General features: G+C 62.1%; 99 protein-coding genes and 6 pseudogenes (2 of these 105 cut by a window edge). 33 read left to right on the forward strand and 72 right to left on the reverse strand.

The window, feature by feature from the left end; translation table 11 throughout:
* From I5961_RS03025 to cbiE, 20 genes and pseudogenes are all read right to left on the reverse strand, one after another.
* On the reverse strand, positions 1-335 hold the 5' portion of the coding sequence (locus I5961_RS03025) for a GNAT family N-acetyltransferase (protein WP_085703430.1). Its footprint begins 199 nt before the window's first position; only the first 335 of its 534 coding nucleotides appear in the window; its start codon is at positions 333-335; its stop codon lies beyond the left edge, outside the window.
* A gap of 9 nt (positions 336-344) precedes the next feature.
* Complete coding sequence (ureA, locus tag I5961_RS03030) at positions 345-647, reverse strand: urease subunit gamma (protein WP_039766748.1); 303 nt, start codon at positions 645-647, stop codon at positions 345-347.
* A gap of 156 nt (positions 648-803) precedes the next feature.
* Positions 804-1,642, reverse strand: a pseudogene (locus tag I5961_RS03035) (urease accessory protein UreD).
* Between the two features lie 43 nt (positions 1,643-1,685).
* Entirely contained in the window at positions 1,686-2,384 is a 699-nt protein-coding gene (urtE, locus tag I5961_RS03040) for an urea ABC transporter ATP-binding subunit UrtE (protein ID WP_227234296.1), read from the reverse strand.
* A 138-nt stretch (positions 2,385-2,522) separates the two neighbouring features.
* Entirely contained in the window at positions 2,523-3,392 is an 870-nt protein-coding gene (urtD, locus tag I5961_RS03045; protein ID WP_085685022.1) for an urea ABC transporter ATP-binding protein UrtD, read from the reverse strand.
* Positions 3,389-4,468 carry an urea ABC transporter permease subunit UrtC gene (urtC, locus tag I5961_RS03050; protein WP_085701010.1) on the reverse strand — a complete coding sequence of 360 codons (1,080 nt, stop codon included), beginning with the start codon at positions 4,466-4,468 and terminating at the stop codon, positions 3,389-3,391. Before urtC ends, urtD begins: the two co-directional genes overlap by 4 nt.
* Complete coding sequence (gene urtB / locus I5961_RS03055) at positions 4,468-5,970, reverse strand: urea ABC transporter permease subunit UrtB (protein WP_227234298.1); 1,503 nt, start codon at positions 5,968-5,970, stop codon at positions 4,468-4,470. The genes urtC and urtB overlap by 1 nt, the downstream gene beginning before the upstream one ends.
* Before the next feature lie 159 nt (positions 5,971-6,129).
* Positions 6,130-7,395 (reverse strand): urea ABC transporter substrate-binding protein, encoded by a 1,266-nt coding sequence (gene urtA, locus I5961_RS03060; RefSeq protein WP_085701008.1) that lies wholly within the window; start codon positions 7,393-7,395, stop codon positions 6,130-6,132.
* A 205-nt stretch (positions 7,396-7,600) separates the two neighbouring features.
* The gene (locus tag I5961_RS03065) at positions 7,601-8,611 is read right to left on the reverse strand and encodes a FecCD family ABC transporter permease (protein WP_085701007.1); all 1,011 of its coding nucleotides are present in this window, start codon (positions 8,609-8,611) and stop codon (positions 7,601-7,603) included.
* Positions 8,608-9,555 carry an ABC transporter substrate-binding protein gene (locus tag I5961_RS03070; RefSeq protein WP_227234300.1) on the reverse strand — a complete coding sequence of 316 codons (948 nt, stop codon included), beginning with the start codon at positions 9,553-9,555 and terminating at the stop codon, positions 8,608-8,610. Before I5961_RS03070 ends, I5961_RS03065 begins: the two co-directional genes overlap by 4 nt.
* Positions 9,552-10,340 carry an ABC transporter ATP-binding protein gene (locus I5961_RS03075; protein ID WP_085701005.1) on the reverse strand — a complete coding sequence of 263 codons (789 nt, stop codon included), beginning with the start codon at positions 10,338-10,340 and terminating at the stop codon, positions 9,552-9,554. Before I5961_RS03075 ends, I5961_RS03070 begins: the two co-directional genes overlap by 4 nt.
* A 191-nt stretch (positions 10,341-10,531) precedes the next feature.
* The gene (locus I5961_RS03080) at positions 10,532-11,911 is read right to left on the reverse strand and encodes a PepSY-associated TM helix domain-containing protein (RefSeq protein ID WP_227234302.1); all 1,380 of its coding nucleotides are present in this window, start codon (positions 11,909-11,911) and stop codon (positions 10,532-10,534) included.
* A 147-nt stretch (positions 11,912-12,058) separates the two neighbouring features.
* Positions 12,059-14,179, reverse strand: coding sequence for a TonB-dependent copper receptor (locus I5961_RS03085; RefSeq protein ID WP_227234303.1), 2,121 nt, complete (start codon positions 14,177-14,179; stop codon positions 12,059-12,061).
* A gap of 84 nt (positions 14,180-14,263) precedes the next feature.
* Complete coding sequence (locus I5961_RS03090) at positions 14,264-14,710, reverse strand: DUF2946 domain-containing protein (protein WP_227234305.1); 447 nt, start codon at positions 14,708-14,710, stop codon at positions 14,264-14,266.
* A 21-nt stretch (positions 14,711-14,731) separates the two neighbouring features.
* Entirely contained in the window at positions 14,732-15,211 is a 480-nt protein-coding gene (locus I5961_RS03095) for a copper chaperone PCu(A)C (RefSeq protein ID WP_085703440.1), read from the reverse strand.
* Positions 15,212-15,259: 48 nt separating this feature from the next.
* The gene (locus I5961_RS03100) at positions 15,260-15,661 is read right to left on the reverse strand and encodes a DUF2946 domain-containing protein (RefSeq protein ID WP_085701000.1); all 402 of its coding nucleotides are present in this window, start codon (positions 15,659-15,661) and stop codon (positions 15,260-15,262) included.
* A gap of 97 nt (positions 15,662-15,758) precedes the next feature.
* Complete coding sequence (locus tag I5961_RS03105) at positions 15,759-16,061, reverse strand: addiction module antidote protein (protein ID WP_227234306.1); 303 nt, start codon at positions 16,059-16,061, stop codon at positions 15,759-15,761.
* Positions 16,062-16,284: 223 nt separating this feature from the next.
* Positions 16,285-17,013 (reverse strand): cobalt-precorrin-6A reductase, encoded by a 729-nt coding sequence (locus I5961_RS03110; protein WP_227234308.1) that lies wholly within the window; start codon positions 17,011-17,013, stop codon positions 16,285-16,287.
* Positions 17,010-18,107, reverse strand: a complete 1,098-nt coding sequence (locus I5961_RS03115; RefSeq protein WP_085703442.1) for a cobalt-precorrin-5B (C(1))-methyltransferase — start codon at positions 18,105-18,107, stop codon at positions 17,010-17,012. The genes I5961_RS03110 and I5961_RS03115 overlap by 4 nt, the downstream gene beginning before the upstream one ends.
* On the reverse strand, positions 18,100-19,311 hold the full coding sequence (cbiE, locus tag I5961_RS03120; RefSeq protein WP_227234310.1) for a precorrin-6y C5,15-methyltransferase (decarboxylating) subunit CbiE: 1,212 nt from the start codon (positions 19,309-19,311) through the stop codon (positions 18,100-18,102). Before cbiE ends, I5961_RS03115 begins: the two co-directional genes overlap by 8 nt.
* Before the next feature lie 144 nt (positions 19,312-19,455).
* On the opposite strand from cbiE, the gene cobG reads away from it, so the two are divergent.
* Genes cobG through cobJ form a run of 4 tightly spaced genes read left to right on the forward strand, consistent with a single transcriptional unit; the run spans position 19,456 to position 23,807 of the window.
* Positions 19,456-20,754 (forward strand): precorrin-3B synthase, encoded by a 1,299-nt coding sequence (gene cobG, locus I5961_RS03125; RefSeq protein WP_319633921.1) that lies wholly within the window; start codon positions 19,456-19,458, stop codon positions 20,752-20,754.
* Entirely contained in the window at positions 20,747-21,373 is a 627-nt protein-coding gene (locus I5961_RS03130; RefSeq protein ID WP_085703445.1) for a precorrin-8X methylmutase, read from the forward strand. Before cobG ends, I5961_RS03130 begins: the two co-directional genes overlap by 8 nt.
* Entirely contained in the window at positions 21,370-22,104 is a 735-nt protein-coding gene (locus I5961_RS03135; RefSeq protein ID WP_413541586.1) for a precorrin-2 C(20)-methyltransferase, read from the forward strand. Before I5961_RS03130 ends, I5961_RS03135 begins: the two co-directional genes overlap by 4 nt.
* A complete protein-coding gene (gene cobJ / locus I5961_RS03140) occupies positions 22,104-23,807 on the forward strand; it encodes a precorrin-3B C(17)-methyltransferase (RefSeq protein ID WP_227234312.1) in 1,704 nt (567 codons plus the stop codon). Before I5961_RS03135 ends, cobJ begins: the two co-directional genes overlap by 1 nt.
* An 87-nt stretch (positions 23,808-23,894) precedes the next feature.
* On the opposite strand, the gene I5961_RS03145 is transcribed toward cobJ, so the two are convergent.
* Positions 23,895-24,545, reverse strand: coding sequence for a hypothetical protein (locus tag I5961_RS03145; RefSeq protein ID WP_227234314.1), 651 nt, complete (start codon positions 24,543-24,545; stop codon positions 23,895-23,897).
* A gap of 230 nt (positions 24,546-24,775) precedes the next feature.
* On the opposite strand from I5961_RS03145, the gene I5961_RS03150 reads away from it, so the two are divergent.
* Positions 24,776-25,594, forward strand: coding sequence for a hypothetical protein (locus tag I5961_RS03150; protein ID WP_227234316.1), 819 nt, complete (start codon positions 24,776-24,778; stop codon positions 25,592-25,594).
* A gap of 57 nt (positions 25,595-25,651) precedes the next feature.
* Positions 25,652-26,314, forward strand: coding sequence for a hypothetical protein (locus I5961_RS03155; protein ID WP_227234317.1), 663 nt, complete (start codon positions 25,652-25,654; stop codon positions 26,312-26,314).
* Positions 26,315-26,414: 100 nt separating this feature from the next.
* Here the strand turns inward: I5961_RS03155 and I5961_RS03160 are convergent, their stop codons facing one another.
* The 8 genes from I5961_RS03160 to prmA all read right to left on the reverse strand — a co-directional run bounded on the left by I5961_RS03160 (position 26,415) and on the right by prmA (position 36,764).
* Positions 26,415-27,011, reverse strand: a complete 597-nt coding sequence (locus I5961_RS03160) for a MarC family protein (protein WP_085700989.1) — start codon at positions 27,009-27,011, stop codon at positions 26,415-26,417.
* A 62-nt stretch (positions 27,012-27,073) separates the two neighbouring features.
* Positions 27,074-29,851, reverse strand: coding sequence for a hybrid sensor histidine kinase/response regulator (locus I5961_RS03165; RefSeq protein ID WP_227234319.1), 2,778 nt, complete (start codon positions 29,849-29,851; stop codon positions 27,074-27,076).
* A 102-nt stretch (positions 29,852-29,953) separates the two neighbouring features.
* Positions 29,954-31,246, reverse strand: a complete 1,293-nt coding sequence (gene purD / locus I5961_RS03170; protein ID WP_085700987.1) for a phosphoribosylamine--glycine ligase — start codon at positions 31,244-31,246, stop codon at positions 29,954-29,956.
* 155 nt (positions 31,247-31,401) lie between these two features.
* The gene (gene purH, locus I5961_RS03175; RefSeq protein WP_085703452.1) at positions 31,402-33,009 is read right to left on the reverse strand and encodes a bifunctional phosphoribosylaminoimidazolecarboxamide formyltransferase/IMP cyclohydrolase; all 1,608 of its coding nucleotides are present in this window, start codon (positions 33,007-33,009) and stop codon (positions 31,402-31,404) included.
* Positions 33,010-33,091: 82 nt separating this feature from the next.
* On the reverse strand, positions 33,092-33,412 hold the full coding sequence (gene fis / locus I5961_RS03180) for a DNA-binding transcriptional regulator Fis (RefSeq protein ID WP_002555375.1): 321 nt from the start codon (positions 33,410-33,412) through the stop codon (positions 33,092-33,094).
* The gene (gene dusB, locus I5961_RS03185) at positions 33,409-34,419 is read right to left on the reverse strand and encodes a tRNA dihydrouridine synthase DusB (protein WP_085700985.1); all 1,011 of its coding nucleotides are present in this window, start codon (positions 34,417-34,419) and stop codon (positions 33,409-33,411) included. Before dusB ends, fis begins: the two co-directional genes overlap by 4 nt.
* Before the next feature lie 185 nt (positions 34,420-34,604).
* On the reverse strand, positions 34,605-35,855 hold the full coding sequence (locus tag I5961_RS03190; RefSeq protein ID WP_227234321.1) for a DUF3426 domain-containing protein: 1,251 nt from the start codon (positions 35,853-35,855) through the stop codon (positions 34,605-34,607).
* Positions 35,856-35,885: 30 nt separating this feature from the next.
* A complete protein-coding gene (prmA, locus tag I5961_RS03195) occupies positions 35,886-36,764 on the reverse strand; it encodes a 50S ribosomal protein L11 methyltransferase (protein WP_085700983.1) in 879 nt (292 codons plus the stop codon).
* Between the two features lie 194 nt (positions 36,765-36,958).
* Between prmA and I5961_RS03200 the strand changes: the two genes are divergently transcribed.
* Positions 36,959-40,909 carry a dermonecrotic toxin domain-containing protein gene (locus tag I5961_RS03200; RefSeq protein ID WP_227234322.1) on the forward strand — a complete coding sequence of 1,317 codons (3,951 nt, stop codon included), beginning with the start codon at positions 36,959-36,961 and terminating at the stop codon, positions 40,907-40,909.
* Between the two features lie 65 nt (positions 40,910-40,974).
* On the opposite strand, the gene accC is transcribed toward I5961_RS03200, so the two are convergent.
* The 6 genes from accC to gcbA form a co-directional block, all read right to left on the reverse strand.
* Positions 40,975-42,330: an acetyl-CoA carboxylase biotin carboxylase subunit gene (gene accC / locus I5961_RS03205; protein ID WP_085700981.1), complete on the reverse strand. Its 1,356-nt coding sequence runs from the start codon at positions 42,328-42,330 to the stop codon at positions 40,975-40,977.
* Positions 42,331-42,347: 17 nt separating this feature from the next.
* Positions 42,348-42,818, reverse strand: coding sequence for an acetyl-CoA carboxylase biotin carboxyl carrier protein (accB, locus tag I5961_RS03210; protein WP_085700980.1), 471 nt, complete (start codon positions 42,816-42,818; stop codon positions 42,348-42,350).
* Positions 42,819-42,842: 24 nt separating this feature from the next.
* Positions 42,843-43,298, reverse strand: a complete 456-nt coding sequence (aroQ, locus tag I5961_RS03215) for a type II 3-dehydroquinate dehydratase (RefSeq protein WP_007951022.1) — start codon at positions 43,296-43,298, stop codon at positions 42,843-42,845.
* 132 nt (positions 43,299-43,430) lie between these two features.
* Positions 43,431-45,188: a protein-disulfide reductase DsbD gene (locus tag I5961_RS03220; protein WP_085703456.1), complete on the reverse strand. Its 1,758-nt coding sequence runs from the start codon at positions 45,186-45,188 to the stop codon at positions 43,431-43,433.
* Positions 45,189-45,246: 58 nt separating this feature from the next.
* A complete protein-coding gene (locus I5961_RS03225; RefSeq protein WP_227234324.1) occupies positions 45,247-47,193 on the reverse strand; it encodes a methyl-accepting chemotaxis protein in 1,947 nt (648 codons plus the stop codon).
* Between the two features lie 50 nt (positions 47,194-47,243).
* Positions 47,244-48,914 (reverse strand): diguanylate cyclase GcbA, encoded by a 1,671-nt coding sequence (gcbA, locus tag I5961_RS03230; RefSeq protein ID WP_085700977.1) that lies wholly within the window; start codon positions 48,912-48,914, stop codon positions 47,244-47,246.
* A 495-nt stretch (positions 48,915-49,409) separates the two neighbouring features.
* Between gcbA and I5961_RS03235 the strand changes: the two genes are divergently transcribed.
* From I5961_RS03235 to I5961_RS03260, 6 genes are all read left to right on the forward strand, one after another.
* Positions 49,410-50,477 carry a DUF2333 family protein gene (locus tag I5961_RS03235; RefSeq protein WP_085684934.1) on the forward strand — a complete coding sequence of 356 codons (1,068 nt, stop codon included), beginning with the start codon at positions 49,410-49,412 and terminating at the stop codon, positions 50,475-50,477.
* 3 nt (positions 50,478-50,480) lie between these two features.
* Positions 50,481-51,038: an NUDIX hydrolase gene (locus tag I5961_RS03240; RefSeq protein WP_085700976.1), complete on the forward strand. Its 558-nt coding sequence runs from the start codon at positions 50,481-50,483 to the stop codon at positions 51,036-51,038.
* Between the two features lie 186 nt (positions 51,039-51,224).
* Positions 51,225-51,596 (forward strand): translation initiation factor Sui1, encoded by a 372-nt coding sequence (locus I5961_RS03245; protein ID WP_064379228.1) that lies wholly within the window; start codon positions 51,225-51,227, stop codon positions 51,594-51,596.
* A gap of 218 nt (positions 51,597-51,814) precedes the next feature.
* Positions 51,815-53,728 carry an arginine decarboxylase gene (gene speA / locus I5961_RS03250; RefSeq protein ID WP_227234326.1) on the forward strand — a complete coding sequence of 638 codons (1,914 nt, stop codon included), beginning with the start codon at positions 51,815-51,817 and terminating at the stop codon, positions 53,726-53,728.
* Positions 53,729-53,960: 232 nt separating this feature from the next.
* The gene (locus tag I5961_RS03255) at positions 53,961-55,310 is read left to right on the forward strand and encodes a type VI secretion system Vgr family protein (RefSeq protein WP_227234327.1); all 1,350 of its coding nucleotides are present in this window, start codon (positions 53,961-53,963) and stop codon (positions 55,308-55,310) included.
* Positions 55,307-56,101, forward strand: coding sequence for a DUF4123 domain-containing protein (locus I5961_RS03260; protein WP_227234329.1), 795 nt, complete (start codon positions 55,307-55,309; stop codon positions 56,099-56,101). The genes I5961_RS03255 and I5961_RS03260 overlap by 4 nt, the downstream gene beginning before the upstream one ends.
* Before the next feature lie 9 nt (positions 56,102-56,110).
* Here the strand turns inward: I5961_RS03260 and I5961_RS03265 are convergent, their stop codons facing one another.
* Both I5961_RS03265 and I5961_RS03270 read right to left on the reverse strand, forming a co-directional pair.
* Positions 56,111-57,460 carry an MATE family efflux transporter gene (locus I5961_RS03265; RefSeq protein WP_227234331.1) on the reverse strand — a complete coding sequence of 450 codons (1,350 nt, stop codon included), beginning with the start codon at positions 57,458-57,460 and terminating at the stop codon, positions 56,111-56,113.
* Between the two features lie 37 nt (positions 57,461-57,497).
* Positions 57,498-57,791 carry a hypothetical protein gene (locus tag I5961_RS03270; RefSeq protein WP_064379237.1) on the reverse strand — a complete coding sequence of 98 codons (294 nt, stop codon included), beginning with the start codon at positions 57,789-57,791 and terminating at the stop codon, positions 57,498-57,500.
* Between the two features lie 143 nt (positions 57,792-57,934).
* Here I5961_RS03270 and I5961_RS03275 point away from each other — a divergent pair, with 143 nt between their 5' ends.
* The 5 genes from I5961_RS03275 (at position 57,935) to I5961_RS03295 (ending at position 62,347) form a co-directional block, all read left to right on the forward strand.
* Positions 57,935-58,237: a MazG-like family protein gene (locus I5961_RS03275; protein ID WP_007951009.1), complete on the forward strand. Its 303-nt coding sequence runs from the start codon at positions 57,935-57,937 to the stop codon at positions 58,235-58,237.
* A complete protein-coding gene (locus I5961_RS03280; RefSeq protein WP_227234332.1) occupies positions 58,237-58,986 on the forward strand; it encodes a methyltransferase in 750 nt (249 codons plus the stop codon). Before I5961_RS03275 ends, I5961_RS03280 begins: the two co-directional genes overlap by 1 nt.
* A 12-nt stretch (positions 58,987-58,998) precedes the next feature.
* On the forward strand, positions 58,999-59,610 hold the full coding sequence (locus I5961_RS03285) for a DUF4136 domain-containing protein (protein WP_085700970.1): 612 nt from the start codon (positions 58,999-59,001) through the stop codon (positions 59,608-59,610).
* 50 nt (positions 59,611-59,660) lie between these two features.
* Entirely contained in the window at positions 59,661-60,218 is a 558-nt protein-coding gene (locus tag I5961_RS03290; RefSeq protein ID WP_227234334.1) for a DUF4136 domain-containing protein, read from the forward strand.
* Between the two features lie 149 nt (positions 60,219-60,367).
* On the forward strand, positions 60,368-62,347 hold the full coding sequence (locus tag I5961_RS03295) for a pilus assembly protein TadG-related protein (protein ID WP_227234336.1): 1,980 nt from the start codon (positions 60,368-60,370) through the stop codon (positions 62,345-62,347).
* On the opposite strand, the gene I5961_RS03300 is transcribed toward I5961_RS03295, so the two are convergent.
* Positions 62,317-65,076, reverse strand: a complete 2,760-nt coding sequence (locus tag I5961_RS03300) for an ATP-binding protein (protein ID WP_227234337.1) — start codon at positions 65,074-65,076, stop codon at positions 62,317-62,319. The genes I5961_RS03295 and I5961_RS03300 overlap by 31 nt on opposite strands.
* Positions 65,073-65,513 carry a TadE/TadG family type IV pilus assembly protein gene (locus I5961_RS03305; RefSeq protein ID WP_227234339.1) on the reverse strand — a complete coding sequence of 147 codons (441 nt, stop codon included), beginning with the start codon at positions 65,511-65,513 and terminating at the stop codon, positions 65,073-65,075. Before I5961_RS03305 ends, I5961_RS03300 begins: the two co-directional genes overlap by 4 nt.
* 75 nt (positions 65,514-65,588) lie before the next feature.
* Here I5961_RS03305 and I5961_RS03310 point away from each other — a divergent pair, with 75 nt between their 5' ends.
* Both I5961_RS03310 and I5961_RS03315 read left to right on the forward strand, forming a co-directional pair.
* A complete protein-coding gene (locus tag I5961_RS03310; RefSeq protein WP_227234340.1) occupies positions 65,589-66,059 on the forward strand; it encodes a prepilin peptidase in 471 nt (156 codons plus the stop codon).
* Positions 66,060-66,183: 124 nt separating this feature from the next.
* Positions 66,184-66,961 (forward strand): annotated as a pseudogene (locus I5961_RS03315) (response regulator transcription factor).
* Between the two features lie 506 nt (positions 66,962-67,467).
* Here I5961_RS03315 and I5961_RS03320 read toward each other — a convergent pair.
* The 9 genes and pseudogenes from I5961_RS03320 to cpaB form a co-directional block, all read right to left on the reverse strand.
* A pseudogene (locus I5961_RS03320) lies at positions 67,468-67,841 on the reverse strand (DUF6124 family protein).
* 322 nt (positions 67,842-68,163) lie between these two features.
* Positions 68,164-68,435, reverse strand: a pseudogene (locus I5961_RS03325) (DUF3613 domain-containing protein).
* Between the two features lie 11 nt (positions 68,436-68,446).
* A complete protein-coding gene (locus tag I5961_RS03330; protein WP_227234344.1) occupies positions 68,447-69,136 on the reverse strand; it encodes a tetratricopeptide repeat protein in 690 nt (229 codons plus the stop codon).
* Between the two features lie 10 nt (positions 69,137-69,146).
* A complete protein-coding gene (locus tag I5961_RS03335) occupies positions 69,147-70,037 on the reverse strand; it encodes a type II secretion system F family protein (RefSeq protein ID WP_227234345.1) in 891 nt (296 codons plus the stop codon).
* Positions 70,034-70,915, reverse strand: coding sequence for a type II secretion system F family protein (locus I5961_RS03340; RefSeq protein ID WP_227234347.1), 882 nt, complete (start codon positions 70,913-70,915; stop codon positions 70,034-70,036). Before I5961_RS03340 ends, I5961_RS03335 begins: the two co-directional genes overlap by 4 nt.
* Positions 70,916-70,925: 10 nt before the next feature.
* A complete protein-coding gene (locus tag I5961_RS03345) occupies positions 70,926-72,197 on the reverse strand; it encodes a CpaF family protein (protein ID WP_085703472.1) in 1,272 nt (423 codons plus the stop codon).
* On the reverse strand, positions 72,194-73,384 hold the full coding sequence (locus tag I5961_RS03350) for a pilus assembly protein (RefSeq protein ID WP_085703473.1): 1,191 nt from the start codon (positions 73,382-73,384) through the stop codon (positions 72,194-72,196). The genes I5961_RS03345 and I5961_RS03350 overlap by 4 nt, the downstream gene beginning before the upstream one ends.
* Positions 73,381-74,649 (reverse strand): type II and III secretion system protein family protein, encoded by a 1,269-nt coding sequence (locus I5961_RS03355; protein WP_227234349.1) that lies wholly within the window; start codon positions 74,647-74,649, stop codon positions 73,381-73,383. The genes I5961_RS03350 and I5961_RS03355 overlap by 4 nt, the downstream gene beginning before the upstream one ends.
* Before the next feature lie 21 nt (positions 74,650-74,670).
* Positions 74,671-75,608, reverse strand: a pseudogene (gene cpaB / locus I5961_RS03360) (Flp pilus assembly protein CpaB).
* Positions 75,609-75,946: 338 nt separating this feature from the next.
* Here cpaB and I5961_RS03365 point away from each other — a divergent pair.
* From I5961_RS03365 to I5961_RS03375, 3 genes are all read left to right on the forward strand, one after another.
* Complete coding sequence (locus I5961_RS03365) at positions 75,947-76,147, forward strand: Flp family type IVb pilin (RefSeq protein WP_085703476.1); 201 nt, start codon at positions 75,947-75,949, stop codon at positions 76,145-76,147.
* Positions 76,148-76,236: 89 nt separating this feature from the next.
* A complete protein-coding gene (locus I5961_RS03370) occupies positions 76,237-76,644 on the forward strand; it encodes a response regulator (protein ID WP_085703477.1) in 408 nt (135 codons plus the stop codon).
* 322 nt (positions 76,645-76,966) lie between these two features.
* Positions 76,967-79,303 (forward strand): autotransporter outer membrane beta-barrel domain-containing protein, encoded by a 2,337-nt coding sequence (locus I5961_RS03375; protein WP_227234351.1) that lies wholly within the window; start codon positions 76,967-76,969, stop codon positions 79,301-79,303.
* 73 nt (positions 79,304-79,376) lie between these two features.
* Here I5961_RS03375 and I5961_RS03380 read toward each other — a convergent pair whose 3' ends face one another.
* The 4 genes from I5961_RS03380 to I5961_RS03395 form a co-directional block, all read right to left on the reverse strand.
* A complete protein-coding gene (locus I5961_RS03380; RefSeq protein WP_085700957.1) occupies positions 79,377-81,047 on the reverse strand; it encodes a ShlB/FhaC/HecB family hemolysin secretion/activation protein in 1,671 nt (556 codons plus the stop codon).
* A 133-nt stretch (positions 81,048-81,180) separates the two neighbouring features.
* The gene (locus I5961_RS03385) at positions 81,181-82,728 is read right to left on the reverse strand and encodes a collagen-like triple helix repeat-containing protein (protein ID WP_227234352.1); all 1,548 of its coding nucleotides are present in this window, start codon (positions 82,726-82,728) and stop codon (positions 81,181-81,183) included.
* A 306-nt stretch (positions 82,729-83,034) separates the two neighbouring features.
* Positions 83,035-83,889 (reverse strand): MaoC family dehydratase, encoded by an 855-nt coding sequence (locus I5961_RS03390; protein ID WP_227234354.1) that lies wholly within the window; start codon positions 83,887-83,889, stop codon positions 83,035-83,037.
* Positions 83,890-83,891: 2 nt separating this feature from the next.
* On the reverse strand, positions 83,892-85,244 hold the full coding sequence (locus I5961_RS03395; protein ID WP_227234355.1) for a 3-oxoacyl-ACP reductase: 1,353 nt from the start codon (positions 85,242-85,244) through the stop codon (positions 83,892-83,894).
* A 177-nt stretch (positions 85,245-85,421) separates the two neighbouring features.
* On the opposite strand from I5961_RS03395, the gene I5961_RS03400 reads away from it, so the two are divergent.
* Positions 85,422-86,699, forward strand: a complete 1,278-nt coding sequence (locus I5961_RS03400) for an acetyl-CoA C-acetyltransferase (protein ID WP_227234357.1) — start codon at positions 85,422-85,424, stop codon at positions 86,697-86,699.
* 47 nt (positions 86,700-86,746) lie between these two features.
* Here the strand turns inward: I5961_RS03400 and I5961_RS28765 are convergent, their stop codons facing one another.
* Positions 86,747-87,514, reverse strand: coding sequence for a methyl-accepting chemotaxis protein (locus tag I5961_RS28765; RefSeq protein WP_371850984.1), 768 nt, complete (start codon positions 87,512-87,514; stop codon positions 86,747-86,749).
* 90 nt (positions 87,515-87,604) lie between these two features.
* A pseudogene (locus I5961_RS28770) lies at positions 87,605-88,693 on the reverse strand (cache domain-containing protein); the annotation flags it as partial.
* A gap of 441 nt (positions 88,694-89,134) precedes the next feature.
* On the opposite strand from I5961_RS28770, the gene I5961_RS03410 reads away from it, so the two are divergent.
* On the forward strand, positions 89,135-90,031 hold the full coding sequence (locus I5961_RS03410; protein ID WP_085700952.1) for a PA4780 family RIO1-like protein kinase: 897 nt from the start codon (positions 89,135-89,137) through the stop codon (positions 90,029-90,031).
* Between the two features lie 56 nt (positions 90,032-90,087).
* Positions 90,088-91,305 (forward strand): MFS transporter, encoded by a 1,218-nt coding sequence (locus I5961_RS03415; RefSeq protein WP_227234360.1) that lies wholly within the window; start codon positions 90,088-90,090, stop codon positions 91,303-91,305.
* Here the strand turns inward: I5961_RS03415 and cueR are convergent.
* The 3 genes from cueR to I5961_RS03430 all read right to left on the reverse strand — a co-directional run bounded on the left by cueR (position 91,259) and on the right by I5961_RS03430 (position 94,659).
* Positions 91,259-91,672, reverse strand: a complete 414-nt coding sequence (gene cueR / locus I5961_RS03420; RefSeq protein ID WP_227234361.1) for a Cu(I)-responsive transcriptional regulator — start codon at positions 91,670-91,672, stop codon at positions 91,259-91,261. The two genes, I5961_RS03415 and cueR, sit on opposite strands and share 47 nt — an antisense overlap.
* Entirely contained in the window at positions 91,669-94,062 is a 2,394-nt protein-coding gene (locus tag I5961_RS03425) for a heavy metal translocating P-type ATPase (protein ID WP_227234363.1), read from the reverse strand. Before I5961_RS03425 ends, cueR begins: the two co-directional genes overlap by 4 nt.
* A 213-nt stretch (positions 94,063-94,275) precedes the next feature.
* Complete coding sequence (locus I5961_RS03430; protein ID WP_085700948.1) at positions 94,276-94,659, reverse strand: hypothetical protein; 384 nt, start codon at positions 94,657-94,659, stop codon at positions 94,276-94,278.
* A gap of 148 nt (positions 94,660-94,807) precedes the next feature.
* Between I5961_RS03430 and I5961_RS03435 the strand changes: the two genes are divergently transcribed.
* Positions 94,808-95,005: a heavy-metal-associated domain-containing protein gene (locus tag I5961_RS03435; RefSeq protein WP_007958490.1), complete on the forward strand. Its 198-nt coding sequence runs from the start codon at positions 94,808-94,810 to the stop codon at positions 95,003-95,005.
* 117 nt (positions 95,006-95,122) lie between these two features.
* Complete coding sequence (locus tag I5961_RS03440) at positions 95,123-96,325, forward strand: multidrug effflux MFS transporter (RefSeq protein WP_085703484.1); 1,203 nt, start codon at positions 95,123-95,125, stop codon at positions 96,323-96,325.
* Between the two features lie 11 nt (positions 96,326-96,336).
* Here the strand turns inward: I5961_RS03440 and I5961_RS03445 are convergent, their stop codons facing one another.
* The 3 genes from I5961_RS03445 to I5961_RS03455 form a co-directional block, all read right to left on the reverse strand.
* Positions 96,337-96,510, reverse strand: coding sequence for a hypothetical protein (locus I5961_RS03445; RefSeq protein ID WP_170929797.1), 174 nt, complete (start codon positions 96,508-96,510; stop codon positions 96,337-96,339).
* A 166-nt stretch (positions 96,511-96,676) separates the two neighbouring features.
* Positions 96,677-97,690, reverse strand: coding sequence for a zinc-binding alcohol dehydrogenase family protein (locus I5961_RS03450; protein ID WP_085700945.1), 1,014 nt, complete (start codon positions 97,688-97,690; stop codon positions 96,677-96,679).
* Between the two features lie 32 nt (positions 97,691-97,722).
* A complete protein-coding gene (locus I5961_RS03455) occupies positions 97,723-98,016 on the reverse strand; it encodes a putative quinol monooxygenase (protein WP_085700944.1) in 294 nt (97 codons plus the stop codon).
* A gap of 116 nt (positions 98,017-98,132) precedes the next feature.
* Here I5961_RS03455 and I5961_RS03460 point away from each other — a divergent pair, with 116 nt between their 5' ends.
* From I5961_RS03460 to I5961_RS03470, 3 genes are all read left to right on the forward strand, one after another.
* Positions 98,133-99,062 carry a LysR family transcriptional regulator gene (locus I5961_RS03460; RefSeq protein ID WP_085700943.1) on the forward strand — a complete coding sequence of 310 codons (930 nt, stop codon included), beginning with the start codon at positions 98,133-98,135 and terminating at the stop codon, positions 99,060-99,062.
* A 305-nt stretch (positions 99,063-99,367) separates the two neighbouring features.
* Entirely contained in the window at positions 99,368-100,102 is a 735-nt protein-coding gene (locus I5961_RS03465) for an ArsR/SmtB family transcription factor (RefSeq protein ID WP_085700942.1), read from the forward strand.
* Between the two features lie 126 nt (positions 100,103-100,228).
* Positions 100,229-101,608: an MFS transporter gene (locus I5961_RS03470; RefSeq protein ID WP_085700941.1), complete on the forward strand. Its 1,380-nt coding sequence runs from the start codon at positions 100,229-100,231 to the stop codon at positions 101,606-101,608.
* A gap of 49 nt (positions 101,609-101,657) precedes the next feature.
* Here the strand turns inward: I5961_RS03470 and I5961_RS03475 are convergent, their stop codons facing one another.
* From I5961_RS03475 to I5961_RS03485, 3 genes are all read right to left on the reverse strand, one after another.
* On the reverse strand, positions 101,658-102,611 hold the full coding sequence (locus I5961_RS03475) for an adenosine deaminase (protein ID WP_007958502.1): 954 nt from the start codon (positions 102,609-102,611) through the stop codon (positions 101,658-101,660).
* 80 nt (positions 102,612-102,691) lie between these two features.
* Entirely contained in the window at positions 102,692-103,657 is a 966-nt protein-coding gene (locus tag I5961_RS03480) for an isopenicillin N synthase family dioxygenase (RefSeq protein WP_227234364.1), read from the reverse strand.
* A 72-nt stretch (positions 103,658-103,729) separates the two neighbouring features.
* On the reverse strand, positions 103,730-104,803 hold the full coding sequence (locus I5961_RS03485; protein ID WP_227234366.1) for a BMP family ABC transporter substrate-binding protein: 1,074 nt from the start codon (positions 104,801-104,803) through the stop codon (positions 103,730-103,732).
* A gap of 287 nt (positions 104,804-105,090) precedes the next feature.
* Between I5961_RS03485 and I5961_RS03490 the strand changes: the two genes are divergently transcribed.
* Complete coding sequence (locus tag I5961_RS03490) at positions 105,091-106,182, forward strand: calcium:proton antiporter (RefSeq protein ID WP_085700937.1); 1,092 nt, start codon at positions 105,091-105,093, stop codon at positions 106,180-106,182.
* Between the two features lie 138 nt (positions 106,183-106,320).
* Here the strand turns inward: I5961_RS03490 and I5961_RS03495 are convergent, their stop codons facing one another.
* From I5961_RS03495 to I5961_RS03505, 3 genes are all read right to left on the reverse strand, one after another.
* A complete protein-coding gene (locus I5961_RS03495; protein ID WP_085703492.1) occupies positions 106,321-107,679 on the reverse strand; it encodes an 8-oxoguanine deaminase in 1,359 nt (452 codons plus the stop codon).
* 183 nt (positions 107,680-107,862) lie between these two features.
* Entirely contained in the window at positions 107,863-108,549 is a 687-nt protein-coding gene (locus tag I5961_RS03500; RefSeq protein ID WP_085701019.1) for an SDR family oxidoreductase, read from the reverse strand.
* 36 nt (positions 108,550-108,585) lie between these two features.
* Positions 108,586-108,936: a MerR family transcriptional regulator gene (locus tag I5961_RS03505; RefSeq protein WP_085700934.1), complete on the reverse strand. Its 351-nt coding sequence runs from the start codon at positions 108,934-108,936 to the stop codon at positions 108,586-108,588.
* An 83-nt stretch (positions 108,937-109,019) separates the two neighbouring features.
* Between I5961_RS03505 and I5961_RS03510 the strand changes: the two genes are divergently transcribed.
* Positions 109,020-109,436: a hypothetical protein gene (locus tag I5961_RS03510; protein ID WP_227234367.1), complete on the forward strand. Its 417-nt coding sequence runs from the start codon at positions 109,020-109,022 to the stop codon at positions 109,434-109,436.
* On the opposite strand, the gene I5961_RS03515 is transcribed toward I5961_RS03510, so the two are convergent.
* From I5961_RS03515 to I5961_RS03540, 6 genes are all read right to left on the reverse strand, one after another.
* Positions 109,433-110,359, reverse strand: coding sequence for an ABC transporter permease (locus tag I5961_RS03515; RefSeq protein ID WP_085609257.1), 927 nt, complete (start codon positions 110,357-110,359; stop codon positions 109,433-109,435). The two genes, I5961_RS03510 and I5961_RS03515, sit on opposite strands and share 4 nt — an antisense overlap.
* Positions 110,359-111,465 (reverse strand): ABC transporter permease, encoded by a 1,107-nt coding sequence (locus I5961_RS03520; protein WP_227234368.1) that lies wholly within the window; start codon positions 111,463-111,465, stop codon positions 110,359-110,361. The genes I5961_RS03515 and I5961_RS03520 overlap by 1 nt, the downstream gene beginning before the upstream one ends.
* A 12-nt stretch (positions 111,466-111,477) precedes the next feature.
* A complete protein-coding gene (locus I5961_RS03525) occupies positions 111,478-113,028 on the reverse strand; it encodes an ABC transporter ATP-binding protein (protein ID WP_227234369.1) in 1,551 nt (516 codons plus the stop codon).
* A gap of 536 nt (positions 113,029-113,564) precedes the next feature.
* Complete coding sequence (locus tag I5961_RS03530) at positions 113,565-114,146, reverse strand: IMPACT family protein (protein WP_085700930.1); 582 nt, start codon at positions 114,144-114,146, stop codon at positions 113,565-113,567.
* Between the two features lie 8 nt (positions 114,147-114,154).
* On the reverse strand, positions 114,155-114,805 hold the full coding sequence (locus tag I5961_RS03535; RefSeq protein ID WP_085700929.1) for a TetR/AcrR family transcriptional regulator: 651 nt from the start codon (positions 114,803-114,805) through the stop codon (positions 114,155-114,157).
* 95 nt (positions 114,806-114,900) lie between these two features.
* Positions 114,901-115,343: the final stretch of a LysR family transcriptional regulator gene (locus I5961_RS03540; RefSeq protein WP_007958517.1), read on the reverse strand. Its footprint extends 478 nt past the window's final position; only the last 443 of its 921 coding nucleotides appear in the window; its start codon lies beyond the right edge, outside the window; its stop codon occupies positions 114,901-114,903.

Here is a 115,343-nt window from a genome sequence, read left to right on the forward strand (position 1 = left end):
TTCGCGCGTGCGATCAGCGCGGTCATCAGTTGCGGGCCGAGGCCGTTGCCACGCTGGTCGCTGCGCACGTAGACCGAGTGCTCGACCGTGTGGCGGAAACCGTCGAATGGCCGCCAGTCACCGAACGAAGCGTAGCCGAGGGTGGCGTTGTCGGCGTCGACGATCACCAGGATCGGATAACCCTGGGCCTGACGCGCGCTGAACCATGCCTGACGGTTGCCGAGGTCGACGGCGGATTCATTCCAGATCGCCGTGGTGTTGAGCACGGCGTCGTTGTAGATGTCGCGGATCGCCGGCAGGTCGGCGTGCAGTGCATCGCGGATGGTGTAAGTCATGGCGCGGCCTCAGACGATCGGTTGGTGGACAGTGACCAGTTTGGTGCCGTCGGGAAACGTCGCTTCGACCTGAATCTCCGGGATCATTTCCGGGATGCCTTCCATCACTTGATCGCGGGTCAGCAGGGTCGTGCCGTAATGCATCAGTTCGGCCACGGTCTGGCCGTCACGGGCGCCTTCAAGCAGCGCCGCCGAGATATAGGCCATGGCTTCCGGGTAGTTGAGCTTCACGCCACGGGCCAGTCGCCGCTCGGCAACGAGGCCGGCGGTGAAGATCAGCAGCTTGTCTTTTTCGCGTGGGGTCAGGTCCATCGTAGAAATCCATTTGGGCAGATTGAAAAGGTCGGGACTGTTGGCACAGATCCCTGTGGGAGCGAGCTTGCTCGCGAAGACGTCGTCACACTCAGCATTTGAGGTGACTGATGCAACGCTTTCGCGAGCAAGCTCGCTCCCACAGAAAAGCATGTTTCAGGTATTCCAGATTCGGGGGGCAGGGCTTCCCGGCCGAGCAGTGCCGGACGTAGCAATCGCCAGAGTTCGATCATCCAGGCCCGCGCCAGCAACGCTTCGCTGGCCAGGCAACGGGCGACCAAAAGACCGGGCAACTGCGTCAGATCCCCGCGCACGTCGTGGCCCAGCGAGCGGCAGCGCTCCAGCCGTTCGGCATCGATCTCGCCGGTCACCAGCAACGTCGCGAACACCGGATTGCCATCCAGCCCGATCGGCGAATCAAGCAAACCGTCGGCGCCGACGATGCGCTGGCGTTCGTGCCAAAGCAGTCGGCCATCGCGGCGAATATCCAGATGCGCCTGAAAATGCCCAAGATCGAAACGCTCGCCACTGGCCGGACGACCCAGCGCTATCACGTCCCAGTAGAACAGGCGCGCATCGCCTTCAAGATCGATCGAGGTCGCAAGTTCCGCCTGGGCGGCGCTGTAGACGATGGTTTCCTGGGGCAGCCATTCCAGTGTCGCGCCATCAGCAATATGCAGGTTCAGCGACTGATAGGCGGGGCCTGCCGCGCGATACCACTTGGCCGCGCCGGGGCTGGTGATCTGCGCCCAGGCGCCTTGTTCGACGCGGGCGCTGATGTCGAGCCGGTCACCGCCGGCAATTCCGCCCGGCGGGTGGACAACGATGTGCTGGCAGACCTCGGGCCCTTCGGCGTACAGATGCTTTTGCACCCGCAACGGGCCTAAGTGCCGGCGTCGGGTCGGCCGCGTGCAATCGCCGAAGCGGGCATAGGCCAGCTCCAGCTCGGCGTGCCAGCTCGGGGTAAACAGGGCAGTCGCAACAGGTAAGTTCATGTTTTCTGATTATCGTTAGGACGCTACAGATTAGACCGTAACCTCAAATAGTCACCAGCCCGCGTACACCTTCGGCTTCCATATTCTCGCCCCGGCCCTGCTGCACGATCTCGCCCCGGGACATCACCAGGTACTGATCGGCCAGTTCGGCGGCGAAATCGTAGAACTGCTCCACCAGCAGAATCGCCATGTCGCCACGGGCCGCGAGCTTCTTGATCACCGCGCCGATTTCCTTGATCACCGACGGCTGAATGCCCTCGGTTGGCTCGTCGAGGATCAGCAACCGTGGACGGCTGGCCAGCGCGCGGCCGATCGCGAGCTGCTGTTGCTGACCGCCGGACAGGTCGCCACCGCGCCGCTGTTTCATTTGCAGCAGCACCGGGAACAGCTCGTAGATGAACGCCGGAACCTCTTTGGCTTCGCTGCCGGGAAAGCGCGACAGGCCCATCAGCAGGTTCTCTTCCACTGTCAGCCGGCCGAAGATTTCCCGGCCCTGGGGCACGTAGGCGATGCCGGCGTGCACCCGTTGATGCGGCTTGTACGTGGTGATCGCTTGGCCTTCCCAGTTCACCGCGCCTTCCTTGGCCGGCAGCAGGCCCATCAGGCATTTGAGCAACGTGGTCTTGCCCACGCCGTTGCGCCCGAGCAGGCAGGTCACTTCGCCGACCTTCACGTCAAAGCTCAGGCCGCGCAGGATGTGGCTACCGCCGTAGTACTGGTGCAGCTTGTCGACTTGCAGCATGTTCAAATTCTCCCCGGTGATCGTTCCCACGCTCTGCGTGGGAATGCATCTCGTGACGCTCCGCGTCACATAACGGCGGACGCGGAGCGTCCATGGCGGCGTTCCCACGCAGAGCGTGGGAACGATCTGATTTCCTCTTCAGCGGCCGAGATAGACTTCGATCACGCGCTCGTTGTCCTGCACCTGTTCCAGTGATCCTTCGGCCAGCACGCTGCCCTGATGCAGCACGGTGACGTGGTCGGCGATCGAGCCGACGAAGCCCATGTCGTGTTCCACCACCATCAGCGAATGCTTGCCCGCGAGCGACTTGAACAGTTCGGCGGTGAACTCGGTTTCGGCATCGGTCATGCCCGCCACCGGTTCGTCGAGCAGCAGCAGTTGCGGGTCCTGCATCAGCAACATGCCGATCTCCAGAAACTGTTTCTGCCCGTGGGACAGCAGCCCCGCCGGACGATTGACCGAGGAGGTCAGGCGAATGGTGTCGAGCACTTCGCTGATCCGGTCTTTCTGCTCGCCGCTCAACTTCGCCCGCAGGCTGGCCCACACCGACTTGTCGGTCTTCTGCGCCAGCTCCAGGTTCTCGAACACGCTCAAGGCTTCGAACACCGTCGGTTTCTGGAACTTGCGACCGATGCCGGCCTGGGCGATCTGCACTTCGCTCATCTGCGTCAGGTCGAGGGTTTCGCCGAACCAGGCCTTGCCGTGGCTCGGGCGGGTCTTGCCGGTGATCACGTCCATCAGCGTGGTCTTGCCCGCGCCGTTGGGGCCGATGATGCAGCGCAATTCGCCGACGCCGATGTACAGGTTCAGATTGTTCAACGCCCGAAAGCCATCGAAGCTGACGCTGATGTCTTCCAGGGTCAGGATCGTGCCGTGACGGGTGTCGAGGCCCGGACCGACGCGTTGCCCGAGGCCGATCGAGTCGCGGCTGGTGCCTTCGTCCTTGTTGGGCTCCACCGGGAAAAAGGCCGGTTCCAGCATGAATTCAGCGCTCGCCGTGACTCTCATGATTCACCTCGTTTCTTCAGCAGACCGATCACGCCTTTGGGCAGGTACAACGTCACGACGATGAACAGCGCGCCGAGGAAGAACAGCCAGTATTCGGGGAAGGCCACGGTGAACCAGCTCTTCATGCCGTTGACCACGCCGGCGCCGAGCAGCGGGCCGATCAGGGTGCCGCGTCCGCCCAAGGCTACCCACACGGCGGCTTCGATCGAGTTGGTCGGCGACATTTCGCTCGGGTTGATGATCCCCACCTGCGGCACGTACAACGCACCGGCCAGACCACACAACACCGCGCTCAAGACCCAGACGAACAGCTTGAAACCGCGCGGGTCGTAGCCACAGAACATCAGGCGGTTTTCCGCATCGCGCAGCGCCGTCAGTACCCGGCCGAACTTGCTGCGGGCCAGGCGCCAGCCGATGAACAGACTCGCCACCAGCAGCAACACCGTTGCCAGAAACAGCACCGCGCGAGTGCCGGGTTCGGTGATGCCGAAACCGAGGATCGTGCGGAAATTGGTGAAGCCGTTGTTGCCGCCGAAGCCGGTCTCGTTGCGGAAAAACAGCAGCATCCCGGCGAAGGTCAGGGCCTGGGTCATGATCGAGAAATACACGCCCTTGATCCGCGAGCGGAAGGCGAAAAACCCGAACACCAGCGCCAGCAGTCCCGGTGCCAACACCACCAGGCACATTGCCCAGAGGAAGTTGCCGGTGCCGCTCCAGTACCACGGCAATTCGGTCCACGACAGGAAGGTCATGAACGCCGGCAGGCCATCACCGGCAGCCTGACGCATCAGGTACATGCCCATCGCATAACCGCCGAGGGCGAAGAACAGACCGTGGCCCAGCGACAGCAGACCTGCGTAACCCCAGACCAGATCCAGTGCCAGGGCGACGATGGCGTAGCAGAGAATCTTGCCGACCAGTGTCAGGGTGTAAGCCGAGACATGCAGCGCACTGTCTGTCGGCAGCAGCGACAGCAGCGGCAGGGCGATCAGCAATGCGAGAACGACCGCGCCGATGGCGAGCGTGACTTTCGGGCCGGCCTTTTGTGTGGCCGTGACTAGTAGAGGCTGGTTCATCAGTCGATCACCCGTCCTTTCAGTGCGAAGAGGCCTTGCGGACGTTTCTGGATGAACAGAATGATCAGCGCGAGGATCAGGATCTTGCCGAGCACCGCACCGATCTGCGGTTCGAGAATCTTGTTGGCGATGCCCAGGCCGAACGCGGCGAACACGCTGCCGGCCAGTTGGCCGACGCCGCCGAGCACCACCACCAGGAACGAGTCGATGATGTAGCTCTGGCCCAAATCCGGGCCGACGTTGCCGATCTGACTCAGGGCAACGCCACCGAGCCCGGCAATGCCCGAGCCGAGGCCGAAGGCGAGCATGTCGACACGCCCGGTGGGCACACCGCAGCAGGCGGCCATGTTGCGATTCTGGGTGACGGCGCGCACGTTCAGACCGAGGCGGGTCTTGTTCAGCAGCAGCCAGGTCAGCACCACGACGAACAATGCGAAGGCGATGATCACGATGCGGTTGTACGGCAGCACCAGATTCGGCAGCACCTGAATCCCGCCGGACAGCCATGCCGGGTTCGCCACTTCAACGTTTTGCGCACCGAACAGCAACCGGACAAGCTGGATCAGCATCAGGCTGATGCCCCAGGTCGCGAGCAAGGTTTCCAGCGGGCGACCGTAGAGGTGACGGATCACCGTGCGCTCCAGTGCCATGCCGATGGCGGCGGTGACGAAGAACGCCACGGGCAGCGCAATCAGTGGATAGAACTCGATGGCCTGCGGGGCGTAGCGCTGTAACATCAACTGCACGACATAGGTCGAGTAGGCGCCGAGCATCAGCATCTCGCCGTGGGCCATGTTGATCACGCCGAGCAGGCCGAAGGTAATCGCCAGACCGAGTGCCGCGAGCAGCAGAATCGAACCGAGGGACATGCCGCTGAAGGCTTGGCCGAGCAGTTCGCCGACCAGCAGTTTGCGCTTGACCTGGGCAAGGCTGGTTTCGGCGGCGGTGCGCACATTGGCATCGGTTTCGACCCCGGGTTCGAGCAAGCCTTCGAGGCGGGTGCGGGCCAGTGGATCGCCGGTTTCACCGAGCAGGCGCACGGCCGCGAGGCGCACCGCCGGGTCGGTGTCGACCAGTTGCAGGTTGGCCAGCGCCAGGCTCAGGGCGGCGTGGACGCTTTCGTCTTGTTCGCCAGCCAGTTGCTGGTCGAGGAATTTCAGCTGCGCCGGTTTGGCGCTTTTCTGCAATTGCTGCGCGGCGCTCAGACGGATTTTGGCGTCGGCGGCGAGCAATTGGTGGCTGGCCAGTGCGGTGTCGATCAGACCCCGCAGGCGGTTGTTCAGGCGCAGGCTCTTGGGTTGGCCGTCGACGGTCAGCTCGCCTTGTTGCAGGGCGTTGATCAGTTCGACACGGGCCGGATCGGGCTGCGCGGCCCAGGCTTCCAGCAGTTTGGCCTGTTGCATCGGGTTGGCGGCGACGAAGTCTTCGGCGTCCCCGGCATGGGCGGCCATCGGCAGCAAAAGTGCCAGGGCCAGGATCAAGCGGTAAAGGGCAGTGGGCATATGAAATGGCCTTGCGTAGTGATCGTTCCCACGCTCCGCGTGGGAATGCAGCCCGGGACGCTCCGCGTCCCAAAAGCGGACGCAGAGCGTCCATTGAGGCATTCCCACGCAGACGGTTCGACGCCTCGACGTGGGAACGATCAGGTTGAGCGGGTTAACTCAGTTGCTCTTCACCGCATAATCCGGCTTCTTGTCGTTACCCGGAATGAACGGGCTCCACGGCTGCGCACGAATCGGCCCTTCGGTCTGCCACACGACGTTGAACTGACCGTCGCTCTGGATCTCGCCGATCATCACCGGTTTGTGCAGGTGGTGATTGGTCTTGTCCATGGTCAGGGTGTAGCCGGACGGCGCGGCGAAGGTCTGGCCGCCGAGGGCTTCGCGGACCTTGTCGACGTCAGTGGATTTGGCTTTCTCGGCCGCCTGCGCCCACATGTGGATGCCGACGTAAGTGGCTTCCATCGGGTCGTTGGTCACCGCTTTGTCGGCGCCCGGCAGGTTGTGTTTCTTCGCGTAGGCTTTCCAGTCATCGACGAACTTCTTGTTCACCGGGTTCTCCACCGACTCGAAGTAGTTCCACGCCGCGAGGTTGCCCACCAGCGGCTTGGTGTCGATGCCGCGCAGTTCTTCTTCGCCCACCGAGAACGCCACCACCGGTACTTCGGTGGCTTTCAGGCCCTGGTTGGCCAGCTCTTTGTAGAACGGCACGTTGGAGTCGCCGTTGACGGTGGAGATCACAGCGGTCTTGCCGCCGGCCGAGAATTTTTTGATGTTGGCGACGATGGTTTGATAGTCGCTGTGGCCGAACGGGGTGTAGACCTCTTCGATGTCCTTATCAGCGACGCCTTTGGAGTGCAGGAACGAACGCAGGATCTTGTTGGTGGTGCGCGGGTACACATAGTCGGTGCCGAGCAGGAAGAAACGCTTGGCGCTGCCGCCTTCTTCGCTCATCAGGTATTCAACCGCCGGGATCGCTTGCTGGTTTGGCGCGGCGCCGGTGTAGAACACGTTCGGCGACATCTCTTCACCTTCGTATTGCACCGGATAGAACAGCAGGCCGTTGAGTTCTTCGAACACCGGCAGCACCGATTTGCGCGACACCGAAGTCCAGCAACCGAACACCACCGCGACCTTGTCCTGGGTCAGTAACTGCCGACCCTTTTCCGCGAACAGCGGCCAGTTCGACGCCGGGTCGACCACCACCGGCTCCAGCATCTTGCCGTTCACCCCGCCCTTGGCGTTGATCTCGTCGATGGTCATCAACGCCATGTCCTTGAGCGACGTTTCGGAGATCGCCATGGTGCCGGACAACGAATGCAGAATTCCGACCTTGATGGTCTCGGCGGCCTGTACGGTCCAGGTCATGCCCATCGCGGCAATGGATGCCGTGAGTGTGAAAGCCTTGATCAAACTGCGACGCTTCATTGTGCGATCTCCATGAACGTTAAAGTTTTTTATGGTTGGCAGATGCGAACGACTGAAGGGGGTTTTGCAAGGGCTGTGCCCGGTCGGGTTTGGGCAGGGAAATGTCGGTTTAGAGCGGTCGCGCGCGAAGGCGGCGCACCATGAGGGGACGTGTTGCATGCAAAGGTGCAACGAGGTGCGCCAGATTGGGGCGCACCCGGAGGATTCAGCGGCGGCGCATCAGGCCGATGAAAAACAGGCCGCCGAGGGCTGCGGTGGCAACGCCGATGGGCAGGTCTTCCGGGGCAATCAGTGTGCGTGCGGCGACGTCCACCCAGACGAGGAAAACGCTGCCGAGCAACACGCACACCGGCAGCAGACGCCGATGCTCGGCACCGATCAGGCGCCGGGCAATGTGCGGCACCATCAGCCCGACAAAACCGATGGAGCCGCTGATCGATACCAGCACCCCGGTCATCAGCGAAGCGATCACGAACACCCGCAGACGCACCGCCCGGGCATTCAGGCCGAGGGTGACGGCGGTCTGTTCGCCGGCCATCAAGGCGTTCAGCGGACGGGCCATGCCGATCAGCAGAATCAGGCCGAGCAACACGCTCAGCGCCGGCACGGCCAACAATTCCCAGCGTGCCAGACCGAGGCCGCCGAGCATCCAGAACATCACTGCCGAACTGGCCCGGTGATCGCCCATGAACAGCAGCAGATTGGCGATCGCCATCATCACGAACGACACCGCCACGCCGCACAGCAGCAGACGATCACTGTCCAGCCGACCCTGCCGGCTGGCGATGCCCAGCACCAGAAACATGCTCAACAATGCGCCAATGAACGCGGCGATCGGCAAAGTCAGCAGGCCGACGATTTCACCGACGTGCAGCACCACGATCACTGCACCGAGCGTGGCACCGGAAGTGACGCCGAGCAGATGAGGATCGGCCAGCGGATTGCGCGTCACCGCTTGCAGCACCGCGCCGATCAACGCCAGTCCGGCGCCGACCAATGCACCGAGCAGCATGCGCGGCACGCGGATCAGCCAGACGATGTGTTCCTGGCCAGCGCTCCAGTCCGGCGCGCCGAGGCCGAACAGCTTGTGCAGCAGAATCCGCCACACCACGTCCACCGGCACCCGCGCCGGGCCGAAGCCCAGCGACACCACGCACGACACCAGCAGCACCGCGCCGAGGGCAATCAGCAGCCAGCCGTAACCACGATTGATCATTCGCCGTGGAACCCTTTGGCCAGGGTTTCAACCGCCAGCACGTTGTCGATCCCCGGCGTGGCCTGCACGTAAGGGATGACGATGAAGCGCTGGTTCTTGATCGCGTCCACCGATTGCAGCGCCTTGTTCTTGAGCAGGAATTCAATCTTCTGCTCGGCGGTGATTTCGCTGTAGTCGACGATCACGATCACCTGCGGATTGCGCTCGACCACGGTTTCCCAGTTGACCCGGGTCCAGCTCGCTTCGACGTCATCGAGAACGTTGCGCCCGCCAGCGGCGTCGATCAGTGCTTGCGGCATGCCGAGGCGGCCGGAGGTCATGGCGCGGTCTTCGCCGCTGTCGTACAGGAACACCCGCGGTTTCTCGGCGGGCAGGTCTTTGCGGATGTCCGCAACCTGACTTTGCATATCGGCGATCAGCGCGTTGGCGCGATCCTGCACGTCGAAGATTTTGCCGAGGTTGCGCAGGTCGTTGTAGGTGTCGTCCAGCGTGGCGGCCGGTCGCTTCATCACGAAGGCGCAGGATTCGGTCAGCTCATAGACGTTGATGCCCAGCGGTTGCAGGGTCTGCGGCGTGAGATCGCCACCCACGCGCATGCCGTAATCCCAGCCGGCGAAGAAAAAATCGACGTTGGCGTTGAGCAGGGTTTCCACCGACGGGTACTTGGCTGCCAGTTCCGGCAACCCGTCGAGCAGCGACTGCATTTGCGGTGTCACCGACTTCCAGCCACTCACGCCGCTGTAGCCGGCCATTTTCGACTTGAGGCCGAGGGCGAGCATCATCTGGGTCATATTGATGTCGTGGCTGACCGCGTGTCTGGGCGCTTCCTTGAAGGTCACTTCGCGGTTGCAGCTGTGGATCGTCAGCGGGTACGGGGTGGCCTCGGCGAAGGCGTGGGTGGTGCCCAGCAACAGAGCGAGGCAAAGCAGGGAGCGCACAGTCATGGTCGGGTTATCCAGGTGATTCGCGGGTAGCCGTGGAGGGGGTGTGGATCGATCAATGCTTCGACGCCGAACACGTCGCGCAGCAGGTCGACGGTCAGGACTTGTTGCGGGGTGCCGCTGGCGACGATGCGACCGTGGTTGATCACATACAACCGGTCGCAGAACGCGGCGGCCAGGTTCAGGTCGTGAATGCTCGCCAACGTGCCGATCTGCAAACGCTTGACCAGTTGCAGAAGCTCCAGCTGATAGCGCGGGTCGAGGTGGTTGGTCGGCTCGTCGAGGATCAGCAGTTGCGGTTGCTGGGTCAGGGCGCGGGCCAGGATCACCCGTTGTTTTTCGCCGCCGGACAGCGTGGCGAAGGCGTGATCTTCGAAGCCATCGAGGCCCACCGATTTGAGGGCCTGGGTGGCGACCTGGCGGTCTTCCAGCGTGTCGCCGTCGAACAGGCCTTTGTGCGGCGTGCGGCCCATGGCAACCACTTCTTCGACGGTCAGGCCGAAGGCATCCGGGAATTCCTGCAGAACCACGGCGATGCGTTGCGCGCACCAGCGTGAAGATTGCTTCCAGACGTTGTGGTGATCGAGTCTGACCTCACCGCGTTCCGGCTGACTGAAGCGATAGGCGCAGCGCAACAGGCTGGTCTTGCCGCTGCCATTTGGCCCGATCAGCCCGACAAACTCACCGGCGGCCACGTGCAACGAGGCGTCACGCAGCTGGAACTGGTGATGGCAGTGATCGTGGCCCAAGGGTGACCAGGCGAGATCGGTGAGGGACAGTGAGGTCATGTGTTGTTCAGCTTGAAGTCCATGAAGTGAATCCGGCCGTTCCATCGCCCGCAGTCGGTCAGCGCAAAAGAAAGCCCGCAGCGTGGACGGCGGGCAATGAGCTGAAATTTAGTTATACAGTAACACTTAAATCGGCCGAATATCAGGTCCGGCAGTTTAAGGACTTGTCTGAAACCTGCATCTCGCCAGTCTCATGATGAAGTTGAGGCAGATTCAGCTTGTCGGCCCAGACGCGACAGCAGCAGTCGATCCAGCACCCACACCACCACCAGCGAAGCGCCCACCAGCGGAAACACCACCGCCAGCACCAGCATGATCGCCACCCCGGTTTTCCACTTCGGCAGATCGTGGCGCAGCGGCGGCACGCCGAACTTGCCCTGTGGCCGGCGCTTCCACCAGATCACCACGCCGCTGACGGCACTGAGCAGGATCATCAGGCAGATCAGCAGCACGATGAGCTGGTTGAAGGTGCCAAACATCTTGCCTTCATGGAGCATCACGCCGATCTCGGTAGCGCGGGCAACAGCGCCGTATTGCTCGAAACGCACGTCGGCGAGGACCTTGCCGGTGTACTGATCGATGTGCAGGGTCGCGTCGTTGCGCGGATCGTCTGCGAACACGGCGATGGTGAACACGCCGGTGGCGGTGGTCGGCAGGGTAATGCTGTAGCCCGGCTCGACCTGGCGCTCAACGGCGATGTTCTGCACGTCCTGCAGGCGGATGGTCGGCGCGGCCGGCCCGTGTTGCATGCCGCCGTGGGCCATGTGTTCGGCGTGGTCGCCCGACATCGGCATCGGAGTGTTTTCCATCGCCCAGGGCACAGTCTGGCGGGCGGCGTTGTTGAGGCTGCCGGCCTCGACGTCGGAGGTCGGCACGTTGTCCCACATCGCCGCCGGGAACACGTTCCACACCTGGGCGTACTGCTTGCCCCAGAAACCGGTCCAGGTCATGCCGCTGAGCAGCATCACCAGCAGCAATGCCGCGCCCCAGAAACCGGTGACCGCGTGCAGGTCACGCCACAGCACGCGGCCGCGACTGCTCAGGCGCGGCCACAGAATCCCCGCGGCCTGACCGCGCGGCCACCACAGGAAAACCCCGGACACCACCAGCACCACGCCCCAGCCGGCGGCCATTTCGATCAGTCGGTCACCGACGGTGCCGATCATCAGTTCGCCGTGAATCGCCCGGGCGATGGCTTGCAGGTTCTGCCTGGCATCCTGCTCGCCGAGGATGTCGCCGTGGTACGGATCGACGAATACGTTCAGTTCATGGCCGGCATTGGCCACGACAAACTGCGCGCTGCGCTCGGCGTTCGCGGGTGGCAGGTACTGGGTGACCTGGCCTTGTGGATAAGCGCTTTTGACCTTTTGCAGCAGGTCGTCGGCCGGCACGGTGTGATGCCCGGCCGGGACGTTCAGCAGGCTGCTGTACATCAGCGAATCGAGCTGCGGCTTGAACAGGTAAATGATGCCGGTCAGGGCCAGCATCACCATGAATGGCGCGACGAACAATCCGGCATAAAAATGCCAACGCCAGGCCAGGTTGTAGAAATTCGGTTTGGGCTGTTTCATCACGAGTGCTCCGCTTGGCTTGGATCTTCTAGTTGTTCTGCAACCCTTGTGGGAGCGAGCTTGCTCGCGAAGGGGGCGGCACATCCAACATAAATGCCGCCTGTTACACCGCCTTCGCGAGCAAGCTCGCTCCCACAGGGGGAAGGGTTAGAAACTCATGTCCACCTTGGTCCAGAGCGTGCGCCCCGGTTCATTGATGGCTTGCGGGTCGTTGGCCGGGTAGCCGAACCCGGCGTTGCCCGCCAGGTTCAGGTGTTCGGCGTAAGCCTTGCCGAACAGGTTGTCGACGCCGGTACTGACCTTCCAGTTCTTGTTGATCCGGTAGGCACCGTTGAGCGAGAACACGCCGAAGCCCGAACTCTTGTCGTAATCCTTGCCGACCACGTTGCCCTTGTTCCGGTCGATCCGGTTTTGCGCGGCAACCACCCTCCACAGTGCGCCGGCGCTCCAGTTATCTTCGCTGTAGGTCAGGCCGAAACGGGCATCCAGCGGCGGCATCTGCGGCAGGGCCTTGCCGTCGCTGCTGTTCTTGCCCCAGGCGTAGGCCAGGGTCGCATCGGCTTTCCAGTTGTCGGTGAGCTTGTAAGCGGCACCGAGTTCACCGCCCATGATCCGCGCGTCGATGTTCTCGGCGCGGGAAGTGCTCATGCCCATCATCCCCGGGGTGTAGTCGAACAGGATGTAGTCGCGCACCTGGCCGATGTAGCCCGAGGCCCAGGCTTCGAGTTCGGCACTCTTGTAGTTCACGCCGAAGTCGAGCTGAGTGGTCTTTTCCGGCTTGATCGAATCGAACGCATTGACCGAACCCGCCGGGCCGGACTTGGGCGAAAACAGCTCCCAGTAATCCGGAAACCGTTGCGCGTGGCCGAGACCGGCGTAGAGCGTGGTCGGGCTGTCGGCGAGGTCATGCTCGTAACGGATGAAGCCGCTCGGCAAGGTGTCGGCACGGGTATCGCCGGCGGTCGGGTTCGGCCGGGACATCATTCCTGAGCCGGTGGTCTGCCGGAAATCCCTGGCCGAGGCGCGGTCGACCCGGGCGCCGGTGATCAGCCGGTCGCGGTCGGCGGCGTACCAGGTCATTTCGCTGAACACGCCGTAGTTGTGGAAGTCGGCGTCCTTGGTGAACGGCTGATCCTTGTAGGTATCGATACCCATGCCGCTGCGCTGACGGTGTTCGTTGGTCTGCGCGTCGAGGCCGGTGATCAGCTGGATATCGGCCCAGCGCCAGGTCGCCTTGATCCGCGCGCCGAGGGTGCGGCGGTCGACGTTGGACGCCATGGGCCCTGCCATCATCCCGGTGCCGGACGGCGTGCGCAGGGTGTAGTTGTCCATCACGTGGTCGGCGTAGTTGTAATAGACCTGAGCTTCGAGCTTCTCCAGCACGTCGGTGATGTTGGATTTCTCGACGCGCAGACCGAGGCTTTCACGCAGGAATTGCGAGCCGTCCATGCCGCGTCCGGCGTAGCGTGCTTCACCGTCGCCCTTGCCGGCGGTCAGTTCGATCAGGGTGTCGGCGTCCGGGGTCCAGCCCACCGCTACATCGCCGTTCCACTTGTCATAGCGCGAGGCAACGATGTCGTTGTTGCCGTCCCGGTAATCGTCGGAGTGCGCGGTGTTGCCGATCACCCGCACATAGCCCAGCGAGCCGCCGGCTGCCGCATCGACGACTTTGTCGAAGCGTCCGTGAGAGCCGGCCAGTACGCTGGCGTTCACGCGGGTGCCGAGTTCGCCGAAGCTTTCCGGCTCGCGGTCGAAGAGGATCGTGCCGGCCGAGGCGCCCGGTCCGTAGAGCACGGTTTGCGGGCCTTTGATCACCGTGAGCTTGTCGTAGGTCTCGGGTGAAATGTACGAGGTCGGCGCGTCCATCCGGCCGGGGCAGGCACCGAGCATCATGCTGCCGTTGGTGAGAATGTTCAGGCGCGAACCGAACATGCCGCGCAATACCGGATCACCGTTGGTACCGCCGTTGCGGACCAGGGCGAAGCCGGGAATCGTCTTCAGATAGTCGCCGCCATCGCTGGCGGGCACCGGTTGGCGCGGGTCTTTCGGGTTGGTGACGATGGTCAGCGGCGAGCTCGGGGCGATGGCGGTGATCACCGTCGGGCTCAATTCGTCAGCGTGGCCGGCGTGTTCGTCGGCATGGACCAGCGGGGACAGCAGGACGCCGCAAAGGACGGCGGTAGCGTGCCTGAAACGAATGCGCGATTCGTTCAGGGCAAAGGACGCCGGGGCAGAACCCGGGCGTGGGACAGCAGAAAACCTGGACATGACAATTTCCATCAAACAGTCGTAAACGACACGGCCGGCAGCCTGAAGCTGTCTTCTCAACCGTGTGCAATCAGAGTCGGGTGTTTACGCTGCGACGGGCGGGGCGCGGGTGCGGGCGCCGGGGAAGAAGGTCTGCCGGGCATGGCCCAGACGCGGGGAGGGTGGGGTGAAGGTGTTGACGAGAGGAATGCTGAAAGTGGCGAAGCTGCCGCCGCCAGTCAGCGCCGGGCAATTGAACAGCAGGCTGCAATAGCCGCATTTTTCCCACAGCACGTGGTGCGAGGATTGTGGCGGACAGTGTTCGGCGGTGGGCTGTGCACCGTGCCCGGAATGATCCATCCCCGGCATGTCCATCGACATGTCCATGCTCATCGGCATGGAGGTCGAGGCGTGCTGATCCATCGGCATCGACTGGGAAATCAGCGGGCCGATGAAGATCATCAACATGGCGAACAGGGCGATCCAGCTGCCGCGAGTCAGGTGTTCAGTCTGACGACGTTGCAGGGAGAGCCTGGCGCTCAGGGGGCGCATGGGCGGAGTCTGCCGGAACGGTTACTGGGCGTGCGCGTGGGCTTGCGTGGCTTCCGGCGGCTTCTTCTGCACGGCAACTTCGACGGTCACGTCACCGGCCTTCTCGAAGTGCATCGTCAGCGGGAAGCGCTTGCCGTCAGTCAGCAGGCTGCGGTCGGTCGGATTCATCAGCATCACGTGATAGGCCATCGGCGCGAAGGTCACGTTTCCGCCGGCCGGGATGGCCACGTTCGGCACCTGTTGCATCTTCATCAGATCGCCCTGCATCACGTGCTCGTGCAGTTCGGCCGTCGGGGCGATCGGCGAGTCGACGCTGAGCAGGCGGTCAGCCGTCTTGCCGGCGTTGTGAATGATGAAATACGCGGCAACGGTTGGCGCGTTCGGCGGCAGTTCCTGCGACCACGGGTGGGCGATTTCCAGCTCGCCGGCCTTGTATTCGTGGGCATGGGCGAAGCACGCCGGCAGCAACAGCGCAGCGATGACGATGAATTTGTTCAACATGACAGTTCTCCAGAACGATTTGAAACGCAGGTCAAATGCGGGAACAAATCAAACCAGAGGGGACGCGCGGGGATTGAGGCTCGGCCATTGCTGGCGCGGTGTCGGGGTTTGCAGCAAGGCGGGCGCCACGCTGCGATTGCTTTCATATTGGGCGAAATACAGCTGCGGCGAATGCCCCGGCAACGCCACCACCGGCGCCGATCCGGAACAGCACCAGCAATGCTGCATGGTCGAATGACTGTCACCGCTCTGCGGCGCTTTCTGATCAAGGCTACCGATGTCGATCGCCACCATCTTCGTCCCGCTGCCGGTGCAGAAACTGCTCCACAGCAACTGCTCGGCCGGCGTCTGCGCCGCCTGTGCCATCGCTCCCGTCAACGGCATGGCAAGCATGTTGAACAGCACTGCAAAGCAGGCGATCCAGGCAAATGCGAGCCGGTGTCGGTTCATGGGACAGATCCGTAGGGTGGGCGATCAGGCGCGGCTATTTAGCCTGATCAGGGCCGATAAGTAAAAAAGCGTCGTGCGGTTTGGTGTCGCAGAGGATTCAGCCTGCTACGGCATGCAACCGCAAACCCAGTGCCTTCATGACTTTCATGATAGTCGCGAATTCCGGATTTCCAGTGCTGCTCAGCGCTTTATAAAGGCTTTCGCGACCCAAGCCTGCATCTCGTGCAACCTGGGTCATGCCTTGGGCGCGGGCGATGTCATTAAGTGCTGCACGGATAAGAACGCCATCGCCAGCATCTTCGTCAAAACAAGCGTTCAGGTAAGCCGCCATTTCCTCGGGTGTTTTAAGAAACTCTGCAGCGTCGAAGCGAGTGCGTCCCGAGGCAGGTTGATATTGCAAAACGTATGCTCGGGAGACTGCTGCAGGTAGTCAGTCGGGCTTTAAGTTGTTGTGCGTAGCGTCCGATTGACTTGTAGGACTCAAGTTTTTCGCTGTGAGAGCCGGCGCCATCGCGGGCAAGCCCGCTCCTACAGGATTAGCGTTGGACATCAGTTTTGTGATCGGCGTTAACCACTGTGGGAGCGGGCTTGCCCGCGAAGGCGTACTCAAGAGCGCAAAAGGCTCAGGGCTGTAAGTTGATGGTGAGTGCGCTGATGGCTTCATCCACCGTCGCAAATTCCCGATCAACCCCCGCCAACACCGGCCGCTTCAACACCATCACCGGCACCCCAAGCTCCCGCGCCACGTCCAGTTTCGGCTCGGTCGCGGTGCTGCCGCTGTTCTTGCTGATCAGCACGTCGATCTGCTGGCGTTCGAACAGCGCCCGTTCATCCTCCAGCAGAAACGGTCCACGGGCGCCGATGACTTCGCAGCGTTCGTTGCCGGGGTAGACGTCGAGGGCGCGAAGAGTCCAGAACTGGTGCGCAGGGATTTCGTCGAGGTGTTGCAGCGGTTCGCGGCCAAGGGTGAACAGCGGGCGATGGAACGGGGCGAGAGCGGTGATCAGTTCCGCCCAGTCGGCAACTTCGCGCCAGTCATCGCCCGGCTGTGGTCGCCACGCCGGGCGGCGCAGGGCCCAGCAGGGAATGCCGGTGAGTTGCGCAGCGGTGGCGGCGTTGTGGCTGATTTGCGCGGCGTACGGATGGGTGGCGTCGAGCAAAAGCGTGATGCCTTCGTCGCGAATGAACTGCGCCAGACCTTCCGCTGCGCCGTAGCCGCCGACGCGCACCTGACACGTCAGATCGGTCGGCACCCGGCCCACCCCGGCCAGGCTGTAAATGTGTTCCGGCCCCAAGGTGCGCGCGATGGCTAACGCTTCAGTCACGCCGCCCAGCAACAGAATCCGTTTCATACAAAAGCCCCCGCATGGCCGACGATGCCGCCCTGACGATCGATCGCAAACACTTCGACCTGAACCTGCGCCGGCACTACGCTGCGGGCAAATTCAAGAGCATGGCGGCAGACCTCATCACCCAGCGCAACACCCGCCGCACTGGCCATCGCCAACGCCTGCTGGCTGGTGTTCGCCCCGCGAATGGCTTGCTGCAACGCATCGTCAGCGCCAATCGCCGCCGCCCACTCGGCCAGTTGCGGCAGGTCGATGCTCGAATGACGCGAGTGCAGGTCCATGTGCCCGGCCGCCAGTTTGCTGATCTTGCCGAAACCGCCGCACAGGCTGAGTTTATCCACAGGCACTTTGCGCAGATGCTTGAGCACGGCGCCGACGAAGTCGCCCATTTCGATCAGGGCGATTTCCGGCAGGTCGTAAACCCGGCGCATGGTGTCTTCGCTGGCGTTGCCGGTGCAGGCGGCGATGTGCAGGTAGCCGTTGGTTTTCGCGACGTCGATGCCTTGATGAATCGAGGCGATGTAGGCCGCGCAGGAAAACGGCCGGACGATGCCGCTGGTGCCGAGGATCGACAGGCCACCGAGAATGCCCAGGCGCGGGTTCATGGTTTTCAGCGCCAGGGCTTCGCCGCCCTCAACGTTGACCGTTACCTCGAAGCCGCCGCGATAGCCGGTTTCCTCGGCGAGCAGGGTCAGGTGATCGCTGATCATCTTGCGCGGTACCGGGTTGATCGCCGGTTCGCCGACGGCCAGCACCAGCCCCGGGCGAGTCACGGTGCCGACGCCTTTGCCGGCGATGAAGCGGATTCCCGGCTCGGCTGTCAGTTGCACGCGGGAGTAAAGCAGGGCGCCGTGCGTCACGTCCGGGTCGTCACCGGCATCCTTGAGGGTTCCGGCTTCAGCGCCGTTCTCGGTCAGCCGGCAGAACTCCAGGCGCATCTGCACCTGCTTGCCTTTGGGCAACACGATCTGCACGGCGTCGGCCGATGGGCCGCCGAGCAGCAGGCGAGCCGCGGCGAGGCTGGTGGCCGTGGCGCAGCTGCCGGTGGTCAGGCCGCTGCGCAGGGGCGCGGGTTGTTCGGCGGTTTCGTCACGCATCGAAGGGCTTGACCAGATCGAGCAGGGTGATCGGCAACGCCTGGCGCCAGGTATCGAACTCGCCCAGCGGCTGCGCCTGGGCAATGTGGATGCGGGTCAACTCACCGCCATGGCGTTCGCGCCAGTTCATCAAAGTCATTTCGCTTTGCAGGGTCACGGCGTTGGCGACCAGTCGGCCACCGGGCTTCAATTGTTCCCAGCAGGTGTCGAGGACGCCTTCGCGGGTGACGCCGCCGCCGATGAAAATCGCATCCGGACGCTCCAGTCCTGCGAGGGCTTGCGGCGCGCTGCCGCGAATCAGTTGCAGGCCGGGAGCCCCCAGCGCATCGCGGTTGTGTTCGATCAGTTGCTGGCGACCGTCATCGGCCTCGATGGCCAGCGCACGGCAGCTCGGGTGAGCGCGCATCCACTCGATACCGATCGAGCCGCTACCGGCGCCGACGTCCCACAGCAATTCGCCCGGTGTCGGGGCGAGGCGAGCGAGGGTGATTGCGCGCACGTCGCGTTTGGTCAGTTGGCCGTCATGCTGGAAGGCCGAGTCCGGCAGGCCGGCCAGGCGGGACAGGCGAGGTGTCTGCGGAACGGCCAGGCATTCGATGGCGATCACGTTGAGGTCGGCAACGCGCGGATCGTTCCAGTCGTTGGCGGTGCCGTCGATCCGGCGTTCGGCGCTGCCGCCCAGATGCTCCAGCACACTAAGGCGACTGGCGCCGAATCCACGTTCGCGCAGCAATGCCGCAACCGCTGCCGGGCTTTGGCCGTCATTGCTCAGCAGCAACAGGCGCACGCCGCTGGACAACTGACTATTGAGGGTCGCCAGCGGGCGAGCCACCAGCGACAGCACGCTGACGTCCTGCAACGGCCAGCCCAGTCGGGCTGCTGCCAGCGAGCAGGACGACGGCGCCGGCAGGACCAGCATCTCGGCCCCCGGCACCTGCCGCGCCAGACTCGCGCCAACGCCGTAGAACATCGGATCACCGCTGGCCAGCACGCACACCGCTTCGCCACGGCGCTCAAGCACCGGGGCCAGGGAAAACGGGCTCGGCCACAACTGGCGCTCGCCACGGATGCACACCGGCAACAGATCCAGCTGACGCTGACCGCCGATGATCCGCGAAGCGCCCATCAGGGCGCGCCGGGCATTCTTGCCCAGGCCCTTGAAGCCGTCTTCACCGATTCCTACTACTGTCAGCCAGGGTGACATCTGTAGCCCCTCAAAAAAGTGTCCGCAAACGCGCCGTTCCGACGGGCAGACTTTTCATGCCGTCGGACAAAGCAGGCATAATACCGCGCCTTCGTCCGCGAAGCGCCTTTCCCACAGAGCTGCCAGCCCTTGAACGAACGCCCGATGTCCAACGCCATACGCCCCTCGGCCTGTCCGGGGTTGCTGCGTATCGTCCAGGCGCTGGATGGCGGGATCTGCCGGATCAAGCTCGATGGCGGGTCGATCACGGCCGATCAGGCCGATGCGGTGGCCAACACCGCCGAGCGATTTGCCGGCGGGGCTATCGAAGCGACCAACCGGGGCAATCTGCAGATTCGTGGCATCGGCGATCAGTCCGCCGCGCTGATCGACAGCCTGCTGGCCGCCGGTCTCGGGCCACGAACCGCGGCGGGCGACGATGTTCGCAACCTGATGCTCAGCCCGGCGGCCGGCATCGACCGGCAGATGCGCTTCGATACCCGTCCATTGGCCGGGCAGATCCTCGAGACTTTGCAAAGCCATCCGCGCTTCCATGAACTGAGCGCCAAGTTCGCCGTGCAACTGGACGGCGGTGAAGCGCTGGCGATGCTCGAACATCCCCATGACTTGTGGCTGTCGGCATTCAAAAGCGGTGAAGACACGCTGTTGGCGTTCGGTCTGGCGGGTTGTCCGACGGACCGGCCGCTGGCTGCCGTGGCGCTGGCGGATGGGCATGCGCTGGTGGTTGCGGTGCTGGAGCTGTTCCACGATCTGGCCCGGCCGGAGCAGACGCGAATGCGTCATCTGCTGGATGAATGCGCGGCGCCGGTGTTCCTCGAAAAACTCGGTCAACGGATCAAACTGCAAGCCGCCACAGATTGGCAGCGCGAAGCCGGACCCGAAGGTTTGCACCTCGGCATTCATCCTCAACCCTCGGCCGGTCAGGTGTATGTCGGTGCTGCACCGGCACTCGGCCGGCTCGATCCGGACATGCTGCGTGGCGCTGCGCAACTGGCCAGAAACTTCGGCGATGGCAGCTTGCGTTTCACCCCTTGGCAGAGTCTGTTGCTGCCCGATGTGCGGGAAACCGATGCGGCTCAAGTGCTCGACAAATTGGCCAGGCTGAACCTGCTGACCCATGTCGAAGACCCGCTGTCGCACCTGATCGCCTGCACCGGCGCCAACGGCTGCGGCAAAGGCCTGGCCGACACCAAGCACGATGCCCGCCTGCTGGCTGCGCTGTTGCCACATGCCGTGGATGTGCACCTGTCCGGCTGCCCGCGCTCCTGCGCTGCTGCACACCGTGCCCCGGTCACGCTGCTGGCGGTCGGCCCCGGTCACTACGATCTCTATTTCCGCGATGCAGCGCTGCCGGGTTTCGGCGCGCTGCACGCTCACAACCTTACTATCGAAGCGGCCGCGAAACTGCTCGCCGCCCGCTCACGGAGCCCCCTTGATGCTTGATTACATCCGCGACGGTCAGGAGATCTATCGCAATTCCTTCGCGATCATTCGCCGCGAGGCCAACCTCGCGCGCATCCCGGCCGACCTGGAAAAACTCGCGGTGCGGGTGATCCACGCCTGCGGCATGGTCGAGGCCATCGACGGGCTGCAATTTTCCGAAGGAGCCGGCAAGGCGGGGCGTGATGCGCTGGCCGCTGGCGCGCCGATCCTGTGCGATGCGCGGATGGTCTCCGAGGGCGTGACCCGTGCGCGCCTGCCGGCCAACAACGAAGTGATCTGCACCCTGCGCGACGACAGCGTGCCGGAGCTGGCGCGTGAGCTGGGCAATACTCGCTCCGCTGCCGCTCTGGAACTGTGGCGTCCGCATCTGGCGGGCAGCGTGGTGGTGATCGGCAATGCGCCGACTGCGTTGTTCTATCTGCTGGAAATGCTCGACGCCGGCGCGCCGAAACCGGCGCTGATCCTCGGCTTCCCGGTCGGCTTCGTCGGCGCTGCCGAATCCAAGGCCGAGCTGGCCGCCAACAGCCGTGGCGTGCCGTTCGTGATCATGCAGGGCCGCCTTGGCGGTAGCGCCATGGCCGCCGCTGCGGTCAATGCCCTCGCCACGGAGGTCGAATGATGCAGGCTCAAGGACGTTTGATTGGTCTGGGCGTCGGCCCCGGTGATCCTGAACTGATTACCGTCAAGGCCCTGCGCCTGCTGCGCGAATCGCCGGTGGTGGCGTACTTCGTGGCCAAGGGCAAGAAGGGCAACGCATTCGGCATTATCGAAGCGCACCTGCAGGACGCGCAGAACCTGCTGCCGCTGGTGTACCCGGTGACCACCGAAGTGCTGCCGGCGCCACTGTCCTACGAGCAGGTGATCAGTGATTTCTACGATGACGCGGCAGAGGAAGTGGCCGCGCACCTGGATGCCGGTCGCGATGTGGCGGTGATCTGCGAAGGTGATCCGTTCTTCTACGGCTCCTACATGTACCTGCACGATCGTCTTGCCAGCCGTTACGAAGCCGAAGTGGTGCCGGGCGTCTGCTCGATGCTCGGCGGCGCATCGGTGCTGGGCGCGCCGCTGGTGTATCGCAATCAGAGTCTGTCGGTGCTGTCCGGCGTGCTGCCTCATGACAAGCTCAAGCGTCGCCTGGCCGATGCCGACGCGGCGGTGATCATGAAGCTGGGACGCAACTTTCCAAAAGTGCGTGAGGTGTTGGGCGAGTTGGGCCTGGCCGGGCGTGCGCTGTACGTCGAGCGCGCGACCATGGCCAACCAGAAGATCGTACCGCTGGATGAGGTCGAGCCGATGTCGTCGCCGTACTTCTCGCTGATCATTGTTCCCGGCGAACGGTGGCAAGGCTGATGACCCATTCCACACCGGCCATCGTCATTCTCGGCCAGGGCGCGCTGGCCACGGCCCGACGCCTGCAGCAGGTCTATCCGGCAGCACAGATTCACGGACTGAAAGGGCGCGTCGAAGGCGCCGACCTGACCTACAGCGAATTCGGCGCGACCCTGCGTGAGCTGTATCAACAGGACACGCCGATCATTGCCCTGTGCGCGGCCGGCATTGTCATCCGCACCCTGGCGCCGCTGTTGCTGGAGAAAGGCGTCGAGCCACCAGTGCTCGCCGTGGCTGAAGACGGCAGCGCCGTGGTGCCGTTGCTCGGCGGCCTCGGCGGGGTGAATGTCATGGCCCGCGAGATTGCAGCAGCGCTTGAAGTCGCTGCGGCGATCACCACCAGCGGCGAGTTGCGTTTCGGCACCTGTCTGCTCAACCCGCCGGGCGGTTACGCGCTTGGCGATCTGGAGCAGGGCAAGCGCTTTGTCTCCGACTTGCTCGCCGGCCACAGCGTGCGCATTGATGGCGAGGCGCCGTGGCTTGAGCAGGCGCAGCTGCCGGAGGATCCACACGCGCAGCGCTCGATTCATGTGAGCAGCGATGCCCGCGCGGCGAGCGCCAGTGAGTTGCTGATTTATCCGCGCAGCGTAGCGGTGGTGGTCGGTTCAGAAGTGACCGATCTGCCGCGCGCAATTCGCGAGGCGTTGCAGCAGGCCGGTGTGGCGATTCAATCGCTGGCCTGTCTGGTGGCGGTTGATGTTCAGATGGCCAGCCCGGTCTTGCGTGAGGCAGCGCTTGAACTGGCGGTGCCGTTGCGCTTTGTCGCGCCGGCCAGTGACATCGGTGAGCTGGCTCGCGACGCCGTCCCCGACGCTCGAATCATCACGACATCCCAAGACCTTGCCATCGCCGTGGCCGGACAGCCGCTGGACGTTTCGCGGATCGGGCGCCCGCGCGGTCGTCTGGCGGTCATCGGCCTCGGTCCGGGTGCGGCAGAGCTGATGGTGCCGGCGGTGAAAGCCGAACTGGCACGCGCCACCGATGTGCTCGGCTACGAAACCTACGTACGCATGGCCGGCCCGTTCCGCGATGATCAGGTGCAGCATTGCACCGATAACCGCGAAGAAATGCAGCGTGCCCGTCATGCCTTCAGGCTGGCCGCCGAGGGCCGTTCGGTGATTGTCGTTTCATCGGGTGATCCGGGCGTGTTCGCCATGGCGGCGGCGGTACTCGAAGCGTTGCACGAGTCGACGGATCCGGCATGGCACAGCGTCGACCTGGAGATCCTGCCGGGTGTTTCCGCGTCACTCGCCACCGCTGCTCAGGCGGGTGCACCGCTGGGTCACGATTTCTGCGTGATGTCGCTGTCGGACAACCTCAAGCCGTGGTCGATCATCGAGAAACGCCTGGATCTGGCGGCCGAAGCGGATCTGGCGCTGGCGTTCTACAACCCGATCTCCCGTGCCCGCCCTTGGCAACTGGGGCGAGCGCTGGAAATCGTCGCGCAACACCGCACGCCGGAAACGCCGGTGGTATTGGGGCGCGATATCGGCCGGCCAGGGCAGACACTGCGGGTGACAACATTGGGAGCGCTGACCCCGGATCAGGTGGACATGCGCACCATGGTGTTGATCGGCTCATCCACCACTTGCACCTTCCCGCGTGCCGACGGCCGGGAGTGGGTGTATACGCCGCGCTGGTACGGGGAAAAGCCGGCAGGCTGATGCCCCTGGCTTCCAGGGAACGCCAGGCAATAACCGACAAGGCCGCGAATTGAATATTCGCGGCCTTGTCGGTTATTGCCTGCAGGTTTATTGCTGCGATTTCCTCAATGCAAAACGGCTCGCGGTAATCTTTGAAAGTGCGGCTTCCATTTGCCTTCTTTGTGCGTTGAGTTCGCTTCGATTGAGTTTAAGAAACGCACTGCGCTGAATGAGCTTTGCAGAATTTTTGCTCCAGGACCAAAACAGGAAACTGTTCTGCTCGACGCTGGCAACCAGCTCAATATTGAAAATGGCCAGGTGCAGGTCGCCGTTTGAGTCATACCGAGTGGGTGCAACTTGAAAGCGCCGGCCTCTATGGCTCTCGTTATCGAGCGAAAGTACTGCGGGTTTGTCGGGTTTCAGGGCATCCAGAGTGTCCATCATCGCGCTGGCCTGACGGACATCATTCATTTTCTCTGCGCTGAGTACCAGAAAGTCGGCGATGCTTCCATCAAGCACTGTCGTTGTTCTGGTCGTGACAGTACCCTGATGAAGCTTCCAGCCCAGATACATTAACGTGCGTAAATATTCTTCCAGCCAGACTTCAGAATCGGAATAGCGGTTGTGGGCCATGTCGGCTGAACGGGTGGCGACGCGGGTACAGTCAGTCAGGTCGTTATAGTCTTGAAGCGACAAGTTGTCGATGCAGGAAATAATGTTGTGTTGAGTGAGTGCGCCAATTGGAGTCTCATTGTTCATCGTGTTCTCGGTTGTCAAATGGCATTTTCAATGTGCGGTGTATCTTGCAAGCTCCGGGCGGTGTTTGAAATGCAGTATTTGTAAGTATTTTGGTTTTTTAGAGTGGCGCGTGAAAGTTAATATGTTGAATTAAGTTGAGGGTGTTCGTTTGGTTGTTCGTCAGTTAGTTTTGTTTGCGCTTGAACAGTGAGCGCAAAAAAACATTACTGGTTTATGGAGTTGGAGTTGTGATGGAAAATACAAAAAACAGCGAACAATGTGTGTCGTTGGTAAAGGCACGTATCGCCAAGCGTCTGGAGTTGGGTGCTGAAGTCATTGGCACTGCGCGTGCCAAGGCCTTTTTCACGGTTGATCCGACCAGTCCGACTAAGGAGCTTGATGCAGTTGTTCTGGCGAACGCGCTGGTGGGTTATGGCGAAAATATTACCCTTGAGAACATGGCAATTATCGAGAATCTGATCAAGTTCGCCAAACTCGAAGCGAATTTCGAGGTGCCTGGGAATAATCCGGAACAGTGGTACCACGCATTCTTGCAGTGTATGGATGACCTGGGGTGTTTCGTTGCGGATTCCGGCTACACGGTTTATGAAAAGAACGCTGCGACACTGACGATGGATAACGTCGTAGTGGATATCGTTAAGTCCGGTATTGCGGCTGCGAAAGCTGCAATTCCAGGTGCTACAGCCCTTTCCGCAATCGTTGATACAACACTCGACTCCTTGAAGAAAGAGCCCGAGGCTATCAATCTTTATAATCGTGAAGTGACCAAAGACAAAGGCGTCAGGATGGCGGTCTTGCCGTGCGACCAACTGGCGAACGGTATTATTCTGACTTCCCTGTCGTCGATAGATAGCTCAGGAAGTGAAAGTGAAACTTCGCCGCTGTTTTTCAACTGGAAAACCTCTGGGCGGAGAATCTTTCGCGGCAGTGCCTATCTCACCTTCAATCCCCTGCGTTATTCGGAATTGAAGGCTGACCTGGAGGAGTACCTGGGCGAGCACTTCAAGGCGGCACTGAGCAAGCGTTTTGAACGACGCAAGAAAAAATAACCAATGGTTGCGAAGGCTGGCGAATGTGATCGCCAGCCTTGTTGCGGAGTTAAACAGATGACTTACTCGTTATATGTAAACGCGGGTGTCGTTCTGGCTGTATCGCAGGCGCTGTCCCCCGCCATTAAAAAAGATGTGCTGGATACGGTAGCTTTCGCCACGCTGGCGGCGGACGAGGATTTTCCGGGAGAGCTGAACGACGAACAATGGTTTGGTACCCACTCAGAGATGCTGACTTCCTGTGGCTGGAGTCTGTTTGCTCATGAGATGGATCAGGTGCCATTGATCAAAGGGCAATTTCTTTCAGCAAGGGCCGCTATCGGGCATGTGGCTGAATTGCGATTGCCTGGTCACCAGGCTGCGGTGATCTCGGCTGCATTGGAGGCGCTGGCTTCAGTCACCAGAAGTGGTGAATTGCCCGAGCGATTTAGCCAGCATTGCCTGGTGAGTGACGCTCAGACGTCGTGGCTCAGGGCAATGGTCGGGATCGTTGAAGACGATGGGATTCTTAGCATCGTTTCCGTGTCGTTCAACACTTCGGAACAATCCGGAAAAGGGAAGGTGTCGCCGGATTCTGGTCGACGAGCTACTCGTCTTACTTATGCGGCGCGTTTCAATCAGGATCAGTTTGAAGCATTCCGGCAAGACACGATCGAATGGCTGGCCCAGGAGCCGCAACCCGCGTACATCGAAATCGGCGTGTTTTCGGGTCCAGTGTGAAAGCAGGTCAGGTGCGGGCATGTAGTCGTGAACGGCAGGTTCACGACTTTTTCGTTTTATCCGAATGGTCTGGTTGTCTGGATTTTGCACGACGCCAGATTCAGGGCACCAGATAGCCCTTGATGCCGGTAAATATGATCTGGGCCGCCAAGGCACAGACAAACAACCCCATCAGTCGGCTGACAATCTGCAAACCCTGGTCTCCTAGGATCCGCTCGATGCGGTTCGACAGGTACAGCACTACGCCCACCGTGAAGCTGGCCAGCGCGATACTGAGGATCGCTGTGAGCTTGTCGTCCCAATGGGGCTGGCTCACGCCCATCACCAGGAGCGCACCGATGGTCCCGGGGCCAACCGTCAGGGGGATGGTCAGCGGGACTATGGTTACGTCCTGCTGCACGTTATCGGCTTGTACCGCAGACTTGCCCTGGGCCATCCCCAGCGCTGAGATGAACAGCACGCTGCCGGCACCGATACGGAATGCGTCCACGGTAATGCCGAATACGTCGAAAATCACTCGGCCGAACAGATAAAGCAGGACGCTGGACACCAGTGTGGCAATCGCCACTTTCCACGCCAGGCGACGTTGTTCCTTGCGCGAATAACCGCGGGTCAGGCTGATAAAGCAGGACAACACGAAGAACGGGCTGTAGAGCACCAGCATCTTCAGGTAAACGCTGAATAACACGTGGAGCATGGCGCGGGCTCGCTGGCGGGAAAGTCGTGGGCAGTCTATCAGGCGCTATCGGGTCTGTCGGCTTACGACGGTTGAGTTGTTGCGCGGTTCTGTTGATCACGCTGGGCCACCCAGTGCTCGATCAGCTCGCGCAGTTGCGACAGCTCCACCGGTTTGGCCATGTGCCCGTCCATCCCGGCCTGACGCGCACGTTCCTTGTGTTCGGCGAGGATGTGCGCGGTCAGCGCGACGATCGGCGTACGGGTGCGCTGATTGCCGACTTCCCAGGCCCGCAGTTGCTGGGTGGCGGAGAATCCGTCGAGGATCGGCATTTCGCAGTCCATCAATACCAGGTCGTAGCGCTGGGCTTTCATCGCCTGCAAGGCCTCTTCGCCATTGCTGGCGGTGTCGGGCTGCAGGTTGAGTTTGCCGAGCATGCCGCGGATGACCTTGGTCGAAATCGTGTTGTCTTCGGCCACCAGAATGCGGAAATCGCTTGGCACCTTGACCGGCGCTGCGGGACTGGCCGGCTGCGGCTGAAACACCACTTGGCCACGGTTGCGCTGGTTCAGTTCGTCGGCCAGCGTGGTCTTGAGGGTGTAGCCGGCCACCGGTTTGGCCAGGATGCGCTTGATCCCCGAGTTGCGTGCGATGATCTTGCTCGGCGCATTGCTGATGCCGGTGAGCATGATCAGCAGGATGTCGTGGTTCAGGCTCGGGTCTTCCTTGATCTTGGCCGCCAGTTGCATACCGGTCATGCCGGGCATGTTCTGGTCCAGCAGGACCACGTCGAAGTAATCACGAAGATGCGCCTTGGTGCGCAGCAAGGCCAATGCTTCCTTGCCCGACGGCACGGCGCTGACGTTCAGGCCCCAGGCGCTGCATTGCTGCACCAGCACCTTGCGGCAGGTGTCGTTGTCGTCGACCACCAGCACGCGCGCGCCTTGCAGCGGGCTGTCGAGGTCCGAGGTCGGGTGCTCCAGGCGATCAGGGTCCAGCGGCAGGGTCAGCCACAGCGTACTGCCCTGGTTGGCGCCGCTCTTGATGCCGAATTCGCCCTGCATCAAACGGATCAATTGGCGGGCGATCACCAGCCCAAGATTGCCGCCCAGGCGGTTGGCCGACAGGAAGTGCTTGCTGTGCAGCTCGGCATGCATCAGTGCGTCGCGCTCTTCCTGATCCATGGGCTGGCCGCTGTCCTGAACGGCAATGCGCAGACGTGGCCCGGTGCTGCGTTCGTCGAGGGCGACCACCACCAGCACTTCGCCTTCTTCGGTTTTCTTCAGGGCGTTTTCCAGCAGGCTCAGCAACGTCTGGCGCAGACGCGTCGGATCGCCGCTGATGACCCGTGGCACTTGCGGCTGGATGAAGCTGATCAGTTCGACGTTCTGTTGCTCGGCCTTGGCGCGGTAGATGCTCAGGCAATCGTCGATCAGCGCGTTGAGGTCGAACTGCACGTCGTCCAGTTCGATCTGCCCGGACTCGAGCCGCGAGATGTCGAGGATCTCGTTGATCAGGGTCAGCAGTTCGTTGCCGGCGCTGTGGATGGTCTGCACGTAGTCGCGTTGTTTGACCGACAGCGGCGTGCCGAGCAGCAGCTCGGTCATGCCCAGTACGCCATTCATCGGCGTGCGGATTTCGTGGCTGATCTTGGCCAGGAATTCGGCCTTGGCATTGATCTCGGCGTTGCTCGCGGCGAGGTCGCGGCTGATGCTGAAGCGGCTTTCGGTGATGCTGCGCTGACGTTCGCCGAGAGCGATGCTCATCAACAGGCCACTGATACAGATAAACCCCGTCAGGACCATGATCAAGCCCTGCGGCGCCACCAGGGTCAGCCCCAGCAAGGCCGGAAGGATGATCAACGTGCCGATGTTGAACACCACCATCGCGGCAACGAACAACCGGGCAGGGCGGTAGCCTTTCTGCCAGTGATAGAAACCCACCAGCAACATGCTCAGCCCGGCCAGGGCCACCAGCGCGTAGGTGATGATGTTCAGCGGCAGGGTGTTGACGAACAACAGCAGCAGGCTGCAGATCACGATGAACAGGATGTCGCCGATCAGCAGCTTGTTCAGCGGATGCGGGCCGAGCGGAGCGAAGAAACGGTAGGCGAACATCAGGCCCGCAGGTGCGGTCAGCAGCAAGGCCAGGTAGGCACCGGGAGTCTGGATTGCGTGCCAGTTCGGCAGCCACGGACCGAGGAGGTTGAGCAACAGCAACAGGCTCAGGCTCAACAGGCCCTCACACACCGCGAGCCAAAGGCTGCTGCGCGAGCGGGTATAGGCGTAGCGGATCAGGTTGTGCAGGATCAGCATCGCCAGACAGCCGAAGAGCAGGCCGTAGATCAGCGTCTGATTGTGATTGGCCGCGGCCATCACCGCCGACTGCAGGGTGATGTACGGGCGCAACTGGTGATCGGAAACCAGTCGCAGGTAAACGTCGAGGGTTTTGTCGCTCTGCGGCAACGGCAGCATGAAGTCGCTGCTCGGCAGCGGTCGCTCCACCTGGGGCTGGGTGGTGCCGGTGTCGCGCTGTTCGATCAGGCGGTCGCCGTCGAGAACATACAGATTGAGGTGCGACAGGTCGGGGGCGAAAATCCGCAGCACTTGTTCGTGCTTGCCGGGCGCCAGTCTGAAGCGCAGCCACAAGGCGCCATCGGGTTCGGCCGCGGTCAGGCGGTCAAGCTCGATAGGACTGAATTGATTGGTGTAGCGGGCGGAGCGGATATCGCTCAGTTGGAGGTTGCCCTGATCGTCAAGCAATACCGACCAGCCACTGCCTTGCGCGGCCTGGGCCGGCAGCATGCAGAGCATGGTCAACAGCGTGACAGTGAAGCCTATGGCAATCCTGAGCCAGCGCACGGCGAAATCCCTTCGTAGGTTGATGCCAGAATATAACGATGCGCAGCGTCGGAACAGTCCGGCAGGGGCGTTGAGCCCCTGCCGGAAACACAGCGTAGCTTATTACCGGGATTCGCCGCGTTCACGGGCAATGGCGCGGTAGCCAATGTCGGTGCGATAGAAGCAGCCTTCCCAGTCGATGGCCTTGGCCAGTTTGTAGGCCTGCTCCTGGGCGGCACCGACGCTGGCGCCCATGGCGGTGGCGCACAGCACCCGCCCACCGGCCGTCACCACGTTTCCGTCCTTGAGCGCGGTACCGGCGTGGAAGACCTTGCCTTCCAGTGCGGCGGCTGCGTCCAGACCGTTGATCGGTGCGCCCTTGGCGTAGTCGCCCGGGTAACCGCCGGCGGCCAGCACGATGCCGACGCTCGGACGTGGATCCCACTGCGCTTCAACCTTGTCCAGCGCCTGAGCCAGTGCCGCTTCGACCAGCAGCACCAGGCTCGATTGCAGACGCAGCATCACCGGTTGGGTTTCCGGGTCGCCGAAGCGGCAGTTGAACTCGATGACCTTCGGATTGCCGGCCTTGTCGATCATCAGACCGGCGTACAGGAAACCGGTGTAGACGTTGCCTTCATCGGCCATGCCGCGCACGGTTGGCCAGATCACCTGGTCCATCACGCGCTGGTGCACGTCGGCGGTAACCACCGGAGCAGGGGAGTAGGCACCCATGCCGCCGGTGTTCGGGCCGCTGTCGCCGTCGCCGACGCGTTTGTGGTCCTGGCTGGTGGCCATCGGCAGGACGTTCTTGCCGTCGACCATGACGATGAAACTGGCTTCTTCGCCGTCGAGGAATTCTTCGATGACGACACGCGAGCCGGCATCGCCAAAGGAGTTGCCGGCGAGCATGTCACGCACGGCGTCTTCGGCTTCGGCCAGGGTCATGGCAACGATCACGCCTTTACCGGCGGCCAGGCCGTCGGCCTTGATCACGATCGGTGCGCCTTTTTCACGCAGATAAGCCAGGGCCGGCTCGATCTCGGTGAAGTTCTGGTAGTCGGCGGTCGGGATTTTGTGGCGCGCGAGGAAGTCCTTGGTGAAGGCTTTGGAGCCTTCCAGCTGCGCGGCACCGGCGGTCGGACCGAAGCAGTCCAGGCCACGAGAGCGGAACAGGTCGACGACGCCGGCCACCAGCGGCACTTCCGGACCGACGATGGTCAGGGAAACGTTTTTCTCGGCAAAGTCAGCAAGCTGCTCAAGGGCCAGCACGTCGATCGCGACGTTTTCGCACTTGGCTTCAATCGCGGTGCCGGCGTTGCCCGGCGCGACGAAAACTTTCTGCACACGCGGATCCTGAGCCACTTTCCAGGCCAGTGCGTGTTCGCGGCCACCGCTGCCAATGATCAAAACATTCATTTCAAAAACCTCGGATGACGCTAATTCTGTTGAGCGCCGCTGGGGCGCTTTTCTGTGGGAGCGAGCTTGCTCGCGAAAGCGGATTTTCAGTCACATCTGAATTGAATGTGCCGCCGTCTTCGCGAGCAAGCTCGCTCCCACAGTGGATCGTGTACTTAGTGACGGAAGTGGCGCATGCCGGTGAATACCATCGCGATGCCAGCTTCGTCGGCAGCAGCAATCACTTCAGCATCACGCATCGAACCACCCGGCTGGATCACCGCCGTGATACCGACCTTGGCCGCATTGTCCAGGCCGTCGCGGAACGGGAAGAACGCATCGGATGCCATCACCGAACCGGCCACTTGCAGACCGGCGTGCTCAGCCTTGATCGCAGCGATACGCGCCGAGTTCACGCGGCTCATCTGGCCAGCGCCGACCCCGATGGTCTGACGGTTCTTGGCGTAGACGATGGCGTTGGATTTGACGAACTTGGCCACTTTCCAGGCGAAGATCAGGTCGTTGATTTCCTGCTCGGTCGGGGCGCGCTTGGTCACCACTTTCAGGTCGTCGGCGCCGATCATGCCGATGTCGCGGCTCTGTACCAGCAGGCCGCCGTTGACGCGCTTGTAGTCCCAGGCCGGAACGCGATCGGCCGACCACTGGCCGCAGGCCAGCAGACGCACGTTGGCCTTGGCGGCGACGATGGCGCGGGCTTCTTCGCTGACGCTCGGGGCGATGATCACTTCAACGAACTGACGCTCGACGATTGCCTTGGCGGTCTCGGCATCCAGTTCGCGGTTGAAGGCGATGATGCCGCCGAACGCCGATTCGGTGTCAGTGGCGTAAGCCAGTTCGTAGGCCTGACGGATACCGCCTTCGGCGTCCGGGCTCACGGCCACGCCGCACGGGTTGGCGTGCTTGACGATTACGCAGGCCGGTTTGACGAAGCTCTTCACGCATTCCAGCGCGGCATCGGTGTCGGCCACGTTGTTGTACGACAGTTCTTTGCCTTGCAGTTGGGTGGCGGTGGCAATGCCGACTTCGGCAGGCTTGGCCTCAACGTAGAACGCCGCGCTCTGGTGCGGGTTCTCGCCGTAGCGCATTTCCTGGGCCTTGATGAACTGGCTGTTGAAGGTGCGCGGGAATTCGCTGCGGTCTTCGGTGCTCAGGGTGTCGGCAGCCTGGTTCACGGTGCCCATGTAGTTGGCGATCATGCCGTCGTAGGCGGCGGTGTGTTCGAACGCCTTGAGCATCAGGTCAAAACGCTGAGCGTAGGTCAGGCCACCGGCCTTGAGGTTTTCCAGAACGTTGGCGTAGTCGCTGGCATTCACCACGATGGCCACGTCTTTATGGTTTTTCGCCGCCGAACGGACCATGGTCGGGCCGCCAATGTCGATGTTCTCGATGGCGGTCGGCAGGTCGCAGCCTGGCTTGCTGATGGTGGCTTCGAACGGGTACAGGTTGACGGCTACCAGGTCGATCGGCTTGATGCCGTGCTCGTTCATGATCGCGTCGTCGATACCGCGACGACCGAGGATCCCGCCGTGGATTTTCGGGTGCAGGGTTTTCACCCGACCGTCCATCATCTCTGCGAAACCGGTGTAATCCGCGACTTCCACTGCGGCCACGCCGTTGTCCTGCAGCAGTTTGAAGGTCCCGCCGGTGGAAAGGATTTCCACGCCTAGGGCTTCCAGCTCCCTGGCGAATTCGAGGATCCCGGTCTTGTCGGAAACACTGATCAAGGCGCGGCGGATCGGCAGGCGGGTAGTCTGGTCGGTCATCTCAATTTCCATCAAAAGCAAGGGAAGTCAGCAAAAAAGGCGACCGGTTTTACGCGGGCGCCTTTCAGGTTTGATTGAATGCTTACAGCAGATCGTACTGCTTGAGTTTCTTGCGCAGCGTGCCGCGGTTCAGTCCGAGCAGCTCGCTGGCCTTGGTCTGGTTGCCCTTGACGTAGTTCATCACGCTTTCGAGCAGGGGAGCCTCGACTTCGGAGAGCACCAGGTTGTACACATCCGTGACGGACGCGCCCTCAAGGTGGGCGAAATAATTGTGCAGCGCCTTCTCGACACTCCCGCGAAGGGTCTGGCCTTCTTCGCTCGGGGTATTGAGGTGCTGTTTCAAATTCACGTTGTCGCTCACGGGTGTTGTTCCACTCACTAAAGTCTCGGTCATCATCGTCATGCGGCCACCCCTTCTCCGTCCCCTGCCAGGCTCTTGTAACGTTCGGCGAAGAACTCCCGAACGTTGGCGCATTGTGTTTCCGTACCATCCAAACGATTGAAGTGGGCGCGAAATTCCCTGGCGCCCGGCAAGGTTGCGAGATACCAGCCCACATGCTTGCGGGCAATTCGCACACCCATCACGTCCCCATAGAAGGCGTGAAGGGCGGCCAGATGCTCAAGCAGAATGCGTTCCACCTCGATCAGCTCCGGCGCCGGCAGTTTTTCGCCGGTACGCAGGAAGTGTTCGATCTCGCGAAAAATCCATGGCCGCCCTTGGGCAGCCCGGCCGATCAACAGGCCATCGGCACCGGTCGCGTCGAGCACGTAGCGGGCCTTTTCCGGCGATACGATGTCGCCGTTGGCAAAGACCGGAATCGACACCGCCTGCTTGATCGCGGCAATGGTGTCGTACTCGGCTTCACCGGTGTACAGGTCGGCGCGGGTGCGGCCATGCACCGCCAGTGCCGTGATCCCGGCCTGCTCGGCGATCTTCGCCACGGTCAGGCCGTTCTTGTTGTCGCGATCCCATCCGGTGCGGATCTTCAGGGTCACCGGTACATCAACTGCTGCCACAACGGCATGCAGGATTTCGGTAACCAGTGCCTCATCCTTCAACAGCGCGGAGCCGGCGGCCTTGTTGCAGACCTTCTTCGCCGGGCAACCCATGTTGATATCAATAATCTGTGCGCCCAGCTCGACGTTGGCCCGGGCCGCATCCGCCAGCATCTGCGCATCGCCACCGGCGATCTGCACCGAGCGTGGCTCGGGATCGCCTTCGTGGATCATGCGCATGCGCGACTTGCGGGTGTTCCACAGGCTCATGTCACTGGTGACCATTTCCGAGACTACAAGCCCTGCGCCCAAACGCTTGCACAGCTGACGAAAGGGCTGGTCGGTGACACCCGCCATCGGGGCGAGGATCAAGCCGTTCTGCAATGTATATGGGCCGATGCGTACCGCCGACATAGGACTTCCCTGAAGTGGGGCCGGATCATGAGAGTTCGAAAAAGGGTTGGCATGATACCCGCTCTCGATGACTGGATAAAGGCTGAATTGAACAAAATCTGAACAGTTATTCTGTTATTACCGCCGGTTTGGTCGTGCGCGGCGCAGTCAGAAAACTGCCGTCAATCCGGGAACGGTGAAGCGTTTCACTCGGGTGAGTGGAAACTCAGGCTGTAGTTCACCGCTTTGGGGCCTGGATCGAGGATGTCCAGAGCGATGTGGATCGGCGTCTGCGGCGGCATTTCCGCCATGCCTTCGAGGTCGCCGTTGAGGTATTCGCCGGGTTTGAAGCGACGACTGGCGATCAGGTGCCCGTTGAGGTCGGCGAAGCGCAACTCCAGCAGCGGAAACGGCTGCGAGAACGGCGCGCGGTTGTAAATGATCGCGTCCACCACCAGCGCACCGCTGAATTCCGGGTGGCTGCGCACCACCAGGTTGCTGCTCTTGATCTTGGCGATGTCCACCTTGGACGGCACCGTGCAGCCAATTTGCGGGCATATTTGCTGGAACCAAGGCCGGTACTGATCCTGGCGGGCCAGTTCATCGAAGTGATAGGCGATGTACTGTCCGCCCAGCCCGGCGGCGGCCAGCACGATCAGCAGCAGCCAGAGCAGACGACGGCCCCAGGGCGAGCGGCGTTTCTGCCAGTCCAGTTGCAGCGGGTCGTCGGTCAGATCCTGCAAGGCTTCGGCGCGAACACTGGATTCGACGCGTTCGCGTTTTTTGCGCGCAGGTTCGATCAGTGCCAGTTCGTCGTCGATGTCGTCGCTGGCGGACAGGCGCTCGCGGCGGGCATTCGGGTCGATCGGGTCGTGCAGGCGCAGTTGCGGAATCGGCGGTTCGTCATCGAGATCCACCGGCTCCAGCGACAGCGAAGGCTCGGTGCGCTCCGGTCTGATCGGCTCGGCCTCGACGGCTTCGGGTGCCTCTTCGACGTCTGCTGCGCGCTCATCCGCCGGTTCGCTGAACAGGCTGTCCGGCCATGTCGTATCTTCCGGTTCGTGGCTGTCGCGGCGGGCACTCAGGGCGTCTTCACGCGGGCGGCCGAACTCGGTGGTCGGCTGGATTTCCCGCTGTTCAAGGCGAGCCAGTTCTTCGTCCAGATCCAGGCTGTCCAGATCCAGCTCGGCGGCACTCCATTGCTTCTGGCTGATGGCGCGCGGTTCGGGCGTTTCGACGATGGCCGGTGGCTCGACAGGCGCCGGCTCGCTGATTAACGGCGTGACCGGCGTGACCGCTTCCTTGCCTGCATGTTGCTCCAGCAATTGCTTGGCGGCATTGAACACTTGCAGGCAGGAGCCGCAGCGAACCACCCCGCGGGCCACGCTCAACTGAGCATGGCTGACGCGGAAACTGGTTTGGCAATGCGGGCACTGGGTGACGAAGCTGTCGGTCATGCGGCGGTCCGGATTGAGCAGGCGGTCATTCTAGCGCCGACGGCCGGTGATGCGCACCCAGCCATCACGATTGGCGATCGGGTCGAGATCGAAGTCTTGCGCGTAGGCAGCGGCGACTTCGTCACCTTGTTCGGCGAGGATCCCGGACAGTGCCAGGCGCCCGCCGGATTTGACCAGGCCGGACAGTTGCGGTGCCAGGGAAACCAGCGGACCGGCGAGAATGTTGGCCACCAGTACGTCGGCTTTGACCTGCGGCAGGTCTTCCGGCAGGTACAGCGCAAACAGTTCGTCAGCGATGTTGTTGCGCCCGGCGTTGTCGCGGGACGCTTCCAGCGCCTGCACGTCGATGTCGGTGCCCACGGCTTCTTTGGCGCCGAGCAGCAGGGCGGCAATCGCCAGAATCCCCGAGCCGCAGCCGAAATCCAGCACGTTGCAGTCTTTCAGGTCCTGGCCGTCCAGCCATTCCAGGCACAGAGCGGTGGTCGGGTGAGTACCGGTACCGAACGCCAGGCCCGGATCCAGCAGCAGGTTGACCGCGTCCGGCTCCGGTGCGGCGTGCCAGCTCGGCACGATCCACAGGCGCTGACCGAAACGCATTGGCTGAAAACCATCCATCCAGCTGCGTTCCCAGTCCTGGTCTTCGATCACTTCGCTGTGATGCTCGGGCAGCGGGCTGCCGGTCAGCAGTTCCAGATGGGCCAGCACCGGTTCCGGTTCGGTACCGCCTTCGAACAGCGCCAGCAAGTGGGTGTGCGACCACAGCGGCGTGGTGTTGAGTTCCGGTTCGAAGATCGGCTGATCTTCGGCGTCCATGAAGGTCACCGACACGGCGCCGACTTCGAGGAATGCGTCCTCGTAGGTTTCGGCTTGTTCCGGGGTGATGGCGAGACGGACTTGCAGCCAAGGCATGGCGGGCACCTTTGAAAATCTGTGGGGCAGCCCGAAGCTGCAAAAGCGCGCAGTTTACGCCAGGTCGCCGGCAAAGTGGACACACCGCTTGGCTGTTACACATTCGCGGCCGCGATATACCTATGTATGGCCTGAGCACTGTTGTCGGCAAATAGAGTCAGGGCTCATCTCTATGCAACAAAAGGCTGGGCGACATGGCGGATCAACAAGGGATTGTAGAAGAACTACCGGTAGCCGCTGCGTCTGCGGGGTCGGTGCAGGAGATCCTGCTGCGCATCACGCGCTGGCAGGTGATGATCGACAAGCGCTTGAACAGCCAGATGACGTTGCTCGAGGCACTGGAGCATTTCGCATTGACTGAACTGCGCAGGCATTACCCGGACGGCCATTTCGCCCCGGGTTTTGTGGTTGCCCTGCTTGACGCCATTCTGCAGAAGCTTATCGACGGCCGGCCAGTCATGTTCCTGGCGCTCCAGGACGCGCCATTTCGCTGGCCGGGGGGCGCCGACCCCGGTTTGCCGTCCAGCCGTCATGAGCATGTTATCCGGACGGTGGATAGCGTTTCGCTGCATTTCCTCGACCAGTACAAAAAATACCTGCGAGAACATTGGGCGACAAAAGGGCAGGAAGCGCTGTTTGATCGTCTGGTCAAACGCAAGCTGCGGCGCTATATCAAGGACATCGAGTTGCTGTTGCACCGTGATCGACTGGCGGGCCTGACACTGGATCGATTGCGCAGCAAAATCGACCGGGTTCAGGCCCGGAGCACGCGTCGGTACCGGTTGACCGCCCTGGCAACCGGTGCAGAGAAAAAGATTCTCGAGGCGCATTCCTTCGCGCAACTGCCGTCATGGATGAAGGCGCTGAAGGAGCCGGAACGCGCCCTGTTGCGCGATTATCAGGAGCAGACTTCACTGGCCCAGGCAGCACTCGATGACCTGCTGCTGGGCTACGGCTCGTTGCGCGACTTTGCCCGCCAGCAGGCCATCGAATACATTCAGCTCAAGCTCGACATGACGGTTGAACCAGACCGGATCGACGTGCGGCTCAAATGGCGCTCGGCGGTCGGTGAGCCGACCCACAATCGCAGCCTCAGTGATCTGCTGGCCTGCGGGCCGATCGGGCAGGACTTCGCAGCGGTACTGGAGATCAGCAGTCCTGCGCCATTGCGCAATCAGTCACTGAAGCCGACATTCGTTGCCGATATGCTGGCGATGCAGGATTACCCGGCAGACTACCTGCGAGTTCTCGCCGTGCAATATGAGCGCACAGAAGTACTAAAGGCGCTCATCGATTGGTTCGCCGCACGGCTTCGGCAGAGCGCATTCGTCGCGCGCTGCGCAGCTCATCTGTCGGATTCCGACCATGAGCGTCTGGAGCAGGTGTGGTCTGGACACGCTATCAACAAACCGTTGCAAGTGGCCGCACTGACACTGCCCAACGGCATGCAGTGCGCCGATCTTCTGGTGTTCTACCAGGCAGAAACCGAGCAAGTGGTGAATCATCTGGTGCTGTACGCGCCCAACAAACCGGACGGTCAGGAGTGGGTGCGGTTGCCGTCGATTGCGGCGTTGACCGGCGAAGTGTGGAGCTGGACGCAGAGCGAATCCGGTCGTGAGTATCTGTTGCAGCAACTTTCGCCGACGGCACATCACGCTGCACGGGATTATCTTTTGGCCGCGGCGGCCAGCCCCGCGCTCTGGGGCATGCAGAGTGACCTTCGACGAGCGCCTCTGTCGTTTGCCGAATGCGTCGAAGCCGCTGCAAAAATGGGTCTGGCAAACAACCTGCAGCGGGTCGAGCAGGACAACTCGCTGCGCTGGTACACGACGCTGGGGCTCGAGGCCCGCCGGCACATCAGCAGTCTGAATCAGGAACTGATCGTTCATCAGCAGGTTTTCAACGAGCTGCTCGGCGGTTTCGAGGTTTTTGTTGATTTCGCCAAGCGCACGGTTGCCGCAGCGATCACGCCCTACATGCGCAGCAAGAACGTGCTGGAACCGGTCGATCCGGCCACCGTGTTGATCGATTACAACCCTGGCGTCGCCGACCGCAGGAAGCAGCAGGTGTCAACGCTGCTCGACCTGGCCATTCACGGCTACGATGACAACTCCGGCATCGAACATCCGAAAAAAGGCGTGCGATCGTCGGTTGGCCAGGATCTGAGCCTGGTGCGCAGCGCCGATCTGGCGCTGTTTCTGCGTCGGGCGGGGCTGGGTGAAAAATACGCCAGCGAGATCCGTGGCAAATATCTCGACCCGCGTGATGCAGCCTACGAACCGCGTCGCTTTGCCTATCGCAACGTACTGCTGTCAAAGATGGACCGTGATTTACGCGTGGCCAGAAGTCAGGCGCGATTGAGCGACGCGGTGTATTCGGCACTGGTCCGTCAGGTCTCTCTGTTGAGCCAGGTGCCAGCACCGGGTGCGCATTTTCCCGGCGCGAGCATGGTCGAAAGTGACGGCGTGTTCAGGTTCACCGTGCGCCACCACGTCGTGCTCGGGGTTTATGTTCTGACCTCGTTCGACCCCGAGCCGTCCTGGTGGCTGTACACGCCTGACGCGCCCGACGGCGTTGTGGTGCGTGCATATCAATCACTGTTCGGCGATATCGCAGGCGCTTTGCATGACTACTTGATGGCGCGTACGCCGGTTGCCGCGCGCAGCATCGTGTCGCGCACCCTGTATGCGATTGCGGCAAAAAAACAACGGGTCGATACGCTGTACGAAGCGCAGCGCCTGATTGACGCGCGCAGCGAGTTCAATGCGTACATCGAGCGCGCGGTTACGGATGTGCAGGACATCACCACCAGCCGCGCGCAAATGATCGAACGCCAAGTGGTCAAGGGGCTGATGTTTGCAGCCGCACCGTTTTGCATGGTGTTCCCTCCGTTTGCCTTGCTGCTTGATGTAGTGTTCATTGCCGTCAGCGCCGGTCGGGCGGTCGCTGCGCATCTGGAGGGTGACGTCGATGGCGCTCTCGGCCACTGGCTGGAGGCGTCGTGGGGAGCATTGTTCGCTATGGTCGGCGCTGGCAGTGCGATCAAGTGGCTGGGCAGCGCGGCCAGAAGTCTGAAGAGCACGATGAGGCCGGTCTCGTTGTTGTCAGAGCGTCTGAATACCGTGGCTCCGCTGCGCAGGGAAGCGCTGCCGGCGACCCGGGAAGTACGCTTCCATGCCAGGCAGGCCGTCAGCAAGAAGCCCGAGGGTTTGCAAAGGGTGAGCGAAGAAGGCGTCTTTTTCGGCACCTGGCGCAGCCCGCCCAGCGCTGCACAGCCGCACCCGGCCTATTACATTCGCAACAAAGGCAAGTATTTTCTGGTCAGGGAAAATCCGCATTTCGGTGGGCTGAGCCTGGTCGATGCCCGTCGCCCGAACGCGATCTATCAGCAACCGATACGTCTTGCTGCGGGCGGCAAGTGGGTACGCGCCAGGGTCGGACTCGCAGGTGGCAACGTGCGCGACCTTGGGCGCGTGAACAATTTGAATGATGCTTTTCCTGGAGGTGTCGAGCCGGTGCTGAACCGCGGCGCGCTGCAGGGCGAGGCCGTGGTGGCGGCTTTCCATCCCGGATCGCAAGATAACTACCTGTTTTCCCTGAATGCGCAGAGTTACGTCATCGCCTCGCTGTATAACCCGACGACAAGAGCGGGGGCGGTCATTCATTTTGATCACAATATTCGTCCGTTGATCGAGCGAAGTGTCACGCAGGTGCTGGAGCGTCTGGGGGGAACACCGCAGAACATTCGCGCCACGCTGGTGGGGGGCGACTGGCTGTCGGCGGGCGCTGACATCGGCGGTCCGGTCAGGCGCGTGTTGCGCGAACAGGGCCTGCAGCCGACCTGGGATTACTGGTCATACTCGTCGTGCCTGGGCAACAGCTATGGCGTGGTGCTGAATCTGAACAATGGAGTCTCGAGAGTGTTCAAGCATTCCTCTGGTCAGATTGGCGGGCTGTACAACCCGCTTATCGCCAGATCGACCTATGCCACGGACGGCCTCTCGATACGCGCCCGAAACTTTACGAGGCGGTTCAAGCGCAGACCGTTACATGAAAACGCAGCAGGAGTGGTGGTCGATGATGCTGGCCAGCGGGCGTCTGACACAATGGTCGAGCAGCACGCGTTCTCCACGGTAATGGTCTGATGGCTTTGTTGCAGGTATAAAAAAACCCGATCCACAGGGATCGGGTTTTTCATGCCGCTTCAGCCTTACGACTGTTTGGCCAGCTTGTGCTCGAGGTAGTGAATATTCACGCCCCCTTTGCAGAAGCCTTCGTCACGGGTCAGATCACGGTGCAGAGGGATGTTGGTCTTGATCCCGTCGACCACGATTTCGTCCAGGGCATTGCGCATGCGGGCCATGGCTTCGTCGCGGGTCGCGCCGTAAGTGATCAGTTTGCCGATCAGCGAGTCGTAGTTCGGCGGAACGGCATAACCGCTGTACAGGTGCGAATCGACGCGAACGCCGTTGCCGCCTGGAGCGTGGAAATGCTTGACCGTCCCCGGGCTCGGCATGAAGGTGCGTGGGTCTTCGGCGTTGATCCGGCACTCCAGCGCGTGGCCGCGGATGACCACATCTTCCTGGCGGATCGACAGCTTGTTGCCGGCGGCAATGCTGAGCATTTCCTTGACGATGTCGACACCGGTGACCATTTCCGAAACCGGGTGCTCCACCTGAACACGGGTGTTCATTTCGATGAAGTAGAAACGACCGTTCTCGTACAGGAACTCGAAGGTGCCGGCGCCACGGTAGCCGATGTCGATGCACGCCTGGACGCAGCGGGCGAAGACTTCCTGGCGGGCCTTCTCGTCGATGCCCGGTGCCGGCGCTTCTTCGAGAACCTTCTGGTGACGGCGTTGCAGCGAGCAATCGCGGTCGCCCAGATGGATGGCGTTGCCCTGGCCGTCGGACAGAACCTGCACTTCGACGTGACGCGGGTTGGTCAGGAATTTTTCCAGATAGACCATCGGGTTGCCGAACGCCGCGCCCGCTTCGGAGCGGGTCAGTTTCGCCGAGGCGATCAGGTCTTCTTCCTTGTGCACCACGCGCATGCCGCGACCACCACCGCCGCCGGCGGCCTTGATGATCACCGGATAGCCGACTTCACGACCGATGCGCAGCGCCGTTTCCTCGTCTTCCGGCAGCGGGCCGTCGGAACCTGGAACGGTTGGCACGCCCGCTTCGATCATCGCGTGCTTGGCCGATACCTTGTCGCCCATCAGGCGAATGGTTTCGGCTTTCGGGCCGATGAAGGCGAAGCCGGAGTTCTCGACCTGCTCGGCGAAATCAGCGTTTTCCGCAAGGAAACCGTAGCCTGGGTGAATGGCGGTAGCGCCGGTCACTTCAGCGGCCGCAATGATTGCCGGGATGTGCAGGTAGGATTGCGCGGCAGAAGCCGGGCCGATGCAGACGGATTCGTCTGCCAGACCCAGGTGCATCAGCTCTTTGTCGGCCTTGGAGTAAACGGCGACGGTCTTGATGCCCATCTCTTTGCAGGCACGCAGAATCCGCAGGGCGATCTCACCGCGGTTAGCGATCAGAACTTTTTCCAACTTCGCAGTCATCAAAGGCTCTCCGCAGTTCAAACGATGGTGAACAGCGGTTGGTCGTACTCAACCGGCTGGCCGTCTTCGACGAGGATGGACTCGATCACACCGCTGGTTTCAGCTTCGATGTGGTTCATCATCTTCATGGCTTCGACGATGCACAGGGTGTCGCCTTTCTTCACGGTCTGGCCGACTTCAACGAAGGCTGGCGAGGTTGGCGAAGATTTGCGATAGAAGGTGCCGACCATCGGCGAACGGGCAACGGTGCCGTTCAGCGCTGGAGCAGCAGCGGCAGCTGGAGCAGCGGCTGCAGCAGCAACCGGAGCGGCAGCGGCGGCAGGTGCAGCGGCCGGAGCCTGCATCGGAGCCGGTGCATAGTACTGCTGCGCCGGGGTCTTGCTGTGACGGCTGATGCGTACGGACTCTTCGCCTTCCTTGATCTCGAGCTCGTCGATGCCGGACTCTTCCAGCAATTCGATCAGTTTCTTAACTTTACGGATATCCATGAATCATCAACTCCCAAGGGTCGGTCAGGGGCGTATAGCTTGTTGTTCAAGCTGCTCTAGTGCAGCCTCCAGGGCCAGTCGATAACCGCTGGCGCCAAGGCCGCAGATCACTCCTACTGCTACATCGGAGAAGTAGGAGTGATGGCGGAAAGGTTCGCGTTTGTGCACGTTGGACAAATGCACTTCGATGAATGGGATGCTCACTCCCAGCAGCGCGTCACGTAATGCGACACTTGTGTGTGTAAATGCTGCCGGGTTGATCAGAATGAAGTCCACACCCTCGCCACGTGCGGCATGGATGCGGTCGATCAATTCGTACTCGGCGTTGCTTTGCAGATACAGCAGATGATGGCCGGCTTCACGGGCGCGGCGTTCCAGGTCCTGATTGATCTGCGCCAGGGTGGTCGACCCGTAGGTCCCCGGTTCCCGGGTGCCGAGCAGGTTCAGGTTGGGGCCGTGCAGCACCAGTAGCGTTGCCATCTGCGTGTTCCTTGTTATGGGTGAGCCTTCGTCAGAACCCGGCGACTATGCCGCAAAGCCTTTGTGACTGTCCAGTTCTCTGCAATAGCCAGCACGATGACCGATGTTTGCGCAAAATATGTGACTGAGTGATTAAATCCGGTCATTCGCTTTGGCAACACGTTCGGCGAAGTCGCTGGCGTTGATCTCGCCGATCACCCGCACATCGCGACGTTCCACCCCGTCCTTGCCGAAGAACATCAGCGCCGGTGGGCCGAACAGGCTGTAGCGGTCGAGCAGGGTGCGCTGTTCGGCATTGCTCGCGGTGATGTCGAAGCGAATCAGCCGATAGCCCTTGAGCCGATTCACGACCGTGGCGTCATTGAGTACTTCGTGTTCGATGACTTTGCAGCTGATGCACCAGTCGGCGTACCAGTCGAGCAGCAGCGGGGTGCCGGCGGTTTTCGCTTCGAGCAGCACCCGGTCCAGTTCTGCCGGGGTGCTGACGGTCTGCCACGAACCGCCGTCTTGCGCCGACAATCCGCTGTCGGCAAGGCGCGCCGGGGCTATCGGATTCAACGGGTCGGTCTGCCCGCTGAACGCGCCGTACCAGCAGGCCAGCGCATAAAACAGCAGGAACATGCCCAGCAACTGGCCGAGGCGTTTGCGCGGCGGTTTGTAGACGAATTCCAGAGCGCCGAGGAACAGGCCGACGCCACCGGCCAGCAAGCCGATCAGCAGCAGCGTGATCTGGCCCGGCAATACCCGGCTGAGCAAACCGATGGCCAACCCGAGCAGCAACACGCCGATGCCGTTTTTCACGTACATCATCCACGGCCCGCTTTTCGGCAGCCACGCCGCGCCGCCAGTGGCGACCAGCAATAACGGCGCGCCCATCCCCAGGCCGAGCATGAACAGCTTCAGGCCGCCGCCCAGCGCGTCGCCACTGGCGCTTATATAAAGCAGCGCGCCGGCCAGCGGGGCGGAAACACACGGCGATACCAGCAAACTCGACACCACACCCAGCACCGCCGCGCCCCACAACGAGCCGCCTTCGGTGCGCCCGGCGATCCGGTCGAGGCGGCTGCTGATGAAGTGCGGCAGTTTCAGCTCGAACACGCCGAACATCGCCAGCGCGAACACCGCAAAGAACATCGCGAACGGCACCAGCACCCACGCCGATTGCAGCCGTGCCTGCAAATTCAGTTGCGCGCCGAACAGCCCCATCAAGGCCCCGAGCAGCGCAAAACAGGCGGCCATCGGCAGCACATAAGCGAGGGAAAGATTGAAACCACGCAAACCGCCGACCTGCCCTCGCAGCACCACGCCGGACAGGATCGGCAGCATCGGCAATACACAAGGCGTGAAGGTCAGCCCCAGACCCGCGAGGAAAAACAGCGCCAGGTCACGCCAGTCCCAACCCGTCACCGGAGTGGACGCGCCACTTGCCAATGCGTTGCCTTCGATGCTCAGGCGTTCGGTTTCCGGCGGATAGCATAGACCCTTGTCGGCACAGCCCTGATAGGTGACGGCCAGTGTGAACGCCCGGGCGTCATTGCGCGGCAGTTCCACGTCGAGAATGCCGTGGTAGACCTCGACGTCGCCGAAATACTCGTCGTGTTTCTGTTCGCCCTGGGGTAACTGTGCGGCACCGAGTTTCACCTCGGCAGGTTCGGCTCGAAACTGGAAGCGATGGCGGTAGAGGTAATAGCCTTCGCTGGCAACGAAGCGCAGTTTGACCGATTGCGGGGTGCTCTCGACCAGGCTCAGTTGAAAGGCTTCGCGCACCGGCAGGAAGTCGGCACTGTTGTTGACCGAGCCCAGTGTGGCGCTGGGTTTGCTGTCAAACAGACCGGCGGCACCGGCCGGCAGGGCGAAGACGAAAAACAGCAGGCAGAGCAGACGGCGCATGACAATCTCGCGAATCAAAGGTGCGGGAATGATAGCGGACTTGGCCCTGCGCTGTGTGTCACACGCGGAACGCTTGCACGGCGGTGTGCAACTGGCCGCCCAGCAAAAGCAGGTTCTCGCCTTGCTCGCGGCCCTGGCCGATGCGCAGCAGATTGGCCCCGCCCAACTGGTGAATCCGCTCGCTGTGATCGCGAATCTCGCTGACCGCGCCGCTCTGTTGTGCGGTGATGTCGGCGATGCGGATCGCGGTGTCGGAAATGGTCTGGATTGCGCCGACAATTTTGTCCAGCGCACCGTCCGCCGATTGCGCCTGATTGGCCGTGGCCTCGGCGTGTTCGACCTGCGCGCGCATGCCCTCGACCGATTGCCTTGCGGCGGTTTGCAGGCCGGCGATCAGGGTCTGGATTTCTGCCGTGGCGCCGGCGGTGCGTTGTGCCAGCGAGCGAACTTCCTCGGCCACTACGGCAAATCCGCGACCCATTTCCCCGGCGCGGGCGGCTTCGATTGCCGCGTTGAGCGCCAGCAGGTTGGTCTGGTCGGCAATCGAGCGGATCACCGTCAGTACGCCGCCGATGGTGGCCGACTCTTCGGCCAGGTGTTCGATCATCTGCGCATTGCCCTGCACCTCGCCGACCAGCGCGTGCAGGCCGGTGAGGCTCTGGCCGATCACTTGTTGCCCGTGTTCGACGGCCAGCCCGGCATGGCGACTGGCGTCGGCAGCCTGGCGTGCATCGCCGGCCACTTGCTGGATGGTCGCTTCCAGTTCGCCGAGGGAATCACGGATCAGCGCGGTATCGCCGGCCTGATGTTCGGCACCGCTGTGCAAGTCATTACTCAGCTCGGCGAGGGTGCGACTGCTGCCCGCCACCTGCTCGGCATTGCCGCGAATGGTCCCGACCAGGTCCACCAAGTAGGCACGCAGGCGATTGAGCGAGGCTTCAATGTCGTGCAGTTCGCGGTTGATCTTGCCCAGATGAATGTCGCGGCTGAAGTCGCCTTCGGCCCAGGTCGACAGCGCCGGGGCGAGGTTGGTCAGGGTGCGGGCCAGGCGTCGTTGCAGGGTGTCGATCAGCAGCGCGATCAGCAGAATCAGGCCAATCATCACGCCTTGCATCAGGCGCACTTCACCCTGAATCTGCCCATGCTGGGCGCGCACCACCGGTTCAAGACCGGCGATGGCTTGCTGCACGGCGGCGATTTTCTGGTGGGTCGCGGTGCTCAGGTCGGTGCGTTTCTGGATCTGATCGCGGGTGCGCGCCAGCTCCGCCGGATAACGGCCGAGCAAACTGTTGAGTTCGCGTTTGAGGCCGACGCCGGCATCTTCGGCAGCGGCTTTTTCCGTGCTTTCGATGCCCATCATCGCGGCGAAGTCGTCGCTGCCGGACTCACTGCTGGCGACCACGCCGAGCAAGGGCAGGGCCTCGATTGTCTGGGCCTGGGTGCGGATGTTGCTGAGTTCGCGTTCGACATCGGCGGCCAGTTCACTGCGTCCGCTGCTGACCAGCTTGTCCCGGGCCAGCGACAGTTTGCCCAGATGTTGAGAGGCAACCAGCAGGGGCGTTAGATAGGTCGCGTTGCCGCCGGCGTAGGTGCTGAGCTGATCGAGGCTGGCGCTCAATTCGCGTTCGGCCTGCAACAGCAGAGCCTGCGGATCGCCGGCCAGTTTGCCGGCGGCCAGCAGGTCGGTCTTGCTGAATTCATCGAGGCCGGTGAGGCTCGGGCGCAAGGTGTCGGCCAGCGCCGGCGGCAGCTCGCCAAGTTCTTTCTGCAACTGTTCGATGGCCTGGCTGGCGCTGCTCAGGCGAAGGGCGTCGCCGCTGGCAAGGTAGTCCTCGACGTTGCGTGCCACGTCATTCTGAAATTGCTGCGACAGTCCCAGATAACGCTCCATCAACAGATATGGGCGCTCCAGGGCTTTCTGCGACCACCACAGCGTGGCGCCGAGGGCCACGCAGACGGCGACCAGCAAAAGAGTATTGAGATTGGTGAGCAACTTCAGGCGCATGACGGCTACCAACGGCAGAACGGTAAGCGCCTGAATTTATTGCGGTTCTATTACAGGGTTATGACCGATTGGGTCGATTCCGATGAAAAAGTGGCACTTTGCTTTGAGTCGCGCGCGATCTGCACCCGATTGCGTCCTTCGCCCTTGGCGCGGTACAGCGCCTCGTCGGCCTGGCTGGCCATCATCAGGCTGTCGGAGTCGTCGTGCATTTCCACCACGCCAGCGCTGAAGGTGCACCACAGATCCTGCGGCTGGGCCGGATAGTGAATTTCGGCAAAGCGCTGACGGATTTCGTCGAGCACTTTGTGCGCCGCTTCTATATCGGTGTCGGGCATGACGATGGCGAATTCTTCGCCGCCGTAACGGCCGATGAAATCGGTCTTGCGCAGCCGCTGCTTGAGGAACAGCGCCAGGCTCTTGATCACCCGGTCGCCCATGGGATGGCCGTGGCTGTCGTTGACCCGTTTGAAGTGGTCGATGTCGAGCATCGCAAAGCTCAGCGGCTTGTTCTCGCGGCGGGCGCGGAACGAGCAGTCTTCGAGCAATTGCAGAATGTGCGTGTGGTTGTACAGGCCGGTGAGGCTGTCGCGGACCATCCGTGCTTTCAGGTTGCGCGCGCGGGCGGCGCGGTTGCGCACGGTGGTGATCAGGTGGCGCGGCTTGATCGGCTTGGTCAGGAAGTCGTCGCCGCCCTCGCTCATGGCGTCGAGCTGTTTGTCCAGATCGTCCTCGGCCGACAGATAAATGATCGGCACGCTGACATAGCGGTCGTTGTGGCGGATGACTTTCGCCAGCTCGGTACCGGTGCAGGCCGGCATGTACATATCGAGGATGATCAGGTCCGGCTGGAAATCCGCCAGCTCGGCCATCGCCTGGATCGGTTCGATCAGGGTGCGAGTGACGATCCCGGCACTGTTGAGCAGGCGTTCGGTGTGCAAGGCCTGGGCGCGGGAGTCGTCGATGATCAGCACTTTATAGGGTTCGTACTGGGCGACGCAGGTCAGGACCTCGATCTTCTCCAGCAGGCTTGAGGCTTCGAGGGTGCCGGTGAGAAATTCCTGGCCGCCGGCGCGAACCGCTGCGAGGCGGGTCGGGGTGTCGGTTTCGTGCAGGCTGAAAAACAGCAGCGGCAGCGGTTCTTCCAGACCTTGCTGAGCTTCGGCGGCGAGTTTCAGGCCGACGCCGGCGCCGCTGAAGTCCACGTCCATAACAATCGCGGCGGGCAGGCGCTCGACCATCGACGAGCGAAACGCCGCCACACTGTCCAGCGCCTGAGCGCTCAGACCGAAAAACTCCAGCTGCTTGGCCAGACGTTCGGCGCGGTCATGATCCTGCAGCATCACGTAGATCGGTTTGCGCAGGGGCGGCAGGAAAGTCTGGTCAAGCTGATCGCCATGGCGCAGACCGGTGCGCGACAAGCGCTGCATCAAGCGGTTGAGATCGGTGATCAGGCCGCTGCTCAGGCGGCCGCGATTGGCGTCCACCGCTTCCAGCGACTGGCTGATGTGGCGGGCCAGTTGCGTGTGTTCGGGCTGTTCGAAACGCTCGGCAAAACGCAGCAGGCGCAGATTGGCCTCGCTCAGTTCGGCGAGATCGGCAGTGGACCACTCACTGCGTTGCAGGCGCTGCCATATCTCAAGAATCTGACGTGCCTGATGAATTACCCGCTGGGCAAAGTGGTGCTTGAGGCGCTCACGGCTGGGGTCTTCTGGCTCGGTCATATCCTGACTACTAGTTAGGCTGCATGCTGAGATCGACTGGTGGCTCTATGCTAGCACCTCTTTTCCCTTACATGAGTGTCGTACGTCAATAATCTGCGGTGCGGCATCATTCAGTTTCTGACTGGTTGGTTTTGTCCGCGACTTGCTCGTCGACCAAGGGCCCGTAATCCGGGCCTTAAAGGATATTTCCCAGGGCTTTTGAGGACGCTTCCCCTGCGCTGGATGGTCATCGTTTGTCAGGGCTTTCTGATTTTTCCAAGGTCAGCTTCACAAGGGTTTTGCGCTGGAAGGGTCAGGGAAACCCCTACGAGACATTTGTCTGAACATGACCCTGTGTCACCGGAACGCCGCGCATTTGTGCCTGCGACTATCCTTTCGTTCACTGACGAACACCGCCTGTTTTTTTCCGCGACCCTGATCGCGGGTGCCGGGGCGAGGCACGTTGTTGTATGGTTGTGGTCGAACCGTTGAACCCAAGATTGAAAGGATATCGCCATGCTGGACTGGAAGAACCGCGCGGGCAGCGCGCCTGAACGTGCCGCCGAGCCCAAGTCGGCCGCCCGCAGCTATGTCGGCGGGCTGTTGTTCAGCCGGGCGCTGGCTACGCTGGTTGCCATTTATCTGTTGGTGACCATTGGCCTGGGCTGGTACTGGAGCCAGGAACCGGCGCTGTTTCCCGTGGCGCAGAACGCCCAGGTTGCCGCCGAGAAGGAAGGCAAGCAGATGGTGGTCGGTTACACCACCGTAGAAACCCTGAAAACCGTTGCCGGCACTTTGCTCGACAAGCCGGGTGGCTATATTTCCAACGACCGTTTCCCGCCGGGCTTGTGGATGGACAACATGCCGAGCTGGGAATACGGCGTGCTGGTGCAGGTCCGCGACCTGACCCGCGCCCTGCGCAAGGACTTCGCCCGCTCGCAATCGCAATCGGCTGAAGACGCCGATCTGGCCAAGGCCGAGCCGCGCTTCAACTTCGACAACAAGAGCTGGATCCTGCCGTCCAGCGAGTCGGAATATCAGGAAGGCATCAATTCCCTGAGCCGTTATCAGGCGCGCCTGTCCGACCCGACCCAGAAAAACGCGCTGTTCTATGCCCGCGCCGACAACCTGAACAACTGGCTGGGCGATGTCGGCACCCGTCTCGGTTCGCTGTCGCAACGCCTGTCGGCCAGTGTTGGCCGGGTCAAGCTCAACACCGCGCTGAAAACCGAAGTTCCGGCGGTGGGGGAAGTGCCGCAGGTCGACGAGGAAGTCGTCGAGACTCCGTGGATGCAGATCGACAACGTGTTCTACGAAGCCCGTGGTCAGGCCTGGGCACTGTCGCACTTGCTGCGCGCGATCGAGGTCGATTTCGCCGACGTGCTGGCGAAGAAGAATGCGACTGTCAGCGTGCGTCAGATCATTCGCGAGCTGGAGGCGTCTCAGGAGCCGGTCTGGAGCCCGATGATCCTCAACGGCAGCGGTTTCGGTGTGCTGGCCAACCACTCGCTGGTCATGGCCAACTATATTTCCCGGGCCAACGCCGCCGTGATCGATTTGCGTCAACTGCTCAATCAGGGCTGAGTCATGGATGAGCACGCCAGAGAGGCGGCCCACCGCGCCGCCTCGGATGCCGAACAGATCGCCTGGGTCGACGAGCAGGACAACCTGCTCGGCGCCCTGGTGCGTTCCGACCTGCGCGAGCGCGGGCTGATCGGTCGTGGCACCTACATCATGTTGTTCAACTCCGCCGGTGAACTCTGCGTGCATCGGCGCACGTTGAGCAAAGCCATCTATCCCGGTTACTGGGATGTGGCGGCAGGCGGCATGGTGCAGGCGGACGAGACCTACGCCGAGTCGGCAGCCCGTGAGCTGGAAGAAGAATTGGGCGTGAGTGGCGTCGAGCTGACGGCCCACGACCATTTCTACTTCGAAGACACCGGTAATCGTCTGTGGTGTTCGGCGTTTTCGGCGGTGTGGGACGGGCCGTTGATCCTGCAGCCTGAAGAAGTGCTCGAAGCGCGCTTCATTCCGGTCGAACAGGTCATGCTGGAAATCCAGCAAAAGCCTTATTGCCCGGACTCTCTGGCCGCATTGAAACGCTATCTGAAGGCGCAACAGAGCGACGTCGCAAAGAACACATAAATTGGCGCCGATTGGCACTTAGCAATCGGCGTTTTTGCCGTTACACTGCGCGACCTTTTCAAGCTGTGCCGACCCGCTTTCAGGAGCTCATGGCACAGTAGCGCTGCCCCTGCCTGAGTGGGGCTTCGCGGTCGATAGCCTTGCCCAAGGCTGCGATCAGTCTTTGTCCTCCCGAGAGGATTGCCGGTGGCCAAAAAAGCCGCATCCTTCGCCGCCCTGGGCGGCCTGGTATTTTCCACCGACGCAGGTCGTCATTGCCCGGAATGCAGCAAGCCGGTGGACGCCTGTATCTGCAAGCAAACCGTGATCCCGGCCGGCGACGGCATTGCCCGCGTGCGCCGCGAGAGCAAGGGCCGTGGCGGCAAGACGGTGACCACCATCACCGGCGTGCCTCTGGCCGAAGACGCACTCAAAGAGCTGGCGACAACGTTGAAGAAACGTTGCGGCACCGGCGGTGCGTTGAAAGACGGGGTCATCGAGATTCAGGGCGACCATGTCGAGCTGCTTCTGGCCGAGTTGGTCAAGCACGGTTTCAAGGCGAAGAAGTCCGGCGGCTAGCAGCCTCTGTGAAACCCACCGGCGGCTTGATTCAGCTCCAGAGCGCCTGGGCCTGACGTCGTTTCCATGGTTTTCACAGAGCCTGTTCATGACCGGTTTCTAAACTCAACGCTGTCAGCGCGGTCTACCGCCCCGCTGACGAACCGTCATTTTCATTCTTTAGACTGCGCCGGCCTGAGATCAGGCGACGCACTATGACTTCTTTATAGGGGACTTCGATGTCCGTACGACGCACACGCAAAGACGATGGCAGCCAATGGACAGTTGCGGACAGCCGCAGTGTTTACGGGATTCGCCATTGGGGGGCCGGGTATTTCGCGATCAATGACGCCGGTCGCGTCGAGGTTCGTCCGAACGGCCCGAACAGCTCGCCTATCGATCTGTTCGAACAAGTCGACCAGTTGCGCAAGAGTGGCTTGTCCCTGCCGCTGCTGGTGCGTTTCCCCGACATCCTGCAAGACCGCGTCCGTCAGCTGACCGGTGCGTTCGATGCGAACATCGAGCGTCTGGAATACCAGAGCAAATACACCGCGCTGTACCCGATCAAGGTCAACCAGCAGGAAGCGGTGATCGAAAACATCATCGCCACCCAGAACGTCTCCATCGGTCTGGAAGCCGGCTCCAAGCCTGAGCTGCTGGCGGTGCTGGCACTGGCGCCGAAGGGCGGCACCATCGTCTGCAACGGTTACAAGGACCGCGAGTTCATCCGTCTGGCGCTGATGGGTCAGAAGCTCGGCCACAACGTGTTCATCGTGATCGAGAAAGAATCCGAAGTCGGTCTGGTGATCGAAGAAGCCGCCTCGCTCAAGGTCAAGCCGCAGGTCGGCCTGCGCGTGCGTCTGTCGTCGCTGGCGTCGTCGAAGTGGGCGGACACCGGTGGCGAGAAATCCAAGTTCGGCCTGTCGGCGGCGCAACTGCTGTCGGTGGTGGAGCGTTTCCGCGCGGCCGGCCTGGATCAGGGCATCCGTCTGCTGCACTTCCATATGGGTTCGCAGATCGCCAATCTGGCCGACTACCAGCACGGCTTCAAAGAAGCGATTCGATACTACGGCGAGTTGCGCAATCTGGGTCTGCCGGTCGATCACATCGACGTCGGTGGCGGTCTGGGTGTCGACTACGACGGTACCCACTCGCGCAACGCCAGCTCGATCAACTACGACATGGATGACTACGCCGGTGTCGTGGTCGGCATGCTCAAGGAATTCTGCGATGCGCAGAGCCTGCCGCATCCGCACATCTTCTCCGAAAGCGGTCGTTCGCTGACCGCGCACCACGCCATGCTGGTGGTGCAGGTGACCGACGTCGAGAAACACAACGACGACGTGCCGCAGATCGAGAACAAGGAGGCGCTGCCGGAAACCGTGCAGTGGCTGGTGGACCTGCTCGGCCCGACCGACATCGAAATGGTCACCGAAACCTACTGGCGCGCCACCCACTACCTGAGCGACGTGGCTGCCCAATACGCTGACGGCAAGCTGACCCTGGCTGAAAAGGCCTTGGCCGAGCAGTGCTACTTCGCCGTGTGCCGGCGTCTGCACAACTCGCTGAAGGCGCGTCAGCGTTCGCACCGCCAGGTGCTGGACGAACTCAACGACAAGCTGGCCGACAAGTACATCTGCAACTTCTCGGTGTTCCAGAGCCTGCCGGATACCTGGGCGATCGATCAGGTCCTGCCGATCATCCCGCTGCACCGTCTCGACGAAGAGCCGCTGCGTCGTGCCGTTCTGCAAGACCTCACCTGCGACTCCGACGGCAAGATCAACCAGTATGTCGACGAGCAGAGCATCGAGACCAGCCTGCCGGTGCACGCGCTGAACGAAGGTGAAGACTACCTGCTGGGCGTGTTCCTGGTCGGCGCCTATCAGGAGATCCTCGGCGACATGCACAACCTGTTCGGTGACACCGACTCGGTGAACATCTACCAGAACGCCGACGGCAGCGTGTACCACGCCGGCATTGAAACCCACGACACCATCGAAGACATGCTGCGCTACGTGCACCTGTCGCCGGAAGAGCTGATGACCCACTACCGCGACAAGTGCGCCAGTGCCCGCATCAGCGCCAACGAGCGCACTCAGTTCCTCGATGCATTGCGCCTGGGTCTGACCCGCTCTTCTTACCTGTCTTCCTGAGGTCAGGTTCCGCTTTCATCTGGTTGTCTGAAATTTTTCCGCTCAGTGCGGACGTTTCAGACAACCGGGTGAGACGCTTCTTTTTCTCTTTGCGAAACGGCTTGCTTCCAGGCTGGCAAAGTGACGTCGTCTGCTTTTCGCGTAGGTCATTTCCGAATTTGTAGTTCGGCCCTCTACTCGGCCATGGGTCTCGGCGAGAATCCCCGCCCGCCCCCCTGTAGAGAATCGCCCCATGTTCGATCCAGCCGACGAGCCGTCGTTTCGTCTCGATGTAGCGGGCCTGTCCGACTCACTTGAAGTCCTCGCATTCACGGGTTGCGAAGCCATCAGCGAGCCTTTTTCATTCGAAATCGATGTGCTGGTCGATGACCCTCACCTTGACCTTGCAGGCCTGATGTATCGTTCCGCGCGCTTGTGCTTCGGGCCTTGCGGCAATGGTATTCACGGCCAGTTGCACAGCCTTGTCCAGCATGAACAGCGGCGCGGTGCCCGGTTGTTTCAGGCGCGGCTCGGGCCGCGGCTTAGCTGCCTGGGCCTGCGTAACAGCCAGCGCATCTTCACTGATCTCTCGATACCGCAGATTCTTGATCAGGTGCTCAGGGAGCACGGAATCAGTGGCGCCCGACGCCGATTCGATCTGCAAGGCGCGTATCCGCCCCTGACATTCTGCACCCAGTACGGCGAGTCGGATCTGCAACTGTTGCAGCGGTTGTGCGGCCAGGCACGCATTCACTACCACTTCGAACACGGGATCCGGGGACATTGCCTGGTGTTCGGCGACGATCCGGCCCGGCTGCCCCGCGCCGGGAGCCCGCAATTCGAGGGCGAGGAAGGGGAGCCGATTCCGACATTGAGCCGCTGGCAAGTGAGCGAGCACGCGCGACTGCACACAGAAGGCTCGCGGCGGGCGCGTTCGGCGCAGGGGCATTCCGCTTCGCCGACCCTGCGCAGTGGGCACTGGCTGACGATTTCCGGCCAGCCCCTGGAAGACTCGAATACGCACTGGCTGGTGAGCCGAATCGAACATCGGGCCGATCAGTCCCTCGAGCCGCCCTACAGCAACCGGATTTTTGCCACTGACCAGTTATCGCTGCCCCGGTCATCTATTGCAGCCCGGGGGGCGCGCATGTGTAGCCCGCAACGTGCATGGGTGGTGTCGGTCGAGGAGGCGCAACCGGATCCCGTGCGGCCGGTGGCCGTTCAGTTCGACTGGCTCTATCAGGGGGAAGGGGCCCGCCCCAGCCACTGCTGGCTGCCGGTGGCGCCGGCGTTGGCCGAAATGCAGATGGCGTCATTGAAGGACGGGGTAGAGGTGGTGGTGAGTTTTCTGGAAGGTGACCCTGAGCAGCCCGTGATCAGCGGCGTCCTGCAGGTCCCGGCACTGACCGAAGTCATCGAGGATGATGCACCGTCACCGCTGCCCTCGCGTATGGCGAGCGTGGGCCTGCCTCAATGGTTGAAAGCGGCCGAGCCATTATTGCTGTTGTGCCTGATACCCGGAGGCGGCAGTTATCACCATTGCGCGGCGTCACTGTGCAGCTGTCGATTGGTCGCCGGGCTCAAATCGAGCAACGGAAGATGAGCCTCGCGACTCCCGGACGGCACGCTCAGTGGTTATTGCTGGACATCGCACAGGCGCCGCAGGCCGTGCAGATGTTACGCCATGGATTTGCCGGTGTGCACAGCCTGAAGCTGTTTGACGGTACGGAGTTTCAGCCTGTCAGTGAACAGGGCCCGTGGTTGATCGATTTGCGCGACAGCCCGGCGCTGTCGGCGCTCTGCCACACCGATCCGTTGACCTGGCAAGGTCTGCTGCTGGGCAGCGAGGCCTCGGAGCCGTCATTGCGCGAACACTTGCAGCGGATGCTGACCGTGTCTGTCGGCCTGAACCATCGGGCATTGCTCAATTTCTACAATCGGCAGACCGCCAGCTACTTTTTCGATGCCTGCGACGCCCGACAATTGAGCTGCTGGCTCGGACCGATCGGATGGCTGCGCTGGTTCGGCGGGACCTGGGCCGATCTGGCCGGCGGCAGCCAGGGCTGGCAGCAACTGCGCAATCCGGGACTGGCCGTGGAGCCGCTGCGGATCGAACAAAGCCTGACCCGCCGACAGCGCGAACGTCTGCACCGTTGTCTGCTGGATCAGCAGGTCTGGCGCTGGAGTCAGGCGATGGGAAACGACTATCGGCTGATCTCATCCTTTCAGGAGCAAGGCCTGGAACTGGGGTTCAGCGAGCAGGCGTTGCTGGACGACTGGTTGTGGCTGCGTTTGCAGCATCCGCATGCCGAGCTGACACCGCTGCCACATGGATTGACCCCACGGGAACGGCTTGAGCTGTTGCGTCGGCGCTGGCTCGACGACCCGTCGTGAGGCGCCGCTTCAGTGAGCGGCACCGTTGAACCAGCCATCGGTGCGCCGCAGCCACCACGCCAGGCCCCCGAGCGTCAGGCTGCGCAGCACCATGAACAACAGGAATGAAATCCACAGGCCGTGATTGCCCAGACCTTGCAGCGCCCAGGCGACAGGCAGCAGCAGGATCACGGTCGCCAGCATGCCGTTGCGCATTTCCCGGGCGCGGGTGGCACCGATGAACAGGCCGTCGAGCAAGTAGCTCCAGACCGCGATCAACGGCAGGACGGCGAGGTAGGGCAGGTAGATGAACGCGGTCTCGCGCACGCTCTGGATGTCGGTCTGCATTTCGATGAACAAGTGGCCGGCCAACAGAAACAGTGCCGCGAAGCCCAGGCTCGCCAGCAACGACCAGCCACCTGCAACCACCAGCGACCGGCGCAGGGCCAGACGATCGCGGGCGCCGATGGCGTGGCCGCACAGGGCTTCGACGGCGTGAGCCAGACCGTCCAGCGCGTGGGCGGTCAGCAGCAGGCCGTTGAGCAGCAGCGCGTTGGCCGCGACCGTGGCATCGCCCAGTCGCGCGCCCTGTACGGTGATCAGGAAAAACACCGATTGCAGCGCCAGGCTGCGGATGAAAATGTCGCGGTTGACCGCCAGCAGCGGGCGCCAGCTCTGCCAGATTTTCAGGGCGGCCCAGGCGATGTGTCCGGGATAGGCGCGCAGTGCCTTGCGAGTCATCCACAGGCCGAGCAGGGCGCCGCTCCATTCGGCGATCACCGAGGCTCGGGCCGAACCGACCACGCCCCAGTCCAGACCCATCACGAACCACAGGTTGAGCACGATGTTGATCAGGTTGGTGCTCAGCAGAATCGCCAGCGGTGCCCGGGCGTTCTGCGTGCCGAGGAACCAGCCGACCAGCGCATAACTGGCCAGCGCCGCCGGCAACCCGAACAGCCGGGTGTGGAAGAAGTCGCGGGTCAGTTGATCCAGTTCCGCCGACGGTTGCATGAAGTGCAGCGCGACTCCGCTCAGCGGTACGCCCAGGGTTCCGAGCAACAGCGCCAACCCCATCGCCAGCAACAGGCCCTGAAGCAGAATCTGCCGCAAGGCCGCGCCGTCGCTGCGCCCGGCGGCCTGCGCGGCGAAACCGGTGGTGCCCATGCGCAGAAAACCCATGGCCCAGGCCAGAAAGGTGTACAGGCTGGCGCCGACGGCCACTGCGCCCAATTGATGGGCATGAGGCAGATGCCCGATGACGGTGCTGTCGACCAGCGCCACCAGCGGCACGGAAATGTTGGAGAGGATCATGGGGGCGGCGAGGGCCCAGACCCGGTGATGGGTCGGGCGGTCGCGCCAGTCGGTGATCAGGTTGGACATGCGGGCTCCTTGGGGAGCGGCATTGTAGCGGCAGGTGTCAGTGAATGATCCAGCTCAACAGCCATAATCCCAGCAGCAACCAGATGATCCCGGCAATGATCGAGGCATTCATGAACGCGCGGATCGCCGACCACAACAGCATCAGGCCAACGATCAGCGCGATGATGCTGATGATCGACGTGTCCATGCCCAACGCCCTCGACAGCCCGTCGACGAAGTTGCCGCCGGCGTTGCCCAGCAGATTGAACAGGCCGCTGAGGCCATCGACGATGAAGCGGATGATCGAGCCGAGCGCCTGGCCCAGCCATTCGAAAAAGCTTTCTACCTGCATGTCTGTTTCCTGATGAAAGAGCTGAGCCTTGGGCCGCAGCGGAGGCGGTCGAGTTCCCTGCAAGCATAGAGGGTTTTAACGGGCGACTGGCGCTTGCCTTCGATACGCATCCCCCCGAAGCTATACGCCTTCAGGAGAGCCCGATGAACCTTGTTGAACTGACCGAACGCCTGCACGCCATTCGCGACCGCAATGACTGGCGGCAATTTCACAGCCCGAAAAACCTGGCCATGGCCGCCAGCGTGGAAATGTCCGAACTGGTGGAAATCTTCCAGTGGCTGACCGAAGACCAGTCCCGCCAATTGCCGGCGGACAAACTCGCCCACGCCGGGCAGGAAGTCGGCGACATCGTTCTGTATCTGTTGCTGCTGTGCAGCGAACTGGGGCTGGACATGAATGAAGTGGTGCGCAGCAAACTCGCCGACAGCGAACGGCGGTTCAGCTGATGAGCGACCGTCATTTCGATCAGCTGGCGACCCGCTTCGCCGAAAAAATCTACGGTGGCGCCAAAGGCGCGATCCGCCTCGCGGTGCTGCAGGCCGACCTCGTCGAAGCCCTGCCGGATCGTCCGTTGCGGGTGCTGGACATTGGCGGCGGCCTGGGCCACATGTCGCTATGGCTGGCCGAGCGCGGGCACCAGGTGACCTTCACCGAGCCAGCCGAACCGATGCTTGAAGGCGCACGCCAGCGCTTTGCCGACGCCGGGCAAACCGCGACGTTCATTCAGGCGCCCTGGCAGGAACTGCTCGGCCAGCTCACCGAACCCTACGATCTGGTGCTGTGCCATGCGGTGCTGGAATGGCTGGCCGAACCCCACGCGATCCTGCCGGTGCTGCATCAGTTGACCAAGCCCGGCGGCTGGCTGTCGCTGGCGTTCTACAACCGCGATGCGCTGATTTACCGGAACCTGCTCAAAGGCCATTTCAAGAAAATGCGCAAGAACGACATGGCCGGTGAAAAGCAGAGCCTGACCCCGCAACAGCCACTCGATCCACGGGAACTGGCGACGCAACTCGCCGGGTTGTGGCAGGTCGAAACCCAGAGCGGGGTGCGGGTTTTTCACGATTACATGCCGGTGGAATTCCAGGCCCGCGCCGAATTGATTGATTTGCTCGAGATGGAGCTCGCCCACCGTCGTCACCCAAGCTTCGCCGGGCTTGGGCGCTACTTGCACTGGATCTGCCGGCCGATCTGATCGGAGCGAGATATGAAAGGTCATTCAGGGTTATTGCTGATCTGTCTGGGGCTGGCCGCCTGCCAGGGCAGCAACCCTTACGTGGCGCAGTCGCGGCCGTTGCCACCGGCGCCGCCGCAAGCGGCGACTACCTTCGACCGCAGCGCCTATCCCGCGCCGCCTCGGGATTACGGGCGCTATCGCAGCTGGGCGTGGCTCAACGGTCAGCTGCCGCCGGGCACGGCCTGGGCGGATTCGGCGCAAGTGGCCGAAGCCGTGAGCAGTGCACTGGACCAGCGTGGTTTACGTCCGCTGCATGACAATCGCCCGGCCGACCTGCTGGTCAGTGCCCGCCTGAGCCTGGAAACCCGCCTGCGTCAGGTGCAGGACGATTACGGTTACTACGGCGGCTATGGCGGTTATGACCGTTACGGCCGGGGTTACGGGATGTACAACACGGTGCCGATCGTGCGGACCTATCAGGAGCAGGTCGTGGTGGTGCGAGTCGATCTGTTCGACGCCGGCAGTGGTCAGCCGGTCTGGAGCGCCAGCGCCGAAACCGGTACTCAGGGCAAGCAAGGTGATCGCACCGACGCGATTCGGGAGGCTGTCGAAAAGGCCATGTCGGCGTATCCTCCCGGTTAGCTTCCCGCCAATGAGAAGCTCAGGTTCATGTCTTCCACCGGAGAAAAACCATGTTCCGCCGTCTCGCTTTACTGGCCGTGGCCGCACTGCTCAGTGCCTGTGCCGCCAACCAGGTCAATCATGACTTCGACGCCAGCCGCGACTTTGCCGCTTATCGCAGCTGGAGCTGGAAAGACCCCGCCCTGCAATACCGCCCCGACGATCCACGGATCAAGAGCGACCTGACCGAACAACGCATCCGGCAGGCCGTCGCCGATCAACTGGATCAGCGTGGCCTGCGCCCGGCCGCTTCGGGCGCCCGAGGTGATCTGAATGTGCAGACCTACCTGATCGTCGAGGACCGTCAGCAACAGGTGACCACCAACTACGGCGGCGGTTGGGGTGGCCCATGGAACGGGTATTGGGGTGCCCCGATGTACAACGAAACCCGCAACATCACCTACAAGGTGGCGACCATCCAGATCGATCTGCTCGACGGCAAGGACGGCAAACTGGTGTGGCGCGGCAGCGACGAGCAAATGCTCAGCCGCACGCCGAACCCGGCAGATCGCAGTAACGCCATCCGCGAAACCGTGACGCGGATCCTGTCCAACTATCCACCGCGCTGAATCTGCTGAAAAACGACGGGAGCCCATGGCTCCCGTTTTTTATGGGCAAGTGAAACTGGCGCGTTGCCAGCAGTGTCGATGCAGCGCGTCTACACTCAAACCCACCAATGGAGGTTGCGCCCGGCCGTGCGCCGGCAAAGGAGTGCGCCATGTCGCGTCATCCGCCGTTCATCGATCCTGCCCGGCAGCGGGGGGCCATAGGCCTGATGGCGGCGCTGACTCTGGGCATGGCGCTGGTGTTCATTCTGGTGGTGGTCGACAGCGGCCGCTTGTACCTTGAGCGTCGTCACCTGCAACAGATAGCCGATGTCGCTGCCCTGGAAGCCGCGACCCGTGGCGGCAATTGCGGCACCGGGGCCACGGCCAACGCCTATGCGCAGGCCAGCGTCGTGCGTAACAATTTCCCGATTCCCAGTGCAGGTCGCGCCTTGGCGGTCGCCTGCGGCACCCTGAACCTGGACGCCAGCAATCTGCGGGTGTTTGCCGCCAACGCCGCCAGCACGGATGCAATCCGCGTTATCGTCAGTCACACCGTGCCTCAGAGTTTTGCCGGTGCCATCGGCGGGATGTTCGGCGGCGCGGGGCGCAATGCAACCATCAACCTCAACGCCACGGCGGTCGCAGCATTGCCGCCACCATTGGCTTCACTGACCATCCGCAGCACCACATTGAGTGTCGATACAGGCCGGTCGGCCGTGCTCAATGCGCTGTTCGGCGGATTGCTGGGTGGCAACCTCACGCTCAGCGCCGCGAGCTGGAATGGTCTGGTCAACACCAACATCAACCTGCTCGGCTATCTGGACCGGTTGAAAGTCGATATAGGCCTCAGTGCCGGTGGTTACGAGCAGGTACTCGGCAACACCATCGCGGTCAGTCAGCTCGTCCAGACCGCGATCAACGTCCTTGACCCCAACGGCACCCTGAGTGCCACGGCGACCATCCTCGGGTTGCAGGCAATCAAGGCGGCGGCCGGCGCGACACAAGTAGTACTGGGCAATCTGCTGAACGTTCAGGCCGGTACTCAGGCCACGGCGCTGGCGGTGGACTTGCGGGCATTCGATCTGATTCAGGGCTTCGTGCAACTGGCCAACAAGCAGAACGGCCTGGTGGCCAGCCAGACGATCAACCTCGGTGTGGCACAAGTCACCGCCCGGGTGCAGGTGCTGGAGCCGTCGCAGTTGTCGGCCATCGGCAACCCTCGGTTGGCGGCCGCCAACCCCCTGGGACCGAACCGGATTTATGTGAAGACCGCGCAGGTGCGAACGCTGTTGTCGGTCAATCTGCCGTTGCTGGATACGATCCTGTCGCTGGTCAACGGCGTGGCCGATCTCGCCGGCCCGTTGACCAATACGTTGAATGCCTTGCTCAACCTGAACCTGGTGGGCGTGATCGATTCGCTGACGTGCGCACTCGGTGCGGCCTGCCAGACACCGTCGATCGAAGTGCTGCCCGGGCCGATTCGTCTCGATGTTGCGCTGGATGTGGCGGCGGCCAATAGCTACGTCACCGCGTTCAGCTGCCTGACGCCGACCAACAAGACCCTGACCACCAACACCACCACTTCGGTCGCTAACCTGAAAATCGGCCACATGGATCCGGCATCGGTGTTCGGCAATAACATCACGCCGCCGACCGTGGTGGTGCAGCCGTTGAAGGTGATCGATATCGGCGTGAAGACCTGCCGACGCTTCCTGGTGTTGCCGGTCAGTTGCGATCCACGCATCCCGTCTGTCGGTGGCGGGCTCGACATCTCGGCCGATACCACCGTCGGCCAGAGCGCCAATATCCCCCACGTTTATTCCGCGCCGCCGGCCGCCAGCCTGCCGGAGATCAACCAGCCGCCGTTCTATTACAGCTACGCTACCAGCAACATGGTCAGCAGCCTGAGCGACACCCTGACCAACATCAATCTCAACATGTACGGCCCGACGGGCAGTCTGGTCAGCGGGCTGGGGGCAATTCTGAGTTCAGTGAAGACCTTGCTGGTCACCACCATCAACACCGTACTCAGCCCGCTGCTCGACACCCTGATCAATACCCTGTTGATGGCCCTGGGGATCAACCTCAACCAGGTCGATGTCGGCGCCAATCTGAGTTGTCAGTCGGGGCGGGCGACGCTGGTGATCTGATCGCCCAAGTCAATCGGCAATTCGATGCAGAATCGTGCGCCGTCGTCGCCGTTGCGCACGCTCAGGCGCCCGCCCATGTTCTCGACGATGCCGTAGCTCACTGACAAGCCCAGCCCGGTGCCGACGCCTACCGGTTTGGTGGTGAAGAACGGCTCGAAAATCCGCTCCAGCAAACGCGGGTCGATGCCGCCGCCATTGTCCTCGACCCACAGCCGCACCATCTGTTCGTCAAGTTCGGCACGCACACTGATCCATGGCTGGAAGTCGCGATTGGATTCGCGCTTGCTCAGCAGAGCATCCCGGGCATTTACCATCAGGTTGATCAGCACTTGTTCCAGTTGATCGACGTACCCGCGCACCTGCACCTGAAAATTCGCTTCGCCGATCCGCAGCTCCACCCCCTTGCCGCGCAGGCCTTCGGACAGCAGCGAAAGGGTGCCTTCGATGGCGTCGAGCGGATTGAACGGGTGCTGTTCGATTTCCGAGCGCCGGCCGAACACCCGCATGTGATCGACCACCCGCGCCGCCCGCTGGACCTGTGCGTCGATGCGGTAGAGTTTGTCGGTCAGGTAATCGATCTGTACATCGCCGTTGCCCAGGCGTTTGAGCACGTTGACGATGGCCATGCGCATCACGTTCAGCGGCTGATTGATCTCATGTGCAAGCCCCGTGGCCATCTCGCCGAGGGTGGCCATTTTCGCACTTTGGGTCAGTTGTTGCTGCGAACGCCGGACCTCGGTGTTGTCGCGGCCCACCGCTTGCACCTCAAGCAGAAGGCCCTGTTCATCGAATACTGCGCGATCCGACCAGATCCACCACGCATGCTCGCGGCCCGGCAGGCGCAGGTTGATTTCGGCGCTGCTCACTGGCGCATCGGGGGTCAGTTGCGCCAGGCGCTGGACGAACGCCTCGCGTTGTTCGTCGGACATCCAGCTGCCCAGATTCACCCCCGGCAGTTGCTCCGGGGCACATTCCAGGTACATCGCCAGTGGCCGGTTGCCGAAGGTCAGGGTCAGGTCCGGGCGATAGCGGCAGATCATCGCCGGCGAATCTTCGACGAGGATGCGGTAGCGTTCTTCGCTGGTCTTGATCCGCTCGGCAGCGAGGGTCGCGTCGGTGACATCCAGCCACAGTCCGACAGCTTCCACCGGCAGACCGAGGTCGTCGCGCAACAGTTTGGCTTCGTCGAGCAGCCAGTGGACGTTGCCTTGAGTATCGAGCATCCGGTAGCGGGTGCTCACCGAACCCTCGCGCAGCAACTGCCGGGTACGTTCGAAGTACGCCGCACGATCCTCGGGATGCACATGATTCACCAGCCCGCCATCGGCGCAATCGGCGAGGCCCCAGCCCAGCAGCGGTTGCAGGCTGGCGCTGAAAAATGTCGGCTGCAACGCACCTTCGACATAACGCTGCACATAGATCACAGCTGGCGCGCTGGCGATCAGGTTGTCCAGTCGCGCATGGGCGGCGGCGGCCTGTTGTTGCTGGTTCTTGATGTCGCTGATGTCGAGCATGAAGCCCACGAGACGCCGCTCGGCACCGATGCCCAGCGATTGGCCCTGCAAACGGAACCACTGCGGTTGCGCCTGATCGTCGGATTGCAGGCGCACGCAGAGTTCCAGCGGCTGACCTTCATCCTGCAACGCTTGCAGTCGGCTGCGCAGTTCTTCGCGGTCGGCCGGGTGTACACGGGCGAACCAGTCCTGGATCGGCAGGCGCCCGGCGCTCAATCCGAGGCAGTTGGCCAGTGCATCGGCCAGCAGCACTTCGGCGCTGTCGCTGAACACCTCCCACCAACCGGTTCCGAGCAGACTTTGCAGGATTTCCAGACGTTCCAGCTGCAAGTGGTGACGATGTTCACGCAGACGTTCCAGCAGCGGCGCGGCCACGGCGGCGGCCAGTTGCAGCCAGTCGTGATCGTTCAAGTCCGCGGTGTGTGGCTGCACGCTGAAGCAGCCGAAGAGCAGCCACGCCGCCACGCCATGAGCATCGCGATAGGGCACCGCAAACCCTTCGGCGGGGCCGAACACACTGCTCAGGCGAGGATGCTCGGCGGGCAGCACACGTTGCGGTGCAGCGCCGTTGAGGCTGTCGAGGCCGGTGCCCAGGCGCTGATCGGTGTCCCATAACTGCGGAGCATCGGGCGCGCTGTAATGGTGACGGATCTGCCAGCCCCCGGTCTCTTCATCCAGCAGCGCCACGGCCAGGCTAGGCACCTGAAAACGCTGGCTCAGGCACTGCAACTGTTCGCCCAGCACTTGTGGCAGACGCGCCAGGCCGCAGAGCCGCAAGTGGTCGCGGATGTGTGCGGCGAGCCACTGGCACTGCTCGCGGCTGCGCGCCTGACGCCGTTCCCCCAACAGGTCGCCGATGTCCAGCAGTTGCAGAACCCAGCCATCCCCCTGCGGTTGCACCCAGCCGCGCAAATGCAGTGGCGGGCCGGCGAGGCTGAAAAAATCCAGATCGAGCATTTGTCCCTGCCAGTCCGCGGGCACGCCTTCGATCGAAAGCGCGCTGTGCGGCAGCAGGTAATCGAGCAAATGCAGCGTGTGGGTGGCGGACAGTTGTTGCGCCAGCAGATGGCGCAGCGGCCCGGTCAGGTGGGTGACCTGACCTTCGCCATCCAGATGCAGCTGCAAGCCGACGCCGGGCACCATGGGGTTGTCCACGGATGGTGTGGGCGTTTGACGATTGAGCAGGCGGTCGAACAGCTTGTCTCCGGAACTCAAAATTGCAGGCTCGAGCTGGCGGTCAGGTTGGCAGGCAGATTGGGCACCGCGCCGATACCGGGCAAGACCAGAAACGGTAACGCCTGGTTGAGCTTGTTGGTCGGGTAGTTGATGGTGACGGTCAGCAGGCCTCCCGCGTAGGTAACCGTGGCGTCGGTGGCTGCGTTGAAGTTCAGCGCCGGTGGCAGCCATGTCAGGCGCCGGGCCAGTTCAGCGCGAGCGACGTTCTGGATCGCGGTGGCGTAGTTGGCGGTCGACGGGTCCAGTGCCACGCCACGCCGCACGGCTTCGGACGTCGACTGGGTGAAGGCCTGCATCAGCAACATCGGCAGGCTGTAGCTCACGATCCCGTAAAACACTGCAAAGAAAATGACAAAGACCAAGGCAAATTCGATGGCGGCAGCGCCTTTTTGCTTGCGGGGGAGGCCGGTTTTCATGAGCGCGTCTACCCTGACAGTCACTACGTAGTATCAGCATAGAATCATTCAGCCAAAACGGACGATTTTTACCGGATGCACAACTTTGCCCTACTGATCTGGCTGTCACTCTGCGCTGTGCAGGATGCCCGCGAACGCCATATCGGCAACGTCCTGACCCTCGGCGTCGGCGCGCTGGTGCTGGTCTGGTTGCTGGTCACCGGCAGCACCTGGCTCGGTGCCGATGCGGCGCAGGGCGGCTGGGCAGTGTTGCTGGCGCTGGCACTCACGCTGCCGGGTTATCTGTTGGGGCGAATGGGCGGCGGCGATGTGAAACTAATGACAGCCCTAGCCCTTGCGACAGACGGTCAGCACCTGCTCGGCGCGTTTATCGGCGCCGCACTTTGCAGTGTGATCTGGATGCTTCTGGTGCCAAAAGTCTGGCTGCTTGCAAGTCAAGAGGTTAGGGAACGCCTTCGATATTTGAGCCCGGAACCGTCAAAAAAGCTGCCATTTGCGCCTTTCGTGCTGGTTGGAACAATCCTGACTTTCTGTTGGATCCATTAGTCGCCATTCGCCACTACTGCGATGTACATAGTCGGAAAGTGCGTCTACTTTCAAATAAGGGTTTGTACAGCCACTGGCTGGCAGTACAGGAATGGTCAGCTTTGGCCCGGGCATGGAGTGGCACGTGAACAAGCTTACGTCGGCGGTAAAGGTTCTTGTGGTCGATGATCAGGCGCTGATTGTTGAAGAACTTTGCGAGTTTCTCGAGAGCAGCGGTTATCGCTGCGTTCCTTGTGGGTCCAGTCAGGAGGCGATTGCGCGGTTCAGTGACGATCTGGCGATCGGCCTGGTGCTCTGCGACCTGCACATGCCGGACATGGACGGCATCGAGCTGGTGCAGGCGCTGCAACGCTTGGCCGGTAAGAGTCGCGCGTTCGAAGCGATCATGCTCACCGGTCGCGCCGACAAGCAGGATGTGATCAAGGCGTTGCGCGCGGGGATTGCCGATTACTACCAGAAGCCGGTGGATCTGAATGAGTTGCTGGACGGCCTGCGGCGTCAGGAAGCAGTGCTGCAGGAGCGGCATAAAACGCTGCAACTGGGGCACCTGAATCAGAAGCTGCAGGATCTTTCTTCGTCGATCGATGATTTGTATCAGGATCTGGACAAGGCGCGGCGCGGGCCTGGGCCGGCAGCCCAGTCGTTGCCTGAGGGTGACAGTGTGGAGATGCCGGCGATTTTCGAGCAGTTGTCGCCACGACAGCTCGATGTGGCCCGGCTGGTGGGCAAGGGGCAGACCAATTATCAGATTGCCTGTGAGTTGGGGATTACCGAGAACACGGTGAAGTTGTACGTGTCGCAGGTTTTGCGGTTGACGCATATGCATAATCGGACGCAGCTTGCATTGGCTTTTGGCACCGGGGAGTTCTTTATCTGTTCGGCGGGGGGTTACGGCGCATTGACCTTGGCGGCCTTTGGGCCGGCCAGGCTTTGGGTTGGTTTGGGTGAATATCCGTTTTTGCGGGTGCCTCTGCTGGCGGTTTCGCCCTTACGGCGGGTCCCTTTTTCAAACGCCAAAAAGGAACCAAAAGGCTTGGCCCCTGCGTTCGGCACCTCGCCTGGGCTCGGTGTTCCTTCGTTCCGGGATTGATCCGGGGGCATCGCCTACGGTTTGCTTCGCTGCACCTCCTCTCGATGTGTTTGGCTTCGCCAAACGGTCGCTTCGCTCCCACCCCCGGATCAATCCCTCCACTCAGCCTTCCGATGGGGCCGGCAAGTCAAAAGCGGTACTCGAGCTAACGCTCATCGTGGTGAGTGGTGAGATGTGGAGGTGGAGGGCGAAAGGCGAACTGTTTTTGCTTGATCGTTCCCACGCTTCGCGTGGGAATGCAGCCCGGGACGCTCTGCGTCCCAATCGATCTGCCAGCGAATGCAGCCGGCGCTGGCAGGTCGGTTTTGTCGGAACGGCTTAGCAGGGGGTCGGGTAACGCTGTACTTCGACGTTATCCAGCACGCGGTTCACCGCCAGTTCGGCGGGCATGATGACTTGTTGTATCCCCAGGATCCGGTGCCGTTGCGGTGAGTCGACATAGGCTGCCACGTCACTGGCCATGACGCTGGCCGAGGCCAGGGATTCGCAGGCGTGGGCCAGCAGGCTTTCATCGTCCATGTCCGGTGAAATCTGGAACATTTCGCTCGGTTTACGGCCGGGGCATTTTTTCGGGAGGGGTTCAGGTAGTGATCGAGGGCGCGCTCGGCGGCGTCGTGGAGTTTCTTTGAATCGGTAGATTCGTAGGGCGAGGTGTTGTCGGTTTCGGGTGGATTCGGCGTTGGTTTTTTCATGGTGAAGCTCCATTCGGAATATGGAGTTCGCCGCGCTCTGCGACCAAGCAGTCGGGTGGCGAACCGTACGCGGGTTGGTCGACCAGGGAATGGAAACCCGGCAGGGCCGGAGCCCTCCCACGCACAGTTCGCCATTAAGCATGCTGAAAAGTGCGCCATTCTAAACCCGGACGACCAAGCCCGTTCGCTGAATTTGCAGCGACCCCCAAAGCCTATCCACCCCGTTTCCGAGGGACAACCGACGCGAGGTGTCGGAAACATCCTCCAGAATCACGCCATCTGTAGGAACAAACACGTTTGGAAGTGTGTGCTTGCGCCCCGATTAACCTCCCGACCCACTGTCAACAGTTCCTCCCTGCTTCTGATCAAAAATTCCGGAATCTCGTGTGTGTAGCTCTTCAACCAGCGTTGCATGCTCAGTTCGCGTTCGGTGGGGGTGCTGGTCTGGGGTCTGGCGGAGGCGGCTTTGTTGCGGCTTTGCAGGAGCAGCCAGCCTTCGGTTTCCTGTTGTTGCGCCGAGGAGGGGCCGGGGTCGATGGCGTGGGTGGTCAGAGGCAAGGCGAGGAGGGTGAGGCAGAGCGCGGTGGCTTTCATGGCGGGGCTCCTTATTTGAGCATCGCGGTGGTGGCTGCGGTGACGGGGCTTGGGGTCTTGAGTTTCTGGGCGCGGGCCTGGGCTTCGCTGAATTGTTCGGGGCTGAGGTTCAGGCGGCTGACGAGTTCAGCGGCCCGGGTCCAGTCGTCCTGGTAGAGCAGCAGCGTGACCAGGTTCAGGGCGGCCAGCGAGTCGCTTTGCTTGAGTTCCATGGCGGTGAGGAATTCGAAGCGAGCGTCTTCGATGCGCAGTTGGTTGAGGTACACCACGCCCAGGTCGTTGCGGATTTTTTCATCAGTGGGGGCCAGGCGCGCGGCGCGTTGCAGGTGGGCCTGGGCCTGGCCGTAGTCGGCGCGGGCGGCGGCGAGTTGGCCGAGGCCGTGTTCGGCTTCGGCGGCCAGGCAACTGCCGAGCAGGCCGCGATACAACGGCTCGGCTTCGTTGCGCCCCAGCAGGCGATAGACCTTGGCCTTGCGCAGGCGGACCTCGGCGAGGTTGTCCGGCAGGCTTTGCAGGTTGGCCAGGCTGGCATGCAGTTTGCCGTCTTTGGCCATGTCGTCGGCCAGGGTCATCGACAGTTGTTGTTCCTGGCTCAATGGGCCGCAACCGGCGTTTTGTGTCAGGGCGTTCCAGGACGCCTGGCCATTGCTGGCGCAGCCGCCGAGCATCAATAGGGTCAAACAGGCAATCATTGCTTTCATGGCGATTCCTTTATGAGCCCAGCGCCCGTGCCAGGGCACTGAAGCCCGGGCCGGCGAGGACGATCAACAGCGCCGGGAAGAGAAACATCATCATCACGACGGACATTTTGGCGGACATTTTCGAGATGTATTCCTGCAGCCTTGTCAGGCGCCGGTCATCGAGCAGTTGCTTGAGCGCCAGCAGCGATTTCATCGCGCCGCCGCCCTGTTGCAGCAGTTGCTGAAGGATCACGCAGGTGTCGGTGAATTCGTCCACCGCCAGCAGGCGCGTGGCCTTGTTCAGTTCTTCGCCCAGTTCCAGGCCCGAATCGACCCGGGCCAGCACCAGGCGCAATTCCTGGGTCAGCACCGGCAGCAGCGTCTGACCTTCGTGGCTGAGCACGCGCAACGCCTGCTCGACGGCCATGCCGGCTTCGAACAGGATGCGCAGCAAAGGGATGAAGGTGGAGATTTCCGTGGCCAGTTGTTTTTGCCGGCGGGCGGAGGCCATCGCCAGCAGGCGTTTGGGCAACAGGTAGCCGATGCCGAGGGCGAACATCGGGGCGATCCATGGCCTTTCGATATGAGGAAACAACACGCCTTGCAGCAATACCGCAATAGTCAGCAAGAGCAGCGGCGAGGCGATCTGGCAGGCGGCGAACAGCGAGCGCTGGCGGGCGCTGCGCCAGCCGAGGCGGTTGAGCAGGGTCTGGGTTTCGTTGTCGAGTTTGACCGCGCGCTGGCCGAGGGCACTGCCGCCGAGCACTTGCAGCAGGTTGTCGAAACGATTGTCGCGCAGCAGCGCACCTTCCAGCCGCCGCGTGACCTGACGGGCGCGACGACGGCGCTCAAACAGGGCGCTGATCAGTAACAGTGCGGCGCCCAGCATTAACAGGGCGCTAATCATCAGGGGCATTGTCATAGGCTGCGCAACATCCGCCAGAGCAACAGGCTGCCTATCACCTGCAGGCCGAAGGCGCTGGCGAGCATCATCTGGCCGGAATGGTCGTTCCACATGGCGATCAGGTACTTGGGATTGGACAGCAGAAAGTACCCGGCCAGCCCCACCGGCAGCAGGCCGAGCACCCAGGCGGTGATGCGGGTTTCGCCGGTCATGGCGCGCAACTGGCGGGACGCCTGGTCGCGTTCGCGGATCATCCGGATCAGGTTTTCCAGCAGTTCGCTGGCGTTGCCGCCGTAGCGGTGATTGACCTTGAGGCCGACGGCGAACAGGCGCAGTTCGTCCTTTTCATACAGCTCGGCCACATCGCCCACAGCCTCCGGCAGGCTTACCCCCAATTGCACGTTGCGCTGCACCCGGCCCATGGCGTTTTTCAACGGGTCTTCGCTGGCGTCAATGGCGCCCAGTACCGCGTCGGCCAAAGTGCGTCCGGATTTCAGGCTGCGCACCGTGTGATCGAGCAGTTGCGGCAGTTGTTCGATCATTCGCCGCAGGCGTCGCTGATAGCGCCAGCTGACGTAGAGACGCAACGCCAGCAATGGCAATACCAGCAGCAACAGAAAGCCGATCCAGCCACCGATTGCCAGGCCGATTACGCTGCCGAAGGCCCACAGCAGCAACCACAATTCGAGGCGATCCGGGCGGCCAAGACCGGCGCGCAAAAAGGCTCGTTCCAGTCCGGCCCAGCGCGGTTTCTCAGCCAATAGCTGTGGTTGTCCCTGATTCAAGCGATCCAGCACCCGTTCCGTGCCACCCTGGCGCCAGCCGTTATAGAACAGGCGCAGCGACAGCCCGAGCAGCGCCAGACAGATGAGGATCAGCACCAGGGGTTTGAGCATGCCGTGATCCTCACTGTGGCAGCGCCGGTTCACGGCGCAATTTGTCACCGGCCGGGTTGACCGCTTCGCGCAGAAAACCGAAACCGGTGCGGCGGTCGAGACGGAACAGAGTGTTGGTGACGTAAACGTCGTCGCGTACCCCGACCACTTCCACCACTTCGCTGACGCAGCGGCGGCCGTCGGGCATGCGCGTCAGTTGAATGATCACGTCGAGTGCCGCGCAGATCATCTGGCGCAGGGTGCGTTCAGCAATGGTGCGGCCGGTCAGGCCAACCAGGGTTTCCAGGCGCAGCAGCGCGTCCTGGGCATTGTTGGCGTGGACCGTGCTCATCGAACCGTCGTGGCCGGTGTTCATTGCGGTCAGCACGTCGACCACTTCGACCCCGCGAATCTCGCCGAGGATGATCCGGTCAGGACGCATCCGCAGGGCGTTGCGGATCAGGTCGCTGGCCTTCACTTCGCCGTGACCCTCGGCATTCGGCGGGCGGGTTTCCAGGCGCACCACGTGAGGATGGCCGAGTTGCAGTTCGGCGACATCTTCGATGGTCACCAGACGTTCATGGGGGTTGATCAGCTGGCTGAGGATGTTCAGCAGGGTGGTCTTGCCGGTGCCGGTGCCGCCGCTGATGAGGATGTTGCAGCGCTTGCCGACGGCCTCGGCGATGAAGTCGAAAATCGCCTGATCGATGGTCTGCATCGCCATCAGATCGGTGCTTTTGAGCATGTCCTTGCGGAATTTGCGGATCGACAGGCACGGGCCGTCGAGGGCGATCGGCGGGATGATCGCGTTGACCCGGCTGCCATCGGGCAGGCGCGCATCGACCATCGGCGACGACTCGTCGAGGCGCCGGCCGAGCGGGGCGAGGATGCGTTGCATCACCCGTTCGACGTGGTGCGCGTCGATGAAACGCAAGTCGCTCAAATGCAGCATGCCATCGCGTTCGATGAACACCCGGTGCGGGCCGTTGACCAGAATCTCGGTCACCGCGCTGTCGCGCAGCAGCACTTCCAGCGGGCCGAAGCCGGTCAGTTCATCGACGATTTCTTCAGCCAGACGCTCCATTTCATAGCGGGAAATCGCCAGGTGCAGGCGGGCGATGTACTCAGCGACCTTGTCGATGACGAACTGCGACAGCACTTGCCGCGAGCCTTCCAGCAGGTTTTTCCCCGATTCTTCGATGGCGTCGATGATGTAGCGATGCAGCACCAGCTTCAGGCCGTCGTGGTCGGTGTTGCCGGTGGCGTTGCGCTGTGGCCCGCCGAACAATTGCTCGCTGCTCATGAGCTGCCTCGCAAGCGATCGAACCAGGTGACTTTGGGTTTGGCCAGGCCTTCGGAGCGCTTGGCCAGCCGTTCGCCGAGGGTGCGCAGGCTCTGGCTGATGGCTTCGCGCGGTGCCAGTTCGAACAGGGTTACGCCCTGGTTTTTGGCGTTGAGGCGCAGTTCCGGGCTGTACGCGAGCACCGCAATGACTTCCAGGCCGAAGGTCCGGCCGAGGGTGTCGGAGTCCGGCGCGACATTGCGCAGATAGCGATCCACCAGCAGCCGGCCGTGGTCGAGCTTCATGCCTTTTTCGCGCCACAGATTGAGTATTGCGAGGTTGCGCCGGCAGTCGAGCACATTCTGGTCGGTGTACCACAGCAACTTGTCGCAATGGCTGACGAAGGTGCGCAGCGCTTCGCTGTCGGGCTGGCCGGTGAGGTTCACCACGATGTGCTGGAAGTGCTGGCGCAGGGCGCTGAGCAACATGTACAGCTCGGCAGCGCTGGTGCGTTCCAGCGGTTCGTCGCCGGGGGCGTAGGCGAGGATGCGCAACCCGGCCTCGGCGCTGGTGAAGGCGCTGTCGATCAGGGTCGCGTCGAGGCGGCGCAAGTGGCGCAAGGCGTCGCCGAAATGAAAAGAACTCTCCAGCCCCAGCAGGGCGAGGCTGTCGCCGCGCGGCAGGCCGAGGTCGAGCAGCAAGGTCTGCTGACCGCTCTTCTGCACCACCAGCGCCATGTGATTGGCCAGCAGCGCACCGTCAGCGTTGCTCTGGACTCCGTACAGTACGGTCAAACCGCCGAGTTGGGCGTTCGGCGTTACCGCCGGCAGGCGTTTGCTCAGCCGTCGCACCAGACCGGCGACTTCGCTGGAACGCGACCCATAGGCCACGAAATCCCTTGCGCCGGCACGCATCGCATTGAGCACCAACTGATTGTCCATGCCGTCGCCGAGAGCGACGATCGCCAGCATCGGTTTGGCTTCGAGCACGCCTTCGATCAACGCACTCTGGGCCACCAGATGTTCACGGTCGAGGCCGACGAACACCAGGCTGGCGAAGGTCACGTCGACCAGCGCCAGCAGTTCGTCGAGACTGCCGCCTCCGGCGCTGACCACCTGGCCCAAGGGCGCCAGCGCGCCTTGCAGCCACTCGAGATCAGTGGTGTTGCGGGTGATGGCGAGGAACGTCTGGCTCAGGCTCTGGCTCATTGCGATAACCCGCTGCGTTTATCGAAGTTGCCGTTTTCCAGGAAGTACAGGCGATACCAGTTCGGATCGTAGTTGCGCAGTTTCTCGCCGGGCAACGACGGCAATGGCGCGTTGACGGCCAGCGGTTGCACCAGGTGCGGGGTGACGATCATCAGCAGTTCGCGTTCCTCGCGGTTGATTGACGAGTTGCGGAAAAACGCGCCAAGCACCGGGATGTCGCCCAGCCCCGGAAACTTGTTCACCTCCGAGGCATTGCGGGTGCTGATCAAGCCGCTGATGACGAAGCTTTCGCCGTCGGCCAGGGAGATGCTGGTGTCGGTACGTCGAATGGTGAACGCCGGTACTTTGGTACCGCCGATGGTCACGCCGTTGTTGTAGTCCAGCTCGCTGACTTCCGGGGCGACCTTGATGGCGATCCGGTCGTTGCTGACCACGGTCGGGGTCAGGGTCAGGCGGATACCGAACTCCTTGTACTCGATGGAATAGCTGTTGCTGTTGGCGCTGGGTACCGGGATCGGAACCTCGCCACCGGCCAGGAAACTTGCACTCTGACCGCTCAGCGCAACCAGACTCGGCCGCGCCAGAGTGTAGGCAAAACCGCTGCCTTCCAGTGCGTTGACGATGCCGAGGAACTTGCTGCTGCCACCGCCCCAGACGATGTTGAACATGTCGTTGGCCAACGGGATGCTTGGCGAGGCAATACGAGGATCAATGTTCAGCAGCGGCACCACACCCGGCGTGACCCCGGTGTTCGGCACGGTGCCCGGCGCACCGAACAGAAAGTTGTTGGAGCCCTTGCCGTAGATCGACGTACCGGCCTCCTTGAGTTTGGTGCGGCTGACTTCGACGAAACGGATGTCGGTCTGCACCTGCGAGGGCAGGTTCGGTTCGCTGTTGGACGGCAGCGCCGCCGCGCTCATCGCCGCGCTGGCCTTGCCCTGCACGAACACCATGCTCTGACGCGGTGTGCTGGCGCAGGCCGTCCAGATCATCAACGTGGTGGCGCCGGGGCCGACGCCGGTGAGCAGCACGCCCTGATCGCCGGTCACGCGCACGTCGGCGATCTTCGGATCGCCCACTGCCACCCGGGTGATCGCCACCGGTGATTGCACGGCCTGTTGCAGGCCTTCGCCGATTTCCAGCACGGCCGGCAACGGCGCGAGCGCGGCGCAATTGCCGGTGGCGGCGGCCGCGCTGCCGATCGAAGCCACGCTCAGCAAGATAAACCGCAGCCAGTGGAACAGGGGCGTAAAGCGTTTGCGCATGAATGTGCGTCCTTGCTCGATTCAGGGGTTGGGTTCGGCGGATTCGGTGCCGCGAATCACTTCCACGGCCGGCTTTCTGGGGGCCGTCTGACTGGCGATCGCCAGGGGTTTGGGTGGTGGCGTCAATGACAGTTGGCTGAAATCGATCAATTCGCGCCGAGGGCTGTCGAGGCCGGCGGCAACGTTGTTGTCGCCGGCCCAATAGCGGGCCAGTTGCTGCTCGTCGGCACTGCGCACGGCCAGCCGCAAGACGCCGGCGCTGGAGGCCAGCATCAGGCGGTTGAGCAACGGTTCAGGCACCGCGAGCACCACGCTGCGGGCGGCGGCGCGCAGTTGTTCCTGTTTGAGTTTTTCTTCTTCGCTGTGAGCTGGACTCGCGGGCTGGCCGCTGTTGGTCAGGCCCATCTGATTACCCACGCCCAGCACCCGCACGGCAGGCACCACCAGTTGGGCGGTCGGCTGCGGGTTGTTTTCATCCTTGCGCAAGAACAGCAGCACATCGACGTAATCCCCCGGCGCCAGTTGGCCGCCGGCATTGATCACTTCATCCACGGCCACTGCGAGTGCACGTTCGCCGGGACGGATCATCCGCGCCAGCGGGCTGCCGGCCTCAAAGCTTTCCTGGGTCAGCCAGGTTCCGGCGGACAGGGCACGCCATGGCGTGCGGCCGACCACCTGATCGACGCTGGCCAGGCTGCCGGCGGGGGCGGTGCGCAGTTTTTCCACGGCGACATCGGCGGCGGTGATGGTTACGAACGGAGCGATGTCGCGCACTAGCACCACCACCGGTTGGCGAGTCGGATCTTCCACCGGTACCGGGGTGGCGGCGGGGTATCAGGGGCGGCAACCACGGGTTCGGAGGCCGGGGTCTGACGACTCAATGTGAGCCCCCAGTAACCGGCGATGATGGCACCTAGCAGCAAGATGCTGGCCAAGCCCAGGGTGACGCGACTGTTCATGACGGCTCTCCCTTTCCCGCTGCGCTATGTCTCTTGCAACAACCCGTGACTTTCGACGAGATAAATTCGCAAACAGGCAGCTATGAACCAGTAACTATTTCGCTATTTGACGGTAGCGCAGCCAAAACAAAACGCCATTACGCGGGCCGAAATATCTACCGAAAGTAGGGGTCTAAAGCGCCAAAAATGGTTTTTTGCCGTTATTCGGGCCGTTACTACTTTGGTGTTAATTCGTTCTTACAGTTGTAGGTCCGGGCATTGCCGACAATGCTGATGCTGGCACGGGGGAATCATGTTGCGAACGCCGCAACACCCCGTGCCTTCAAGGAGAATCAGTCATGTCCTTTGCAAAAAAAGCGGTGCAGACAATCAAATCCCAGGTCGCCTTCTACAAAGGCTTGGCCAGGGACACCGAAGGGGCATCCGGTATCGAATATGCGATCATCGCCGGGATGGTGGCGGTGGCGCTGGCGGCATTCGTGACTCCCATTTCCGGTGCTATTACCACGATGTTCAACACCATTCAGGCTGCACTCTGAGAGAAGGTTGAAGATCCGTGGACGGCAACTTGCGAATGCGCCCAAGGGGTTCTAACGTCAGCGCTCAGTCCATCGCAAGGTAATGCCTTATGTCTTCCTCCCCGACTCCCCGCCAACAATTGCTTCTGGTCGATGACGAGGAGGACGCGTTGTTGGAGCTGGCGGAGTTGCTGGAGGGAGAGGGCTTTGTCTGTCATACCGCGACGTCGGTGAAGCTGGCCCTGCATCATCTGACCCGGCATCCGGACATTGCGCTGGTGATTACCGATCTGCGCATGCCGGAGGAAAGTGGCATGTCGTTGATCAAGCGGCTACGGGAACATACTTCGCGTCAGCATTTGCCGGTGATTGTGACTTCCGGGCATGCGGACATGGAGGATGTGAGTGACATGTTGCGGTTACAGGTGCTGGATTTGTTTCGCAAGCCGATTTATCACGTTCGGTTGCTTGAGACTTTGGATAATCTGTTTCCCAAACCTCGGGTGAATGTTTCCTGATTTTTTTGGTGGAGCGCCGCTGCACCTCCTCTCGATGTGTTTGGCTTCGCCAAACCCCACCCCCGGATGAATCCCTCTACTCAGCCTGCCGACGTCTCCCGAAGATCCAAAGCGTTACTCGAGCTAACGCTCATTATTTGATTTGAGGTGCTGGGAGTGCGTGTTTTTATTTGGCGTCAGTGGTTTGACTTTTGGGTGGTGTCGAAATGATGGCTCGTGTAAATTCCGCGCGCCCGGTCAGTTGCTGACGGGTCGGTAGGGAGGCCTGTTTCGAGTGTAGAGCCCTGCTGGAACAATTTTGTGTTTTGGAAGGGACTCTGGTTTGAACATTTCCTGCGTGCGGCGCTCGTTGCTGGCGCTGTCTGTTGCTGCCGCCTCTTTGCAGGCGTCTTCTGTCTTTGCTGCCAATCTGAATTACGACCTGAGTGGCGGGCCGTTGAGCAGTAATCTGCAAACCTGGAATCTGGTCGATTTGAGTGGCAACGGGACATTTGCGCCAGTTACGCCGTCGACGGTGACTTATGGCGTTCAGTTCATGGGGCTGACAGCGGATCAGTTGCGCAACAACGGCACGATCAGGATTGATGGAGCCAGTTCGGGCGTGGGCCTTATGCTCGGTTCCTCAGGTGTGACGCCCAGCAAGATTGCCTATAGCCTGATCAACAAGGGCTCGATCACAGTCAACGGTCTGGCCGGTTCGGGCAGTTCCAGCGGTATTGCCGATATCGGCAGCACGCTGGGCGGTTCGTTGATCAACGAAGGCCTTATTGAGGTCAGCGGGGCGCGGGCTGCCGGCGTGTCGCTGGTGCATACCACGCTGAACGGGGTATCCAACGATGGCACGATCAGTGTCAGTGGGACCGACGCGTTGGGGTTGTTTCTGGATGGTACGACGCTCAAGGGAGTACTGAACAACAACGGCACGATTCGCGTAACCGGGGAAAATGCTGAGGCTTTGACGCTGGAGGGTGTGAAATACAGTGCCTCGGCAGGAGCGGGTACTTTCGCGCTGTTCAACCAGGGTACGATTTCCGGTGAATCCATCGGCGTGCATGTCAGCGATCAGCCGGCCGGTGGCCTGCCGTTTGTGATCTATCAGCAGCAAGGTCTGATCGAGGGTGGTCAGGCGGCGATTCAGGTGGATGACGGAGTCAGCTACTTTCATTTCTATGGCGGCGAGGTCAAAGGTGATCTGCTCGGGTTGTCCGGCGTGATCATCGACGGTGACGCAATCTTCGACGGTTCGACCATCAAGTCCGGTTACGTGACCATCGAGGACGGGACGCTGACGCTGGTGAAACCGCACACCACGATCATCGGTGACTTCGACATGGAAGAGTCCGATTCGGTGCTGGAAATGTACCTGGGCAATGACACCAATCCGGCGTTGCCGGTGTTGAAGGTCACGGGCACTGCCGATATCGCGCCGGGCGCGACGTTGCGGCTGCTGGCGCGCTCCAGTGATTTCCGGGTTACGCCGGGTGGTACGAAATACACCCTGATCAGCTCGGGCAGTCTCGTCGGTGGCAATAACCTCAACGTGACGTCTTCGTCTGCGTTGCTGGATGTGAAGAGCTTCGGGGTCGTGGGCAACGACATTACGTCGGTGGTGACCAACAAATCCGATGAGGTGTTGGCGCAGAACACCCTTGTGGCGGGCGGCAGTCGCAATGCGGCAACGGCGGTGGGCCGTGTGTCGAGTCTGTTGTCGCGGCTCGATGAGCAGGATCCGGTGTTCCAGGCGTTCGCTAACGCCAGCACCGATGCACAACTGGCCAGGTTGTCCGAAACACTCAGTCCGGATGTTAGCCGTGGCGTGATTCACGCGGCCATCAACAGTCAGACGTTGGTGTCGGATGTCATCAATGAGCGCTCCAGTCGCGTCCGTACCGGAGGCGTTGGCGCGGGCAAAGGTGTCTGGCTGCAAGCCTTGAGCAGCGATGCCAGCCAGGATGAGCGTCACGGTGTCAGTGGTTACGACGCCGACAGTCACGGTATCGCGGTAGGTGCCGATGGTCAGTTGAATGCCGATACCGCAATCGGGCTGGCGTACAGCTACCTCGACACCAATGTGAAGTCTGATCGCGGCAACAAGACTCAGGTCACCGGCCATGCGCTGACCCTTTACGGCAACTGGACCCATGAAAACTGGTTCGTCGATTCGTCGCTGATGTATGGCTGGAACGACAACGAGTCCCGCCGCTACATCGCCGGCACTCGGGCCAAGGGGGATTACGACAGCAACGTGTTCGGCGTCAGCGCGCTGGCTGGTTACACCGCGCACCTGATGCCGGATGTGGTGCTTGAGCCGCAGGTCGGGGCGCGTTACGCCAACGTAGGCATGGACAGCTATCGCGAGAAGGGTAGTTCGGCCTCGTTGAATGTCGGCAGCCAACGCTACGAGGTCGGCGAAGTAGGTGTGGGGGCACGTCTGGCCGCCGCGTTCGATGTGGGCACCGGGAGCCTGGAACCTGAAGCGAAGTTGATGGCCTGGCATGACGCCATTGGCGATAAGACCGGTACCACGTCGTCGTTTGTGCTGGGGGCGATTCGTTCACCAGCCGTGGTACCACACCCGTTCGCGACAGCTATGAGCTGGGCCTGGGTGCCAACTACCGGTTCGGCGCGTGGAGTGTTGGCGGGTCGTACAACTACGTGACCGCCAGCGGTTTTGACGCTGACGGGTTCACGGCAAAAGTCCGCTACGCCTTCTGATTCATCGGCCGGTCGAGCTACAACTGATAGCTGAAACTGATGCTGTAGCGCGGCCGGCGATTGAAGGTGTCCAGCGCTTCATCCGACATCGCCTTGGCCGCTTCCAGGGCAATGTTGTAGTACTTCGCATCGCCGAATCGCAGGCCGACCGCCGCCGATGACAGGTTGTTGGCCTGCACCGGCAATTCGTTGAACCAGCTGCGCGAGCGGTCGAGCACGAAGTACGGTTGCAGGATGCGCACCCAGTTGCCGTCGCGGTTGAAGCTGTAGTTGATCTCGTAAGCCACGCCCCAGCCCTTGTCGCCCGACGCCTGATCGTCGGGATAACCGCGGCCGAAATTCTGCCCGCCGAACACCGCACGTTCGCTGTCGGGCAGGGTGTCGCGGCTCCAGTACAACGCAGCCGACAGCACCCCTTGCCAATTGTCGAAGAACTTGTCGCTCTGCACCCCCGACAGACGCACCCGAAAGAAGTCGAGGTCGATGGCGTTGTTGTTGGTGTGTGCTCCCATGCTGTCGAAGCCCTGGTACACGCCACCACTGAGAATGCGCAGTTGTCGGGCATCGACCTTGCGCCAGTCGCTTTCGAAGGCGAGGGCGCGGATGTCGGTGCGTTCTTCGACGCTCAGGGGGTAGCCGATCACCTTGTAGCGGGTCTTGTCGTTGACGGCGTACAAGCGCGATCCGGCAGTCAGCAGTTCATCCGAAGCGGCAATCAGCGGCAGGGTGAAACCGAGCGAATAACGGTCGTTTTCACGGTGCGGCTTGAGTTCCAGTCCATTGCTCAACTGCACATTGGTGCCGGGATCGGCCCGGTAGCGTGAGGCCGAAAGGTTCAATTGCGCGCCTTCGTCATTGATGAACTGGTTGTAGTCCAGCCGGTAGTAATGCTCGTGATCATCTCCCGGCGGAAACAACCCGCTGAGGCTCAGCTGTTCGCCCATCGACGTTTGTGAATTGCTGCTGACGCCGAGCAATGCCTGGGTGCCGTTGCGGTTGTCTTCGGTGGTGCTCAGGGTGCTGGTGAACGGTTTGCGGCTGGCCTGGGCCACCAGCGTCGTTGCGCCGTCGGTGGTGCCGGGTGGTGGCACCTGGGCCTGGATCGTCACGCCGGGAATGCGGGTCATCAGCGTGGTGTAGCGCTCGAACGTCTTGCGCGTCAGCGGGCGTTCGGCCTGGAGCTTGGCGGCCAGTCGCTCGAGCAGGGCTTTGACCCGTCCGACGTCGCCCGCGATCTGCACGTCGCGGACGTAGCCTTCCACCAGCACCACGCGCGCCACACCGTCATCGAAAGTCTGCTGTGGCAGGAACGCGTAGGACAGCAGATAACCGTCCTGTTGATAACGACGGGTGATGTTGCGAGTGGCCTCGATCAGGTCGGCGAGACTGCTCTGGCGGCCGATCAGGGGTTTGTAGATTTCGGCCAGTTCGTTCAGCGGATAAAGCGTGCCGCCTTCGATCTGCACGGTCCTGAGGTTGATCCTGGTACTCATCAGCAACGGCTGGGCGGCCGTGGCGCCGGGCTCCGGCACTTGCAGCGGCGCGGCGTTCGGCCGGTAGGCGTCGGCGGGCAGGTTCGGCACCGGCAGATTGCGTATGGTTTCGTTGCTGTTGAGAAAGCTGGGCAGGGTATCGGCGAGGGCTGTGGAACTGAGACTGACAAACAGCAGGGATGCCATAACGCGCATAGGACACTCCATGTTCAACCCCCAGCACCGGGCGGGTTTCTCCTAAGAAAAAAGCGGAAGACTCGTGGGAATCTTCCGCCCTCAACCAAGCGTAGGCGCTGTAGGTTCGGCCGTCGAATCGGCCAGGTGCAAATCAGCGTTTGTTGCCGCCCAGGGCACCGGTCAGCCCGCCGAGGACGCCACCCAGTCCGCCGCCGGTTCCGGTGGTGGTGCCGCCGTTGACCAGCCCACCCACCGCAGTGACGGTGTTGCCCACTGTGGTGACGGTGTTGCCGACCGCCGCCACTACCGGGTTGCTGTTGGTGCCGGCAATCGTGTTGCCGAGGTTGCCGACAGCACCGCCGACCTGGCCGGTGAGGCCGGCAACCGGGGTACCCAGCCCGGTGGCGGCGCCGACATTCTGGGTCAGGCTGGTGACCGCCGTGGTGACCGGAGCAAGTCCGGCACCCACGCTGTTGCCCAGAGTGGCCAGGGGAGTGGTCGGGCTGGTGATCGGCGTGCCCGAACCGCCGAGCACGGTGTTGAGCGAGGCCACGGTATTACCCGCCGCCGCCAGTACACCACCCGGTGCGGCGAGGCTGCCGTTGCCGCTGCTCAACCCGGCGCCGACATTCACGACCGCGCCACCAACGGTTTGCAGCAAGCCATTGTTGCCCAGACCGCCACCGACGCCGGTTCCCGAACCGGTCCCGTTGTCCACCAGTCCGCCAGCCTTGCCGACAGCGGTGCCGACGTTGCTCAAGGCCCCGCCGACCGTGTTGGTCAGTGCATTGCCGTTGCCGGCGCCAGTGACTTTGTCGCCCACGCCATCGACCGTGGTGCCGACTTTCTGCAGCAGGCCGTTCACGGGAGCACCCAGCCCCGTGGCACTGCCGAGTTTGTCCGTGGTGCTTTCGACCATGGCGATCACCGGCACCAGTTTGCTGCCGACCTCTTTGGTCACCGAGCCGAGTGGGCCGGTGGTGGTAGCGGTGCTGAGGGTGTCGCCGAGCATGGTGACTTTTTCGCCGACGCCATTGAGCACCGGCGCCACACGGGTGACGACGCCGCCGACCACCGGAACGCTGCCCGTGGCCGTCGCCAGTTTGCCGCTCAGGTCGGACACGCCGTTGCCCACATCCTGCACCACGCCGCCGACTGCCGAAGCGGTGACGCCCAGGCCATTGTCGGTGGTCGCCAGTTTGCCGATGCCGTTGGCTACGCCGTCACCCAGCGTGGTCACTACGTTGCCGGCAGTCCGGGCCGCGCTTTGCACCACGCCGCCAACCACCGGCACGCCGCTCAGGGAATCACCGACCTGACCGACACCATCACCCACTCCGCTGACGGTATTGCCGACGTCCTGCACCAGCGTGGTGGTGACCAAAGGCGTCGGTGTACTCGGATTGGTGGGGTTGGTCGGGTCCGTCGGGTCGGTTGGATTGGTCGGATTGGTAGGATCGGTCGGCGTCGTCGTGCCGCCAGTTCCGCCGGTACCGCCAGTGCCCGCCGTGCCTCCAGAGCCTGCGGTACCGCCCGTGCCGCCGGTGCCCGCCGTCGAACTGTCGGGGGACGAGCTGCCGGAGCTGCTGTGATGACCGCCGCCGCCACTGCTGCAACCGGCCAGACCGAGGGAGAGAATGAGGGCGAGTGCTGTTGCCGATTTGCACCAAGACGCTTGAACTTTCATCTGAGTTTTCATGAGCGTTATTCCTTGCACCTGTCACAACGTTCGTTGTCTTCGACGGCTTGCCGGTTCTGTTGCCGGCAATGCCTTCGTCCGTTGTGCTCATATCAGTCGCAAGGCTGGATCGACGCCATTCTCCAGTTGGTATTAACGCCTTTATGCAGGCGGCCGCGAATGCCGCCTAACGACTAATACCGAGGATATAGGCGCGCAAAAAAAAGCCTTGAAAATCAAGGCTGGAAATTCGGCGACGTCGCGTGTGCGGCGCGGGAAAACTTAAGTGATATATACACAATTAATCAGGTTTTCCCGCCCTCGATGTCAGGCAACCGGCTGCCAATTGCCCACCATGTGCTCCAGATCCGTGGCGCCGATCAGACGCAACTCACCGCTGGAACCGGCAACGCTGGCGAACAGGCTCACCTCGCTCGGCAGGCGCACCGGTTTGCGAAAGTGCACGGTGACTTCAAGGTTGGCCTTGGGCAGATGATCCGCCAGCGCTGCCAGGCTGCGGGCCTTGTTCCACAAACCGTGAGCGATGGCTGTCGGGAACCCGAACAGTTTGGCGCTGGCGGCACTCAGGTGAATCGGGTTGTAGTCGCCGGATACTTTCGCATACTGCCGGCCGATGTCCGCCGGCGCCTTCCACTGCGCCACTTGTGCGAGGGGCAGTGCCGGCTCCCAGCTTTTCTCCACCGGTTCGCCTTCCAGCTTCACGCCGCGACAGAGCATCCGGCTTTCGGCTTCCCACAACGGGCCAAGTTGATCGTCCAGGGTGGTCAGCAGATCGAAGGTCGCGCCTTTGGGATGCGGTTGCAGGTTATGCACCCGGACGCTGACTTGCGCGCGACTGATCCCGCCCATTGGTCGCAATACGCGGATGCGGTTGCTCAGATGAATCAGCCCCAGCAAAGGGAACGGAAACTCTTTGGCCGTCAGCAGTTGCATCTGCAAGGCGAACGCCAGGATATGCGGATAGGTCGGCGGCAGCAGGCCGTCATCGGCGAACCCGCAGACTTTGCGATAGGCCGCCAGACGTTTGCCATCTACCTCGACGGCGCAACGCAAACCTTTGTCAGGCAGGGTGGTGCCGGTGATTTTGCGTCGGGTCGCCGCCCGGGCGTACAGCCCCGGCAGGCTCGGTTCGTGGTGCAGCGTTTGCCATTCGATGGTCATGTTCAGGCCCCCAGAACGCTTTGGCCGCAGACCCGCAACGCTTGCCCGGTGAATGCGCCGGTGCCCGGTTGTGCCAGCCACGCCACGGCTTCGGCGACGTCTTGCGGCAGGCCGCCCTGGCCCAGCGAACTCATGCGCCGCCCGGCTTCGCGCAGGCCGAACGGAATGTGCGCGGTCATCTGGGTCTCGATGAAACCCGGCGCCACGGCATTGATGCTGATGCCGCGTTCCAGCAGGGTCGGCGCCCAGGCCTGGGCCAGCCCGATCAACCCGGCCTTGCTCGCCGCGTAATTGGTCTGCCCGCGATTGCCGGCAATGCCGCTGATCGACGCCAGCAGAATCACCCGCGCGTTGTCGTGCAGGGTGCCGCTGTCGAGCAGGGCCTTGGTCAGCACTTGCGGCGCGTTGAGATTGACGGCCAGCACTGCGTCCCAGAACTCGGGTGTCATGTTGGCCAGGGTCTTGTCGCGGGTGATGCCGGCGTTGTGCACCAGAATGTCGAGGCCGTCCGGCAGCTGTCCGGTCAGTTGCGCGGCGGCGTCTTCGGCGCAGATGTCGAGGGTGATGGCGCGCCCGCCCAGGCGGGCGGCCAAGGCTTCGAGATCGGTTTTTGCGGGCGGCACGTCGAGCAGGATCACCTCGGCACCGTCACGGGCCAGGGTTTCGGCGATGGAGGCGCCGATGCCGCGCGCTGCCCCGGTGACCAGCGCCTTGCGCCCGGCCAATGGGCGCGTCCAGTCGGTGACTTGAGTGGCGCAGGCCGTCAGCCGGATCACTTGTCCGGAGACGAACGCGCTTTTCGGCGAGAGGAAAAAACGCAGCGGCCCTTCGAGCTGATCCTCGGCACCTTCGCCGACGTAGATCAGTTGCAAGGTGCCGCCGCTGCGCAGTTCCTTGGCCAGCGAGCGCGAGAAGCCTTCAAGTGCTCGCTGCGCGCTGGCGGCAAACGGTTCACGCAGGGTTTCCGGGGCGCGGCCGAGGATCACCAGGTGCGCGCTGCTGTCGAGGTTCTTCATCAGCGGCTGGAAGAACTCGCGCAGTTGCTTGAGCTGGTCGGTGTGCTGCAAATCGCTGGCGTCGAACACCACGGCCTTGAGTTTCGGGCCATGGCCGGGAATCCATTGGGTGGCGGCCGCAGGCTGGTCGCCGTAGCGGTAGATCGCGTCGGTCAGGCGGTTGGCAAATACACTGACCCGCTCGGCCAGCGGCCCGCCGCCGATCAGCAGTGCACCGTCCACCGGCCGCAGGCGCCCGGCCTGCCAGCGTTCCAGCCGCACCGGCGACGGCAGGCCCAAAGCCCCGACCAGACGGTGGCCGATGGACGAGTTGGCGAAGTCGATATAGCGGTCAGACATGGAACGCTCTCCAGAAGATGGGGTTCAAAGTGTGGACTGCGAAGGGCAATCAATCGTTCGATCCACGCAATAAGGCCTACGCTAGAACAGCAGAGTAGTTTGCCCTCGGCGCTTTTGTGGCCCGACGGGATTTTCAGTGCCCGATTTTCAGACTGGATATTTCACAAGGAGCATTTCATGAGTCAGCTGCGCCGCGTCGCGATCATTGGTGGCAACCGCATTCCGTTCGCCCGCTCCAACGGGCCCTACGCCACCGCGAGCAATCAGGTGATGCTCACCGCCGCCCTCGAAGGCCTGATCGAACGCTACAACCTGCACGGCCAGCGCATCGGCGAAGTGGTCGCAGGCGCGGTGCTGAAATTGTCACGGGATATGAATCTGACCCGCGAATGCGTGCTCGGCTCGCGCCTGTCACCGGCCACTCCGGCCTATGACATCCAGCAGGCCTGCGGCACCGGTCTGGAAGCCGCGCTGCTGGTGGCGAACAAGATCGCCCTCGGCCAGATCGACTGCGGCATTGCCGGCGGCGTCGACACCACGTCGGACGCGCCGATCAGCGTCAGCGAAGGCCTGCGCAAAATCCTTCTGCGAGCCAACCGCGCCAAGACCACCGGCGACAAGCTCAAGACCTTTCTGCAACTGCGTCCGAAACACCTGATCCCCGAATTCCCGCGCAACGGCGAACCGCGCACCGGCCTGTCGATGGGCGAGCACTGCGAGTTGATGGCGCAGACCTGGAACATCCCCCGCGAAGAACAGGATCAACTGGCCTTCGAAAGCCACCACAAACTGGCGGCGTCCTACAGCGAAGGCTGGCATAACGACCTGATGACCCCGTTCCTCGGCCTGACCCGCGACAACAACCTGCGTCCGGACCTGACCCTGGAAAAACTTGCGACCCTGAAACCGGCGTTCGAGAAAAGCGCCAAGGGCACCCTGACCGCCGGCAACTCCACGCCGCTGACCGATGGCGCCTCGGTGGTGTTGCTGGGCAGCGAAGAATGGGCGAAGGAGCGCGGCTTGCCGATCCTTGCGTATCTGCGCGACGGCGAGGCGGCGGCGGTGGATTTCGTCAACGGTGCCGAAGGACTTTTGATGGCGCCGGTGTACGCGGTGCCGCGGCTGTTGGCGCGCAACGGCCTGACCTTGCAGGACTTCGACTACTACGAAATCCACGAAGCATTTGCCGCACAAGTGTTGTGCACGTTGAAGGCCTGGGAAGATCCGGAGTACTGCAAGACGCGGCTGGGGCTGGACGCTCCGCTGGGATCGATTGATCGCAGCCGCTTGAACGTCAAGGGCAGCTCCCTGGCGGCGGGGCATCCGTTTGCCGCGACAGGCGGGCGGATCGTGGCGAACCTGGCGAAGTTGCTGGATGCGGCGGGGCAGGGGCGGGGGTTGATTTCGATTTGTGCGGCCGGGGGGCAAGGTGTGACGGCGATCATCGAACGCTGACAGAACAACAATCCCCTCTCCTGAAGAGAGGGGATTGCAAAGGTTACTCAGGTACGGAACCTGCGCACCAACCCATCCAGCTCATTCGACAACCCCGCCAGACTCTGCGAATCCAGCCGCGCCGAATTCGCCAGCTCCGCCACCAACTGCGCATCACCATGAATCTGGCTGATGTGCCGATTGATGTCCTCGGCCACCTGATGCTGCTCTTCCGCCGCAGTCGCGATCTGAGTGTTCATGTCACGAATCACATCCACCGACTCACGAATCTGCCCAAAGCTCTCCCGCGCCTCACCAATCCGTGCCACCGATTGCTGCGACACATCAAGACTGGCGCGCATCTGCTGGGTCACCGCGCTGGTGCGCTTCGCCAGATTGCCCAGCAGCCCGTCGATTTCAGCCGTCGAATCCGCCGTGCGTTTGGCCAATGCGCGAACCTCATCGGCGACCACCGCAAATCCACGCCCCTGCTCACCGGCCCGCGCTGCTTCGATAGCCGCGTTGAGCGCCAGCAGGTTGGTCTGTTCGGCGATCGAGCGGATGGTGCCGAGGATCGACTGGATGTCGTTGCTGTCGCGTTCCAGTTGCTGCATCGACTGCGCCGATTGCTCCAGTTCCTGGCTCAGTTGGTCGACGCTGTGCACCGCCGCATCGATCTGCTGCTGACCTTCGCGGGCCTGGCGCTGGCCGCTGTCGGCCGACTCGGCTGCCTGGCTGCACGAGCGGGCGACTTCGTTGGCGGTGGCGACCATTTCGTGGAATGCGGTCGAGACCATGTCCACCGCTTCGCGCTGGCGTCCGGCGGCTTCGGCCATATCGCCGGAGACCCGGGTCGAGCTCTGCGAAGTGGCGAGGATTTTTCCGGCCGCGCCGCCGATGTGCTGGATCAGGCTGCGGATTGCGGTGAGGAACTGGTTGAACCAGTTGGCCAGTTGCGCGGTTTCGTCGCTGCCACGGATGTCGAGGCTCTTGGTCAGGTCGCCTTCGCCCTGGGCGATACCTTCCAGACCGCTGGCCACGCTGCGGATCGGCCGCACGATGAGGCTGGCGAAACTGGCGCCGACGACCGCGAAAAGTGCTGCCAGCACCGCCGCGATGATCGCGATCAGCCAGGTCAGTTGAGTGGCGGAACTCATCACTTCGTTCTGTTTGATCAGGCCGATGAAGGTCCAGCCCAATTGCTCCGACGGCCAGACGTTGGCCATGTAGCGTTCGCCGTTGAGCTCGACCTCCACCAGGCCTTTGCCGGCCTTGGCCAGTTGCGCGTAACCGTCGCCGAGGCTGTCGAGCTTCTTGAAGTTATGCTCCGGTTGCTTCGGATCGACCAGCACTGTGCCGGTGTTTTCCATCAGCATCAGGTAACCGCTTTCACCGAGCTTGATCTGTTTGACGATCTCGGTCAGTTGCTTGAGCGACACGTCAATGTTGACCACGCCACCCTGGGCGCCCAACTGGTTGGCCACTGCGCGCACGGTGCTGACCAGTACCGCGTCATCGCCGGCCCAGTAATAGGCTTCGGTGCGCAGGGTCTTGCCCGGGTTGGCCATGGCGGTCTTGTACCACGGGCGGGTACGCGGGTCGTAGTTGGCCATTTTCGGGTCGCCCGGCCAGAACGCGTAGCCGCCGCTGCTCAGGCCATAGGAAACGTAGGAGTAGGCCGGGTGGGATTTCGCCAGCCCTTCGAACAGGGCAAACAGTTGCTTGTCGATCTCGCCATCCGAGGTATCGGAGGCATTGGCGCTCATGCGACTGCGCACACTGCCGTCGGCGTTTTTGACCAAAGGCTGCGCCGCCAGGTAATCGACGTTCTGGCTGATGCCGTCGAAAAACAGCTGCATGGCGTTGCTGACCTGACGGATCTCGCGCCCGCTGCTGTCGACAAAATCGTCCCGGGCATCGCTGCGCAGGTTCAGTACCACCAGGGTGGCGACCAGCACCACGGGCAAGCAGGCGATGATTGCAAACGCCCAGGTCAACTTCTGTTTGATGTTCATCCGCGCTCCAGATTTTCTTGTAGGCCCACGCAGTGCAGATGACTCGCGGTTATTGGCAGCCGAAAAACGTATTTCTCACCCGTTTCCTTGAGTGCGACATCGAAGATTTTTTTGAAACGATTGTCGGACAAATTCCTCTGCCTCAAAGGAATTCGGCCGCGCGCGAGGGAAATTGAGGCTGCAAAAGAAAATTAATGTGAGCGGTGTTCGGCGGGATGTCAGATTCTGTCGCAAATGCCCTCAAGGCCTGTCGCCAACAACTCCGACAGCCTCGGCTATGATTCGCAGCGGTCGATAAAGAGGCGGATCGGCCCGGTTTATCCGGCACAGTGTGTGCATCCACAGGTTCACAGGTCGGCAACCCCTCCCCGTGATGCGAGGATTGCCGTATAACGAGTGACATTCGCGTGTTTGGTAATAAAGGACCCACAATAAAAGCTGATGAAGACTCCAAAACGCATTGAACCCCTGATCGAGGACGGTCTGGTCGACGAAGTGCTGCGTCCACTCATGAGTGGCAAAGAAGCAGCTGTTTATGTGGTGCGCTGCGGCAATCAGTTACGTTGCGCAAAGGTCTACAAGGAGGCGAACAAACGCAGTTTCCGCCAGGCGGCCGAGTATCAGGAAGGCCGCAAGGTGCGCAACAGCCGACAGGCCAGGGCAATGGCCAAGGGTTCCAAATTCGGGCGCAAGGAAGCCGAAGACGCCTGGCAGAATGCCGAAGTCGCGGCGCTGTTCCGCCTGGCCAACGCCGGGGTGCGAGTGCCCAAGCCGTACGACTTCCTCGAAGGCGTGCTGCTGATGGAGCTGGTGGCCGACGAATACGGCGACGCCGCACCGCGTCTGAATGATGTGGTGCTGGAGCCGGATCAGGCTCGCGAATATCACGCGTTCCTGATTTCGCAGATCGTGCTGATGTTGTGTACCGGTCTGGTGCACGGTGACCTCTCGGAGTTCAACGTGCTGCTGACCCCGACCGGGCCGGTCATCATCGACCTGCCGCAAGCGGTGGACGCCGCCGGCAACAACCACGCGTTCAGCATGCTCGAACGTGACGTCGGCAACATGGCGGCGTACTTCGGCCGTTTCGCTCCGGAGTTGAAGAAGACCCGATACGCCAAGGAAATGTGGGCGTTGTACGAAGCCGGTACGTTGCACCCGGCCAGCGTGCTGACCGGCGAGTTCGACGATCCCGAGGACCTGGCCGATGTCGGCGGGGTGCTGCGCGAGATCGAAGCGGCGCGTCTGGATGAGGAGCGCAAGCGAGCCATCCGCGCGGCGGACGACGAGCCCAAGGGCAAGTCCGACGAACCGCCTCCGCCACCGTGGATGCAGTGAGCATCTGAAATGGGAAACCCGGCTTCGGCCGGGTTTTACACATTCAAGGATTGATTGTGAGCACCACTTCGCGCAATGCCCGGCTGATCATCACCGCGCGGCTGATTTCCGATTTCGGCGCGTTCCTCAACATGGTCGCGCTGGCCACGTATGTCTACCTGCTGAGCAACAGCGCGGTGAGCGTGGGGATCTTTCTCGCCAGTCGGGTGGGCGGGGGAATTTTCGCCAGCCTGATCGGCACCGCGTTTTATCGTCGATGCAGCGGTCGCTGGCCGTTGATTGCCTTCGATCTGCTGCGCGCCGCTGTGCTCGGTTTATTGCTGATCGTGCCGGTCAGTCAGCAGGCGTTGTTGCTGCCGCTGATTGCGTTCGGTCTGGGTTTTGGCAATTCGATGTTCGCCATCGGTCTCAACAGCCAGCTTGCGCGACTGATCGAGCCTGCGCAGTTGCTCAATACCAATGCCTGGATCACGTCCGCCTCCTCCATGGCGATGGTCGTCGGCAGTCTGGTGTCCGGGTTGCTGGTTGCGGGGTGTGGCTTTGAAACGGTGTTTGCGCTGAACGCGCTGACCTATCTGTTGGCGGCGCTGTTGATTGCGCCATTGCGGTTCAACGCACCGGAGCCGGTGGCCGAATCCAGCGCCAGACAGGGTGAGTGGTCGGCGTTGTTGCAAGGCCTGCGCAGTGCCCCGGTGGTGGCCGCGATGCTGGCGGTGACCATGGCCGACACCCTTGGCAGCGCTGCGCACAACGTCGGTTTTCCGATCATTTCCAGACTGCTGACACCGGACGCGGCGAGCACCACGCTGGGCCTGATGCTCGCGGTGTGGGCCGCCGGCAAACTGCTCGGTGCGCGGATTGCCAGTCGCCTGAACGGCTCGGAAAACATCCATCTGGAGCGTCGCTATTTCGGCGGCGTGTTGTTGATGTCCTGCGGCTTCATCCTGATGTTCCAGCAGCACAGCGTCATCGGTCTGTTGCTGTTTTCGCTGCCGGCCGGATTGGGTGACGGGTTCTCGGAAGTCTGCCTGATGTCACGGCTGCAACGGGAGCCGGAGCCTTTGCGCCTGCCGATCTTCAGTTTCCTGACGCTGTTGCAGATGACCGGGTTCGGCGTCGGCATGCTGATCGCCGCACCGTTCTATGAGTGGTGGGCGCCGGGGGCCGTGGTGTTGCTGTTCCACGGCATTCCCCTCGCCACGGTGCTGTCGATGAAAGCCCTGCTGCTCAGGCGCGAGCGGGTTGCGCGCAGCAGCCCGACGCGAGTTCCTTGAGGATCGGGCAGTCCGGGCGGTGGTCGCCGTGGCAGTGTTCGACCAGATCCTGCAGGGTGTCGCGCAGTTCGCCGAGTTCGCGGATCTTTTGATTCAGCTCGTCGATGTGCTGGCGGGCCAGAGCCTTCACATCGGCGCTGGCGCGCTGGCGGTCCTGCCAGAGCATCAGCAACTTGCCGACTTCCTCCAGCGAAAATCCCAGGTCCCGCGAGCGCTTGATGAACGCCAGCGTGTGCAGGTCATCGTCGCCGTAGAGGCGATAGCCACTGTCGGTGCGATGCGCAGCCTTGAGCAGACCGATCGACTCGTAATACCGGATCATTTTCGCGCTCAGGCCACTGTGGCGGGCCGCTTGGCCGATGTTCATCGGTTGTCCTCCAGATCCTCGGGTTTCCAGGTTTTCAACAGTAGCGCATTGCTCACCACGCTGACGCTCGACAGGGCCATCGCCGCACCGGCCAGCACCGGATTGAGAAAGCCGAACGCCGCCAGCGGGATGCCGATCAGGTTATAGACGAAGGCCCAGAACAGGTTCTGGCGGATCTTCGCGTAAGTCTTGCGGCTGATTTCCAGCGCCGCCGGCACCAGTCGCGGATCGCCGCGCATCAGGGTGATGCCGGCGGCGTGCATGGCCACGTCGGTGCCGCCGCCCATGGCGATGCCGATATCGGCAGCGGCCAGCGCGGGGGCGTCGTTGATGCCGTCGCCGACCATGGCCACGACCCCGGTTTTTTTCAGCTCGGCGACGGTGGCGGCTTTTTCCGCCGGCAGCACTTCGGCGTGGACGTTTTCGATGCCCAGCGCTTCGGCGACGGCGCGAGCGCTGCCACGGTTGTCGCCGGTCAGCAGGTGGCTGTGGATGTGCTGGGCCGCCAGTTGTTGCACCGCGTGCAGCGCGCCGGGCTTGAGGGTGTCGCCGAAGGCGAACAGACCGAGCACGCGGGGCTCGGGGCTTTGCTCGATCAGCCAGGACAGTGTGCGGCCTTCGGTTTCCCAGGCCTTCGCGGACTCGCTCAGGTTTCCGGCGTTCAGACCGCTTTCTTCCAGCAAGCGACGATTGCCCAGCGCCAGGCGTCGGCCGTCGAGGCTGCCGGCGATGCCGCGTCCGGTCAGGGACTGGCTGTCGCTCACGTCCGGTACGTTCAGGCTGCGTTCGGCGCAGGCATCCAGCACCGCTTTGGCCAGCGGATGTTCGCTGCCGCGTTGCAGCGCGCCGGCCGCTGTCAGCAGGGCGTTTTCGTTACCGTCGATTGCACTGAAATGCGCAATGCGCGGCGTGCCGGAGGTCAGAGTTCCAGTCTTGTCGAACACCACGGCGCTGACTTCATGGGCGCGCTCCAGAGCTTCGGCGTCCTTGATCAAAATCCCGTGCCGCGCGGCCACGCCAGTACCGGCCATGATGGCGGTCGGTGTCGCCAGGCCGAGGGCGCAAGGACAGGCGATAACCAGTACCGCGACGGCGTTGATCAGCGCGGTTTCCAGTGGTGCGCCATACAACCACCAGCCGATCAGCGTGGCCAGGGCCAGCAGCAGAACCGTCGGCACAAACACCTGGCTGACTTTATCCACCAGTTTCTGGATCGGTGCTTTCGCGGCCTGGGCGTCCTCCACCAGACGGATGATCCGCGCCAGTACGCTTTCCGCGCCGAGCGCCGTGGTGCTCACCAGCAAGCGGCCTTCGCCGTTGATCGCACCGCCGGTGACCTTGTCGCCCGGTTGCTTGGGCACCGGCAGGCTTTCGCCGCTGATCAGTGCTTCGTCGGCGTGGCTCTGGCCTTCCAGCACTTCGCCGTCCACCGGGAAACGTTCGCCGGGTTTGACCAATACCCGATCGCCAAGGCGTAGAGCGCTGATGGCAACGTCCTGTTCACGGCCATCGATGATTTGAATCGCCCGTTCTGGCCGCAACGCTTCCAGTGCGCGGATGGCGCTGGCGGTCTGGCGTTTGGCGCGGCTTTCCAGGTATTTGCCGAGCAGTACCAGCGCGATGACCACTGCCGAGGCCTCGAAATACAGATGCGGCATGCGCCCGGCAGCGGTCGCCCATTCATAGAGACTCAGGCCATAACCGGCGCTGGTGCCCAGCGCTACCAGCAAGTCCATGTTGCCGGCTCCGGCGCGCACGGCTTTCCAAGCGGCCATATAGAACCGCGCACCGAAGATGAACTGCACCGGGGTCGCGAGGGCGAACTGCGCCCAGGCCGGCAGCATCCAGTGAATGCCGAACGGTTGCAGCAGCATCGGCAGCACCAGCGGCAAGGCGAGGGCGATGGCGCAGATCAGCGCCCGGCGCTCATGATTCAGGCGTTGCTGGCGATTATCAGATTGAGGGTGTTCAAGTTCGAAGAGGCTGGCCGAATAACCGGCCTTGGTCACGGCGGCGATCAGGGTTTGCGGGTCGACCGCGCCGAACAATTCAAGATGAGCGCGCTCATTGGCGAGGTTGACGCTGACGCTTTTCACCCCCGCAACCTTGTTCAGGGCGCGTTCGACACGACCCACGCAGGACGCGCAGGTCATGCCGTCGATGTTCAATTCCACGGTGTGCTGCGGCACGCTGTAACCGGCGCGTTCGACTGCCTCGACCAGCGCCGGCAGACTGTCGCCGGGGGCCTGCACCCTGGCCTGCTCGGTGGCGAGGTTGACGCTGACGGCACTGGCGCCGCTGACTTTGCTCAGCGCCCGCTCGACACGGCCGGCGCAACTGGCGCAGGTCATGCCGCTGATGGGCAGATCAAACGTGATGGAATCGGACATCGGTCGTACTCCCTGTAGTGGATGCCTACAGGATCAACCTTGCCATGCTGGCAAGGTCAAGCACCAGTTTCCGCTACCGGCTGCTCGCTTGTTCGCCTGATCGTTCCCACGCTCCGCGTGGGAATGCAGCCGGGGACGCTCTGCGTCCCAAAGCGTGACGCAGAGCGTCACAAGAGGCATTCCCACGCAGAGCGTGGGAACGAGCGGCAGGCCTTAGTAGCCGAGGCCGGTCGGCTTGAGGTACATGCCTTCCGCATTCATCGCGATGCGGAATTTCAGGATGTCGCCGGCATGCAGTTTGATCTCCTGCGAACCTGGCGCGAGCATGCCCGGGTTGCAACCCGGCATTTGCCCCGGCAGCAGTTTCAGGCGCAGCGAGACATTGCCCGGCGGCAGGTTGAACGAAGTGCTTTGCTCCTGGAACAGGCGCGCCGACAGTTGATCCTGGATGTACACGCCGATTTCGCACGAGGTCGCGACTTCCAGGCGCTCGCGGGAAATGATCAGCACCCCGTAATCTTCCCCGGCGGCATGCACCGAAGGGATCGCGGCAAAGAGGCTGAGTAAGCCAAACAGGCTGAAAGCTGACCAGCGCATGGCTGAATCTCCTGAATTCATGTCATTGATGCACGCAGCTTGGCCGAGCGCGGCGCCGATTGCCAGCCCGGCAGTTTTTTGCAGAACTTGACCTTGCCATTGTGGCAAGCCCGAGACTGCCGGCAACCTCACTCAAAGGAGTCATTCCATGCAAGTGTTCACTGTTGAAGGCATGTCCTGCGGTCACTGTGTCAAAGCTGTCACCCAGGCGGTGCAGAGCAAGGATCCGGCCGCCAGCGTGCGGGTCGATCTGGCGGCGAAGGAAGTCGGCGTCGAAAGTGCGCTGAGCGCCGAGCAAGTGATCGAGGCGATCAGCGAAGAAGGTTATGCGATCAAACTCGCCTGATCTTTTTAATAGTTAGCGAGCTACCGGAATGTTCAAGGCGTCCTCGCGCGGCTAGACTGTCGGGCTGCATAGTCAGTCCGACTGCCCAACCCAACCGCCGCCCGAACTGGACGCCTGATGAACTTCCGTACCCTTCTGATTCTCGGTGCCCTGACCGCTTTCGGTCCGTTGGCGATCGACTTCTATCTACCCGCCTTTCCAACCATGGCGCTGGCGTTCGGCACGGATGAGAAACACGTCCAGCTGACGCTGTCGGCTTACTTTTTCGGCCTGTCCATCGGCCAACTGGCTTACGGGCCGTTGGCGGATCGCTTCGGTCGGCGGATTCCGCTGCTCATTGGTCTGACGCTGTTCACGCTGGCGTCAGTGGCCTGCGCCTACGCACCGAATCTGGAATGGCTGATCGGCGCGCGGCTCTTGCAGGCGCTGGGCGGCTGTGCGGGGATGGTGATTGCCCGAGCGGTGGTCAGCGACAAATGCGATGCGGTGGGCTCGGCGAAAGTCTTCTCGCAACTGATGCTGGTGATGGGGCTGGCACCGATTCTGGCGCCGATGCTCGGCGGCCTGCTGGTGAACACGTCGGGATGGCAGTCGATCTTCCTGGTGCTGACCGGTTTCAGTGCCTTGGCCGGACTGGCGGTAGCCCTCGGCCTGCCGGAAAGTCTGCCGGCGCATGTTCCGCGTCAGCCGTTGTCTGGCGCCCTGCGTCAGTACGGCCGGTTGCTGACCGATCCGGTCTACATGGGCCATGCCCTGACCGGCGGCATCGCCATCGCCGGGATGTTTGCCTACATCGCCGGTTCCCCGTTCATTTTCATCAAATTGTATGGCGTACCCGCCGAGCACTTCGGCTGGCTGTTCGGTACCAACGCGGCCGGGTTCATTCTGGTGGCGCAGGTCAATGCGCGGCTGCTGGCCAAACGTGGCCCGGCCTTCCTGCTGTCGCGAGCGGTCTGGGTTTACCTGTGTGCCGGGCTGACGCTGCTTGCGGTCGGCGCCTTGCACACCGAAGCGCTGTGGCCATTGCTGATTCCGTTGTTCATCTGCGTGGCCAGCCTTGGTTGCATCAGCCCCAACGCGGCAGCGTGTGCAATGAACGGGCAGGGTGGTCGCGCCGGCAGTGCTTCAGCCTTGCTCGGCAGCCTGCAATTCAGTGTCGCCGCCGGGGCTTCGGCGCTGGTGGGGATCCTGCACGATGGCACCGCCGTGCCGATGGCCACTGTCATCAGCCTGTGTGGTCTGCTGGTGGTGTGTGCAGCGATGCTTACCCGGCGCATACAGAATGCCCGGGCGCTGGCAAAGGCGCAGGCTGAAATCTGAAGTCGAAAGCCTCAGCCGACAGCGCGCTGCTGGTCGGGATCGGGAATCTGATGGGGCGCGCGCAGACGCGCTTCGAGGGTGCGAGTGAAGGCGCGAGCTTCGGCCTCACTGCGGAAGGTCACGGCGTGCTGGTCGAGACGAACTTGCCACTGGGACTTTGCCACTTCTTTTATCAGGATCTTCATTGCTGACCTCCCGTACGTAAAAGATTGCATCGCAGAGGACTCGAGTGTAGTCCTGAATACGATCGCAATTGTGACAAGGGTCAAGCATCTGACTGACGGCAAAAAAACACCGCAGCCCCCGAGCCAGCCACATCAGAGGCTGAAGAAGGCTGCGGTCTTCCAAGTTTTAGAAACCTTCTAAAACAATTTTCCCCTTGGCCTTGCCGCTTTCCAGTAACTCATGGGCGCGGCGCAGGTTGCTTGCGTTGATCGTGCCGAAGTGCTCGCCGACCGTGGTTTTCAAGGTCCCGCTGTCGATCAGCCCGGCCACCCGGTTGAGCAGTTTGTGCTGCTCGATCATGTCCGCGGTTTCGAACAGCGAGCGGGTGTACATGAACTCCCAGTGCAGCGACAGGCTCTTGCGCTTGAGCTTGGTCACGTCCAGCGCCTTCGGATCATCGATCAGCGCCAGCTTGCCTTGCGGTGCCAGGGCTTCGACCAGTTGGTCCAGGTGCTGGTCGGTCTGGGTGAGGCTGGCCACGTGGGTCACGTTGGCGACACCGGCGCGTTTCAGCTCTTCGCTCAACGGCTGGCTGTGATCGATCACCCGATCAGCGCCCAGTTCGGTCACCCAGTCGCGGGTCTCCGGGCGGGAGGCGGTGCCGATCACCTTGAGCCCGGTCAACTGGCTGGCGAGTTGGGTGAGGATCGAACCGACGCCGCCGGCCGCGCCGACGATCAGCAGGCTCTGGCCTTCATCGGTATTGCCTTCGCGAATCTGCAGGCGTTCAAACAACAACTCCCAAGCCGTGATCGCCGTCAGCGGCAGGGCAGCAGCTTCGGCGAAACCGAGGGTTTTCGGCATATGGCCGACGATCCGCTCATCCACCACGTGCAGTTCGCTGTTGCCACCGGCCCGGGCGATGGAACCGGCGTAGAACACCTTGTCGCCGGCCTTGAACAGGGTCACTTCACTGCCGACGGCCTTGACCACACCGGCCACGTCCCAGCCCAGTACCTTGGCGGCGCCGCCTTCGGGCGCGACGTTCTGGCGAACCTTGGTGTCGACCGGGTTGACCGAAATCGCTTTGACTTCTACCAGCAGGTCGCGGGGGCCGGCTACCGGTTCCGGCAATTCGATGTCTTGCAGGGATTTTTCGTCGCTGATCGGGAGCGAGGCGTAATAGGCGATGGCTTTCATGGAAATCTCCAACAGTGAATACAAGGAAGGCTTCAGGCAATGACCCGCAGGCGCTTGAGTTCGAAGTGTTCGAGGAACGCCTCGGCCTGGCTGCGGAAGTGCTGGATATGGGCGCTGGCATCGTGAGCCTGCAGGGCTTCGTCGCTGGCCCACTGCTCGATCATGTAGAAGGCCAGCGGATTGGTCAGGTCCTGGTGCAGTTCGTATTGACCGCAACCGGCTTCGGCGCGGGTCGGCTCGATCAGAGCGCGCAGGTGCTGTTCGAGGGCCTCCTGCTGGCCAGGTCGGGCGATCAGGGTGGCGATGGCGGTGAAAGGCTGGGACATGTTCGACTCCGGGACGGGATGAATTCGATGGATGGCATGATTGGCTATTTCTGCGGGAGATAAAACCGGCTAAAAGAGCAGTCTCTTTCAATATTTTTTGATAATCGGGGCTGAGGATGCTGCGTTTCGATGACTTGCAGTTATTTGTTCGGGCGGCGGATCTCGGCAGCCTGTCGGCGGCGGCGCGGGTGATGGACATGTCCGCCGCCGTGGCCAGTGCTGCGCTCAAACGGATCGAGCAGCAATTGGGCGCGCGGCTGTTGGCGCGCTCCACTCGTAGCCTGCGGCTGACGGCCGAAGGTGAAGGGTTTCTCGAATACGCCCGGGCGGCGCTGAGCAATCTCGATGAAGGCCGCCGCCTGCTGGCCAGCGGGCAGGATCAGGTCAGCGGGATTCTGCAGCTGTCGGCGCCCTCCGACTTCGGGCGCAACCTGCTGTTGCCGTGGCTCGATGATTTTCAGCGTGAACACCCGAAGCTGACGGTGCGCCTGTTGCTGGGCGACCGCATCGCTGACCTGTTTCGCCAGCCGGTGGACATCGCCTTGCGCTATGGCGAGCCGGAGGATTCGAGCCTGGTGGCGTTGCCGATTGCCCCGCACAACCGACGGGTGTTGTGCGCATCGCCCGCCTACCTGGCCCGGCACGGCGAGCCGCTGCATCTGGAACAGCTCGCTCAGCACAACTGCCTGCTTTATATGCTCGGTGGCCGGGTGCACGACCATTGGAGTTTCCACGACGGCAAGCGTGAAGTCGGCCTGACGGTCAGTGGCGACCGCTTCAGTGACGATGCCGATGTGGTACGCCTGTGGGCGGTGGCGGGAGCCGGCATCGCCTACAAGTCGTGGCTCGATGTGGCCGGTGATGTGCTGGCGGGGCGGCTGAAAGTGCTGCTGCCGGAGCTGCTCTGCGAACGCGCTCCGCTGAATCTGCTGTGCGCCCATCGCGCACAATTGAGTAAGCCAGTGAACCTTCTGAGGGAAATGCTCGCCAGCCGTTGCGCCGAATTGGGTAGCCGTTTTCCCGTTTTCCAGAAGTCTGACCATTAGTCGCAGGTAAATAGCGAAATTTCTCTCAGGAACAATCACCAGCCACGGGCACTCCGGCGCAGGACGCCGCGAGCAACCCGCTTATACTAACGGCCGCCTGTTGCCCGCACCAAAAGGCCGATGCGAGAACGATCAGACCGCAACCGGCCGGGTAGGGGCGAGGGTCGCGACAGTGCTGCGGTTTCCTTGCTGCGGCGCGCTGCCTCGCTTCGGCTCAAGGTATTTTGCGCGCCTTGGCCGACGACTGATTACTGGTCAAGATGTCTATGAGCTGTAGACGATACGATTCAACAGGGAGTGAATAGATGGAACATGCACCTTGCATCAGCCAGATCGCCACGTTGCTGGCCGATCCCAAACGCAGCGCAATGATGTGGGCGCTCATGGATGGCTCGGCGCGGCAGACCGAGGAACTGGCGTTGCTGGCGGGGCTTTCGCCGTCATCGGCCAGTGCGCATCTGGGGCGCTTGTCCGCTGGCGGTCTGTTGAAGGTCGAGGCGCGCGGTCGCAAACGCTTCTTCCGCCTGGCGGCTCCCGAAATCGGCGCGGCCATCGAAGCGCTCGCCAGCGCCACGCTGGCCAGCGCTCCGCGAGAAATCCCCGAAGTGTTCAAGCGTGCCTCGCCGGTCGTCAGACCCCAGGCGGCTCCTTCATCACTGCTGCGCGCAAGGTTTTGTGACGACCATCTGGGCGGAACGCTGGCCGCCGACCTGTACCAGCGCCTGCTTGATGCCGGATGGATCGAACAGCTTGAGCATCGAGTGGTGGTCACGCATAAAGGCTCGACACAGCTGGCCGGGCGCGGCGTTTATATCCAGGCGCTGGCCCACCGCAATGCCCAGGTGGCGTGCGCCTGTCCGGACTGGAGCGAACGTCGCCCGCACATGGGTGGCTCGCTGGGAGCGGCGTTGCTGCAGTTGTTCATGCAGTCGGGCTGGCTGGTGCTGCCCAACGATTCCCGCGCCTTGCAACTGACGGCGGCGGGCCAGCGGGAAATTCATCGATTTGCCTGTGAAACCGAGCTGGAAATGGCGTTGTAGAGCGCTTTCCTCCACTGATTTGCTAGCAAACGTCGCCAGCGGCTGCGAACACGTCGCATCTGGCACAGGCGCGTCACCGCTATCGCGCACACTCGATCCGGGGACTTTTCGGATTGAGGAGGTGGCATGGACACGGGAAACTTCAGCGCGGCAGATCGACTGGAGCGTCTGCCAGTCAGCGGTTATCACCGGATCATCTTCATCATCATCGCCCTGGCGTTTTTCTTCGACTCCATGGATCTGGCGATGATGACCTTCCTGCTCGGCTCGATCAAAGCCGAGTTCGGCCTGAGCAGTGCGCAGGCTGGTCTACTGGCCAGTTCGAGTTTTTTCGGCATGGTGCTGGGGGCGTCGCTGTCCGGACTGCTGGCTGATCGGTTCGGTCGCAAACCGGTGTTCCAATGGAGCATCGTCTTGTGGGGGCTGGCCAGTTACCTGTGTTCCACGGCGCAGACGGTCGAGAGCCTGACGCTGTTTCGCATTCTGCTGGGGATAGGCATGGGCATGGAGTTTCCGATTGCCCAGTCCATGTTGTCGGAGTTGATCCCCGCGCAGCGTCGGGGTCGTTACATTGCCTTGATGGACGGTTTCTGGCCGCTCGGTTTCGTGGCTGCCGGGGTACTGTCGTATTTCCTGCTGCCGTTGATTGGCTGGCGCGACATCTTCCTGGTGTTGGCGGTGCCGGCGGTGTTCGTGCTGGCGATCCGCTTTTTCATTCCCGAGTCGCCGCGCTGGCTGGAACAGGCCGGCAAGCATGACGCGGCGGACAAGGTTTTGCGCGGGATCGAAGCGCGGGTACAGGCCTCACTCGGCGGTGCTGCATTGCCGGAGCCGGTTCGTCTGCCACGAAGCGTGACCCCTCCGGGCCATTTCCTTTCGGCGCTCAAGCAGATCTGGTCACCGTTGTATCGCCAGCGCACGACGATGATCTGGAGCCTGTGGTTCTTCGCGTTGCTCGGTTTCTACGGCCTGACCTCGTGGCTCAGTGCGTTGTTGCAACAATCGGGTTTTGCCGTGACCCAGTCGGTGTATTACACGGTGCTGATTTCCCTCGGCGGGATTCCTGGCTTCCTGATGGCCGCCTGGCTGGTGGAGCGTTGGGGTCGCAAGCCGGTGTGCATCGTCACGTTGCTCGGCGGCGGGGTGATGGCGTTTCTGTACGGACAAAGCGCGGTGTTTGGCGGCAACGTGGCGCTGCTGATCGGCACGGGTCTGTTGATGCAGTTTTTCCTGTTCGGCATGTGGGCGGTGCTCTACACCTACACACCGGAACTCTATCCGACCTCGGCGCGGGCAACGGGCTCGGGGTTTGCTTCGGCCATCGGACGCGTCGGCTCGCTGCTCGGGCCGTTGGTCACCGGGCTGGTGTTCCCGATCACCGGGCAGGGCGGGGTGTTTGCGCTGGGTGCGTTGTGCTTTGCAATCGCGGCGGCAGTGGTGTGGCTGTTCGGGATGGAGACCCGCGGCAAGACGCTGGAAGAGCTGACCGAAGCGGTCGTGCGCTGAGAACTGAAAAGCCGTTCGAACACGGGCATGTTCGAACGGCTTTGTGCCTTTACGGTTTTACCAATCGCGCATCCAGACTGTTCTGCGCCAGGCGTTTGGCCTGATCCTGGGTCATGCCCAGATGGGTGTGCAGCGCATGGAAGTTCTCGGTCACGTAACCACCGAAGTACGCCGGGTCATCGGAATTCACCGTGACCTTCACGCCGCGCTCGAGCATGTCGAGGATGTTGTGCTGCGACATGTGATCGAACACGCAGAGCTTGGTGTTCGACAGCGGGCACACGGTCAGCGGGATCTGCTCGTCGATGATTCGCTGCATCAGGCGCTCGTCTTCGATGGCGCGTACGCCGTGGTCGATGCGCTGGATTTTCAGCAGGTCGATGGCTTCCCAGATGTACTCCGGCGGCCCTTCCTCACCGGCATGGGCGACGGTGAGGAAGCCTTCGTGACGGGCACGGTCGAACACGCGCTGGAACTTGCTCGGCGGGTGACCCATCTCGGAACTGTCCAGACCCACCGCAACGAATGCATCGCGGAACGGCAGCGCCTGGTCGAGGGTTTTCTGTGCTTCGTCTTCGCTCAGGTGGCGCAGGAAACTCAGGATCAAGCCGCTGGTGATGCCCAGTTGCTGCTCGCCATCCTTCAGCGCGGCGGCGATGCCATTGAGCACCACTTCGAACGGGATGCCGCGGTCGGTGTGGGTCTGCGGATCGAAGAACGGCTCGGTGTGAATCACGTTCTGTTCTTTGCAGCGCAGCAGGTAGGCCCAGGTCAGGTCGTAGAAATCCTGGGAGGTGCGCAACACGTCGGCGCCCTGGTAATACAGGTCGAGAAATTCCTGCAGGTTGTTGAAGGCGTAAGCCTTGCGCAGGGTTTCAACGTCGCTCCACGGCAGGGCGATCTTGTTGCGTTCGGCCAGGGCGAACAGCAGCTCGGGCTCCAGCGAGCCTTCGAGGTGCAGGTGCAGTTCGGCTTTGGGCAGGGCGTTGAGCCAGTCGTACATATTCTTTTCTCATCAGGTGCAATGACGGCATTCTACAGATGCGCGCCGAAACAATTGGCAAAACCTGACCAACCGATCCATCACACCGCTTCCTGCTCCCGTCGATAGGCGTAGGTATCGGCGAAGCGCGACAGCAGGAACTCGGCGCAGGTGGTGGTCGGATATTTCGCCGGATGCTGTGCGTCCTGGCAACCGGGCAGGCACTCGATGCGGGTATCCGGATGCGGCTCGGCGAAGAACGGCATCGAGTAGCGATCCACGCCGAGCGGGCTGATGACCCGGTGCGGGGTCGAGCGATAACGGTCGTTGCTCCAGCGCGCCATCATGTCGCCGAGGTTGACCACAAAGGTACCTTCGATGGGCGGTGCGTCGATCCACTGGCCTTTGACGTTTTTCACCTGCAAGCCACCGGCCGCGTCCTGATACAACAAAGTGATGCAGCCGTAATCGGTGTGCGCGCCGGCACCTTGCTGCTCGGCGGAACTGGCGGTGTGGCGCGGCGGGTAGTGGATCATTCGCAGCACGCTGACCGGTTCATTGAAGCGAGTGTCGAAGAAGTCGCGCTCGATGCCCAGCGCCAGAGTCATGGCCCGCAACAGGGTTTGCGCGAGGGCCTGCATGTCGAGATAGTGTTGCTCCATCAGCGCTTCCCAGCCGGGCATCGCTGGATGACGGTTGGGGCCGCGCAAGGGTTTTTCCGCCAGCACCTCGGGATGATCGGCCGGCAGGTGCAGGCCCATGTCGAAGGTTTCCTTAAGGTCGCTGGGTTTGTCCGGGTCGAGTTGTTCGGTGGCAATGGCGCCGTAGCCGCGGTGATGGACGGTCCGGGTGATGTCGATCTTGAGTTTTTCTTCTGCCGGTTGCGCAAAGAAGCGCTGCGCGTAATCAAGCAGGGCGGCGATGCGCTGCGCAGAAATCGGATGACCCTTGATGTAGAAAAAGCCCCATTCGCGGCAGGCGTGGTCGATCTGTTCGGCGACGGCGGGCCAGGCGTTCTGGTCGTTGGAGTAAAGCGGCGAGATATCGATGATCGGGAGTTGGTTCATTTCGAATGCTCTTTATTGATCGTTCCGACGCAGAGCGTGGGAACGATCAGGGTCAGGTCGGCGTCAGGTTGGTTACTTCGGCATTTCGGCCTTCATGCCTTCGACGTAGTAATTCATCGACGCCAGTTCGGCGTTGGTCGCGCTCACGCCCGCCGGGATTTTCTCGACGCCGGCCTGATCCTTGATCGGCCCGGTGAACGGTTGCAGGGCGCCGCTCTTGATGTCGGCGATGATCTGCTCGGCTTCGGCCTTCACCGGTGCCGGCACCAGATCGCTGATCGGCAGTTCGACCGTGCCTTCCTTCAACCCGCCCCAGTAGTCCTGTGATTTCCAGGTGTGGTCGATCACGCTCTGGGTCGCCTGAATGTAGTGCGGCGCCCAGTCGTTGACGATCGAGGTCAGCACCGCTTTCGGCCCGAAGTGCGCCATGTCCGAAGCGTAGCCCACGGCATACACACCGCGCCGTTCGGCGACCTGGATCGGCGCCGGACTGTCGGTGTGCTGGAACACCACGTCCACGCCCTGATCGATCAGCGCGTTGGCGGCGTCAGCCTCTTTGCCCGGATCGAACCAGGAGTTGACCCACACCACTTTGATCTCCGTGCCGGGGTTGTATTTGTTCAGGGCCAGCTGGATGGCGTTGATGTCGCGGATCACTTCCGGGATCGGGAACGAGGCTACGTAGCCGATCTTTTTGGTCTTGGTCATTTTCGCGGCCAGGAAACCGCCGACATAACGGCCCTCGTAGGTACGAGCGAGGTAGGTGCCGAGGTTTTTGTCCTGCTTGTAGCCGGTGGCGTGTTCGAAGGTCACCTTGGGAAACTGTTTGGCCACTTTCACCGTCGGGTTCATGTAGCCGAAAGAGGTGGTGAAGATCAGGTCGTAATTGTCCTTGGCCATGTTGCGGATCACCCGCTCGGCATCGGCGCCTTCGGCGACGTTTTCCACATAGTTGGTGGTGATCTGCGAGCCGAGTTTTTCCGCCAGCGCCTTGCGCCCCTGCTCATGCTGATACGTCCAGCCGTGGTCGCCGATGGGGCCGATGTAGACGAAGCCGACTTTCAGTGGATCGGCGGCACTGGCGCTCAGGCTGAGGCCAAGGCCCATGGCGATGCACAGCAGTGTTTGCAGTGGACGTTTATGCATGAACGCGAACTCCCTTTTGTTGTGTGTGGGGAGGGCAATGCAAAAGGCTGACCAAGCGGACAACAAATCGATTCGAAATCGCGGCGAGGCCTTTGCGGGCAAGCCCGCTCCCACAAAAAAACGCGATCCCTGTGGGAGCGAGCTTGCTCGCGATGAGGCCGGCCGGGCCGAAAAAAGTGCATGGCCGTACAGGGACGCCATCCACTGGTGCGCTAAGGTGTAACGAAACGTTAGCGCCGCCCCGCAGTCAGTAGCTCATTCGCACTCTTCGGCAAAAAAGGCCCGTCATGTTCACCATCCTCAAGCAAGAAAGCTTTCTGCTGTTGGCCGTCATCGCCGCCTGTGTTGCCTATCCGCTGGAGCACTGGTTGCTGCACAGCGGCCAGATCGTTGCCTTGACGGCCGGGCTGGTGCTGATCGCGTTCATCGTCGCCGCCTCGATGCGCGTCGCCCATCAGGCTGAACTGCTCGCGGAAAAAGTCGGCGACCCGTACGGCACGATGATCCTGACGCTCGCCGCCGTGCTGGTGGAAGTGGTGATCCTGGCGATTATGATGAGCAACGAAGCCTCGCCGACCCTGGTACGCGACACGATCTATTCGGCGGTGATGCTCGACATCAACGGCATCCTCGGTCTCGCCGCGCTGATGGGCGGGATCAAGCATGGCGAGCAGTCCTACAACGATGATTCGGCCCGCAGTTACAGCGTGATGATCCTCACCGCCATGGGCGTGTCGATGGTGGTGCCGGAGTTCATTCCCAAGGCCAACTGGAAACTCTATTCGGCGTTCACCATCGGCGCGATGGTGTTGCTTTATGCGTTGTTCCTGCGCATGCAGGTCGGGCCGCACAGCTACTTTTTCAGCTACAGCTACCCGGACAAACGCCGCAAGAAAGAGCCGGTGGAGCAGGAGCCGAAACCGGTCAGCCTGGCGCTGTCGATCGGCATTCTGGTGTTCGGTGTGGTGGTGATTGGCGCACTGGCCGAAGTGATGTCCAAGACCCTCGATCTGGGCCTGGAAGGGACGGGCGCACCGCCGGTGATCACGGCGATTCTGGTGGCGGCGATTTCGGCAGCGCCGGAGATTCTGACTGCGTTGCGCGCAGCGTTGGCCAACCGTATGCAGTCGGTTGTCAACATCGCGATGGGGGCTTCGTTGTCGACGGTGATCCTGACGGTGCCGGTGATGGAAGCAATGGCGCTTTACACGGGGCAGCCGTTTCAGATGGCGATGACGCCGGTGCAGACAGTGATGATTTTCATCACGTTGATCGTCAGCGCGATCAACCTTAATGACGGTGAGACCAATGCCATCGAAGGCATGACCCACTTTGTGCTGTTTGCGACGTTCATCATGTTGTCGCTGCTGGGCCTCTGAGAGCGACCAGCACCGACAGATCGTTCCCACGCTCTGCGTGGGAATGCCGCAAAGGACGCTCCGCGTCCTACGCTGGGACGCAGAGCGTCCCGGTATGCATTCCCACGCGGAGCGTGGGAATGATCAGAGGGGGGGAGATCAGGTGCCGGCGATCAACTGCCGGGCCGCCTGGCTGTGATCGGCAATCAGGCCTTTGAGATCCAGGCCTTCAACCTGCCCGTCAACCACACGCCACTTGCCGCCGACCATCACCCGATCCGCACGATCCGCGCCGCACAACAACAGCGCCGAGATCGGGTCGTGGCTGCCGGAGAAGCGCAGTTCATCCAGCTTGAACAACGCCAGATCCGCCTGCTTGCCCACCGCCAGTTCACCGATATCGGTGCGGCCCAGCAGGCTCGCCGAACCCTTGGTCGCCCAGCCCAACACACGTTCCGGGGTGATCTTCTCGGCGCCATAACGCAGGCGCTGGATGTACAGCGCCTGACGCGCCTCGAGGATCATGTTCGACGCATCGTTGGACGCCGAACCATCCACACCGATACCGAACAACGCGCCGGCATCGGTCAGTTCGATGCTCGGGCAGATGCCGGACGCCAGGCGCATGTTCGAGCTCGGGCAGTGGCAGATACCGGTGCCGGCCGCGCCGAGACGGGCGATTTCGTCGGGGTTGAAATGGATGCCGTGGGCCAGCCAGGTGCGCGGGCCTAGCCAGCCGACGCTGTCCAGATAATCCACGGTGCGCAGGCCGAAGCGTTGCAGGCAGAAATCTTCTTCGTCGAGGGTTTCGGCGAGGTGAGTGTGCAGGCGTACATCAAGCTTGTTCGCCAGTTCGGCGCTGGCGGACATGATTTCCGGGGTCACCGAGAACGGCGAGCACGGCGCCAGAGCGATCTGGATTTGCGCACCGTCGCCACGTTCGTGGTACTCGTGAATCAGCCGCTGACTGTCGTCGAGAATCACCTGGCCTTCCTGCACGGTCTGCTGCGGCGGCAGGCCGCCGTCCTTCTCGCCGAGGCTCATCGAGCCACGGGTGAGCATGGCGCGCATGCCCAGTTCGCGCACGGTTTCGACTTGCACGTCGATGGCGTTTTCCAGGCCATCCGGGAACAGGTAATGGTGGTCGGCAGCGGTGGTGCAACCCGACAACAGCAACTCGGCCAGCGCGACTTTGGTGGCGAGGGCGAGTTTTTCAGGCGTCAGGCGCGCCCAAACCGGGTAGAGGGTTTTCAGCCACGGGAACAACGGCTGATTGACCACCGGCGCCCAGGCGCGGGTGAGGGTCTGATAGAAGTGGTGGTGGGTGTTGATCAGGCCCGGCAGGATCACGTGTTCACGGGCGTCGAACACTTCATTGCAGGGGGCGGAGGGTTGCTGGCCAGCGCCGAGCACTTCGGTGATCACACCGTCTTGCAGCACCAGGCCGCCACGGGCATCGAGACCGTTGGCCGTGAAAATGGCGAGGGGATTTTTTAACCAGATACGGGTCGCAGGCATTGTGGCCGGCTCCTCTGAAAGTTGGGTTCAGGGTTGCCAGCTCAGTGTTGCCCTGTCTGCTGATCCAGGGTCGCCGCGAAGGACGAGGTGCGGAGTTTCGAACAAAATGTTGCGACGGGCAAGCCCGATCCGACCAGACACCGGGATAACCCTGCGGGAGCAAGCCCCCACAGGGTCCAGTGGTTACCAGGGAATGGTTTCACCCTTGTAGTTCACGAAGTGATGGCCGCCCTTGCCGGCAAACGCGCCCACTTGATCCACCAGGCCACGGGTGCTGGTCTCCACGTCGATGTCGGCGCCTTCGCCGCCCATGTCGGTCTTCACCCAGCCCGGATGCAGCGACAACACCGTGAGTTTCTGCTCGCCCAACTGAGTGACGAAGCTGTTGGTCATCGAGTTCAGCGCCGCCTTGCTGGCCTTGTACAGCGCCAGTTCCGGCGCGTCGGGCATGGTCACGCTGCCCAGCACCGAACTCATGAACGCCAGCACGCCGCTGCCGTCGCGAATCTGCCCGACGAAGCGCTGGGCCAGATTGATCGGCGCCACGGCGTTGGTGAAGAACAGCTGACCGACTTCCGCCAGCGTCGCGCCGCCCGGCGTCTGGACTTCAGGCCCCTTGACCCCGGCGTTGACGAACAACAGGTCGAAGGTCTCGCCCTTGAGCTTCTGGCTCAGGGCGATTACCGCTTGCTGGTCATCCATGTCGAGTTTTTCGATCTGTACGTTACCCAGTGCTTTGAGCGCCTCGGCGTTGGAAGGATTGCGAACCGTGGCGGTGACTTGCCAGCCGTCGGCCAGCAGGGTTTTCACCAGTCCCAGGCCCAGGCCCCGGGAGGCGCCGATGATCAGTGCGTGCTTGGCAGAATTCAATGCGGACATGATGGGCTTTCCTCGAAAGTTGAAAGATCACGGGTTCAATGGACAGCGTTGACCGAGCCGATGCTGCAATTCGTGGCGCAGCTCGCCGAGTTCGGCGATGCGGGTTTCGACCAGCTTGAGTTTGTCTTGCAGTAGTTGCGTGACGGTGGTGTCGGGATTTGGCGATTGCCACAACGCGCCAACGCTGCTGCCGATCTCGCCGAGGGTAAAGCCCAGACGCTGCGCCGTTTTGATGTAGAGCACCAATTGCACCATCTCCGGCGGATAGTCGCGATAACCGTTGGCGCTGCGTTGCGCCGCGATCAATCCGCGCTCCTCGTAAAAACGCAGCGTGTCACGGCTGACATCGCAGGCCTGGGCCAATTCACCGATGCGCATCTTGCAGGTCTCGAAAGTGTTTGACCCTGGAGCATACTCCAGGCTTTACCGTGGTTGCTCCCTGAATTTTCGGAGCAAGGATGATGTGGACTTCAACGCAGTATCGGCAGTTGGTGCGCGGCAGCGCCTGGTATGACTTGATCGTGACGGCGGCGTTTGTCACACCGTGGAGTTTTGCTGTGTTGCATGGGTTGCTGACGGCACTGAGTCAGGCGCTGGAGCTGCCCGGCGAGCTGCCGCCGTTCGAACCGGCGCATCTGCTGATAGCCAATCTGTTCGGTTCGGTAGTGTGCTTGTGGGCGGTGCTGCGGATACGTGATCCGCAGCCGGTTTATGGGCGCTATGACGCGGTGGCCCGGTTTCTGTTCGCCGCGTGGATGACGTATGCCCTGGCCCACGGCGCCAGTTCTTTGGTGGTGGGTTTCCTGGTGCTCGAAGTGGCGTGGGGCATCGCTCAGGCGTTGCCGGTTCGACCGCTGTCGCGAGCCGTCACGGTTTAATGCCCGGCCTGCCACGGCTGCCCCAGTGACACCGGCGCATACAGCCGCGTACGCACTGCATCCCGCGACAACAACACCAGCACCAGAATGGTCGCGACATACGGCAGCATCGCCAGCAAACTCGAAGGAATCGCCAGCCCCAACCCCTGCGCCACCAGGTGCAGGATGCTGGCGAGTCCGAACAGATACGCGCCGAGCAACAGTCGCCACACCCGCCAACTGGCGAACACCACCAGCGCCAGCGCAATCCAGCCGCGTCCGGCGGTCATGTTCTCGGCCCACATCGGCGTGTACGCCAGCGACAGATAAGCGCCGGCCAGCCCGGCCATCGCCCCGCCGAACAATACGGCCAGGGTACGCACGGTCAGCACCGGCAAACCCATGGCGCTGGCTGCGTCGGGATTCTCGCCGACCGCTTGAATGATCAGCCCGACACGGCTCTTCACGATCACCCAGGCCACCAGCGCAAACAGCGCGAACGACAGGTACACCAGCAGATCCTGGGCAAACAGCATGCGGCCGATCAGCGGGATTTCGCTCAAGTAAGGAATGGCCAGCGGCTCGAAACCGGCCAGCGGTTTGCCGACCCACGCTGCGCCGACAAAGGTCGACAGACCCACGCCAAAAATTGTCAGTGCCAGCCCGGTCGCCACCTGATTGGCGTTGAACACCAGCGCCACCAGGGCAAACAGCGACGACAGCAACATCCCGGCAAGCATCGCCAACACAACGCCCAACCAGAGGTTGCCGCTGTTGAACGCGACGATGAAACCGATCACCGCGCCAAACAGCATCATGCCTTCCTGACCAAGGTTGAGTACGCCGCTCTTCTCGCAGATCAATTCGCCCAATGCCACCAGCAGCAGTGGCGTACCGCAGCGCACCATGGCGTAGAAAATATTGCTCAACAGATCGATATCCATCACAACGCTCCGGCAGTTACGGCGGTGGTAGAAGTGCGCCGTACCCAGCGCAGGTTCAGGCGTGGCCGATAGAGGATCAGCACGTCACAGGCCAGCAGGAAAAACAGCATCATTCCCTGGAACAGCTGGGTGATCGCCTGTGGCAGATTCAACGTCATCTGCGCGCTCTCGCCACCGATGTACAGCAGCGCCATCAACAGGCTGGAAAACAGAATTCCGATCGGATTCAGCCTGCCGAGAAACGCCACAGTGATCGCTGCATAGCCGTAACCCGGCGAGACCTGCGGCACCAGTTGGCCGATCGGTCCGGTGACTTCGCAGACACCGGCAAGCCCCGCCAACCCGCCACTGATCAGCAATGCGAGCCAGATCAGACGTTTCTCGCGAAACCCGACAAATCCTGCTGCACGCTTGTCCAGCCCCAACACCTTGATCTGGAAAACGATAAAGCTTTTCTGCAACAACACCCACACCGCGACCAGCGCGAGCAAGGCGAAATACACGCCGATATGCGCGCGACCGTCCTCCATCAACAGCGGCAGGCGGCTGGCGTCGCTGAACATTGCCGACTCGGGAAAATTGAATCCGGCCGGGTCTTTCAGCGGCCCGTGCACGCAGAACAGCAACAGGTTCAGCGCGATGTAATTGAGCATGATGCTGGTAAGGATTTCGTTGGCGTTGAAGCGAGTGCGCAACCAGGCGGTGAGCCCGGCCCACGCGGCGCCGGCGAGGGTGCCGCTGAGCAGGATCAGCACCAGCGCCCAGCGGCTTTGCATATCAATGATGTTCACCGCCAGCGCACTGCCGGCCAGAGCGCCGAGCAGCAACTGGCCTTCGGCGCCGATGTTCCAGATCCGCGCCTGATAGGCCACTGCGAGGCCGAGTGCGCACAACAGGATCGGCAGGGTTTTGACCAGCAGTTCGGAAACGCCATACAGGTCGCTGACCGGAGCGATCAGCAACGTGTGCAGAGTCTTCAGTGGATCATGGCCAAGGGCGACGAACAGCAACGACCCGCAGACCAGCGTCAGCGCCGCCGCCAGCACTGGCGAGCACCACAGCATCAGGCGCGATTGCCGGCCTCGGGGTTCAAGGGAAAGCAACATGGGAAAACTCCGTTAAACCGTGGCCGGTTGTGATTGAGGGGTGTCGAACTGGCCGGCCATCCAGCCGCCGACGTCGCTGAGTCGGGTCAGCGCGGTGTCCTGCAACGCCGACAGACGCCCGCCGCACAGCGCGCCGAGGCGATCGCTGATCTGGAACAGTTCGTCGAGGTCTTCGGAAATCACCAGAATCGCCGCCCCGGCATCGCGCAGGGCAATCAGAGCGCGGTGGATGGTGGCCGCCGCGCCGACATCCACGCCCCAGGTCGGATGCGCGGCGATCAGCAGTTTCGGTTGCTGGAGGATTTCCCGGCCAAGGATGAATTTCTGCAGATTGCCGCCGGACAGGCTGCGGGCAGCGGTTTGAGTGTCCGGGGTTTTCACGCCGAAGCGCTGGATGATCGTTTCGGCGAGGGCTTCGACCTTGCCGCGCTCGATCAAGCCGTGGCTGACCAGGCCTTGTTGGAAGGCGGTAAGCAGGGCGTTGTCCGCCAGGCTCATGTCCGGCACCGCGCCATGCCCGAGGCGCTCGGCGGGGACGAACGCCAGACCGAGTTTGCGTCGCGCATCCGGGCGCAGATCGGCGACAGCGTGTTCTCGGAAGCGGATGGTTGACGCTGCGTTGTTGGGCAATGTCTGTTCGCCGCTGAGCAAGGCCAGTAACTCGTCCTGACCATTGCCTGCCACGCCAGCGATGCCGACGATTTCACCGCTGCGCACCTGCAGGTCGATGTCGCTCAGTGAACAGCCAAACGGATCCGGGTTGTGCCAGTTCAATCCGCTGACCTGCAAAAACGCCGCGCCACCGCTGACCTTCGAGAACTCGCCGATCAATGTCGCGGCGTCGCCCACCATCAATTGCGCCAGTTGCCGATCGCTGCAATCGGCCGGCACGCAATGCCCGGCAACCCGCCCGCCACGCAGCACCGTGGCGCTGTGGCACAAGGCGCGCACCTCACCGAGTTTGTGGCTGATGAACAGAATGCTGCAGCCCTCGGCCGCTAGCCGGCGCAGGGTGATGAACAACTCGTCGGCTTCCTGCGGCGTGAGCACCGAGGTCGGTTCATCGAGAATCAGCAGGCGAATGTCCTGCATCAGGCAGCGAACGATCTCGACCCGTTGCCGCTCGCCGATCGACAGGCTGTGGACAAGTCGCTGGGGCTCCAGCGCCATGCCGTATCGGCGCGACACTTCACGGATTTTCGCTTCAAGCTGTTTCGGCGAACCGGCCGCCGGACCCATCGCCAGTGCGATGTTTTGCGCAACGCTCAGAGTCTCGAACAGCGAGAAATGCTGGAAAACCATGCCGATCCCCAACTGCCGCGCCTGGGCGGGGTTGCGCATGGTCACCGGTTGACCCTGCCACAGCATCTCACCCGAATCGGCGTGGGTGACGCCGTAGATGATTTTCATCAACGTACTTTTACCGGCACCGTTTTCACCGAGCAGCGCGTGGATTTCACCGGGGGCGATGCTCAGGTCGATGGCGTCATTGGCGAGGCAACCGGGATAACGTTTGCTGATGTGGCGCAGTTGCAGGCGCGGTGTGGACGTGGGGTTTGGCATGACAGGCTCGGGTTGCTTGGAGTTGTGCCTGTGGATAAAGCAATTTCCTGGCCATTGAGTCAGGAACGCGGGCGGCCGCTGTTTGCCAGCCTTTGGCGCAGAGCCTGTGAAGTAAGTTCGACGTCTTGTGCGGCACCACATGAGGGCAAAGCCGTTGATCAGGCTCCAGTTTTGCCCGCGCCTGGCTGATCAAAAAACGAGCAACCCCGTCCAAGCCATACAGAACCGGCGACTGCGCCAGCCATGAACGGCTTATCCACAGGTTGCTCCACAGTATTTGTGCGCAAGACAGAATCCCGGGCATAAGCACTGCCGGGCTTTCTTCTAAAGGCGATAAACAACGCTAAGCGATTGTTTTTACGTGAAATTGTTCGCCGGGTCAGCCGTTTGGACGAAAAGTGAGCAAATCCCGCAAAGCCACGTGACAGAAGGGTTACAGCAGCCTGTGCTCAGGTTATCCACAGCCGGGTGCACAGCGGATGTGGGCAAGTCACGGGCATAAGCAAACGGCTTGTGCCCCAAAACAGGACGAGGGCTCAACGCTGCAGCAGGATTCGTCCACGGCTCAGATCGGCCAACTGTTTCTGCAGCAGCTCAATGTGCGCTTCGCCCACGGCCAGTTGCAACTCGACACCATTGGCGGTGAAGTTTTCTTCCACCACCAATCCGCCCAGATCCGCAACCCGCAGCTTCACCAGCGCCAGTTCGCCAAAGGCGCAGGCGCAACGCACGGGCACACGACTGATCAATTCGATCTTCGGCGCTGCTTGCAGGCATTTGTTGGCGCCGCCGCCATAGGCCCGGGCCAGACCGCCGGTGCCCAGTTGAATGCCGCCGTACCAGCGGATCACCAGCACCGCGACCTGATCGCAGTCCTGCGCTTCGATGGCCGCGAGAATCGGTCGACCTGCTGTGCCACCGGGTTCGCCGTCGTCGTTGCTGCGGTACTGATCGCCAAGTTTCCACGCCCAGCAATTGTGCGAGGCATTCAAGTCGCTGTGTTGCTCGATGAAGGCTTGCGCCTCAGTGGGGCTTGCGATCGGCGCGGCGAAGGTGATGAAACGGCTTTTGCGAATCTCTTCGCGAAATTCGCAGAAGCCGCTGAGGGTGAATGGCATAAAACGACTTATATGGAAGAAGTGAGGCCGCAGCCTTTGAGGATGATGCGGATCAGATTGTTGCCGGCGTCTTCCATGTCTTGCTTGGTCAACTTGCTGCGACCGGTCACCCGGCAGATCTGGGTGGCGAAGTCGGCGTAATGCTGGGTGCTGCCCCACAACAGGAAGATCAGGTGCACCGGGTCGACCGGGTCCATTTTGCCCGCGTCGATCCAGGCCTGAAATACACTGGCGCGGCCCTGGAACCAGGCGCGGTAATCCTGGTTGAAGTATTCGGTCAGGCATTCGCCGCCGCTGATCACTTCCATCGCAAAGATTCGCGACGCTTGCGGCTGGCGCCGGGAAAATTCCATTTTCGCGCGGATGTAGCGGGTCAGCGCTTCGGCCGGATCGTCTTCGGCCGTCAGGGTGTTGAAGGTGCTGTCCCACAATTGAAGGATGTTGCTCAGCACCGCCACGTACAGACCTAGCTTGTTGGTGAAGTAGTAATGCAGGTTCGCCTTGGGCAGCCCGGCCTTGGTGGCGATGGTGTTCATGCTCGTGCCTTTGTAACCGTGACGGGCAAACTCGTCTTCGGCGGCTTTGATGATGGTCTCTTCGTTCTTCTGACGAATGCGGCTGGCGGGTTTGCCGCCGTGAGCGGGGACTTCAAAGGTCATAGGCACTTCCGGGTTTGTCTGTGGGGTGCAACCAGTTGCGTTGATAGCGCAACCGTCGGCGCGGGACAAGCCCCGGTCGAATAAAACCCCGGTCATCAGCGGGTGGCGGCCAGGCTTTCGAGAAAGCTTTCCAGTACCAGATGCGGGCGGCGGCCCTTGCGTGTGACCGAGGCCAGGCTCAAGTCGTAGAACCGCGTACTGGCCTTGAGCGCGCGCAAGCGACCTTGTTGCACCCAGAGGCTGGCGTAGTGATCCGGCAGGTAGCCGATGTAGCGCCCGGTCAGAATCAGGAACGCCATGCCTTCACGGTCGGAAGCGCTGGCGGTGCAATTGAGGGCCTGATAGTGCGCCTGGATCTCCGCCGGCAAACGGAAGGTCGGGGCAATGGCGTCCTGACTGTTGAGGCGCTCGTCATCCAGCTGTTTATCGTCGACATAAAACAGCGGATGACCCACTGCGCAGTAGAGAAGCGAACGTTCGCTGTACAGCGGCTGATATTCCAGTCCCGACAACGCACTGGCCTGCGGCACCACGCCGA

The organism is Pseudomonas sp. IAC-BECa141, from assembly GCF_020544405.1.
GTDB lineage: Bacteria > Pseudomonadota > Gammaproteobacteria > Pseudomonadales > Pseudomonadaceae > Aquipseudomonas.

Coding starts and splice junctions, on each gene's coding strand:
- purH (WP_085703452.1), bottom strand. CDS start 33,009: ATGACCGACCAGACTACCCGCCTGCCGATCCGCCGCGCCTTGATCAGT.
- I5961_RS03425 (WP_227234363.1), bottom strand. CDS start 94,062: ATGTCCGATTCCATCACGTTTGATCTGCCCATCAGCGGCATGACCTGC.
- I5961_RS03065 (WP_085701007.1), bottom strand. CDS start 8,611: ATGATCAATCGTGGTTACGGCTGGCTGCTGATTGCCCTCGGCGCGGTG.
- gcbA (WP_085700977.1), bottom strand. CDS start 48,914: ATGACCGAGCCAGAAGACCCCAGCCGTGAGCGCCTCAAGCACCACTTT.
- I5961_RS03155 (WP_227234317.1), top strand. CDS start 25,652: ATGACTTACTCGTTATATGTAAACGCGGGTGTCGTTCTGGCTGTATCG.
- I5961_RS03260 (WP_227234329.1), top strand. CDS start 55,307: ATGAGCCTCGCGACTCCCGGACGGCACGCTCAGTGGTTATTGCTGGAC.
- I5961_RS03495 (WP_085703492.1), bottom strand. CDS start 107,679: ATGCCTGCGACCCGTATCTGGTTAAAAAATCCCCTCGCCATTTTCACG.
- dusB (WP_085700985.1), bottom strand. CDS start 34,419: ATGTCGGCGGTACGCATCGGCCCATATACATTGCAGAACGGCTTGATC.
- I5961_RS03265 (WP_227234331.1), bottom strand. CDS start 57,460: ATGTCCAACCTGATCACCGACTGGCGCGACCGCCCGACCCATCACCGG.
- cueR (WP_227234361.1), bottom strand. CDS start 91,672: ATGAACATCGGCCAAGCGGCCCGCCACAGTGGCCTGAGCGCGAAAATG.
- I5961_RS03220 (WP_085703456.1), bottom strand. CDS start 45,188: ATGCGCCGTCTGCTCTGCCTGCTGTTTTTCGTCTTCGCCCTGCCGGCC.
- I5961_RS03355 (WP_227234349.1), bottom strand. CDS start 74,649: ATGCGCAAACGCTTTACGCCCCTGTTCCACTGGCTGCGGTTTATCTTG.
- I5961_RS03450 (WP_085700945.1), bottom strand. CDS start 97,690: ATGAAAGCCATCGCCTATTACGCCTCGCTCCCGATCAGCGACGAAAAA.
- I5961_RS03075 (WP_085701005.1), bottom strand. CDS start 10,340: ATGACCTCACTGTCCCTCACCGATCTCGCCTGGTCACCCTTGGGCCAC.
- I5961_RS03340 (WP_227234347.1), bottom strand. CDS start 70,915: ATGCTCAAACCCCTGGTGCTGATCCTCATCTGTCTGGCGCTGCTCGGG.
- I5961_RS03255 (WP_227234327.1), top strand. CDS start 53,961: ATGTTCGATCCAGCCGACGAGCCGTCGTTTCGTCTCGATGTAGCGGGC.
- I5961_RS03400 (WP_227234357.1), top strand. CDS start 85,422: ATGAGTCAGCTGCGCCGCGTCGCGATCATTGGTGGCAACCGCATTCCG.
- I5961_RS03490 (WP_085700937.1), top strand. CDS start 105,091: ATGTTCACCATCCTCAAGCAAGAAAGCTTTCTGCTGTTGGCCGTCATC.
- I5961_RS03430 (WP_085700948.1), bottom strand. CDS start 94,659: ATGCGCTGGTCAGCTTTCAGCCTGTTTGGCTTACTCAGCCTCTTTGCC.
- I5961_RS03510 (WP_227234367.1), top strand. CDS start 109,020: ATGTGGACTTCAACGCAGTATCGGCAGTTGGTGCGCGGCAGCGCCTGG.
- urtE (WP_227234296.1), bottom strand. CDS start 2,384: ATGCTGCAAGTCGACAAGCTGCACCAGTACTACGGCGGTAGCCACATC.
- I5961_RS03280 (WP_227234332.1), top strand. CDS start 58,237: ATGAGCGACCGTCATTTCGATCAGCTGGCGACCCGCTTCGCCGAAAAA.
- I5961_RS03275 (WP_007951009.1), top strand. CDS start 57,935: ATGAACCTTGTTGAACTGACCGAACGCCTGCACGCCATTCGCGACCGC.
- I5961_RS03435 (WP_007958490.1), top strand. CDS start 94,808: ATGCAAGTGTTCACTGTTGAAGGCATGTCCTGCGGTCACTGTGTCAAA.
- I5961_RS03535 (WP_085700929.1), bottom strand. CDS start 114,805: ATGACCTTTGAAGTCCCCGCTCACGGCGGCAAACCCGCCAGCCGCATT.
- I5961_RS03115 (WP_085703442.1), bottom strand. CDS start 18,107: ATGCGTGACGAAACCGCCGAACAACCCGCGCCCCTGCGCAGCGGCCTG.
- I5961_RS03100 (WP_085701000.1), bottom strand. CDS start 15,661: ATGAACCGACACCGGCTCGCATTTGCCTGGATCGCCTGCTTTGCAGTG.
- I5961_RS03445 (WP_170929797.1), bottom strand. CDS start 96,510: ATGAAGATCCTGATAAAAGAAGTGGCAAAGTCCCAGTGGCAAGTTCGT.
- I5961_RS03410 (WP_085700952.1), top strand. CDS start 89,135: ATGAAGACTCCAAAACGCATTGAACCCCTGATCGAGGACGGTCTGGTC.
- I5961_RS03460 (WP_085700943.1), top strand. CDS start 98,133: ATGCTGCGTTTCGATGACTTGCAGTTATTTGTTCGGGCGGCGGATCTC.
- I5961_RS28765 (WP_371850984.1), bottom strand. CDS start 87,514: ATGGCCGAAGCCGCCGGACGCCAGCGCGAAGCGGTGGACATGGTCTCG.
- I5961_RS03305 (WP_227234339.1), bottom strand. CDS start 65,513: ATGAAAACCGGCCTCCCCCGCAAGCAAAAAGGCGCTGCCGCCATCGAA.
- I5961_RS03090 (WP_227234305.1), bottom strand. CDS start 14,710: ATGCGCCCCCTGAGCGCCAGGCTCTCCCTGCAACGTCGTCAGACTGAA.
- I5961_RS03525 (WP_227234369.1), bottom strand. CDS start 113,028: ATGCCAAACCCCACGTCCACACCGCGCCTGCAACTGCGCCACATCAGC.
- I5961_RS03190 (WP_227234321.1), bottom strand. CDS start 35,855: ATGACCGACAGCTTCGTCACCCAGTGCCCGCATTGCCAAACCAGTTTC.
- urtC (WP_085701010.1), bottom strand. CDS start 4,468: ATGAACCAGCCTCTACTAGTCACGGCCACACAAAAGGCCGGCCCGAAA.
- urtD (WP_085685022.1), bottom strand. CDS start 3,392: ATGAGAGTCACGGCGAGCGCTGAATTCATGCTGGAACCGGCCTTTTTC.
- I5961_RS03335 (WP_227234345.1), bottom strand. CDS start 70,037: ATGACAATGCCCCTGATGATTAGCGCCCTGTTAATGCTGGGCGCCGCA.
- I5961_RS03330 (WP_227234344.1), bottom strand. CDS start 69,136: ATGAAAGCAATGATTGCCTGTTTGACCCTATTGATGCTCGGCGGCTGC.
- I5961_RS03440 (WP_085703484.1), top strand. CDS start 95,123: ATGAACTTCCGTACCCTTCTGATTCTCGGTGCCCTGACCGCTTTCGGT.
- I5961_RS03270 (WP_064379237.1), bottom strand. CDS start 57,791: ATGCAGGTAGAAAGCTTTTTCGAATGGCTGGGCCAGGCGCTCGGCTCG.
- aroQ (WP_007951022.1), bottom strand. CDS start 43,298: ATGGCAACGCTACTGGTGCTGCACGGCCCCAACCTGAACCTGCTCGGC.
- I5961_RS03480 (WP_227234364.1), bottom strand. CDS start 103,657: ATGAACCAACTCCCGATCATCGATATCTCGCCGCTTTACTCCAACGAC.
- I5961_RS03080 (WP_227234302.1), bottom strand. CDS start 11,911: ATGAAACAGCCCAAACCGAATTTCTACAACCTGGCCTGGCGTTGGCAT.
- I5961_RS03225 (WP_227234324.1), bottom strand. CDS start 47,193: ATGCGCCTGAAGTTGCTCACCAATCTCAATACTCTTTTGCTGGTCGCC.
- accC (WP_085700981.1), bottom strand. CDS start 42,330: ATGACTGCGAAGTTGGAAAAAGTTCTGATCGCTAACCGCGGTGAGATC.
- I5961_RS03130 (WP_085703445.1), top strand. CDS start 20,747: ATGCTTGATTACATCCGCGACGGTCAGGAGATCTATCGCAATTCCTTC.
- I5961_RS03520 (WP_227234368.1), bottom strand. CDS start 111,465: ATGTTGCTTTCCCTTGAACCCCGAGGCCGGCAATCGCGCCTGATGCTG.
- I5961_RS03505 (WP_085700934.1), bottom strand. CDS start 108,936: ATGCGCATCGGTGAATTGGCCCAGGCCTGCGATGTCAGCCGTGACACG.
- I5961_RS03200 (WP_227234322.1), top strand. CDS start 36,959: ATGGCGGATCAACAAGGGATTGTAGAAGAACTACCGGTAGCCGCTGCG.
- I5961_RS03470 (WP_085700941.1), top strand. CDS start 100,229: ATGGACACGGGAAACTTCAGCGCGGCAGATCGACTGGAGCGTCTGCCA.
- I5961_RS03295 (WP_227234336.1), top strand. CDS start 60,368: ATGTCGCGTCATCCGCCGTTCATCGATCCTGCCCGGCAGCGGGGGGCC.
- urtB (WP_227234298.1), bottom strand. CDS start 5,970: ATGCCCACTGCCCTTTACCGCTTGATCCTGGCCCTGGCACTTTTGCTG.
- I5961_RS03370 (WP_085703477.1), top strand. CDS start 76,237: ATGTCTTCCTCCCCGACTCCCCGCCAACAATTGCTTCTGGTCGATGAC.
- I5961_RS03385 (WP_227234352.1), bottom strand. CDS start 82,728: ATGAAAACTCAGATGAAAGTTCAAGCGTCTTGGTGCAAATCGGCAACA.
- I5961_RS03310 (WP_227234340.1), top strand. CDS start 65,589: ATGCACAACTTTGCCCTACTGATCTGGCTGTCACTCTGCGCTGTGCAG.
- I5961_RS03110 (WP_227234308.1), bottom strand. CDS start 17,013: ATGAAACGGATTCTGTTGCTGGGCGGCGTGACTGAAGCGTTAGCCATC.
- I5961_RS03285 (WP_085700970.1), top strand. CDS start 58,999: ATGAAAGGTCATTCAGGGTTATTGCTGATCTGTCTGGGGCTGGCCGCC.
- cobG (WP_319633921.1), top strand. CDS start 19,456: ATGTCCAACGCCATACGCCCCTCGGCCTGTCCGGGGTTGCTGCGTATC.
- I5961_RS03475 (WP_007958502.1), bottom strand. CDS start 102,611: ATGTACGACTGGCTCAACGCCCTGCCCAAAGCCGAACTGCACCTGCAC.
- I5961_RS03365 (WP_085703476.1), top strand. CDS start 75,947: ATGTCCTTTGCAAAAAAAGCGGTGCAGACAATCAAATCCCAGGTCGCC.
- I5961_RS03350 (WP_085703473.1), bottom strand. CDS start 73,384: ATGAGCCAGAGCCTGAGCCAGACGTTCCTCGCCATCACCCGCAACACC.
- I5961_RS03395 (WP_227234355.1), bottom strand. CDS start 85,244: ATGTCTGACCGCTATATCGACTTCGCCAACTCGTCCATCGGCCACCGT.
- I5961_RS03380 (WP_085700957.1), bottom strand. CDS start 81,047: ATGCGCGTTATGGCATCCCTGCTGTTTGTCAGTCTCAGTTCCACAGCC.
- I5961_RS03240 (WP_085700976.1), top strand. CDS start 50,481: ATGGATGAGCACGCCAGAGAGGCGGCCCACCGCGCCGCCTCGGATGCC.
- I5961_RS03150 (WP_227234316.1), top strand. CDS start 24,776: ATGGAAAATACAAAAAACAGCGAACAATGTGTGTCGTTGGTAAAGGCA.
- I5961_RS03345 (WP_085703472.1), bottom strand. CDS start 72,197: ATGAGCAGCGAGCAATTGTTCGGCGGGCCACAGCGCAACGCCACCGGC.
- I5961_RS03515 (WP_085609257.1), bottom strand. CDS start 110,359: ATGGATATCGATCTGTTGAGCAATATTTTCTACGCCATGGTGCGCTGC.
- ureA (WP_039766748.1), bottom strand. CDS start 647: ATGGACCTGACCCCACGCGAAAAAGACAAGCTGCTGATCTTCACCGCC.
- cobJ (WP_227234312.1), top strand. CDS start 22,104: ATGACCCATTCCACACCGGCCATCGTCATTCTCGGCCAGGGCGCGCTG.
- speA (WP_227234326.1), top strand. CDS start 51,815: ATGTCCGTACGACGCACACGCAAAGACGATGGCAGCCAATGGACAGTT.
- I5961_RS03485 (WP_227234366.1), bottom strand. CDS start 104,803: ATGCATAAACGTCCACTGCAAACACTGCTGTGCATCGCCATGGGCCTT.
- I5961_RS03095 (WP_085703440.1), bottom strand. CDS start 15,211: ATGTTGAACAAATTCATCGTCATCGCTGCGCTGTTGCTGCCGGCGTGC.
- I5961_RS03070 (WP_227234300.1), bottom strand. CDS start 9,555: ATGACTGTGCGCTCCCTGCTTTGCCTCGCTCTGTTGCTGGGCACCACC.
- I5961_RS03085 (WP_227234303.1), bottom strand. CDS start 14,179: ATGTCCAGGTTTTCTGCTGTCCCACGCCCGGGTTCTGCCCCGGCGTCC.
- I5961_RS03135 (WP_413541586.1), top strand. CDS start 21,370: ATGATGCAGGCTCAAGGACGTTTGATTGGTCTGGGCGTCGGCCCCGGT.
- I5961_RS03145 (WP_227234314.1), bottom strand. CDS start 24,545: ATGAACAATGAGACTCCAATTGGCGCACTCACTCAACACAACATTATT.
- fis (WP_002555375.1), bottom strand. CDS start 33,412: ATGACGATGATGACCGAGACTTTAGTGAGTGGAACAACACCCGTGAGC.
- I5961_RS03290 (WP_227234334.1), top strand. CDS start 59,661: ATGTTCCGCCGTCTCGCTTTACTGGCCGTGGCCGCACTGCTCAGTGCC.
- I5961_RS03390 (WP_227234354.1), bottom strand. CDS start 83,889: ATGACCATCGAATGGCAAACGCTGCACCACGAACCGAGCCTGCCGGGG.
- I5961_RS03530 (WP_085700930.1), bottom strand. CDS start 114,146: ATGCCATTCACCCTCAGCGGCTTCTGCGAATTTCGCGAAGAGATTCGC.
- I5961_RS03160 (WP_085700989.1), bottom strand. CDS start 27,011: ATGCTCCACGTGTTATTCAGCGTTTACCTGAAGATGCTGGTGCTCTAC.
- purD (WP_085700987.1), bottom strand. CDS start 31,246: ATGAATGTTTTGATCATTGGCAGCGGTGGCCGCGAACACGCACTGGCC.
- urtA (WP_085701008.1), bottom strand. CDS start 7,395: ATGAAGCGTCGCAGTTTGATCAAGGCTTTCACACTCACGGCATCCATT.
- cbiE (WP_227234310.1), bottom strand. CDS start 19,311: ATGTCACCCTGGCTGACAGTAGTAGGAATCGGTGAAGACGGCTTCAAG.
- accB (WP_085700980.1), bottom strand. CDS start 42,818: ATGGATATCCGTAAAGTTAAGAAACTGATCGAATTGCTGGAAGAGTCC.
- I5961_RS03465 (WP_085700942.1), top strand. CDS start 99,368: ATGGAACATGCACCTTGCATCAGCCAGATCGCCACGTTGCTGGCCGAT.
- I5961_RS03455 (WP_085700944.1), bottom strand. CDS start 98,016: ATGTCCCAGCCTTTCACCGCCATCGCCACCCTGATCGCCCGACCTGGC.
- I5961_RS03235 (WP_085684934.1), top strand. CDS start 49,410: ATGCTGGACTGGAAGAACCGCGCGGGCAGCGCGCCTGAACGTGCCGCC.
- prmA (WP_085700983.1), bottom strand. CDS start 36,764: ATGCCTTGGCTGCAAGTCCGTCTCGCCATCACCCCGGAACAAGCCGAA.